Genomic DNA, 110334 nt, shown 5'->3' with positions numbered 1-110334 from the left:
CAGGCCGGACAGGTCCAGCGCCGCGGGCAGCGGCAGGGCGAGGGAGAAGGTCAGCGCGGCTTCATCGCTCTGCCAGGCGCGGCCGAGGCGGCCACGGCCCGCGGTCTGGCGCGAAGCCGAGACCAGCAGCGGCCCACCGCCATCGCGCAGATGGGCCAGCGCCTCGGTGTTGGTCGAGCCGCATTCGGCGAGATGGCGCCGTTCCATCGGTTCAGCGCCCTGAACGGCGGGTTTTGGGCGCCAGCATGGTGCCGCGGCAGGTCAGCGCGCCGCACCAGCAGGCGAACTGCCTCTTGACCTTGGCCGTGTGGCGGTCGTCCAGCACCAGGCCGTAGTCGTAGAACAGCTCTTCGCCCGGCTCCAGGTCGCGCAGCGCCTGGATGAACACGCGGCCATCGACCTCGTCGGCCTCGCAGTTGGGCTCGCAGGCGTGGTTGATCCAGCGCGCGTTGTTGCCGCCGATCAGTGCATCGATGACGAGACCGCCGTCCAGGTGGAAGTAGAAAGTGTGGTTGGGCTGGGCCGGATCATGCGGGTGGCGCTCGACGGCTTGCTCCCAGGTGATGCGCTCGCCGGTGTACTCGATGATGCGCGCGCCGGCGGCGATGGGCGCCACCGCATAGACCCCCCGGCCATGCACGCCGGAATCACGGACTTCGATCTTGCGGCGTGGGGTTTTAGCGGTCATCGGCCCTGTGGTACGGTGATTTCATGGGTGCGCGCGTGCGTAGGTGCGCGCGAGGCCCGGATTGTAGGCAGGGGATTTTGAGTCCCCCGCCGTAGAAAAGAGTAGGGAAGACCTAGACCGATGAGCAAGACCCTGATCATTGCCGAGAAGCCCTCCGTCGCGCAGGACATCGTCCGCGCGCTGACGCCTGTGGCGGGCAAGTTCGACAAGCACGACGACCATTTCGAGAACGAGAAGTACGTCGTCAGCTCCGCGGTGGGCCACCTGGTGGAAATCGCCGCGCCCGAGGAGTTCGACGTCAAGCGCGGCAAGTGGAGCTTCAACAACCTCCCCGTCATCCCGCCGCACTTCGACCTCAACCCCATCGACAAGAACAAGGGGCGGCTCAACGCGCTGAGCAAGCTGATCCGCCGCAAGGACGTGACGGCGCTCATCAACGCCTGTGACGCGGGCCGCGAGGGCGAGCTGATCTTCCGGCTCATCGAGCAGTACGCGCAGCCGGCCAAGGGCAAGCTGAACAAGCCCATCTCGCGCCTGTGGCTGCAGTCGATGACGCCGGCCGCCATCCGCGACGGTTTCGACAAGCTGCGCAGCGACGAGCAGATGCTGCCGCTGGCAGACGCCGCACGCTGCCGCTCCGAAGCCGACTGGCTGGTGGGCATCAACGGCACGCGGGCCATGACGGCATTCAACTCGCGCGACGGCGGCTTCTTCCTGACGACGGTGGGCCGCGTGCAGACGCCGACGCTGTCGGTCGTCGTCGAGCGTGAAGAGAAGATCCGCAAGCACGTTGCCCGCGACTACTGGGAGCTGCGCGCCAACTTCGACGCCCAGGCCGGCCAGTACGAAGGCAAGTGGTTCGACCCCGCCTGGAAGAAGAACGACGACCTGGAACGCCGTGCCGACCGCATGTGGAATGCGGCCGACGCCGAGACCATCGCCAAGGCCGTGCTCGGCAAGCCGGCCACCGTCACCGAAGAGAGCAAGCCCAGCACGACCAGTTGCGGCGGCCTCTACGACCTGACGACGCTGCAGCGCGAGGCCAACTCGCGCTTCGGCTTCTCGGCCAAGACGACGCTGTCCATCGCGCAGGCGCTGTATGAAAAGCACAAGGTGCTGACCTACCCGCGGACGGACTCGCGCTTCCTGCCCGAGGACTACCTGGCGGTGGCCAAGGACACGGCCAAGATGCTGGCCACCGAGGACCTGCCCGGCCCGCTGGCCCTGCTGTCCAAGCACGCGGCCACGGCGTTGAAGGAGGGCTACATCAAGCCCACCAAGAAGGTCTTCGACAACGCCAAGGTGTCGGATCACTTCGCCATCATCCCGACGCTGCAGGCGCCCAAGAGCCTGACCGAGATCGAGGCCAAGCTCTACGACATGGTCGTCAAGCGCTTCCTCGGCGTGTTCTTCCCGCCGGCCGAGTTCCTGGTCACGACGCGCATCAGCAAGGTCGACACGCATCACTTCCAGACCAACGGCAAGGTGCTCGTGAAGCCGGGCTGGCTGGCCGTCTACGGCAAGGACGTGGACGACGAGGATGCCAACCTCGTGCCGGTGCAGACCGGCGAGGTCGTGCGCACCGAGAGCGTCGACGTGAAGGCGCTGCAGACCAAGCCGCCGGCGCGCTACACCGAAGCCACGCTGCTGTCCGCCATGGAAGGCGCCGGCAAGCTCATCGACGACGACGAGCTGCGCGAGGCCATGGCCGAGAAGGGCCTGGGCACGCCAGCCACGCGCGCGGCCACCATCGAAGGCCTCATCAGCGAGAAGTACATGCTGCGCGAAGGCCGCGAGCTGATCCCGACCGCCAAGGCCTTCCAGCTGATGACGCTGCTGCGCGGCCTGGAGGTGGAAGACCTGACCAAGCCCGAGCTGACCGGCGACTGGGAAAGCAAGCTGGCCCAGATGGAAAAGGGCAAGCTCAAGCGCGACGTCTTCATGGCCGAGATCGCGGCCATGACCGAGAAGATGGTCGCCAAGGCCAAGGGCTACGACCGCGACACCATTCCCGGCGACTACGCGACGCTCAAGACCCCATGCCCCAAGTGCGGCGGCGTCGTGAAGGAGAACTACCGCCGCTTCACCTGCCTGGGCCCCAAGGAAAACGGCGAGGGCTGCGGCTTCTCCATCGGCAAGATCCCGGGCGGCCGCAGCTTCGAGCTGAACGAGGTGGAAACCTTCCTGGCCCACAAGAAGATCGGCCCGCTGGAAGGCTTCCGCTCCAAGGCCGGCTGGCCGTTCACGGCTGAACTCGCGCTGGTGTACGACGAAGAGATCGCCAACTGGAAGCTGGAGTTCGACTTCGGCGAGGATGCCAAGAAGGCCGAGGGCGATGGCGAGCCGGTGGACTTCTCGGCCCAGGAATCGCTGGGCGCCTGCCCCAAGTGCCAGGGCCGCGTCTTCGAGCATGGCAGCAACTACGTCTGCGAGCACAGCGTCGGCGCCACCGTGACCTGCGACTTCAAGACCGGCAAGGTCATCCTGACCCAGCCGATCGAGCCGGCCCAGGTGCACAAGCTGCTGGCCAACGGCAAGACCGACCTGCTGGAGAACTTCGTCTCCAACAAGACGCGCCGCAAGTTCAAGGCCTTCCTGGCCTACGACAAGAAGGAAGGCAAGGTCATCTTCGAGTTCGAGCCGCGCGCGGCCAAGGCACCGGCGGCCAAGAAGGTGGCTGCCAAGAAGACGGCGGCCAAGGCCTAGGCGTCTGCAGGGCCCGTTGGCAGGCTTATGCTCACCGCACGGGCCTGACAGGGCCAAATCAGAGAGGGCAGGGATGGCGTTGACACCGCTCGGCATTGGCATACAGACGCGCCTGACGGCCGGCATTGCGCTGGTGGCGAGCCTGCTGGTGTTGGCGGTCGGCTGGTACTGGACGACGCACGAGGAGGCCGATCTGATGGGCGGGCTGCGCCAGCGCGAGGCGCGCATGGCCGGCCTCATCGAGCGCGGCTTCGCCGGCCCGATCTGGAACCTCGACCACGTCGCCATCGAGAACCTGCTCGACGCCGTCATGGCCGACCCCGAGGTGCATGCCATCGAGCTCAAGGGCCTGGGCCTGCGCGGCGGCCAAGCCAACCGCAGCCGCGACACACCGGCCAGCGGGCCGCTCAGGCGCGAGTTCGCCATCACCTACCAGCCCGCGGCAGACACGGCCGGCACCCAGGTTGCCTCGGCCGTGCTCGTCTTCACGCGCGATCTCGTCGACGAGCAGATCCGCCGCACCCGGGTCTTCGTCGTGCAGCTGCTGGCCGTCGTCGTTGCCGGCATCGTCATCGCCAGCTCCCTGCTCGTGCACTGGCTGGTGCGCCGGCCCGTGGCCAGGCTGGGCGCGTTGGCGCAGCGTGTCGCCAAGGGCGACCTCGGCGCGCAGGAAATGGTGGAGCGCGCCGACGAGATCGGCGAGCTGACGATGCGCTTCAACGCGATGAGCCTGAAGCTGCGCAGCGCGGCCGACCAGGTGCAGCTCAGCTCCGAGGGCCTGCGTGCCAGCGAGGCGCGCTACCGCAGCCTGTTCGAGAACGCGACCGAAGGCATCTTCCAGGCCGACGCCCGTGGCAGCGTGCTCAGCATGAACCGCGCCTTCACGCAGATGCTGGGCCTGGGCTCGCACAGCCCCGTCGGCCGACGCCTGCGCGAGCTGACCGGCATCGCCCGCGAGGAAATGCATCGCGTGGCCGCCGTCATGAACGAGCAGGGCAAGATCCAGCAGGCCCAGCTGCAACTGCGTGGTGTGGGCGGGCGGCCGCTGTGGGTGGAGCTCAACGCGCACTGGGTGGAGGGCGAGGGCGGCCAGCGCCGCATCGAGGGCATGGTCAGCGACATCTCGCTGCGCCGCCAGGCCGAGGCCGAATTGACCCGCCACCGCGACCATCTGGAAGAACTCGTCGCCGAGCGCACCGCCGAACTCAGCGAGGCCAAGCTGCGCGCGGAAAGCGCCAACCAGGCCAAGGGCCGCTTCCTGGCGACGATGAGCCACGAGTTCCGCACGCCGCTGAACGCCATCCTCGGCTTCACGCAGCTGATGCAGATGGACTCGGCCATCCCGCCCGGCCAGCAGGCCAAGCTGCAGCTGATGCGCGACTCGGGCCTGCATCTGCTGGAGCTCATCAACGACGTGCTCGACATGGCCAGCATCGAGGCCGGCAAGGTCAGCCTCAAGCCCACGGCGGTGGACCTGCGCGCCCTGCTCGACATGGCCAGCGACAGCGTGCGCCTGCGCGCCGAGCAGAAGGGCCTCGCCTTCGGGTTGGACATCGACGCCAGCCTGCCCGCCCTCGTCATGGTGGACGGCCAGCGCCTGCGCCAGGTGCTGCTCAACCTGCTGTCCAACGCGGTCAAGTTCACCGACAGCGGCACCGTGCAGCTGGCGGCCCGCACAGTCGAGCGGGAGGGCACGCATGTGCGCCTGCGCCTGGAGGTGGCCGACAGCGGCATCGGCATGACGCCGGCCCAGCAGGCGCGCCTGTTCCAGGCCTTCGAGCAGGTGTCCGACGCCTCGCGCCACCTCGGCGGCACGGGCCTGGGCCTGTCCATCAGCCAGCAGCTTGTGCGCTTGATGGGCAGCCAGATCCTCGTGCAGAGCACGGCAGGGCAGGGCAGCAGCTTTGTGTTCGAACTTCGCGTAGCTTTGGCTTAGATGACCTGGGCGATTGCCGCCAAGCTGCTGGCGATTCTTGTCGCCGTTGCCATCGGCTGGGCGGTCGGCCGTATGCGCTGGCTGGGCGGAGGCGCGGCGGGCAGCGACAGCGACCCGGCCCGCGTGCTGGCCAACGCGGCCTTCTACATCTTCGTGCCGGCCCTGCTGTTCCGCACCACCGCGCGGCTGGACACGGCGACGCTGCCCTGGGCATTCCTGTTTGCCTTCTTCGTGCCCGTGCTGTTGCTCATCGCCGTGCTGTATGTGCTGTACCGCTGGTTGCGTAAACCCGGCGAGAACGTCGTCGCGCCCAGCGTCAGGGCCATCACGGCCGGCTTCGGCAACACGCTGCAGGTGGGCCTGCCCGTGGCGGCCGGTGTGTTCGGCGAGAAGGGCCTGGCCATCCACATCGCCGTCGTCAGCCTGCATGCGCTGTCCATCCTCACGCTGCTGACGGCCATCGTGGAGCTGGACCTGGCACGCGAGCGCAGCACCGGCAACCTCGTCGGCACGCTGCTGCAGACGGTGCGCAACACGGTCATCCACCCCGTGGTGCTGCCGGTGCTGGCCGGCCTGGCCTGGAACGCGACGGGCCTCGGCCTGCCCGCCGTTGCCGACGAGGCGCTGCAGAGCCTGGGCACGGCCGTGGTGCCGCTGTGCCTCACGTTGATCGGCATGTCGCTGGCCTATTACGGCTGGCCGCGCACCTGGCATGGCCTGGCCGGGCTCGTTGCGGTCAAGCTGCTGCTGATGCCCGCCGTCGTGCTGGGCGTTGCGCACTGGGGCCTGGGCCTGAACGGCATGCCGCTGGCCGTCATCGTCATGATCTCGGCGCTGCCGACCGGCTCCAACGCGCTGATCTTTGCGCAGCGTTACCGGGCGCTGGAGGCCGAGGTCACGGCCGCCACCGTCATCTCCACCATCTTGTACGTCGCCACGGCGCCGCTGTGGCTGGCCCTGCTGGCCTGGCTGTCTCCGTGGTGAGCCCCTGGTAAGCCCGCGGTGACTCCTGGCACTTTGCGCCGCGGCGCCGCCATCGCCCAATTCCTCATCCCCCTGCATTGATCCCGAGGACCTCTGCCCCATGAACGCTCCCGCTCCCCGTCGTCTCGTTGCCTTGCTGGCCCTGGTCGGCGCCCTGTCCGCCGCGCTGCCGGCCTGGTCTGCGCCATTGCAAGGTGCCGTCAGCACCGAGGCCGGCCAGCTCGCCGTGCGCCAGCAGAAGTTCACGCTGGCCAATGGCTTCGAGGTCATCCTCGTCGAAGACCACCGCCTGCCGCTGGTGGCCTTCAACCTGTGGGTGCATGCCGGCCCGCGCAACGAGGCCAAGGGCCAGACGGGTTTTGCCCATCTGTTCGAGCACCTGATGTTCGCCGGCAGCAAGCACATCCCGCGTGGAGAGTTCGACAAGTTCGTCGACGCCGCCGGCGGCACCGACAGCAACGGCTCCACCAACTTCGACCGCACCAACTACTTCTTCACGCTGCCGTCCAACCAGCTGGCGCTGGGCCTGTGGCTGAAGGCCGACATGCTGGGCTACATGATCGACGAGGTCGACTCCGTGTCGCTGGCCAACCAGCAGGACGTGGTGCGCAACGAGCGCCGCCAGAGCTTCGAGAACCGGCCCTACGGCATCGTCGAGGAGGCGATGTACCAGGCCCTATACCCGGAAGGCCACCCCTATCGGGCGGCCGTCATCGGCTCGCATGCCGACATCCAGAGCATCCAGCTCAAGGACGTGAAGGACTTCGCCAGCACCTACTACCGGCCCAACAACGCCACCCTCGTGCTGGCCGGCGACTTCGACCCCAAGCAGGCCAGGGCCCTCGTGCAGAAATACTTCGGCTCGCTGAAGGCCGGCGCCAAGGTGCCGGAGGTGAAGGTGGCCATGCCCGAGATCACGAAGGAGCGCCGCCTCGTCGTCACCGACCGCATCGAGCTCTCGCGCCTGAACCTGTCCTGGCACACGCCGCCGATGTTCGCCCCCGGTGACGCCGAGCTGGACGTTGCCGCCCACGTGCTCGGCGGCGGCAAGGCCAGCCGGCTCTACGGCCTGCTGGTGCGCGACAAGCAGCTCGCGCAGAGCGTGCAGGTCGGGCAGGGCTCACAGTCGCTCAGCTCGGTGTTCGACATCGAGGTGGTGGCCCGCCCCGGCGCATCGCTGGACGAGATCGAGAAGCTCGTCGACGCCGAGATTGCCAAGCTCGCGACGACACCGCCCACGGAGGCCGAGCTGGCCCAGGCCCGCGCCACCATCGAGACCCAGCTGCTGCAGCGCATGGAGAAGGTCACGTCGCTGGCCGACCTCGTCAACCACTACAACCAGATGGCCGGCGACCCCGGCTTCGTCGGCAAGGACCTGGCCCGCTACCGCACGCTGGCGCCGGCCGCCGTCAGTGCGACGGTGGCGCAATGGCTGCAAAAGAACAAGCGCGTCGTCCTGCAGGCGCTGCCCGGCGAGCAGGTGCTGGCCGCTGAGATCCCCACACCGCCCGCGCCCACCAAGGCGGCCAAGGGCGAGCGCGAGTCGCTGAACGCCGCCGAGGCTTGGCGCAGCAAGCCCCCGGGCGGCACCCAGGCCAAGCCTTTGACGCTGCCGGCCGCGCAGAGCTTCACGCTCGCCAACGGCCTGACCGTCATCCATTCGCCCAAGCCCGGCCTGCCGCTGGTCAGCGCCAGCCTCGTGGTGCGCGCCGGCCAGGGCGCCAACCCGGCGGACAAGCCCGGCCTGGCCGGCTTCACCGCGGGCATGCTGCCCGAGGGCACGACGACGCGCAGCGCCCAGCAGATCGCGGAAAGCCTGGCGGCCCTGGGCGCCACGCTGAACGCCCAGGCCGGCAGCGAGGAGGCCCGCATCGACTTCTCCGGCCTCAAGGCCAGCGCCAAGGAGGGCCTGACCCTGCTGGCCGACGTGGCACTGAACCCCGCCTTCGCCGCGCCCGAGATCGAGCGCCAGAAGGCCCAGCGCCTGGCCGCCCTGGCCCAGGCGCGCGAGCAGGCACCGCTGCTGGCCAACGCCGTCGGCAACCGCGTGGTCTATGGCGACGGCCACCCGTTGGCTGCCAACGTGCTGGGCACCGAGGCCAGCATCAAGGCCGTCGACGCTGCGGCCCTGCGCGCCTTCTGGCAGGGCCACTATCGCCCCGAGCGCGCGGCCCTGGTGGTGGCCGGCGACCTCAGCGAGGCCGAGCTGCGCAGCCTGATCGAACCGCTGTTCGGCGCCTGGAAGCCCACGGGTGTGGCCGCACCGGCCGTGCCGCTGCCGGCGGCAAAGCCGGTGGCAGCGCGCACCATCGTCGTCGACAAGCCCGGCGCCCCGCAGACGGCCCTGGCCGTCGTCGCGCCCGGCCCCTACGCCGCGGCACCGGATGCCGCCGCCATCAAGGTCATGAACGCCGCGTTGGGCGGCCTGTTCACGTCGCGCATCAACAACCAGCTGCGCGAGGTCAAGGGCTACACCTACGGCATCGGCTCGGGCTACACCATGGGCCGCGAGCGCGGCCAGTTCGGCATCCGCGGCAGCGTGCGCACCGACGTGACCGGCCCGGCGCTCGCCGACATGTGGACGGAGATCGAAGGCATGCGCGCCAAGCCCATGGGCGCGGCGGAACTGGGCCGCGTGCGCAACGCCCAGCTGCTGTCCCTGCCCGGCCTGTTCGACACCAACCTCGCCGTCGTCACCGGTTATGCCGGCAACTGGGCAGCCGGCCAGCCGCTGAACGCCATCACCGACCTGCCCAAGAAGTACGGTGCCGTCACCGCCGCCAGCGCGCTGAAGGCGGCGCAGCAGCACCTTGACCCCGCCCAGCTCATCGTCGTGGCCGTGGGCGACAAGGCCAAGATCGTGCCGCAGCTGGAGGCCATCGGCCGCAAGCCTGAAGTGCGCGACGCTGAGGGACAGGCGGGGGGACAGCCTCAGCCCTGATTGCGCGCCGGCGGGGCCGGTGCGAGCATGCTGGCTTGGCCCCTGCCGGGCCTGGAGGCCGCATGCTCTCGCGCCGCATTCCCACCACCCGCCTGCTGCAGGCGCTCGCCGCCGTGGGGCTTGTCGCCCTGGGCGGCAGCGCTGACCAGGCCGCCGCCTTCGACCCACTGCTGAGCACGGCCGGCGGCGTCTGCCGCCCGCTCGCCTCCGGGCGGCCTGTCTTGCTGCAGGCCCTGCTGGCCGGCGCACCCAAGTCGGAGACGGCACCCTTCCAGCCCGCGCCCATGAAGGCCGCGCCGGGCGATGTGCCGGTCTACAAGGACCTGGGCCGCATGAGCTTCAAGCTCGAACATGCATCGCCCAGGTCGCAGGCCTATTTCGACCAGGGCCTGCGCCTGTCGTTCGCCTTCAACCACGCCGAGGCCCAGCGTGCCTTCCAGGCCGCGCAGAAGCTCGACCCCGGCTGCGCGCTGTGCTTCTGGGGCGAGGCCCTGGTGCTCGGCCCCAACATCAACGTACCGATGGCACCTGAGGCCAACGCACCCGCCTGGGCTGCGCTGCAGCGCGCCGTCGCGCTGAAGGGCAAGCTGCCGCCGCGCGAGCGCGTCCTCATCGAGGCGCTGCAGGCCCGATACCAGGCCGAACCGCCGGCTGACCGCGCCCCGCTCGACGCTGCCTATGCCGACGCGATGAAGAAGGTGGCCGCCCAGTTCCCCGGCGAAGACCTGATGCAGACGCTGCACGCCGAAGCCGCCATGGACACCCAGCCCTGGGACTACTGGGAGGCCGCCGGTGCCAAGCCCAAGGGCCGCACGGCCGACATCGTGGCCGCGCTGGAGACGGTGCTCAAGCGCAACCCCAGCCACCCCGGCGCCATCCATCTCTACATCCACGCCGTCGAGGCTTCGACGACGCCGGAGCGTGCGCTGGCCCCCGCGCGCCGCCTGGCCGCGCAGATGCCCGGCGCCGGCCACATCGTGCACATGCCGGCCCACATCTACTACCGCGTGGGCCTGTACCGCGAGTCGCTGGAGGCCAACCGCCAGGCCATTGCCGTGGACGAGGCCTATTTCAAGAAGTCGCCGTCCGACCCCACCTACCGCTCGGCCTACTACCCGCACAACATCCATTTCCTGATGGTGTCGGCGCAGATGGGTGGCGCCGCCAAGACGGCCATCGAGGCCGCGGCCAAGCTCGACGCATCGCTGCCGGACGACGTCATCCGCGCTTTCGCCGTCATGCAACCCGTCAAGGCCGCGCCCTACACGACGCATGCGCAGTTCAGCTCGCCCGACGTGATCCTCAAACTGCCCGCGCCGGCCGATGAATTCGTGCTCGTGAAGGTCTTCTTCCACTACGCCCGCGCACTGGCCCATGCCGAGCGCCGCGACCTGGCCGCCGCCCGGCACGAGATCGCCGCCATCACGGCGCTGGAGACGGGGGCCGACTTCAAACCCTTCGACGCCTGGGGCGTGCCGGCCCAGGCCATCACGCAGACGGCCCGCCTCGTCGCCTCGGCGCGGCTGGCCGATGCCCAGGGTGACCTCGCCGCCGCGGCCACCGCGCTGGAGCAGGCCGTTGCCATCGAGGAAGGCCTGGCCTACACGGAGCCGGCCTACTGGTACTACCCGGTGCGCCAGTCCCTGGGCGCCGTTCGCCTGCGCCAGGGCCGGCTGGACGAGGCCGAGAAGGCCCTGCGTGAGTCGCTGGCCCGCGTGCGCAACAACGGCTGGGCGCTGGCCGGGCTGGCCGAGGTCTACAGGAAGCGTGGCGATACCGCCGCGGAGAGGACCGCTCGCCAGGCGTTGAGCAAGGCTTGGTTCGGCGCGGAGGGCGGGCCAGACCTTACGAAGCTCTGAGCCGAGGGTCGTCGACGAAAATGGCGGCATGAGCCTGCCCGCCTACATGGACGACCTCGGCCGCGCCGCCCGCGCTGCCGCCACCGCAATGGCCGCCGCCCCGACGGCCGCCAAGAACACCGCGCTGCTGGCCCTGGCCCGCCGCCTGCGCGAGGCCGGCCCAGCGTTGGCCGAAGCCAACGCCCGTGACCTGGCCGGGGCCGCCGAGCTCAGCGGCCCGCTGCGTGACCGCCTCAAGCTCGACGCCAAGACCCTGGCCACGGTGGCCGAAGGCTGCGAGCAGATCGCCGCCATGCCCGACCCCATCGGCGAGATCACCGGCGTGAAGCGCCGCCCCACCGGCATCAGCGTGGGCCATATGCGCGTGCCGCTGGGCGTGTTCGGCATGATCTACGAGAGCCGCCCCAACGTGACCATCGAAGCCGCGTCGCTGGCCATCAAGAGCGGCAACGCCTGCATCCTGCGCGGCGGCTCCGAGGCCATCCACTCCAACCTCGCGCTGGCCGAGCTGGTGGCCGCGTCGCTGGAAGAAGCCGGTCTGCCGCGCGCCGCCGTGCAGCTCGTCAACACCACCGACCGCGCTGCCGTCGGCCTGCTGATCTCGTCGCCGCAATGGGTAGACGTCATCATCCCGCGCGGCGGCAAGGGGCTGATCGAGCGCATCAGCGCCGAGGCCAAGGTGCCCGTCATCAAGCACCTGGACGGCAACTGCCACAGCTATGTCGATGCCGAGGTGGACCTGGCCCAGGCCGTCAACGTCGTCGACAACGCCAAGACGCAGAAGTACAGCCCCTGCAACGCGACCGAGTCGCTGCTCGTCCACGCCGCCCAGGCGCCGGCCTTCCTGCCGCGCATCGCGGCCATCTTCAAGGCCAAGGGCGTGGAGATGCGCGGCTGCCTGCGCACGCTGGCCCTGGTGCCCGGCGCGGTGGCGGCGACCGAAGAAGACTGGTCCACCGAATACCTCGCGCCCATCATCAGCATCAAAGTGGTGGACTCGCTGGACGAGGCCATCGCGCACATCAACCGCTACGGCTCGCACCACACCGACGCCATCCTGACGACGAATCACCCGAACGCGATGCGCTTCCTGCGCGAAGTCGATTCAGCCAGCGTCATGGTCAACGCCAGCACGCGCTTTGCGGATGGCTTCGAGTACGGCCTGGGCGCCGAGATCGGCATCTCCACCGACAAGTTCCACGCCCGCGGGCCGGTGGGGCTGGAGGGGCTGACGTCGATGAAGTGGGTGGTGTTGGGGCAGGGTGAGGTGAGGGGCTGACGGTGGCGGGCTGATGAGTTTCTGGCGCGACGACGAAAACTCGCCGTGAACATCAGCTTCCGCCCAGCCACTGCCGCTGATGCTCCCGCCTGCGTGACCCTGCGCGGCCTCACCCGCGAGAATGCCATCTCGGTTGCGCAACTGGCGGCCATGGGCATCACCGCCGAGTCCTGGGCGGGCGCAGTCGCCTCCGGTGATCTACCCGGCTTTGTCTGCGTTGATGAGCAAGCCGCCATCGTTGGCTACTGCTTCGGCGAAAAGACTTCTGGCGAGGTGGTGGTGCTGGCGCTGCTGCCCCAGTACGAGGGCCGAGGTATCGGCAAGCAGCTGCTGAATCGGGTGGTGGATGTTCTCGTCGAGGCTGGGCACCGGCGCCTTTTCCTCGGCTGCTCGCCGGACCCCGCCGTGCGCTCCTACAGCTTCTATCGCCAGCAGGGCTGGGTGTCGACCGGCAGGTTCGACAAGGCTGGGGATGAAGTGCTCGAACTCCTGGTCGACAACCCATAGAGGAGGCTTGGCATGCAACGTCTCGCCGTGCTGTTAGGTGCCATCGTGGCGCTGCAGGGCGTTGTTGGCCTCGTCGCGCCGGACATGTTTGTCAGCACCGTCCGCTTCTTCCAGACGCCACCGACGATCTACTTCGCCGCAGTCGTTCGAGTTGCGTTCGGCGTGGTCCTCGTGCGTGCGTCGAGTCGGGCGCGTGCAGCGGTTGCGCTTCGCGCGCTGGGCATTGCCATCGTCATTGGTGGCGCCCTCACGCCGTTCTTCGGGGTCCAGTTCGCCCAGGTGATCCTGGGTTGGTGGGCGGACGGTGGCGCCGCGGTTGTGCGAGCCTGGGCGCTTGCTTCCCTGGCCATTGGCGCCTTCATCATGTATGCCAGCGCTCCTAGCCGCCCGGCTACCTGATTGGCCGTCAACTCGCCTGGCAAAGCCACACCAGCTTTGCCGTTAGGCTGCGAGCCATGCAGTTCGACCGCTCCAAGTACTCCCGCATCGTTGTTCTCACAGGCGCCGGCGTTTCGGCAGGGTCTGGCCTGCGCACCTATCGCGGCCCGGGTGGGGTTTGGGACGAGCACGAGGTTGAGCGCTACGGCCATGTCAGCGCGCTGCGCGAGCGGCCCGAGGACACGTGGCGGCTTTTCGGCGGCATGCGTGAACCCGTGCTGGCTGCACGGCCCAATGCGGCGCATCTGGCGTTGGCACACTGGGAGGCCGAGCTGTCTTCGAGCCAGGAGTTCCTGCTGGTCACGCAGAACGTTGATGGCCTGCACCAGCTGGCTGGCAGCCGCAATGTCGTCGAGCTGCACGGCAACATCATGGGCACGAAGTGCAGCAATGCCGCTTGCGACCTCAAGCCCTACCGCGATGAACAGCAGCACGCGAACGCTGCGCCGCTTTGCCCGAAATGCGGGCACGCCCTCAGGCCGGATGTCGTGCTGTTCGGCGAGGAGATTCCTGCGTTACCCGGCTGGACCGTCAAGCGTGCCCTGCGGGACTGCGACCTGTTCATCGCCATTGGCACGTCGGGCCTCGTCACACCGGCCGCCAACTTTGTCCGCGGCGCCGAGTACGCCGGCGCGCGGACCATCCTCGTGAATCTGGAGCCCATGGACAGGCCGAACTCGGCCTTTCAGGAGCAGGTTCTCGGTCGGGCGGAAGAGGTCGTTCCGCTTCTGCTTGGTATGAATGTTGCCCCGTTACTCACGCCCTAGGGGCACGCGCGCGGAACTGTCCGTCCGGTGCCCGCCTTATCGCAGCCCCGTCACTTGCGCCTCCTTCGGCGCACTGATCACATAGTCCGCCGTGAACCGCTGGCTCTGGCCTGCTGCCAGCGGCAACTCCCACATCACCAGCCCCGGCTGCTTGCGCCAGGCCTGCGTCGTTGGCACGGGGCTGAACTGGGTCTGCACCTTGATGTCCTCATGCTGCGACACCGGTGCGGCTTCGACGAGTTGCAGCGTCACCGCCGCAGACCCCGCCGGATGCCGGTTCTCGACGACGTACCCACGCCCGTAACGGTGCTCGGCACGCGCCCCGATGAAGCCGGTGTTGCCGGCGTTGCGCTGCTCGGGTTCGATCAGCACGCGCAGCGCGTCGTCGCGGCCGAAGGGCAGTTCCAGGCGTTCCTCGCCGGTGGCGACGTTGAGCGTGCTGTTGCCCACCAGCGCGCCGTCGCGCACCAGCTGCATCGCACCGCGTGGCCAGGCGCCGGCGGGCTTGGGCACGTCGGCCACAAGATAGGCCGCGGCCTCGCTTTGCGGCTGCACGCGGGCCAACACCTTGGCCTGCAGCTTCTCGCTGCCCAGCGTCAGGCTGGCGCGCTGCGTGCCGCTGTCGATGTTGACGCGCAGCGGCAGCACGAACTCGGTGACGTAGCTGCCCTGGAAGACGCTGAGGTCGAAACGCTCCAGCTGGGGCTCGGCGGCGATGCGCGAGCCCGCTACGGCGACGTTCTGCAGCGGGGGCGGGGGAGCGGGTGAGGCAGGAGCGGGCGCGTACAGGGCGCGCGCCTCAGCCTGCGGTTGCGGACGCTGGAGGTCGAGCCTCCACGGCGTTGGCGCGCCGACGCCCACGCGCGGCGTCGCCTGCGCCGTCGACAGCCGCAGCTTCACGTTCTTCCAGTCCTCGCCGCTTTGCTGCGACACCTGGGCTAAGCGCTCCAGGTTGAGCGCGCCGCTGGCGGTGTCGAGCAGCGCGCGGTAGCTCGGTGCCCACCCTGCTTGCGCCACGCGGTAGTTCAGCGTCAGCTCGGCCTCGCGCGCGGTGGACAGCCGCAGGCGCAGGCTGCGCCACTGCGGGTTGGCCGCAGCCACGCGGTCCCGCTCGCTCTTGAGCGGGGCGAGCTGCTTTTCGAGTTCATCGAACTGACGGCGCAGCTGGGCCTGGCGCAGCAGCGCGTCCTGCGCGGTCTTGCGGATGCTGTCGGCCGTTGCCGCAATGCCGGCGGCCGGCGTCGCGCGGGCCTCGCCCGAGCCCAGTGCCTTCAGATAGCCCAGGCTGGTGTCCAGCGCGCTCGACTCGGCCGTGAGCAGGTCGCGCTGGCCTTCCAGCTTGCGGATCTGCTCGTCCAGCGGGCTGTTTGCGCACTCGGGCACGCGCTCGCGCGGCAGCGTCTCCAGTTGCACCGGCCCGAGGTTGACGCCGGCCGGCGCGTCGATCTGCAGCGAGTCGGGGTCGAAGCGGGCCGACAGGCAGTTCAGCACCAGCTCGCGCGCACCGGCGGCCACCGTGGCCAGGCGCGTGACCTGGGCACCGCCGGGGTAGACCAGGACTTCGTCGATGCGGGACTGGGCAAAGGCAGCCGGCAGGGTGCCGACCAGCAGACAGGCGGCAAGGCCGGCCGTGTAGGTTCGCATGGGATCCTTGCTGCGCCGCGATGGGTGGGCGCCGAGCTAAAACGGTATCACTGCGCCGCCCAGCGCCGGGCCAGCCAGGGCCTCAGCCAGAACTGGGCCACCCCCAAGGCCAGCAGCAGCGCCAGCGCGTAGACCAGCAGGAAGCCGGGCAGGCCGAACAGCGGTGCCAGCGGGCTGGCCACGCCGAGGAAGGCGGCATAGAGCCAGCTCGTCAGGCTGACCGCGCCCAGCGCGACCGGCAGGCCCAAGCCTTCGACGACGCCGCTGTCGTGGGCCGCCAGCAGGCGCGGAAAACCCCAGCGGTGCAGCATCGCGCCATTGACGCTCAGCGCGACGGCCACCACCAGCTTGGCCTCCATCTTGGGCCCCATCTGGATGGGCGCGCCAGCCGCCGGCGTGAACAGCAGCAGGCCGCTGACCCACAGCGCCAGCAACGACAGCCACACGATGCGCTGGGCCAGCGCCAGCATGGACGCGTCGAGATCGCGGCGCGAGAGCAGCGCGAGATCGGCCAGCGCAACGCCGATGGCGGCTGCGGCAAAAGCCAGCAGGTGCAGATAGCGCAGCAGCAGGTCGGAAACAGCGGGCAGATCGATGGTGCTCATCGGCGTCCCCCAGGTTGGAGGCCAGCATGCCACGAGGCGGGCCCGGTGTGCTGGCAAACTGGCGCCATGAATGCTGCGACAAGCCGCAAGGCCCTGGTTCTGTTCTCCGGCGGCCAGGACTCCACCACCTGCCTGGCCTGGGCACTGGACCGTTTCGCCGAGGTCGAGACGCTGGCCTTTGACTATGGCCAGCGCCACCGCGTGGAGCTGGACTGCCGCCTCACCGTGCGCGCCGAGATCGCCCGCCAGTTTCCGCACTGGGCCGGCAAGCTCGGTGCCGACCACCTGCTGGACCTCTCCCTGCTCGGCCAGATCAGCGACACCGCGCTGACGAGCGAGCGCGCCATCGAGCTGCAGGCCAACGGCTTGCCCAACACCTTCGTGCCCGGGCGCAACCTGCTGTTCCTGACCTTTGCCGCGACGCTGGCCTACCGCCGCGGCGCGAGCGTGCTGGTGGGCGGCATGTGCGAGACGGACTTTTCCGGCTACCCGGACTGCCGCGACAACACGATGAAGGCCATGCAGGTGGCCCTCAGCCTGGGCCTGGACACGCCGATGACGCTGGACACACCGCTGATGTTCATCGACAAGGCCGCCACCTGGCGCCTCGCGGAATCTCTCGGCGGCCAAGCGCTGGTGAAGCTCATCGTCGAGGAAACCCACACCTGCTATCTCGGCGAACGCGGTGAGCTGCATGACTGGGGGCACGGCTGCGGCCACTGCCCGGCCTGCGAGCTGCGGGCCCGAGGCTTCGCGCAGTACAAGGCGCAGGCATGACCGCCTGGCAGTGGTTCGGCGTCGCCGCGGCGGCGCTGCTGCTCTTCTGGGGCATCGGCGCCTACAACCGGCTGATGTCGCTGCGCAATGTCATCGGCGAGGCCTTTGTGCAGCTGGACGCCCACCTGAAGGACCGCAGCGAAGTCTGCGACAAGCTGCTCACCGCCGTGGCGCCGCGCCTGCCCAGCGAGCAGGCCACCTTCGACGCGCTGGCCAGCGCCCAGGCCGAGTCCCAGGCCGCCATCCAGGCCTCGCGCGCCAAGCCCTGGGCGCCCGACCCGGTTGGCACGCTGGCCGTGGCGAGTGCGCTGCACGCGGCGGCGCTGACCCGGCTGCTGTCGCTGCTGGACCACCAGGCCGAGCTGCGCAGCGAGACCGAGATCGACGGGCTAGTGAGTGAGCTGAAGCTCATCGAGCGCCAGCGCGCCTTCGCCCGGCAGGTATTCAACCAGGCGGTGGGCCAGTACAACGAGGCGCTGCATCAGTTCCCGACGCGGGTGCTGGCCAATCTCTACGGGTTCAGCGCGGCGCGCTCGCTCTAACCCTCTCGATGGACACGCTGATGCGAGCCTCGGCGGACACCGATCTCGGTGCTCGTATCCTGAAGGTCAACCATGCCGGTGAGAACGGCGCTGTCCACATTTACGCGGCGCAGATCCTCGCTGCGCACCTGACCGCTCCGGCGCTGGTGCCGGAGCTGAAGGAGTTCAGGGCGCACGAGGAACGGCATCGCGCGATCTTTGCGGCGGAGTTGCGGCGACGCGGCCGCTCGCGCTGCCGCAGCTACGTGCTCTGCGCCTTGGGTGGCTATTTGCTGGGGTTTTTGACAGGGTTCCTGGGCCGTTCCGCCATCGCGGCCACGACGGTCGCCGTGGAGCGTGTGGTCTTGCGCCATCTGCAGGCGCAGATCGTGCAGCTCAAGGCTTTGGACGCAGCTGCCGTGCAGGCGATCGAAGCCATCGTGGCCGATGAGCAGCGCCATCACGATGAGCTGGCTGCCCATGTGAGCGACGGCTTTTGGGTGCGCCTGCTGGAGCCCGTCGTGGCCGCTTCCACGGAAACAGTCATCTGGCTCGGCATGAAGCTCTGAGGCGCGATAGTTGTAAGGCTTGGCCCGGCCGGTTCGACTGGTCGCAATGCGCCTGCTTCCCGCCCTCCTGCTTTCCCTCAGCCTGTCCGCCGCCGCCCAACCCGCGCGGCTGAGTGGCAACACGCTGGACGGCCAGCGCTTCAGCCTGGAGGCGCTGCGCGGCAAGGTCGTCATGTTGTTCTTCTGGAACACCGACTGCACGCCCTGCATCCAGAAGATGCCCGAGTTGCGCGCCAACGCGGCCGGGTGGCGCGGCAAGCCTTTCGAGCTGGTGCTGATCAGCACCGACCGCGACCGTGCCGCGGCGTTGAGCTATCTGCAGACGCTCAAGCAGATCGAGAAGAACGCGCCGGCCATGCCGGCGCTGTGGGCAGGCGATTTGAGCTTCGGTGCGCCGTTGGTCGTGCCTGCTGCCGTTCCGCTGACGCTCGTCATCGACGCCAAGGGGGCCATCGTCGCCCGCCATGCCGGGCGCATCGCGCCCGAGGCCTGGGATGACGTGGCGGGCCTCTTGCCGTAGGCGCCTAGCTGACCGCGATCGCGCCCGAGTCGCACATCTCGCGGAACAGCGCGCTCATCGCCGCGCCGCTCATCGCGTAGGGGTCGAGCTTGCCGGTCTCGGAGTACTTCAGCAGCAGCGCCGGGTTTAGCCGGTGCAGGTTGACCTGGCCCATGGTCCAGCCGGCGAAGGCGCGCTCGGCGATCTCTTCGTAGCCCAGCAGGATGACGTCGCGGTGGCGCGTGTCTTCGACAATGCGCTTGTAGCGCGCGTTGATCGCGTCGCGGCCCCCCTCCAGCACCTGCACGAAGACACCGTCCGTGAAGCACAGCAGGCCGGTGATGCCCTCGGCCGGGTTGTGCTCGCGTGAGGCCTTGAGGATGGCGGCGAGGTCGCCGTCGGCGGGCGCCGCGGTGGCGCGGCTGGCGTACATCAGTCGAACCAGCATGGTCAGCCCTTGGAGATGAGAGAGAGGAACTCGCGGCGCAAGTTGGCGTCCTTGAGGAATGCGCCACGCATGACGCTGTTGGTCATCTTGGCCTCGCTGTCCTTCACACCGCGCCAGTGCATGCAGAAGTGGTCGGCCTCCATCACCAGGGCCAGGCCGTCGGGCTGAACGCGCTCCTGCAGCTCGTTGGCCAGCATGGTGACGGCCTCTTCCTGGATCTGCGGGCGGCTCATGATCCAGTCGCACAGGCGCGCGTACTTGGACAGGCCGATCAGGTTGGAATGCTCGTTGGGCAGCAGGCCGATCCAGACCTTGCCCATGATGGGGCACAGGTGGTGCGAGCAGGCGCTGCGCACGGTGATCGGGCCGACGATCATCAGCTCGTTGAGCCGGCTGGCGTTGGGGAACTCGGTGACGGTGGGCGGCTCGGCGTAACGGCCGGCGAAGACCTCGCGCAGGAACATCTTGGCGACGCGCTTGGCTGTTTCCTGGGTGTTGTGGTCGCTGTCGGTGTCAATGACGAGGCTCTTCAGCACTTCCTGCATCTTGGCCTGCACCTCGGCCTGCAGCGCGTCCAGCTCACCGGGTTCGATGTGGGCGGCAATGTTGTCGTTGGCGTGGTGGCGGCAGCCGGCCGACACGAGGCGGTAGCGGATGCGTTCGGAAACCGGGGCGTCAGAGGCGGGGGCGTTCATGGGCGCGGATTGTCTGGCCAAAGCCCCCTCCTACACTGAAGGCATGTCCCAAAGCCCCCAGTCCGGCACCTCCGCCCCGTTGCACCGGCTGCTGCTCCAGGCCGCCGACGCGGTGCAGGGCGTGCGCGAGGGCAAGTCCCTGACCGAGCTGCTGGCCCGCGTGCCCGCCGACCTGCGCCCCGGCACCCAGGCGCTGAGCTTCGCGGCGCTGCGCCGCCTGGGCGGTGCCGAGGCGGCCCGCCAGCAGCTCGCGCCCAAGGCCCCGCCGCCGCGCGTCGACGCCTTGCTGCTGACCGCCCTGGCCCTGCTGTGGCCCGACACCGAGCCGGATTCAACGCCGATGTATGCCGACCACACCCTGGTCGACCAGGCCGTCAACGCCGCCAAGCAGCGCGCCCCGGCCAGCGCGGCCTTCATCAACGCCGTGCTGCGCCGCTTCCTGCGCGAGCGCCAGGCCATCGTCACCGCCGCCGAGCGCAGCCCGCTGGGCGCCTTCAACCACCCGGCCTGGTGGGTGGAGAAGCTGCGCCAGGACTGGCCGGCGCAGTGGCAGGCCATCCTGGCCGCCAACAACCGCCCCCCGCCCATGACGCTGCGCGTGCATGCCCAGCGCGCGACGGCGGCGGACTACGTCGAGCGCCTGGCCGCCCTGGGGCTGGGCGCCCGGGCCCTGGGCGCGCCCACGCCGCAGGCAGTCGTGCTCGACAAGCCCGCCCCCGTGTCGGCGCTGCCGGGTTTCGCGGAAGGCCTGGTGTCGGTGCAGGACGCCGCCGCCCAGCTGGCCGCGCCGCTCGTCCTGGGAGCTGGCTTGAAGCCCGGCGCCCGCGTGCTCGACGCCTGCGCCGCTCCCGGCGGCAAGACGGCCCATCTGCTGGAAATGCAGCCCGACCTGCAGCTGACCGCCCTGGACGCCGACGCGCAGCGCCTCACCCGCGTGCAGGACACCCTCAATCGCCTCGGCCAGACTGCCACGCTGAAGGCGGCCGACGCCCGCCAGACGGCCACCTGGTGGGACGGCCAGCCCTTCGACGCCATCCTGCTCGATGCCCCCTGCAGCGCCTCGGGCATCGTGCGCCGCCACCCCGACGTGCGCTGGCTGCGCCGCCCCGACGACATCACCGCCCTGGCCCGCATCCAGGCCGAGCTGCTGGATGCGCTGTGGCCGCTGCTGGCGCCGGGCGGCCGGCTGGTTTACGCCACCTGCTCGGTCTTCCGAGCCGAGGGTCAGGCCCAGCTCGACGCGTTTTTGCAACGCCAACCTGGCTCTAAGTCCCAAGCCGTGCCCGGGTTCACGGGGCACCTGCTGCCCGTCGCCGAGAATGCCTCTCAACCCCAGCCGCCCCTGGACGGCTTTTTCTACGCATTGCTGGTCAAACCCTAGTTGCTCGCCCGAATCGCCATCGCCGCCTTCTTCGCCGCGCTGCTTGCCCTGATCCCCGGGCCGGCGCGGGCCGATGGCGTCGAGCTGTCTCAGCTGGCCACGCGCCGCGCCGATGACGGCCTGGACCTGAGCTTCACGACTCATTTCGAACTCAGCCGCTCGGCCGAGGACGCGCTGCACAAGGGCGTGCCCCTGTACTTCGTGGCCGAGGCCGTGGTGCTGCGCAACCGCTGGTACTGGCGCGACGCCCGAGTGGCGCACGCCGAGCGCACCTGGCGGCTGTCTTGGCAGCCCTTGACCCGGCAATACCGCGTTTCCAACGGCGGCCTGCACCAGAGCTTCGCGACGCTGGACGAGGCGCTGACCGTGCTGCGCGGCCAGAGCGCCTGGCACATCGCCGAGCCCAAGGACATCGACGACGGCGGCAGCTACTACCTCGAGTTCAGCTACCGGCTCGACGTCAGCCAACTGCCGCGGCCGATGCAGATCGGCCTGCAGTCGGGTTTTGCGCTCAGCATCGAGCAGAAGCGCAACTTCGCGCCCGACTTCAGCCTTAGATGAACAAGGTCGCTCGATGGGGCTGGGTCATCACGCTGTTGACCCTCACCGGCGTTGCCGGCGTGCTGGCCTTCGTGCTCATCGTCGGCACCACCTCCGAGCGCGGCTTCTTCGAGCGCCACTACCACTGGCTTTACTGGGTCAACGTGGGCGTGGCCGCGGTGCTGACGCTCGTCATCCTGACGGCCGCCGTGCGCCTGTTCGTGCGCGTGCGCCGAGGCCGCTTCGGCAGCCGGCTGCTGCTCAAGCTGGCGGGCATCTTCGCGCTGGTGGGCATCGTGCCCGGCGTGATGATCTACGCCGTCTCCTACCAGTTCGTGAACCGCAGCATCGAGACCTGGTTCGACGTGCGCCTGGCCAGCGCGCTGGAGGCCGGCCTGAACCTTGGCCGCGGCACGCTGGACGCGATGGTGTCCGACCTTGGCAGCAAGACCCGTGACGCCGCCGAGACCCTGGCCGAAGGCAACACCTCCCAGTTGCTGGCGCTGGAGCGCCTGCGCGACAAGCTCGGCGCCCGCACCGTGGCGCTCGTGGGCGGCAACGGCCAGATCCTGCTGGAAAGCGGCGGCGACACCCGCCACCTGACGCCCGACCGCCCCAGCGGCACCATGCTGCGCCAGGCCCGTGGCGGCAACGTGGCCAGCCAGCTCGAAGGCCTGGAGGACGAGACGGCGGCGCTGCAGGGCGGCGCCCAGATCCGCACGCTGGCGCTGCTGCCCAATACCGAGCTGCGCCTGGGCCTGGGCGAGCGCTACCTGATGGTCATCCAGCGCATCCCGGCCAACATGCTGACGAATGCGCTGGCCGTGCAGACGGCCAACAGCGAGTACCAGCAGCGCTCGCTGGAGCGCGTCGGCCTGCGCCGCATGTACCTGGGCACGCTGACGCTGGTGCTCATCCTGGCCACCTTCGCGGCCCTGCTGCTGGCCGTCACGCTGGGCAACCAGCTCGCGCGACCGCTCTTGATGCTGGCCGACGGCATGCGCCTGGTGGCACAGGGCGACCTCTCAGTGCGCCCCGTGCTGGCCTCGCGCGACGAACTCGGCGGCCTGACGCGCTCGTTTGCCGACATGACCGGCCAGCTCGCCGATGCGCGCGCCCAGGTGTCGCGCACCGTGGCCGAGCTGGACGCCGCCCGCACCCACCTGCAAACCATCCTCGACAACCTGACCGCCGGCGTGCTCGTCTTCGACGCCGACGGCCACCTGGAGACCGTCAATCCCGGCGCGACGCGCATCCTGCGCCTGCCGCTGTCTGCATACATCGGCCGGCCGCTGGGCGACGTGCCGGGCCTGGAACAGTTCGCCGCGTCGCTGGACCAGCGCTTCGAGCAGCACCTCGGCCGCGACAGCGGTGAGCGCGACATGGACCGCGAGCTCTGGCAGGAATCCTTCGAGCTGAAGCTCGACCCCAAGCAAGACCCGCTGACCCTGCTCGTGCGGGGCGCGCCGCTGCCGCAGGCCGCCCGCCTTGTCGTCTTCGACGACATCTCCGAGGTCGTCTCGGCCCAGCGCTCGGCCGCCTGGAGCGAGGTGGCGCGCCGCCTCGCCCACGAGATCAAGAACCCGCTGACGCCCATCCAGCTGTCTGCAGAGCGCATGCAGCACAAGCTCGAAGCCAAGCTTGAAGGCACCGACCAGGCCATGCTCGTGCGCTCGGTGGCCACCATCGTCAACCAGGTGCAGGCGATGAAGCAGCTCGTCAACGAGTTCCGCGACTACGCCCGCCTGCCGTCAGCGCAGCTCACGCCGCTGGATCTCAACGCCCTCATCCACGAGGTGCTCACGCTCTACGCCGAGCCCCAGGAGAAGGGCCGCCTGGCCGCTGACCTGGCGCACAACCTGCCCCACATCAAAGGCGACGCCAGCCAGTTGCGCCAGGTCATCCACAACCTCGTGCAGAACGCGATGGACGCCGTGCAGGAGCGCCCCGACGGCCGTGTCACCGTGCGGTCCTCGCTGTCCGTCACCGAGGCGGGTGCGCCGCGTTCGGTGCGCCTGCACATCATCGACAACGGCCCCGGATTCGCCGAGAAAGTGCTCAAGCGCGCCTTCGAGCCCTATGTGACGACCAAGGCCAAAGGCACCGGCCTGGGCCTGGCCGTCGTGAAGAAAATCGCCGACGAACACGGTGCCCGAATCTCCTTGCGCAACCTGCATCCGGCTTCCGATGCGGGTTCTCCCCTTGAAGAGGGGCAGGGCTCCGTGGTGATCGGTGCGCAAGTTTCGCTATCATTTTCAAATCTGGCGCCCGCCACCGAGCCCGGTGCACAAGGCGCCAAGACCTAAGGTTTCATGGCCACGATTCTTGTTGTCGACGACGAGCTGGGCATCCGCGCTCTGCTGTCCGAAATCCTCAGCGACGAGGGGCACACCATCGAGCTTGCCGAGAACGCCACCCAGGCGCGCTCGGTACGCGAACGCATGCGCCCCGACCTCGTGCTGCTCGACATCTGGATGCCCGATGTCGACGGCGTCACCCTGCTCAAGGAATGGGGCGGCGCCGGCCTGCTCACCATGCCCGTCATCATGATGAGCGGCCACGGCACCATCGACACGGCGGTCGAGGCCACCAAGTTCGGCGCCATCGCCTTCCTCGAAAAACCCATCACGCTGCAAAAGCTGCTGCGCGCCGTCGAGCAGGCCCTCGTCAAGACCGCCCCGCCGCGCCCCGCGCCCGCTGCAGTCGGCATGCCCAGCTACACGCGCGCCGAGGTCAGCGGCTTGTCCGCCGCGCCTGGCCACGGGCTGGCGCTGTCCAGCCACATGCCGAGCAGCAATGCGCTCGCGTCGGAGCAGAGCTTCGAGCTCGACCGCCCGCTGCGCGAGGCGCGCGACGCCTTCGAGAAGAGCTACTTCGAGTTCCACCTCGCCAAGGAAAACGGCTCCATGACCCGCGTCGCCGAAAAGACCGGCCTGGAGCGCACCCACCTCTACCGCAAGCTCAAGCAGCTGGGCGTGGACCTGAGCAGGAACAAGCGCGGCGCCGGTGGGTGACTCGGCCCTGTAGCTTGTGCTACAGTCTTGGACTTCGCTGAGCGGCGCTAGCCGTTCAGGAGCAAGACAAAGGCCTGGTAGCTCAGTTGGTAGAGCAGCGGATTGAAAATCCGCGTGTCGGTGGTTCGATTCCGCCCCAGGCCACCAAACAAGAGTTCGGCAAGGTCCGCTGAAGTCCAAAAGCCCTAGAGAAATCAACGCTCTAGGGCTTTTTTGTTTCCAGCGAGGTGCGGATAGGTGCGCTGGCATCCGGTCCTGACAGCGGGTAGCTATGCGGGTAGATCGCTTACCCTGGCGCCCTGTTACCCGCACGAGACCCGCCATGCCATTGACTGACGCGACAGTCCGCAACGCAAAACCTACAGAGAAGTCCCGCAAGCTCAGTGATGGGGCGGGCCTGTACCTTGAGGTTCGGCCGGAGGGCGGCAAGTGGTGGCGCTGGCGCTTCCGATTTGCCGGGCGCGAGAAACTGCTATCCCTGGGCGTGTACCCGGATGTGAGTCTCGGCGAAGCGCGGGCCAAGCGCGACGAGCTGCGCAAGCTGTTGGCCTCTGGCGCTGATCCCTCCGTCGCACGGAAGGCCGCCAAGACTGCCCGCGAAGGCGATGCGGCAAACAGCTTTGAAGTTGTCGCCCGCGAGTGGTACGCCACCAAGCGGGGCGAGTGGTCGGCCAGCTATGGCGAGAAGATCGTTGCCCGGCTAGAAGCGGATGTGTTCCCGTACATCGGGCGGCGCCCGGTCGCCGATGTGACGCCACCCGAGCTGCTGGAGGTTCTGCGCCGCATCGAGGGGCGCGGGGTGATTGAGACCGCCCACCGCGCCCGCGAGAACTGCTCACAGGTGTTCCGCTTCGCCGTAGTCACCGGCCGCGCCACTAGCGACCCAGCTCGCGACCTGAAGGACGCGCTACGCAAGCCCATGGTCAAGCACTTTCCCGCGATAACCAGACCGGAGCGATTAGCAGAGCTTCTGCGGGCCTGCACAGGGTATGCAGGTACGCCAGTCGTCCGCGCTGCTCTGCAACTCGCGCCGATGCTGCTTCTCCGCCCTGGTGAACTGCGGCACGCCCAATGGTCAGAGTTCGATCTTGACGGAGCAACATGGGTTGTGCCGGCCGCCCGGATGAAGCGCGAGAAGGCGGGCAAGCTACACGGAGCGCCGCATCTGGTGCCCTTGCCCGCCCAAGCGGTCGCAGCCTTGAGAGAGCTGGAGCCGTTGACCGGGCGCAATGCCTATGTGTTCCGGGGCGAGCGCCACCACGATAGGCCCATGAGCGAAAACACGGTGAACGCGGCCCTGCGGGCCATGGGCTTTGCTGCGGAGGAAGTAACGGGGCACGGATTCCGGGCCACGGCCCGCACGATGCTGGTCGAGCGGCTGGGCATCGACGAATCGGTCATCGAAGCCCAGCTCGCGCACAGCGTCAAAGACAGCCTGGGGCGGGCTTACAACCGCACCGAATTCATCGAGCAGCGGCGAGCAATGATGCAGACCTGGGCTGACTACCTGGACATGCTACGCAAGGGCGCGGAAGTCGTGTCGCTCAACCGGAAGACGGTATAAACACGAAGGCCGGTAAGCGCTAATGGGTGTATACCCTTAGTTTTTCCTTAGTTAGTGACCACTAACGCTATACTGGACTTTACAGACCTCCTCGGGACCGAAAGAGGCCAAGAAAGTCTGAAGTCAACTAACCAAAGGAAAACATGGCTACCGAAGAACCAACGACCGAAACCTTGCTAAGACTGGATGCCGTGATGGCGGCAACGGGGCTCCGAAAAAGCTCTCTGTATGCCCTCCAGCGAAATCACCAATTTCCACAGGCGCGCAGACTCAGCCCGCGATGCGTGGCCTGGCTCAGTACCGATGTCCAGGCGTGGATTAGCACCCGTGCTGAACGCAATGCCAGTGCTTGACGGTGTGACCCCGACCGGGCATCAAGGCCGGCGCACGGGGTACATCGCAGACCCGGCCGAATCACCCGGGCCCGCTATCGGCTGACCTCCTCGCGCCCGTTCTTCGCGGTCGCAAACACCCCTTCAATTTGGCGCTGCCCTCAGCGCATGGGCGTAGCTATGCCCAAACCCCAACGGACACAAATGCTCCATCTCCATTTCTTTGACGGCGACGACTTCAACGCCACCCTGCTGCAGTGCGAAATCCTCCATACGCACACCGACCCCAATACCGGCGTCAAGACCCACACGGCCGAGTATCTGGGCGGCGACGCTGTCCTAACCGAACTGCCCGGCGGGCTGGGCGGCACGGTCGTCCAGGCGTGCCGTCCGGGCGAAGTTGGGCATCACGAAATGGCGCGTGATGCCCTTGCTCGCGGCTTGATCGATCCGCCCCAACAGCCCTCACCAACCCCGCCAGAGCCCGCGCAGAGCCCAGCAGGCTACCTCGCCCTTGAGGAAGTGCCCCAAGACGCTGTAGACGCGCTTAACCGGGTCTACTACGTCACGGCAGACGTGTGGGCAGATGAGCTGGCGCGCACCCGCATCATCCAGACCGACCACCCGGCAGGCCATGCCATCGCCCACATGGGCATGCGTGACGACGGGCGGCCCATCGTGCTGGTTCAGTCGGACAACTTGTTCATCATCTTCATGCCGATGCAGGAACCATGAGCGAGCGCCGCACGAGTGAAGTCGTGAATCCGGTTCAGACCCTGCGGGTCTGGCGGGACAAGATGACGCCGGAGCGGCGGGCAGACTCAGAAGCGGCGCAAGCCGCTTTTTCTTTGCCCAGCGTCGCCCAACTTCGCGAACTCAATGAGCGGTTGATTTGGCAGCCGATGTCCCCCAACACCCCCGAGACCATCGTGCAGTTGTGGTTGACGAACCGAGAGCTGACGCGGCGGGGTGTGGGGCCGCGATGGCGCAACCTGCCGACCTATGTCCCTCCCGAAGCCGCGCCCAACATCCCGGAATTCGCTCTACCGCCCAGCGCCCCCAGGCCGATCAGTGCTGCCTGTAGGAGGCGGGCGCTGCTGCGCTGGATTGATCTGGACTGGCTGTGCCACACGCTGGGTTCAAGGCACGTCCCGGAGCGCTCCCAGTGGCGCGACATCTTCCGCTGGGGCTTGGATGAGCGCATTGCAGAGAGGATCGCAAATTCGTCCCTGAAGCCTGCGCGGCTGTCGGTGGGTCTGGACATACCCGCCCCCCATTGCTACTCCCTCACAGGGCTGCTCACCCAGGACAGCGCGAAGCGGATCATGACGATCCGCGAGAAGCGCATCGCGAAGGCTCGCAACGTCTTCGCTGATCGGCCGGGCCTGGATAAAACGCTGGTCGCTGCGCGTCTGGCATGGGTGGAAGCAATCGAGCTGGCCGGGGGCAGTCCGACTGACTCCGCCCTGATCTACGGCTGGATGACGGGCGCCCAAGTCACCAAGCAATCGGCGGCGGAGAAGCGCGAAAAGTTCGCCCAGCAGCTCGGTTTTCAGACAGCGACATGGCGTCCGAAATGATCAATTTCTGCCTAAGCGATGCACCCCCTCCCCACCCTCCGGGTGGGGTGCGGCTTCTCAATTGCCCATCGCCCCAGAACACCGATGAACATTGATCAAACTCGATTTGATGTACCTGACAGGCGGTACCTGACGGGGGTACCTGACGTTCGTCAGGTACCCGGAGCCGTCGCCAGTACCTGACGCACGTCAGGTACCCGAACATGCTCGGAACCCCAGAAGACACAGATAAAGCCGTATGCGCAGGCCATGGACGTGCCCAGTCTCAATCCGCAGTCCAACTGACCGCCGGCCCCAACGAGTCCGAACATCCCCCCAGAAAATCCAGGGCGAAGCCTGAGACAGGCGGACACCGGCCGGACGAGGCAACGTCTGACCCTGGTACCCCTAGAAAAAGCGGTCGGAGGCTCAAGGGCATCGTTGTGTAGTGGGCGCCCTATGAGGGCGGTTCTTATAGACCAGAGCCCTGGTGATTCCACCCTATAAGTTCAGGCAATCGCTCGACACCCGATGTAGACGTGACGCAGTGTTCCCGGGCGCGCAGATGTCAATGCTTATAGGGGATGCAAGGTCATTCAGCGTGCCCCGCATTCCGCACCGGCTTGTCTAACGCGCCTTTCGACGCACAGACGAGGACTGCGCTGGAGCACCAGTTGCTGATGAGCTAATCGCCAAACCGAGCGCCGCCACACCGATGAACACCATCATCGCGTACCTGCCCTCGGTGCGCCGATCGTTACGCCCCTGTTTGATCTCCGCACCGCCGGCAATCGCACCGAGGTCCGTGTAGTGCGACAGTCCCCTGCGGATTCTCAGATCCTCATCCCGCTGCGCTTCGTCAGCGAAAAACGTCTTATAGACCTCGGAGCTGGTGTCGGCGGACTGGTGCCAGCAGAACCCTGCAAGCAGTCCTATAGCGCCCATGACGGCCAGCAGGCGGCCGAATCTCGTCCAGTTCATCGGTGCATCTCCCTCACTCACTTGAAGAAGCACTGTAGCGGGCGAGGGGGCAAGCGGCGGCGCGGCAATGCTAGGCTTTCCCCGCTAGTCGCACGCGCATGGACTCCAGCAATGACACCATCGCTTGATGGGCAGCATGATGGGTAGAACGTAGAAACGGGTCGCGAGGGCCCGTTTACGTTCTTCTTGGAGGAGAGGGAGTTCCCAGGAAGGGCACCCCGCCCACTCTGTGGGTAACTTTGGGGGTAGATTGCTATCAAAAAAACAACAAACCCAGCATTCATGCGGTCTGGCGGGCATCTTTCTGTAGAGCCCCAGCCACCAGAATTTACTAAGGCCGACAGGTACTTAGGTGAGAGCCCCGCACAGGAAACTGGACGGGGCTTTTCTGCAATCGGCGTTCATATCTACAAATCTTGCCGCTGATGCAAGGCTGCCTGTGAGGAACTGGCGGATGTTCTCCAGCTCGCGCACGCGGGCCACTGAGTCACCCACGCGGCGCGCCTGGAAGTAGGCGAGCGGCAGGTTCAGCAGGTGGCGGAACAAGCGGGCGCCCAGCTCAACATCGATGCGACTCGTGGTGTGGCTGAAGACGTAGGAGCGAAGCACCGTCAGCGCGCTCTCGAACAGCATGATGACGACCAGGCCGATGACGATGACGTCCAGGGTCGTCACGCCCTTGTGCACCAGCACCTTGTCCATCACCACCTGGAAGAACAGCGGCGATACGAGCGCGAAGAGCTGCAGGAATAAGGAGACCAGCAGCACCTCGCCCAGCAGCTTGCGGTGCTTGACGATGCTCGGAATGAACCAGGAGAAGTCGAATTTGGCGAGTGAGCCGGCGAGGCTGGCGCGGCTGGTGACGAGGATGAGTTCGCCACTCCATTGGCCGGCGAAGACTTCCAATGGTTCGATGGTGGGGCGCGCGGCCTGGGCGCCGTCGGCGGCCACGGCCGACGGGTCCATGAAGAGCACGCGCTGACCATCGCATTGGGCCAGTACGACGAGGCGGCCGTCGCTCATGACCGCCAGCGCGGGCAGGGGCGCCAGTGTCAGACGCTCGGTGGAGCTTTGCGAGGCCTTGGCCTTGAGGCCGATGTGTTTGGCCGCCAGCAGCAGGTCTTGACGAGAGACGTGGTCGTTCTCGCCCAGGCCTAGCTCATGGCGCAGCGCGTGCGGCTCCGCAGCCACGTGATGCAGCCGAGCGAGGATGGCCAACGCCTGTAGGGCGTTGGCTGGAGGTGCGGTGTCTCCCGGGGCCTCTTGAGCAGTTTGTGAGGGCAAGGCTTCGCCCGCGGCCGGCTCAAGAGCCGGTCGGCTTGCTGACTGATTCATGGGAGGTTGCGTGCCCGTTCAGACGGGCTTAACGTTTCTTGACGAGCGGAATTGTCTGAAGAAAGGCGCGCTTTTCCGCGTGACTAATCCGCAGACTGAGGGGTCTGCCACTCATACAAGCGGGCTGTAAAGATTCACGCGCCAGAGGCGCCGACCGCCTTTTCGCTCCGTCAAGTCCGTGAGAGCGTTTACATGACGCGGAGAGTGGGCGTTATGCACGCCGATGCCATCAATAGCCTCTCTCACAGACACTTTTGCTTTGTACGAACACTCTCCCCTCAGGTCGGATGAATGCCCGGCGTTTGAGAGAAGCACTTCTATTGAGCGCCTGGTCCGTTCTGTGAGCACATAGACATGCGCCTGCATGGATTCGGCGCCTGAATGTGCGCTCGACAGCGCCGATCCCTGTCAGATCTCCAGATGCCATCACCTCCAGGCCGAGGTAGACAAGAGCTGCCAGGGTATCCAGCGGTCCTATTTAGGACGAATCGGAGTGATGGGTAGCAAGGCCGAAATGATGGTGGCACGCTGTTGCACGAATGAACGCGGGCCAACGGCAGGGCTCTCTTGGCGGCGCCGCATCACGAATATTCAGCCCCGCACCAGGCTGCTCGCGGTGAAGGCCACGCCGCGCCCCAGCAAGCCTGGGCCGACAGTGATCGTGCCGCCGAGCCTGTGCCCTACCTGGCTCACGATGGCAAGGCCCAGCCCGCTGCCACTGGCCCCGGTTTGGTCGGCGCGCCAGAAGCGCTCGAGTCAGGCACGACGCTGGTGCTGGCGCCGGTAGTCCGACGGCGTCATGCCGGTCTTCTCCTTGAACACCTTGTAGAAGCTGTTGCGGTTGTTGAAGCCTGCGCGGTAGGCGATGTCGGCCACGGTGAGGTCGGCGCCGCCTTGTTCCAGCAGGCGCAGGGCGTCTTCATGCCGGCACTGGTTCAGGTAGTCGTAGAAGCTGCTGCCCAGGTGCAGGTTGAGCAGTTCAGACAGCTGGTGGGGCGTGATGTCCATCAGCGCGGCCAGGCGAGGCAGTGAGATGTCGGGGTCGCGGTGCGGGCCTTGCGTCTGCGCGAGCTGCTCGAGCCGGGTGGCGAGTTCGCGGGCCGCGTCGGGGCTGAGTTCGAGCATGCGCGGCGCGGGCTTGGGGGGCTCGATCGGCTCGACCGGTGGCGGTGCTGCGGCTTCGGCCGCGTCCAGCCAGGCCGGTGGATACAAGGCCAGCAGCGCGATGCCGTCCACGTAGAGCGCCGCGCCGAGGCTCACGCTGATCAGCAGCCCGCCGGGTGGCAAGGCGCCAGCCGTGGCCAGGGCGAACACGCCCAGATCCCAGACGCTGAAGGCCGCGAGCCCAGCGGCGGTGAAGAGCATCCAATGAGCACGGCTGTTGCGGTGGCCGGTGGCCAACTGACGCAGCCGCGAACGTTCGCGCCAGGCCTGGTGGGTGGCGTAGCCGGCATAGGCCAGCGTGTGCAGGGCCACCAGCGCGACCATCACCGGCGAGTTCACCCAGTCGGCACCGGCCGCGCCTGCCGCGCCCACCAGCAGCACCGGCAAACCCAGCCAGGGGCTGAGCCAGCGGCCCGGTGGCCACAGCAGCGCCAGGCCCTCGGCGCGCAGCAGCAGCGGCCCGTAGGCCCAGGTCATGGAATGACTCCAGATGCTCAGAGGCGCCCAGGGTTCGCCACGAGCCAGCTCCAGGTACAGGCGCAACGGCGGCAGCATCAGCAGGGCCACCAGGGCCGCCAGCGTGCGGCGCAAGGCGGGTTCACCACGGCGCGACAGCAGCAAGCTCAGCAGCGTCCAGCCACCGAGGCTTGCGGAACACAAGCTCACGGCCTTGAGGAGTTCGGTCATGGCAGGGCGGCATGCGCGCCGTGTTCAGCGCGGGAAGGTGTCGAAGGTACCGGAGAAGTAGATCAGCCCGTTGCCGAAGTTCTGGTACCAGACGCCCGAGTTGGCCGTCTTGAAGGTGTAGACCATCGTGTACGGCAGCGTGAAGAAGCTGCTGGTCTGCACTGTCTCTTCCACCGCCGTGTTGGCCGACAGGCGCTTGTAGACATAGGTGCCCGTCGAGTCGAGCGTGCCCGGGCCGAAGCCGCGCAAGGTCAGCGTGCCGTCCGCGGCATAGGTCTGCAGCACGAGGCCAGCCCTGGGATAGCGGTCCGGCGGCAGCGTGGGTGACACGGCGGCCTTGATGACCAGCGGCACGTGCAGGCCGGCGTTGGTGGCCGGGGCGAGTTGCTGCTCCGGCGCGGGGGCGCTGGGCGACGTCGTGAAGCTGCCGCTGAGCGTGGCCTGGCCCTGGTCGATGCGCCACACCCAGCGGCCGCCCTGCGGCGTGTCGAAGTGGTAGCTGAAGCTGGAGGCGGCCGGCTGGCCCGAGGCGTCGCTGGCGGTCTCGACCCAGGTGTGCGGGGCGCTTTGGCGCCACTGCGAGCGGCCTTGGCTGTCCCGATGGTTGGAGCCGCCGGCGCCCTGCGACGTCCACTGCCCGCGCGGCAGGATGCGGCGGACGATGGCGCCTTGGTTGGGGTAGCTGCCTGCGGCAGGGCCTTCGGTCTTCTCGACCTGCAGGTTCAGGTCAAGGCCGACGAGGTTGGCGGGCGGCTGGTGTTGCGGCTCGGCGCTGGCAGAGCCGAGGGCACTCAGCGCCATCAGCAAGGTCAGGGCGACGCGGCGCGGGGCTCGCGTGAAAGCAGGGAGGTGCATGGCGTTTCGGGCTCGGAGTTGGCCCGGCCATGCTCTCCGCCACAGAGCGGAGAACTGTCCCTCTCGTTCGAAAGGGACAGTTCTGGCGCTCGATCAGCCCAGCCGCACCGGCACGAAGATCTGCTGCCCGTCGCGCGACACCAGCAGGGCGACCTGCTTGGGGCTGCCCTTCATCGCTGCGCGCACCTGGTCAATGTCCTGCACCGGCTTGCCGTTCAGCGCCAGCAGTACGTCGCCGGCCTGCACGCCAGCCAACTGCGCCGGGCCGGTCACCCGTTCGATCAGCAGGCCGTGGTCCAGCCCTGAGCCCCGCAACTCCTGGCGCTCCAGCGGGCGCAGCGCCAGGCCGAGCGAACCGCCCTCGGGCGCGGCGCTGGCTTCCTGCGGGTCCTTGTCGGCGCGGCCCAGGGCCACGGTCTCGCTGACGCGGCCCTTGTCGCGCCAGAGCTCCAGCTTGAGCTTGTCGCCCGGCCGGGCCAGGCCCACGCGGCTGGACACGTCGCCGGCGATGCGCACCGGCTCGTCGTCGACCGAGGTGATGACGTCGCCCGCCTTCAGCCCGGCCTTGGCCGCGGCGCTGCCCGGCATGACGCTGGACACCAGCGCACCGTCCGGCGCGTTCAGGCCAAAGGACGCGGCCAGTGGTGCCGACAGGTCCTGCAGCGTGACGCCCAGGCGGGCGTGCTCCACCTTGCCGTGGGCAACGATCTGGTCCTTGATGCGCAGGGCCACGTCCATCGGGATGGAGAAGGCCAGGCCCTGGAAGCCACCGCTTTGCGAGTAGATCTGCGCGTTCACGCCGACGACCCGGCCCGAGGCGTCGAACAGCGGGCCACCGGAGTTGCCGGGGTTCACGGCCGCGTCGGTCTGGATGAAGGGCACGACGCTGCTGTCGCCCGGCAGCGAGCGGCCCTTGGCACTGACGATGCCCTGCGTGGCCGTCTGCTCGAAGCCGTAAGGCGCGCCGATGGCCAGCACGTAGTCGCCCACCTGCACCTGCTTCGGGTCGCCCAGCTGCACGGTGGGCAGGCCCTTGGCGTCGAGCTTGAGCACGGCGATGTCGGTGGCGGGGTCGCTGCCCAGCACCTGGGCCGAGAACTCGCGGCGGTCGCTGAGCTTGACGGTGACCTGCTTGGCGTCGCGCACGACGTGGGCATTGGTCAGCACCAGGCCGTCGGCGCTGATGATGAAGCCCGAGCCCTGGCCGCGGAAGGGTTGCGCGCCGCGCGGCTGCATGCGCAGGCCCGGCACGCCGCGGAAGAAGCGGAAGAAGGGGTCGTTCTCCATGCCCTGCTGCGCGTCGTCGCTGTCCTCCGCGCTGGCCTTGTGCAGGCCGGCGACGGTGATGCCGACGACGGCCGGGCCTTGGGTCTGCACGATGGCGCGGTAGTTGGGCAGTTGGGCCGGCGGCAGCGCGGCAGCGGGCGCGGCCACGATGGCGGCGGCTGCGGCCACAGCAGTGGGGCTTGCGTTGGCCGGTGCGTCGCTGGCGGCCTTGTCCTTCAACCAGGCGGGCGCCGTCCAGCCCGAGGCGCCGGTCGTGATCGTCACGCCGGCGGCAAGCAGGGCGGCGGCCGTGGCGGTCAGTGCGGTCTTGGCGGTGCGGGTCATCGTTCACTCCTCATACAGGCTGCGGTGCAGCCGATGCGACGCACTCTAGGCAGCGAGGGTGAGGGGGGGATGAGGCGAAGGTGAGGCGAAAGTTAAGGCGGTTGGGCGGGGCGCCGCGCCGCCGCGCCTGCGCCTACATCTCCTTGAACAGATGCAGATAGCTGCGGCTCACCGGCAGGCGCTCCGTGCGGCCTTTGAGCTCGATGTCGGCGGTCTCGTTCTCGCCGCGCGTGACGCAGCGGATCGAGCGCAGATTGATCACCACCGAGCGATGCACCTGGGCGAAGTGCGCGGGGTCCAGCTGGGCCAGCAGGTCTTTGAGCGGCGTGCGGATCAGCGCCTCGGCCGCCTGGCCTTCGTCGCGATAAGCCACCAAGGTGTACTTGGTGTCGCTCTTGAGGTAGTCGATGTCGGCGATGGGGATCATGCGCAGGGACGACCCCACGGTGGCGCGTATCCAGTCCAGCGGCTTGGGCTGGTCCAGCTTGAGCCGCGCGGCCAGCTGGGTCAGCAGCAGCTCGCTGTGCACGGCCGGTTGCGCCTGCTGCAAGCGCGCCTTCAGGCGCTCCACCGTCTCGGCCAGGCGCGCCGGCGTGACCGGCTTGACCAGGTAGTCCAGCACGCCGTGCTGAAAGGCTTCGAGCGCGTACTGGTCGAACGCGGTGACAAACACCAGGTGCGCGCGCTTGCCCACATGCCGCGCCACTTCCACGCCACTGAGGCCCGGCATGTGCACGTCCAGAAAACAGATGGCGGGCTGATGCTGCTCGAACAGTTCGATGGCCTGGCGGCCGTTGCGGGCCTGCGCCACGATCTGCAATTCCGGCCAGGCGGCGGCCAGGCGTGCTTCAAGGATCTCCCTCAGCAGCGGCTCGTCGTCGGCGATCAGGGCAGTGGGGTTCATGGCTTCTCGGAAAACTCTATCCTGGCTTCCACACCGTGCGGCATGACCTCGTTCAGCGCCAAGGTCGCGCCGCCCCCGTAGGCCCACAGCAGGCGCTCACGCAGCGCCGCCAGTCCGGTGCCCAGGCCGCCGCCGCTGGCCTGCAGGCCCACGCCGGTATCGACCACGCGCAGGCGGCAGCGCCCGCCCTCCAAGGCTTCGGCATGGACGTCGATGCGGCCGCCCTCTTCGCTGGGGTCGATGCCATGCTGGACGGCATTCTCGACCAGGGTCAGCAGGGTCATGGGCAGGCAGCTCAGCAGGTGGACGGCGGGGTCGACATGCAGTGCGAAGGCCAGCCGGTCGGGCATGCGCATCTGCATCAGTTCCAGGTAGGCGCGCACCAGCTCCAGCTCCTGGCCCAGGGTGTTGGCCGATCCATCCAGGCGCGGCACGGCGGCGCGCAGGTACTCGGTCAGGCTTTGCAGCAGCTTGGGTGCCCGCGGCGATCCGGCTTCCACCAGGGCCTGCACATTGGCCAGGGTGTTGAAGAGGAAATGCGGCTGGGCCTGCGCGGTGAGCAGCCGCATGCGCGCGTCGAGTGCCTGGCGGGCCATCTCGCTGCGCTCCAGCTCGAAGTCGATCGCTTGTTTTTCCACTTTGGCCTCACGTTGGCGCAGCAGTGCCGCCAGCGCCGTCCAAGGCGCCACCAGCATGCCCAGGAACGTGAAGGTCATGAAGCCTTCCAGGCGGGCAGGCTGGGTCCAGAACATCGGAGCGCCGGCTGCGGTTTGCAACAGAAAGGCCACTAAGAAGGCCAACGGCACCGTCACGCCCACGGCCGCCACCTGCAGGGCCCAGCGCGCCATCCACCTGGGCAAGCGGCGCGGCCATTGCTCGAACAGGCCGAAGACCAGCAGCAGCGCCAGGCCCACGCCGTACACCCGCGCCACCAGCGTCCACATCTGTGCGTCCCAGCCAAAGCTGAACAGCAGGACGAACAGCGCGCAAATGATGGCGACGGTGCGCAGGCGCCGCCAGGCGAACGCGGCGCGCCAATTCGAGGGCGGGCTCGACGCGCTGAGTTGGGGGGCGGATCTGGAGGTCATGGGGGCAGGGTAAACGGGTTCGGGTCTAGCGAAAGCGCTCGGCGGGCTTGCGGAAGTAGTGGTGCGCGATGTAGCGCCAAGGCAGCACCAGGGGCGTCAGCACCAGCCCCATCAAACAGGCTTCGGCGGTCCCTTGCACGGCAGGCGTGATCGCGCCCGCCCGCCACAGCGGATAGGCAATCGCCGCGAGCCAGACGGTCTTCCAGATCAGCTCGAAGATCAGCAGCGGCAGCATCTGCAGCGGGTAGCGCAGGCCCCAGGCGCAGAGGATGGCCAGGCCGCTCAGCAGCGCTGCCGTTTCGCCCTTGCGCTGGGCCCACTGGTCGCTGTGTTGAAACATGGCCGGGCCGAAGCTGAGCGCCAGGCCCACGGTGACCAGCAGGTAGAAGGCGCGCAGCAGATGCAGGCGCCAGAGGGGAACGTCGTTCATCAGGGTGATCTCGGCAAAAGTTTGGGCGACGCGGTTCAGCCGAGCTTGGCCAGGCTCTTGCGCGCTTCTTCGACATTGGCCGGCTTGGCGCGCTTGTTGGCGATGAAGCGCTCGTAGGTAGCCTTGGCCTGCGCCTTGTCGCCCTTGGCCAGGAGGGTGTCGGCGAGGCGCTGGTCAAGCGGAAAGTCGTCGGCACCGGCGAGGGTCTTGGCGCGCTCGAACAGGCGAATGGCGTCATCCGGTTGGCCCAGCGCGGCCTGGACGCGCGCCGCGCCGTAGAAACCTGCGGCCCGGCCGGGTTGATCGCGTTGCAGAGACTCATACAGGCTCTTGGCCTTGGCCAGGTCCTTGCCGTCCTTCAGGAAGACGAGGGCGAGCTGCATGGTGGCCTCGCGCACTTCTTCGAGCATGGCGGAGTCCTTGGTGGGCTTCAGCGCCAGCAATTCGGCTTCCATCTCGGCCCACTTCTTGGCCTCGGCCGCGATGTGCACGCGGATGATGCGCGCCGTCTCGGGTTGGCTGCTGCGCACGGCCGCCTCCAGCTCCCTGGCCTTGGAGGTGCTGCCGCCTATCATGCCGGGCAGCATCACGTAGAGCTTGGCCAGTTGCACGCGGGCCGTGAAGCTGGTCGGCTCCAGCTCCAGCGTGCGAATCCAGAGGTCTTTCAAGCTGCCCACGCTGCGCATGGCCTTGGCCATGCCCATATTGAGCATTTGCAGGCCGAGGTTCTGGGCCGCCGCGAGGTGGCAGGCGGCCACGTTCGGGTGCTGCTCGATGCAGAGCCTGGCTTGCTGGGCACCGGCCTCCAGGCGCTGGGCGTCTGTGGGGTCCGCCAGGCTCAAGCCCAGTACCAGGGCGGCGCGCGCCTCGGCATCGGCGGGGCTGACCTTCAAGCGGGTTTGGGCTTGCTGTTCAAGTTCGGCGAATTTGCCGGCCTCGTGAAGCGACTCCAACTGGGCGTCCTTGAAGACCGCTGCCTGGGCGCTGCCCAAGGCCAGGGCGGCCAGAACGGCGGCGATCAAAAGGGGGTGGCGGGCAGTGGGCGTTTTCATGGTCGGCTGGCTTTCTAAGAGGGCGTTGCGGCTTGAATTTCAAAGCGACAGGGCGATTGTTTTGGGCCGCTAGCCTGCGCACCCCGCGGTTCAGACCAGCCACGCCGTGCGGGTTCTCAAGCACGACGGGCCGGGACGAGTGACGCAGCGGACGGCGTGACCGGTGCCGGCGTCGTTCGTCCTCGCCAGCCGTCGCTCGTCAAGGCGGCGGCGTGCTTGATCGGGTGGTAGCCCGGCCGCGGGCGGGCCTGAGTCACAGTGGCGCCCTCACCGCAGCCATCGCACCGCCATGAAAAGAATTGCGCGCTTCCTGCTGATCGGCCTCCTCGGCCTGCTCGCCCTGGTGGTGCTGTTGGCCGCACTGTTTGCCTATTTCCTCTACACCCCCGAGCCCGAGCTGCCGCAGCTCTCCGGCACGCTGAGCAAGGCCACCATCGAAGTGGCCGGCCTCCAGCGCAGCTACCGAAGCTATGTGCCCAAGGGCCTGCCCAAGGGGGCGCCCCTGGTGCTGGTGATGCACGGTTCGGGTGAAGGCCCGCAGGCCATTCGCGTGGGTACAGGCTATGGCTTCGAGCGCCTGGCCGACCAGCATGGCTTTGCCGTGGTCTATCCCAAGTCCTTTGGCTTTGACTGGAACGATTGCAGCTCCATCGGCAACACGGCTGTCAACGGCGTGCGCGCCGACGATGCCGCTTTCCTGGCGGCGCTGGTGGACAAATTGGTCGGCGAGATCGGGGTCGATCCCCAGCGCGTGTTTGCGACCGGCGTCTCAAACGGCGGCTCGATGGCCCTGCGCCTGGCGCTGGAGCACCCGCAGCGCTACCGCGCGGTGGCTGCCGTGGCGGCCAACGTGCCGGCGCCGCAGAACTTCCAGTGCCAGCCGGTTGCGCAGACCCCCTCGGTCATGATCCTGAACGGCACCGCGGACCCACTGGTGCCCTATGCCGGCGGCGAGATCAACTTGCTGGGGCTGTTCTACAAGGGGGGGCAGGTCATCTCCTCCACTGCATCGGCCCAGTACTTCGCGGACCGCAACGCCATCGCCGGGCGGCCCCAGGTCAGCCTGACGCCAACGGTGCAAGGCAGCCGTGTCGAACATGCCCGCTGGCAGGCGGCCGACGGCCGCACCGAGGTGGAGCTGGTGACCCTGCACGGCGCCGGCCACGGGCTGCCACAGCCCTGGGCGCGCCGCCCCCGCCTGCTGGGTCCTTCCCCCATGGAGCCCAACGGACCGGTCCTGATCTGGGCCTTCTTTGAGAGGCAATCGAAATGAGCGTCCTGCACATCTCCCCCGACAGCCACGTGCTGGTGCATGCCGCCGCCGCGGTGGTGCTCTATCTGCACATCGGCGCCGGCATGGCGGCTCTGCTGGCTGGCACGGCCGCCTTTGTGTTTCGCAAGGGCTCGCGCCTGCACCGCCTGGCCGGCAACGTCTTCGTCATCGCCATGCTCATCATGTCCACCATCGGGGCCACGGTGGCGCCGTTTCTGCCCACGCCCGAACGGGCCTCGGTGGTGGCCGGGGTGCTGACCTTCTACCTGGTGCTCAGCAGCTGGGCGGCCGTCAAGCGCAAGCCGGGTCAGGTCGGCGCCTTCGACTACGGCCTGCTGCTGACCTCTTCATCCGTGGTGGGGGCCGGCGCCTACCTGATGAGCCTGGCAGCGCAAACCCCGACGGGCAATCTGGACGGCCAGCCGGCCGCTGCCTTCGTGATGTTCATGTTGATCGGCAGCCTGGCGGCGGTGGGGGATCTGCGGCTGATCCTGCGGCGCGGCGTCAGCGGCGCGATGCGCCTGGCGCGCCATCTGTGGCGCATGACGGTGGCGTTCTTCATCGCGGCCAACTCCCTGTTCCTGGGCCAGCAGCAGCTGTTCCCGAAGGCGCTGCGGGGCTGGTTGTTTTTGCCGGCCCTGCTGATCCTGGGTTTGCTGCTCTATTGGCTGGGCCATGTGGGCTACGGCGCCTACCGGCGCCGTGCCCGCTCGCGGGGCCTTGCTGTGCCGCCAGCGGCCCCTTGATCCAGCGCGCCAGTCATCCAGAACTCCGTGACAACCCGCCCGGGACATTCCCGGGTGAGGCACGCCGACGCAAGTCCATGTCGCGCGGCTGCAAGTCCCCGCCTACCCAGCGCGCGAGGCCCTCACTACCGTGCATCCAGGGTCGAGGCCGCCATCCCGGCGCCGCCCTTCTCGCCTGGAATGCCATGAAGAAAACCATCACCGCCCTCGTTGGGGCCTTGCTGTTCGGTCTGGCCAGCGCACCGGCCTCGGCCGGCAAGCTCTTCCTGTCCGGCGGCGCCTATGAGGACGCCAACGTCGACCTCTTCGTCAACGGCCTGCGCAAGGCCACCGGCCGCGACACAGGCTTCACGCCCAACATCAACAGCACCAGCAGCTGCGGCACGAACTGGACGACGACGGCCTGCCCGCGCATCGCCGTCGTCACAGCCGCCAAGGACAGCTACGCCACCGGGCTGGACGCCTTCCAGAACGACATCCCGGCCAGTGGCTCCTCGCCGCTCAAGCGCGGCTACTACAACCTCTTCCAGACGCACGGCTTCTCGCCCAAGTTCATCACCGCCCACGTCGACAACTACGGCGTGCATGCCAGCGCCAGTACGCCCGAGGGCCAGGCCAACATCGCCATCCTCAACCAGGCCGATGCGGTGTGGTTCGTCGGTGGCGACCAGGCCAAGATCATTCGCACGCTGCTGACCGACAGCGGCGCCGACTCGGCCCTGGCCGCCGCGCTGCGCAGCCGCTGGAGCAATGGCGGCGGCAGCATCGTCATCGCCGGCGACTCGGCCGGCAACCACGCGCTGAACGTGAAGATGCATGCGGCCGGCGTCAGCTACGGCTACCTCTACTACGGCGCCGATCTGCCCGACACGGCCGTCACCGGCTATGCCACGCTGGGCGACACGCGCGACGGCCTGGCCGCCCTGCGCTACCTGGAGAACGGCGCCACGATGAAGGCCCTGGGCTTCCTGCCCGCAGGCATCCTCAGCGACACCCATTTCGACAGCCGCTCCGGGCGCCTGGGCCGCCTGGCGGCCGCGCTGCGCGACCTGAGCGTGGCGCAGGGCTTCGGTGTCGACGAGAACACCGGCGTCGTCGTCGATACCTCGGCGCAGACGGCCACCGTCTACGGCACCAACAAGCTGCTCATCGTCGACACCGCGGCGGCGAGCGTGCAGACGGGCAGTTACTACAAGGTCAACGGCCTGCGCGTGAGCCTGCTGACGCCGGGTGACAAGTACAACTACTCGAGCAAGGTCGTTACCAGCAGCAAGAGCGCCATCGGCACGGCCTACTACTACAGCAGCGCCTACAACTCGGCGGATATCTTCGCGGCGCTCGAGACGTCCAAATCGCTGACACGCACGGTGGACCAGACGCCAACGATCAACATCGGCACTGCACCCGTGCCGGTCTACAGCAGCGGCCCCAGCTACCCCGGCAGCGCACCCGTCATCCGCCTGCGCTTCACGCGCGACGCGACGAGCAAGGGCTACTACAGCAGTGGCAAGTACACGGTGGACAAGGTGAAGGTGGATATCTACTGACGCAATCGAGGTGTGCCGCCGGGACACGGCTGCACGCAATTACTCCGTGTCCCCCGCGCCGCTTTGCGGCGCTCCTCCTTTACCTGCGTAATTGCGCGCAGCCGCATCCCGGCTTTTCCACCGGCGGTGTTTCATCGCGACAAGCGATCGCAACGCCCGCCCCTCCTGCGCCCGGTGAATTGTTAGCCGCGAGGCACCGGCCAGGCCAGCACCGGCCCGCCGTCGTCGATGCGCGCATGCACCGGCGGGTGAAAGCCCGCCGCCTGCAGCGCGCGCAAGGCGGGCCGCGCCTGGGCGTTCACGTCCAGGACATGGCCCTCCGCGGCTTCGCTGAGGAAGGACAGGTAGACCGTCTGCCGCGGCAGCAGGGCCGCGAGGTGGCTGCGCCAATCCGGCCCCAGCCGCGCCTCTGCCTCGGCAGGGTCGCCTGGGTAGAAGCGCGCGCCCAGCGCCTGCCAGAAGGGCGAGCGCTGTTCTTCGTCTACCCAACCAGGCAGTTCGGCCACCAGCCAGTCGCCGAAGTCGGCCGGGCGCTCGCGCAGCTGCGCCTGGGCGGCGGCGATGAGCAGCGACAGCGCCGCTTCCTGATAGGCCTCGCTCAAGCCCGGCGCGGTGCGCATCTCGGCCAGCTCGGCGCTGCCAGTGTGGTCGTTGCCGAGCAGCAGCGTCGTCTGCACGCGGAACAGGTCCAGCTCCGCCGCTGCATGCACGACGCGGCCAAGGCGGAAGTGATAGCGCGGCAGCTTCAGGCCCAGGCGCGGCACTAGCAGCAGCGAGGCGCTCGCGTCGCCCAGCGCCAGGCGCAGGCCGACTGGCTCGGCGGTGATGTGAACGCGGCTCATGCGGCCACCTCCGTCTGCAGCGGCGTCATGACGAGACGCTCGCCGGGCTGCGCGCCCACACGCGAGGCGGTGTCGGCGTCGATCTCTCGGCCCACCTCGGCGATGACGGCGCGAAAGCGCGAGCGTTCCGTGCACGCCAGCAACGCCCACTCGCGCGGGCCTGCATCGGCTTCGGCCTGCACCACCACCTCGCGCGCCAGCCTCACGCTGCGCAGCGACGCCAGCGGCGCCTCCACGGTCGGCCCGCCGTCGAAGATGTCCACATAGCTGTCCGCGTCGAAGCCTTCGTCCTGCAGCACCGAGAAGGGCAGCTCGCCCACCGGGTGCAGCTGGCCCAGCGCCCACTGCGCGGCCTCGGGCAACAGCGCCACGTAGATGGGCGAGGGCGGCATCAGGTCGGCGATGAAGGCCTTGCTGCGGCCGCCGACGATGACCTCGGCCTGCGGGTAGTCCATGCCGAAGAAGCGCCGGCCAACGGCGTCCCAGAAGGGGCTCTGACCTGCCGCGTCGGTGATGCCGGGGCTCTCGGCGGCAATGCGCTCCGAGAAGCGCGCCGCGTGCGCTCGGATGAAGAGCAGCCGTGCACGCGACAGCAACTGGGCGGCGGGGCCGTGCTCGTAGTCGGGGTCGAGATAGAAGGAGGTCAGCAGCGTCGCGCCCGTCAGGTCGTGGCAGAGGTGCAGGGTGTGCATGCGTTGCGACACGCCCAAGGCCGCGCTCGCGTGTACGACGAACTCGTTGCGGTAGCTGTAGAAGCGGTCGAAGAAGCCGGCGCTGGCGGCGATGCCCGAGCAGCCGACGACACGGCCAGCCGCTGTGTCTTCGAGGACGAAGAGGTAGGTCTCCTCGCCGCTGGCGTCGTCCAGGCTCGCGAAGGACTGCATCGACGCGGCAATGCGCGCGGCCAGCTTGGCCTCGTCGTTGGGCAGCGAGCTGATGCCGTCGGCACTGGCCGCCGCCATGCGCACGAGATCGGCCAGGTCGGCCTCGGCCACGGGCCGCAGCAGCAGGTGGTTCATGGGGTGTCTCCCTGGGTGGGGCCGCTGCGCCAGGCCAGCGCGCGGCGGCTGCGCTCGTCGCGCGGGGTGTGGCCGAAATGGCTCTTGTAGGCGTTGGAAAAATGCGGGCCGGACGAAAACCCGCAGGAGAGGCCGATCTGCAGGATGGACTGCGAACTCTGCTGCAGCAGCCGTTGCGCGCGCGCCAGGCGCAGCTCCAGGTAGTGGCGCGAGGGCAGGGTGTCCAGGTGCTGCTTGAAGAGGCGCTCCAACTGGCGGCGCGACACGCCGACGAGGGTGGCAACCTCTTCCGTCGGCAGCGGCTCGCCGAGGTTGGCTTCCATCAGTGCCAGGGCCTCGGCCAGCTTGGGGCTGCCGGCGCCGCGGCGCTCGCTGTAGCCGGCGCGCTGGCGCTCGTCGCGCGGGCGCAGGTTCTTCAGGCCCAGCGCTTCAGCGAGCTCCTGGCCCAGGCGCTCCCCATGCTGGGCGGCCAACCAGGCGCAGCACAGGTCCACGCTGGCCAAGCCGGAGGCAGCGGACAGGCGCAGGCCGTCGCCGCTGATCTCCCACAGGCCGTTGGCCCAGGCGACGGCGGGGTGGCTGTCGGCCAGGCTGTCCAGCAACGGCCAGTCGGCGCAGGCGCGCTGGCCGTCGAGCAGGCCGCAGGCGGCGAGCTGGGCCGCGCCGGCATCGATGCCGCCCAGCACGACGCCGTCCGCCGCCCAGCGCTTGAGCCGCGCGGCCAGCGCCGGGTCGCAGGGGCTGGTGTCGGCGGCGATGACGATGGCGGCGTGCCAGTCCGCGTCCAGCGGCAGCACCTCGGTCAGCAACTGCACGCCGTTGCCGGCCGCGACCGGCCCGCCGGCGAGCGACAGGCACTCGCCCCGCCACACCACCTCGGCCTGCAGCTCATTGGCCGCGGCCAGGCTGTCGAGCACGCCCGCGAGGGCCAGCATCGAGAAGCCCGGCAGCGGCAGCAGGCCGACGCGGCGAAGGGGAGCGGCAGTCATCCCCGCCATCGTCTCACTGCCAGTGCATCAGCGCCGGCACCGCCAGCAGCGCCAGGGCCATGACGAGGTAGATCGCCTGCAGCGGCAGCATCCAGCGCACCCATTGGCCAAAGGGCACGCCCGACAGCGCCAGCACACCGACGGTGATCCCCGAGGTCGGGATGATGGGCGTGGTCAGCTCGCCGAGCTGGAAGGCCAGCACGGCCGTCTGGCGCGTCACGCCGACGAGGTCGGCCAGCGGGGCCATGATGGGCATGGTCAGCGCGGCCTGGCCGGTACCGGAGTGGATGAAGAAGTTGATGACCGACTGGATGGCGAACATCTTCTGCGCCGCCAGCACCGGCGTGCTGCTCGCCACCAGCGGCGCCAGCGCGTTCAGCAGCGTGTCGATGATCTGGCCCTCGCGCATCAGGATGACCGTGCCCTTGGCCAGCGCGATGACCAGCGCCGTGCCGACGAGGTCGCGCGCACCGTGAAGGAAGGCGGCCATGAACTCGTCCGCCGACAGCCGCGCCAACATGCCGACAGCGACGGCCATGACGAGGAAGAGGGCGGCGATCTCTTCGATGTACCAGCCGTACTTGACGACGCCGCCGATCATCACGAGCAGCGTGGCGGCGAACAGCCACAGCACTGCGCGGTGGCGGCCGCTCATGCCCGTGAAGGCCTCGAAGCTGGCCAGGTCCAGCGTCTTGCGGCGCTCCTGGTCCATCGCGTAGGTCGGGCTCAGCGTCGGGTCACGCTTGATGCGCGCCGCCCACCACATCAGGAAGGCGACGGTGACCGTCGTCGCGATGACCCAGCACAGCGCTCGATAGCCCAGGCCCGAGAACAGCGGCACGCCGGCAATGCCTTGCGCCACGCCGACGTTGAAAGGGTTCAGGAAGGCGGTGGCAAAGCCCACCTGCGAGCCAACGAAGGGGATGGCCACGCCGGTCAGCGTGTCCAGCTTCAGCGCCAGGGCCAGCGGGATGAAGATCAGCACGAAGGGAATGGCCTCCTCGGCCATGCCGAAACTGGCGCCGCCGAGCGAGAACAGCGTGACGAAGACCGGGATGACGGCCACGCGCACCAGGGCCGAGCGGCTGTGGGCGCGGGCGACGGACTTGATCAGCGCGTCGATGGCCTCGGTGCGCTGCAGCACCGCAAAGGCGCCGCCGACGATGAGCACGAAGCCGATGATCAGCGCCGCCTCGACAAAGCCCTTGATGGGCGCCGTCAGCAGCGCGGTGAGGCCCTGCGGCTTGGCGTCGATGAGGTGGAAGCTGCCGGCGACGATCAGCGTCTTGCCGTTGACCAGCTCGGTCTGGAAGCGCCCGCCGGGCACGACCCAGGTGGCGGCCGCGATCAGCGCCAGCAGCGCGAACAGCAGCACATAGGTGTTGGGCAGGCGCAGCTTCATGGCGACAGCAGCGGGCCGGTCCGGTAGGCCACCGCGCCCGCGATCTTGGCCAGGCGCATGCCGCGGGTGGCAAAGCGGCGGGCGCTGCGCGCGAAGCAGCGACCACTGGCGCGGGCGTAAAGCGCCGCGCGCTCGTCGGTCAGCGGGTCGATGACCTCGGCCACCAGCTCGCCCGCCTCCACCCAGTCGCCCGGCGCCTTGTTGAACACGACGATGCCACTGGTGGGCGCGGTGATGGGCTCCACGCCTTCCAGTGGCGTGGGCTCGCAGGCCGTGGGCGGCGGCGGTGCCAGGCCGTCGACATGGCCGAGATGGCGCAGGTAGGCCAGCAGGGCATCGGCGTCGTGCTCGGCCAGTTCGTGCGTCACCTCGGTCTCGCCGCGCAACTCGACAGTCGCGGCCAGGCAGGCGTTGCGCTCGATGGGGAAGCGGCCTTCGAAATGCGCCGCCAGCTCCCACCAGATGCGCGAGATGGATTCGTCAAAAGGGTCGTCGCCCGACACCTCGCTGAACAGCAACGCCTGCGCGCCGAGATAGCCAGCCAGCGGCCGCAGCGCCTCGGTCTGCGGCGTGCCGGTGTAGACGTGCATGACGGCCTGGTTGTCGCAGTGAAGGTCCAGCACCAGGTCGGCATCCATGGCCAAGGTCTGCAGCAGGCGCTTCAGGGCCTCGGCTTCACTCATCGGCTGCCAGACGGCCAGCAGTTGAAGGCAGGCGGCGCGGATGGTGCGGGTGTTGGCCGCAGCATCGGCACCGAGTTGCGATTCGACCAGTGGGATCAGCGCCGCCGTCAGGTGCTTGAACTGGCGGTTGAAGTTGACGCCCGTGCCGAGGTCGAAGCGGCCGAAGGCGGTGCCCTGCACATCCTGCGCGAGGCCGATGGGGTTGGCCAGCGGCACGAGGACGATCTCGCCGGCAATGGCGCCCGCTGCATCGAGTGCCGACAGCCGTTCGATGAGTGCCTGGGCGACCAGCATCGGTGGCACCTCGTCGGCATGCAGCGAGGCGTGGATGTAGGCCTTGCGGCCCGACTCCGCGCGGCCGAAATGCAGGCTGCGGACATGGCGCTGCGTGCCGGCGCTGGCGGCCGGCAGTGCATGGTGGACGGAGCGCATCAGTTAGGTGCCAGCGGCGTGAAGAGCGGAGCGGCCATGCGCACGGGGATGACGTCCAGGCGGGCCTTCAGCACGGTGTAGTCCTCGCCGCCCAGCGCGCCGCTGAACCAGCCGACCAGGCCCGGCCCTTTGTAGAGCCGGAACTCGAAGCCGAGCTCGGGTGACAGGTCGTTGGGGCGGGGCCTGACGCGATAGGCCAGGCCGCGCACCTCGGGGGCCCGGCCGTCCAGCAACTGGGCCATGGCCGTGACGATGGTGTTGTCGGCCAGGATGTCGAGAAAGTAGTTCTCGTTCTGCAGATAGGGCTTGTAGTCGCTCGCGGCGGGGTCGATCTTCTGGTCGCGCAGCTTGTGCGCGGCGGGTGTCGTGACGCCGCTCTTGAGGTTGTGTTTGTCGCCGCGGTCCAGGTAGCTGATGAGGGCGCCGCGCAGATTGAAGGCGGGCAGCTTGGCGTCGGCCGTGGCTTCGGACAGGTCCACCAGCAGGGCGCCGCGCGCGCCGACGATTTCGACCTCGCTGCCCTTGACGACGGCGGCGGTGTTCTCTTCCACACCCAGGCCCAGCGTGTAGCCGAAGGCGCGCATGGCCGGCAGCATGCGGCCGATGCGGCCGCGCTTGAGGAAGTGCTGGTCCACGAAGAGGTCGTGGCCGACGAAGCCCAGGCCGCGGTCGTACTCTCGGCCTTCGCGCCACTGGCCTTTCAGGATCTGCATGTTGTCCCCGGCGTCGCGGAACATCATGCGGCTCATGATGGCTGCGCCGGCGCTGCTGCCGGCCACCACGCCGCCGCCGTCGAAGACCTGCCAGATGGCCTTCAGCATGGCGGTCGGCTCGCCCTTGGGCTGCAGCGTGTCGACGATGTGCTCCTGGGCGCCGCCCGAGAAGAAAACGGCCTTGGACGCGGCGACCTTGGCGATCAACTTGGAGTCGTTCAGGTTGGCCTGCAGATCGATGTCCTTCAGGCGCGGCGCGACGGGGATGGCCTCGGCATTGGCGCCGTGGCGGTTCAGCGCCGCGACGATGAGGCCGGCGCTGCGCTCGGGGTTGGCCGCGGCGGTGGCGAACACGGCGATGGGGGCACCGGCGCCGCCCGCTTCTTCGACGATGCGCTGCCAGACGGCCTCGTTGTCGTTCTTCAGGGCGCCACCGATGACGATGGCCGTGCCGGCGTGGGCGGTGGTGCCGCACCACAGCGCGATCAGGATGAAGCGGGTCAGGAATCTCATGAGGCCCATCTTGGCAGCACCGCGCGGCAGCAGCCATCGGGTTAGGCCTCAAAGCGGTGCGCCAGGCACCAGCAACGCAATTGCATGTCGCTTCAACGCAAGCGCTGTTGCAGGCCCGCCCGCCGTGTTTGCCGAGAAGCGACGCGCATTTGCGTGCAAGCGACCGGCGCGCCGAAACCCCATAGGCAAGTACTGACCCGCCTCCCTAACCTGAATGGCATTCGCTCCCACCCATTCAAAACAGAGGCCCTATGACCCGCTCCTTCACCCGGCACCCGCTGGCGCACGCCGCCTTGCTCTGCGTCATTGCGCTGCCCACGCAGGCACAACAGGACCAGAAGCTCGAACGCGTCGAGATCACCGGCTCCAGCATCAAGCGCGTGGACGCCGAGACCGCGCTGCCGGTGCAGGTCATCAAGCGCGACGACATCGCCAAGGCCGGCGTGACGACGGCGGCCGAGCTGCTGAAGAACATCAGCGCCGCCACCGCCAACCTGGGCGACGGCGCCTCCATCACCGATAACACCGGCGGCCAACGCGGCTTCAACGGCGCCAACCTGCGCGGCATCGGCGTGTCGAGCACGCTGATCCTGCTGAACGGCCGCCGCCTGGCCAACTTCGCCTCGCCCGGCGACTCGGCGGGCGTGGACCTGAACAGCATCCCGGCCGGCGCCATCCAGCGCGTCGAGGTGCTGAAGGATGGCGCTTCCGCCATCTACGGCACCGACGCCATCGGCGGCGTCATCAACTTCATCACGCGGCAGGACTACACCGGCCTGGACGTGTCCGCCTACGCCTCCGGCACACAGGAGGGCGGCGCCGGCAAGAAGACCTTCACCGTCAGCGGCGGCGTGGGCGAGCTGGCGCGCGATGGCTACAACGTCTTCGCGACGCTGGACGTGCAGCGCCTGGACGCCCTGCGCTCCACGCAGCGCGAGTTCATCCAGCAGCGCCCGCTGACCGAGACGGTGCCCTACTACCTGTCCAGCCGCCCCTTCCCCGGCAATATCCGTTTGTCGGGCACGGGCTCCACGCGCGCGGCCCAGCTCGCGGCCATCAACGCGGCCGGCTACCTCTTCAACGGCAAGCCCTACACCCAGCGCACGGTCAACCTGTTCGCGCCGGGTTGCAACCCGCCCGCTTCGGTCTACGCGCCGACGCAGATCGGCAGCGAGGCCTGCGGCTATGACTACATGGCCGACACCGAGATCTACCCCAAGGCCGACAAGACCTCCTTCCTGACGCGCGGCGTCGTCGATGTCGGCGGCGGCCACCAGCTGTTCGCCGAGGCGCTGCTGGCCCGCGCCGAGACCACCTATGTGCTGTCGCCCAACCCGACGACGCTCAGCGGCGTGACCTGGGCCGCGGTGAACCCCTTCCTGCCCAAGCCCGTCAACGACGCGCGGACGTTTGAAGTGCGCTTCCGTGCCACCGAACTCGGCAACCGCACGAACGAGGTCCAGAGCGACGCCAACCGCGTCGTCGTCGGCGCCAAGGGCACGCTGTTCGGCGACTGGGACTACACGGCCGGTGCGAGCTATGCGGTCAACAAGGTCAAGGACCGCTACGTCAACGGCTACTTCAAGTTCAACGAGCTGCTGACGGCCGTGAAGGCCGGCCAGATCAACCCCTTCGGCCCGTCGCCCGCGGCCAGCCAGTCGCTGATCCAGTCGCTGCGCATCGACGACGTTGCCCGCCGCGGCGAGGGCTCGACCTCGGGCCTGGACTTCAAGGTCACCGGCACGCTGGCCCAGCTCGAAGGCGGCGACCTCGGCCTGGCTCTCGGCGCCGAACTGCGCCGCGAGACGCAGAAGTTCACGCCCTCGGCCTTGCTGGTGGGCAACAACATCGGCGGCGACCGTGATGGCTCGGGCACCGCGCCTGCCCTGGTCGCCACGAGCTATGGCCGCAACATCGCTTCGGCCTATGCCGAGCTGAATGCGCCGGTCACCAAGGAGCTGGAGATCCAGGCCGCGCTGCGCGCCGATCACTACGAGAACGTCGGCAGCTCGGTGAACCCCAAGTTGGGACTGCGCTACCAGCCGAACAAGCAACTGGTGCTGCGCGCCTCGGCCGGCACGGGCTTCCGCGCGCCCTCGTTCAGCGAGCTGTATCGCCCGACGTCCTACGGCACGAGCCCAGCCTTCCTGTACGACAAGGTCTACGACGCGTTCGATCAGTACCCGACGCAGAAGGTGGCCAACCCCGATCTCAAGCCCGAGAAGAGCAAGCAGTTCTCGGCCGGCCTCGTCTTCGAGCCGATCAAGGACGCCACGGTCAGCCTGGACTACTGGCGCATCACCAAGACCGACGTCATCAGCGACCTGTCGGGCAAGATCATCCTGGAGAACCCGACGCGCTACGCGAGCTACATCAAGCGCGACCCGGCCGACGACTACCCGACGCTGATCCTGAAGAAGGAGAACCAGGGCGGCCTCAAGACCTCGGGCCTGGACCTGGACGCGCGCTGGCGCTCGGGTACGAGCGACCTGGGCCGTGTCGGCCTGAACTTCAGCGGCACCTACGTGCACGAGTACAAGCGCCAGTTCGGCCAGGCCGAGGGCTTCCTGGAGAACGCCGGCCGCTTCCTGCAGGACCAGGTCATCCAGCGCTGGCGCCACCGCGTGTCGGGCGACTGGGACATCGGCTCGCTGTCGCTGACGGTCGGCAACAGCTTCTTCTCAAGCTACACCGACGACAGCTACCTGCCCGACACCGCGCCGCGCAAGGTCAAGGCCTATTCGCTGTGGGACACGAGCGCCAGCTATCGATTCAGCAAGCAGTTCAGCGTGCGCGCCGGCGTGCAGAACCTGCTGAATACCGACCCGCCGTTCAGCAACCAGTCCTACTACTTCCTGTCGACCTTCGACCCGACGTACACGGACCCGCGTGGCCGCAGCTACTACGTCAGCCTGAGCTATCAGCTGCGCTGATCGGGCCAGGCGAGTTCGGCGCGCAGGCCGCCGAGCGGCGAGTCCGCTAGCCTGACGCTGGCGCCTTGCTGCCTGGCAGCGGCGCGCACGATGGCCAAGCCCAGGCCGCTGCCTTCAACAGCAGCGGCTTCGCCACGCTGGAAGCGGTCGAACACGCGCTCGCGCTGTTCCGGCGGAATGCCGGGGCCGTCATCGTCCACGCGCAGCAGCGGCGTACCCCTCGTGCTGCGCAGTGCGCTCACCTGCACCGTTCGCGCGCCGTACTTCACCGCGTTGTCGACGAGGTTGCGCAGCGCGCCGCGCAGGGCTTGCGGGTCGCCGGCCAGAGGCAGCGGGTCCGGTGCTGTCAGCGTGAGGGTCACGCCGGCCTTGTCAGCCAGCGGTTGCACGTCGGCCACCGCTTGGCGGGCCAGCTCGGCCAGGTCCAGCGGCTGCTCGGCCGCCGCAGCGCCAGGCTCGGCGCGGGCCAGCGCCAACAGCTGCTCGACGAGATGCACGGCGCGGTCGATGCCGCTGCGCAGGCGTGCGATGGATTCATCCTGCTGCGGGCCGGGCGCCGAGTCGCGCAGCAGGCCGAGCTGCAGCTTCAGCGCCGTCAGCGGCGTGCGTAGTTCGTGGGCCGCATCGGCGACGAAGCTGCGCTGCGCGTCGAACGCCGTGGACAACCGCGCGAGCAGGCCGTTGAAGGCCTCCACCAGCGGCTCGATCTCGCCGGGCAGGCCATCGGTCGGCAGGGCACCCAGCGCGTTCGCACCGCCGGCCTGCGCCGCCTGCACCACACGCGCCAGCGGCGCCAGCGACAAGCCGATCAGCCACCACAGCGCCGCCGCCACCAACGGCAGCGCCACCGCCACCGGTACCACGCTGCGCAGCGCGGCCAGCGCGGCGAGCCTTTGCCGCACGGCCAGTGGCTGGGCCACCTGCACCACGCGCAGCGGCGTTGCCGCGCCGAAGACGCGCCAGTCCTGCCCGCCCAGGCGCAGCTCGGAGAAGCCCAGCACCGCGCGCGCCGGTAGCGGCTCGGTCAAGCCCTGCGGCCGGCTGGAGTACAGCTCCAGGCCTTGCAAAGACCAGATCTGCACGACGTAGTCGAAGCTCGGATCGGCCAGCGCCGCGGCCTCGTCGCCGGCGATGCGGCCCTGGTCGCGCAGCGACAGCGCCGTCTGGCGCAGCTGGTAATCGAACAGCGCATCGGCCTCGGCGCGCACGCTGAAGTAGGTGGCGCCGCCCACGGCCAGTGCCGTCACGGCGCCCAGCACCGCGAGCAGTGCGAAGAGGCGGCCCCGCAGCGTTCCGAGCAACTTCACGCCGACCCCTTCGAGGAGGCGCCGATCAGGGGCATGTCGTCAACAAGCAGCAGGTGCATGGCGGGTGGGGTGTGGCGCCGCATTCTGCCGCCATGAAAAAAAGTTGCGCGCTGCTGTCGATCGGGCGCCGGCTCGCGCATCACCAGGTCAGGAGCCCGCGCGGTGTGGGTTCCGCAGTCTTGGAGCCTTCCCATGAAAACCACCCTTGCCACAATGGCCCTGGCGCTGCTGGGCGCCGGTACCGCCCTGGCGGCACCGTTCCAGATCCTCGTCTACGAAAGCCCTGCCGATCTGGCCCTTCGCGGTGACGCCGCAGCGGCGGGCCGGGCCTACTGGCAGGCGTACCAGGCCTACGGCGCCGCCCTGCAGACCGCCGGCGTGCTGCGCGGCGGTGCTGCCTTGCATGGCAGTGCCGCCGCCCGTGCCGTGCGCGCCAATGCCGGCCAGACCGAAGTCACCCGCGAGCCCGTGGCACACAGCACGATGGAGCTGGGCGGCTACTTCGTCATCGAGGTGAACAGCCTGGATGACGCCGTCGCCTGGGCTGCACGCGCACCCGCCGCGGCGCGCGGCGGTGCGGCGGAAGTCCGCCCCCTGTACCCTGTGCCCGGCATGTCCGTCGCACGCTGAACATCCCATCCCACTGGAGCTCTTCATGCAATTCATGCTCATCTATCGCGAGACCACCGCCGAGGTCGGCCGCCGCGACGACCCCGCCGCCGCGCCCGCCTACTGGGGCGCGTGGAACGCCTACATCGGTGCCCTGGGTGGCGCCGGCGTCATCGTCAGCGGCAACGGCCTGCAGCCGCCGCGCACCGCCACCACCGTGCGCGTGACCGGTGGCCAACGCCAGGTGCAGGACGGCCCGTTTGCCGACACCCACGAGCACCTGGGCGGCTACTTCATCGTCGAAGTGCCGTCGTTGGACGTGGCGCTGGAATGGGCCGCCCGCGCGCCCTGTGCCTCGGCCGGCAGCGTCGAGGTGCGGCCGGTGCTGCCGCCGCCGCCAGCGCAGTGAGCGAGGAGGCCGCCCGGGCGGCGGAGCGCGTTGCCCGTGAGTGCTACGGCCGGCTGGTGGCGCTGCTGGCCTGGCAGTGGCGCGACCTGGCCGCGGCCGAAGACGCGCTCAGCGAGGCCTTCGCTGCTGCACTGCGTACCTGGCCCGAGCAGGGGCTGCCCGCCTCTCCCGAGGCCTGGCTGATGGCGGTTGCCAAGCGACGTCTGCTGCACGAGGCTCGGCACACACGGCTGACGCAGGACCCGACCGTGACTGCGCTGTTCGAGGACGACACGGCCGCGCCTACCGCCGAGGCCGTGCCTGACGCCCGGCTGCGGCTGATGTTCGTCTGCGCCCACCCGGCGCTGGCCGAGAACGTGCGCGCGCCGCTGATGCTTCAGGCCGTGCTGGGCCTGGACGCGCAGGCCATCGCCAGCGCCTTTCTCGTGTCGCCCGCGGCGATGGCGCAGCGCCTGGTGCGAGCCAAGGCTCGCATCCGCGAGACCGGCCTGCGCTTCGACCCGCCCGAGACCAGCGAGCTGCCCAGCCGCCTGGCCGCCGTGCTGGAGGCGATCTACGGCGCCTACACGCTGGGCCGTCACGGCCCCGACACGCCGGCCGGCGACCTGCGCGAGGAGGCCGTCTTCCTGGCCCGGCTCGTCACCGCGCTGCAGCCCGACCAGGCCGAGGCTTGGGGGCTGCTTGCACTGCTCTTGCACGTCGAGGCGCGGCGGGCGGCGCAGTTCGACCCTGAGGGCCGTTTCGTGCCGCTGCCTCGGCAAGACCCCGCGGCCTGGGACACCGGCCTGGTCACCGAGGCCGAGCAGGCGCTGTGGACAGCCGCGCGCCTGCGCCAGCCCGGCCCCTTCCAGCTGGAGGCGGCCATCCAGTCGGCTCACGCGCAGCGCCGCGTGACCGGCCGCACGCCTTGGGCCGGCATCGCCCAGCTCTACGCACTGCTGGTGGCCCACCACCCCAGCCTGGGCGCGCGCGTGGGCCAGGCGGTGGCGCAGGCTGAAGCCGGCGACCCGCCGGCCGCGCTGGCGACGTTGGATGGGCTGCCCGCTGCCGCCGTGCAGGCCTACCCGGCCTACTGGGTGGCGCGTGCCCACGTGCTGCTGCTGGCGGGCGCGCCCGGGCACGAGGCCGCGCTGCAGCGCGCCATCGGCCTCACGGAAGACCCGCGGCTGCGCGAGTTCCTGGCCGCTTCAGCGGCTGAGTCGCGTCACGCCGCGCCGCCCTTCTCGGGCCCCGCGTAGTACCCCAGCCCGCGCACCGTGTGCAGCAGGTCGGGCCCCAGCTTCTTGCGCAGCTGGTGCATGTAGACACTGATGGCGTTGCTCTCCAGCTCCTCGCCCCAGCCGTAGAGGCGGTCTTCGAGCTGGGCGCGCGACACGATGGCGCCGGGCCGCTCCAGCAGCGCCTCCAGCAGCGCGAACTCGCGGGCCGACAGCAAGATTGATTTGCCGGCGCGCGTGACCTCGCGCGTGGCCGGGTCCAGCCGCAGGTCGGCCACCTGCAGGCCCGTGTCGGTGCGGCCGCCGCGGCGGCGGGTGACGGCGCGCAGGCGGGCCAGCAGCTCGTCCAGCTCGAAGGGCTTGACGAGGTAGTCGTCCGCGCCGGCGTCGAGCCCGGCAACCTTGTCGGTCAACGCGTCGCGTGCCGTCAGCACGAGGACCGGTGTCGCGTCGCCGCGGGCACGCATGGAACGCAGCACCTCGATGCCGCCGCGCTTGGGCAGGCCCAGGTCCAGCAGCACGGCATCGAAGCGCTCGCCACTGGCCAGCACCGCGTCCGCCGCCTGGCCGTCACGCACCCAGTCGGCCGCAAAGCCCTGGCGGCGCAGCGCTTCGCGCAGGCTCTCGCCAATCATGGGGTCGTCTTCAACGAGGAGGAGGCGCATCGGTGATCGCGGGCGCAGCTGAACAAGGCACGGATTGTGGCGACGCGTTTGATTGCCCGCGTCGGCCGATGGGATGTCGGCGCGTGGTCGTCACCGTAAAAACCCACGATGGCGTCACGCTTCACCAACTGGCAAAGTGGGACGCAAGGTTGCGCACTAACTTATTGCCGTAAAGCCCGCTCAGCGTGGCCTCGGCTAGTGGTAGCGCCCAATGGCGCGCATTGGGAATATCGAGCGGGTATTAAAAACCCGACTTTCAATCGGGGTAATAGGTGGCATGGTTCAGTCTGTGCAGTTCGGAAGTGAACATCGCAATCAATACTGCTTTCTCTAGTTCTATGGTGCTGACTTGGTCTCTGCTTAGTTCCTCGGAGCACAGCCGATGAGTATCTGCTCCGTTTTTATCAGCTACGCGCATGAGTCCCCGCAGCTCCGAGCGCAGGTGCGTGCGTTGGCCAATTGGCTGGAGTCAAACGGAATACAAGTCATATCTGATTTTCAGTATGAAATTCGCCCCCCTGCCTCGGGGTGGCACGCCTGGATGTCCCGCTCGCTGGACGAGGCCGAAGTCATTCTGGTTGTCTGCACGCCAACACTGCGTGCGCGGTACGAAAGGCGTGAAGTTCCCGCCGTCGGCATGGGCGCGACATTCGAAGGCGCCCTCATAACCCAGTCGATTTACGAAAGCTCGCAGCAGAACGAAAAAGTATTTCCAATTATTCCAGATGGCGGCACAAAGGACGACGTTCCGAAAACGCTTCGAGCGTATGAAAACAATCACTTCTTTCCGTCTGGAAACAGTCGCATACTTGAGCTTGTTCGCATGCAAAATAGGCATGCTTTTCAGCCGCTTATTCCAGCGATTGGCCATCCCGGAAAACTTCAAGGCCCTGCAGACAATCGCCTGGCTCCACGCGCTACGGCAATAGTTGGACGTCAGGCAGAGTTGGACGTTGTCCTCAGATTTCTAAATGGGCACGAGGACTCGGCCGTCGTTTGTGCGAACGTCACCGGTAGTGGTGGGATCGGAAAGACGGAGTTGTGCAAGGCCGCGCTTAAAGCCTGGCTCACGCAGGATCCCGCACGACTAGCCTATTACATTGATGTTCCCGATACTGCGGATGAAGTGACGCTGGTTAGAAAGCTTGGCGCCGCACTCGGCATTGAATCTGTCAATCATTTTGAGCAGTTGCGGCCGTATCTGGTGCCTGCGTTGTATTATCTCGACAATCTCGAGCGTATTGCGGAAATGCAAGAGGGGCGAGATATTCTTCGGCTGCTTCGTGACACTCCCGGAGTTCGGCTTCTTGCATCTTCCCGTGTAGGACTTCCGGGAGACCTCGGGCGCTCCATCGCGATTGACGCACTGCCGCTGGATGCTGCAGTTGCGGTCTTCACCAATTGCTGGACCGGTAGCGCGCCAATACTGGACACGCAGGATCTGCGTGACTTCTTGGAAAACGATCTCGGATGTCACGCCCTTGCCATCACGCTCTTGGCTCGCTTGGGTGAGAGTTATGGCCTTGAATCAATATTCAACCTCTGGCGCCAGCATGGGGCAGCAGCCTCTCGAGATGTTTATGACGGAGTGTCGCGTCATGGCAGTCTGGCCGTAAGTCTCGCCCTAACTGCTGAGCGGCTCAAGACTGTGGAGGGCGCTCTTGCACTGTGGACTCTGAGCGCTCTGTTCGAGAAGGGAGTGCCGGAAGCTTTGGTGTTGCGCTTTGAAAAGGCTTCTGGGATTTCCTATGACGCACGCCAGCATCTGATCCGTCAACATATTTGGAAGCTGCAAGAGGACAGGTTCCGGATACTTCCGCCCATCGCCCGCTATGCATTTGACGAAGCCCGCTCCGAGCGTAACGGCTTCTCTTGGCGAAATACCAGAGTTCACGTCATGGAGTATCTGGAGGCCGATGCGGCCACCTTGGAGCCGGATGAACTCTTAGCAAGAGACGAGGCTGCATTAAAAGCATTTCTCCTGGAGGTCGACTTTAATCGAATCGAGGAGGTAAATACTGCGATAAAGAACGCTGCGCGCCACGATCATGTCGCAAATGTTTCTCACGAGTTCAGAACGCCCTTGACCGTCTTGGGTGGATTCGTAGAAACGCTCCAGACGCTGCCACTGTCCGATGCAGAGCGGGCTAGGGTATTCAAGTTGATGGCGCAGCAAATTGATAGAATGCAAGCCCTCGCTGCGGATCTTTTGACAATTGCGCAAATTGAAAATCCTCGATTTGATTCTGATGCATCTTGGACGAATATTGATCTGATCTTGCAGGCGATCAAAGTTGAGGCAGAGCAGTTGTCGGACAAAAACCACTTGATTTCGTTTCCTGCGTCCTCCGGTGCGCGCATCCTCATGCGCCAAGACCTTTTGCATAGTTGCATAAGCAATCTTGTTGTTAATGCCATTCGATATACAAAGTCGGGCGGTCAAATCACGATTGCTTTGTCTCGCGTTGATGGAGGCTGCTTGACGGTTTCTGTGGTGGACAATGGCGTCGGGATTGATGAGAGGCATTTCCCTCGCATCGGTGAGCGCTTTTATCGAGTCGATGGACGTCGATCACGAGAAACGGGCGGCACAGGACTCGGCCTTGCGATCACGAAGGAATTGGTGCATCGAATTGGGGGGGCGCTCAAGTTTGAGAGCGAGCTCGGCGCTGGATCTACCTTCACGCTGGCCTTCCCCTCGGAGCGAGTTCAGTATGGGCAGAACGATGGGTGACCCTGCTTAGCTGGGCGCCCGCGGGCGCTGAGCCTGGAACGGTTCTTTCGTCGGCACGGCGCTTGGGAATGCCGATAGGTGCCCCGCAGTCCCGCAATGGAAAGGACTGCCTCGATGAAAAACGCAGGGGTGCTCGTGGCCGTGCCCGTATCCGCGAACAGCGGCGGCAAGACGGAGACCTGGTGTCAGTGGAAGAAGTGATCGATCCGAGCGCCCACACCACGAAGTCGGAGACGCATCACAGCCTGCACGGCCGCCGTGACGCACTGTCTACCGTGTCGGCCGGCGACAGCGACCGTCGTCAGCGTGCTCAGCTCTTCGCTGCCCGCCCGCCCGCCTAGCTGAGCGCCAGCGAGAAAGGCGGTATGACTTGCTGCTCGTCGTAGCAGTTCCGCGTTTGCGGGGCTACCTGCACAAGGCGATCGCGCCCGTGGTTACAGATGTCGCCGCTTCGCTGTCAGAACGCGCTCTTCGTCGTCCCCCCGTCCACCCTCAGCGCCGCGCCCGTCGTCGCTGACGACAGCGGGCTGGCGACATAGGCGACCATCGCCGCCACTTCCTCCGGCGTCGAGAAGCGCTTGATCAGCGACGTCGGCCTCACCTTCTCGAAGAACTCCTTCTCGAACTCGGCAAAGCTCTTGCCTTCGGACTGCGCGAGCTGCTCGACGAAGTCGTTCACGCCGCGCGAGCGCGTGGGGCCGGGCAGCACGCTGTTGACGGTGATGCCGGTGCCGGCCAGTGATTCGGCCAGCCCGCGCGACACGGCGATCTGCGCGGTCTTGGTCATGCCGTAATGAATCATCTCGGCCGGGATCTGGATGGCGCTCTCGCTGGAGATGAAGATGATGCGGCCCCAGTCGGCCTGCTTCATCGCCGGCAGCACCAGCCGCGCCAGGCGCACGCCGCTGAGCACGTTGACGTCGAAGAAGCGCAGCCAGTCGGCGTCGGGGATCTCCTCGAAGGGCTTGGGCTCGAAGATGCCGAGGTTGTTGACGAGGATCTCGATGCCGGGGTGCTGGCGGACCAGCGCCTCGGCGACGTCGGCCTGGCTCAGGTCGCCGGCAAAGCCCAGCGCTTTCTGGCCGGTGGCGGCCTCGATGCTGGCCACGGCTTCGTCGACCGCCGCCTGCTTGCGCCCGTTGACGATGACGCGCGCGCCTTCGGCGGCCAGCGCCTGGGCAATGGCGTGGCCGATGCCGGCGGTGCTGCCGGAGACCAGGGCGAGGCGGTTCTTCAGTTGCAGGTCCATGGCAAGCCTTTCGATGCGAGTGGGACGGGTGTGGGTGTAGCCGATGCGGAACGCCCCGATTCGCGTTGGGGCTGTTCGGCACCGTGCTAGTGCAACGCGGTGGCGAGCCGGCCCAGATTTGTGCGCAGGGCTTGCATACAAGCCAGATAAACGCTGGCACGGAAGCTGCAAAGAGCCCGGCATGGGCATCTCGGCCACCGACATCAGCCAGCGCATCGTCGAAGCGGTGCTCGCGCAAAAGCTCGCGCCCGGCGCGCGGCTGGGCGAGCAGCAACTGGCGATGCTGTTCGACTGCAGCCGCACCATCGTGCGCGAGGCGCTCACCCGGTTGGCCGCGCGCGGCATCGTCACGGTCAGCGCGCGGCGTGGCTGGTATCTCATTTCGCCGTCGCAGGACGAGGCACGCGAAGCCTTCGAGGCACGGCGCGTCATCGAGCTGGGGCTGCTGCGCGGCGGCGCGCCGCTGGGCAAGCCGGCGCTGGCGCGGTTGAAGAAGCATCTGCAGCAGGAAAAGGCCGCGCTGCGGGGCGACGACGTCGGCACGCGCAGCTTCCTGCTTGGCGACTTCCACGTCTGCCTGGCCGAATGCCTGGGCAACGGCCTGCTGGCCGACACGCTGCGCGACTACACGGCGCGCACGACGCTGATCGCCATGCTCTACCAGTCCTCGCACGACGCGGCCGTGTCCTGCCAGGAGCACGTCGCCATCGTGGCCGCGCTGGAGCAGGGCGACCGCGCCCGCGCCGAGGCGCTGATGGCCGAACACCTGGCCAATGTGCAGGCCGCCCTGCGCCTGCCTGCCCTTCATGACCCGCTGGACCAGCTGCGCAGCGCGCTTGCACCGCTGCCGCAGCCGGCCCGCGAATCCGCCGACCCTCCCGCCGCCTACCTAGGAGCCTTGCTATGACCTCGAAGCTTTCCCGCCGCCTGCTGCTGACGCTGGCCACCGCCCTGCTGGCCACCGGCGCCCAGGCCCAGACCGCGCTCGACACGATCACCAAGAGCAAGACGATCAAGATCGCCATCCCGACCGACTACCCGCCCTACGGCTTCGTCGGCCCGGACATGGCGCCACAGGGCCTGGACGTGGCGATGGCCCAGCTCATTGCGGCCAAGCTTGGCGTCAAGGTGGAGCTGGTGCCGGTGACCAGCGCCAACCGCATTCCCTACCTGCAGACGAAGAAGGCCGACCTCGTCATCTCCACGCTGGGCAAGAACCCGGACCGCGAGAAGGTCATCAACTTCAGCGCGGCCTACGCGCCGTTCTTCCAGGCGGTGTTCGCGGCCAAGAGCCTGCCCATCAAGAGCTGGGCGGACCTGGGCGGCAAGAGCGTCGCCGTCACGCGCGGCGCGATGGAGGACCAGGAGCTGGCCAAGGTCGCGCCGGCCACGCTGGAATACAAGCGCTTCGAGGACAACAACGCCACCATCGCCGCCTTCGCCGCCGGCCAGACGCAGCTGTTGGCCACCAGCGCCGCCGTCGCCGGCAACCTGATGCAGCGCAACCCGGGCCTGAACACCGAATACAAGCTGCTGCTGAAGGACAGCCCCTGCTACGTCGGCGTCGCCAAGGGCGAGGACGCGCTGCTGGCCAAGGTCAACGCCATCATCGCGGCGGCCAAGGCGGCGGGCGAGTTGGAGGCGCTGTCGACGAAGTGGCTTGGGCGCGGTACCGGCGAGTTGCCGCTCTGACCATCAAGGCGCACCGCCATGATCACCTTCGACTTCCTCGCGGTGCTGGCCGAATGGCCGCTGCTGCTCAAGGGCCTGGCGTGGACGCTGGGGCTCACGCTGGTGTCCATGCCGCTGGGCCTGCTCATCGCCACGCTCGGTGCCTGGGCCCGCGCCAGCGGCCCCACCTGGCTGCGTCGGCTGCTGGGTGCCTACGTGGAGCTGCTGCGCAACACGCCCTTCATCGTGCAGCTGTTCTTCATCTTCTTCGGCCTGCCGGCCGCGGGCGTGAAGCTGTCGCCCGAGGTGGCCTCGCTGATCGCGATGACGCTGAACCTGGGCGCCTACGGCACCGAGATCCTGCGCGCCGGCATCCAGGCCACGCCGCGTGGGCAGTGGGAGGCGGCACAGAGCCTGGCGCTGAGCCCGGTGCAGGTCTTCACCCGCGTGGTGCTGCCGCCGGCGCTGCAGCGTGTGTGGCCGGCGCTGACGAGCCAGATCATCATCGTCATGCTGGGCTCGGCCGTCTGCGGGCAGATCTCCACCGAGGAGCTGAGCTACGCGGCCAACCTGATCCAGAGCCGCAACTTCCGCGCCTTCGAGGCCTTCATCATCGCGACGCTGACCTACCTCGCACTCGCGATGCTGGCGCGCCGGCTGCTGATGTGGGCCGGGCCGCGCTTCATCTTCGGCGTGAGGACCAGCCATGATTGAGTTCACTCTCTGGGACATCGTCCGCAACCTGCTGCTGGCGCTGCGCTGGACGGTGGCGCTGTCGCTCATCGCCTTCATCGGCGGCGGGCTGGTGGGCGGGCTGCTGCTGTGCCTGCGCCTCGGCCTGGGCGCCGGCACCCGGCGCGCCATCGCGCTTTATGTGCAGCTCTTCCAGGGCACGCCGCTGCTGATGCAGCTCTTCCTCGCCTACTTCGGTCTGGCACTGCTGGGCATCGAGGTGTCGGCCTGGACGGCCGCTGCGCTGGCGCTGACGCTCTACACCAGCGCCTACCTCGTCGAGATCTGGCGCGGCTGTGTCGAGGCCGTGCCGCGCGGCCAGTGGGAGGCGGGCCGCAGCCTGGCGCTGAGCTTTGGCGAGCAGCTGCGCCACGTCATCCTGCCGCAGGCGCTCAGGCTGGCCATCGCGCCCACCGTGGGCTTTCTCGTGCAGGTCGTCAAGGGCACGGCGCTGGCATCGGTCATCGGCTTCGTCGAGCTGACCAAGGCCGGCAGCATGATCTCCAACGCCAGCTTCAAGCCCTTCCTCGTCTTCGGCTGCGTGGCGCTGCTGTATTTCGCGCTGTGCTTCCCGATCAGCTACTTCGCACATCATCTGGAAGGCAAGAGCCATGCTCGCTGAAGTCCCTGCCGCATCCCTGGCCCCCATCGTCCGCATCACCGCGCTGCGCAAGTCCTACGGCGCGAACGAGGTGCTCAAGGGCATCGACCTCGACGTCGTGCGCGGCGAGGTCATCGCCATCATCGGCAAGAGCGGCTCGGGCAAGAGCACGCTGCTGCGTTGCATCAACGGGCTGGAGCAGTTCCAGGACGGCGCGCTCACCGTCAACAGCAAGCCGCTGCTGTACGAAAGCGCGATGGCCATGCGCACGCTGCGCCAGCAGGTGGGCATGATCTTCCAGGGCTTCAACCTCTTCCCGCACCTGAGCGTGGGCCGCAACGTGATGCTCGCGCCGACGCTGGTGAAGAAGCGCAGCGCCGGCGAAGCCGCCGAGCAGGCCCACAAACTGCTGGCCCGTGTGGGCCTGGCCGAAAAGTTCGACGCCATGCCCGACCAGCTCTCCGGCGGCCAGCAACAACGCGTGGCCATCGCGCGGGCGCTGGCGATGGAGCCGGCCGTGCTGCTGTGCGACGAGATCACGTCGGCGCTGGACCCGGAGCTGGTGGGTGAGGTGCTGCGCGTCGTCGAGAGCCTGGCCGACGAGGGCATGACGCTGCTGATGGTGACGCACGAGATGAACTTCGCCCGCAAGGTGGCAGACCGCGTCATCTTCATGCACCAGGGCCGCGTGCACGAGATCGGCCCGCCGGCCGAGCTGTTTACCGCGCCCAAGACACCCGAGCTGAAGCAGTTCCTGTCGTCACTGCACGACTAGGGCGTCGAGCAACGCGGCGGCACTGGGGGTGAGCTCACTGAAGCACACCAACAGCTGCCGCACGGCCCAGGCGTCGCTGAGCGGGCGGATGCGCACCTGCGGAGACGCCAGCCGTGCCGCAGTCAGCGCAGGCACGACGGCCACGCCGACGCCATCGGCCACCAGGCGCAGCAGCGCATCGAAACCCTGCACCTGAACCCGGTGGTGCAGGACGCGGCCGTGCTGCAGCGCGCGGGCCTGCAGGAAGCGACTCAAGCCCGCCTCCGCCGGCAGCCCGACGAAGGGGTGTGCCAGCAGCTCGGCAAAGGCGATGGCACGTGCGCGCCCTTTCACCAGCGCGGCGGGCAGCACGGCAACGAGCTCGTCCTGACGGAAAGGCCGCGTCGCCAATCCTTCGGTGTTGACGTAGTCAGCCACGATGCCGAGATCGGCGCGTTCCTGGCGCATCGCGAGCAGCGCGTCCTGGCTGTCCAGCTCGCGCAGCTCGACGTCGATGTCCGGGTGGGCCGCGAGGAAGGGGCCGAGCAACGGCGGCAGGTGCTCGCTGATGGCGGCCGTGTTGGACAGCAGCCGCACCGTGCTGCGCACGCCGTGGGCATGCGCGGTCATGCCGGCGTGCAGCGCCTCCATCTCGCGTTGCAGCCGGCCGGCGTGGCGCAGCAGCGTCCGGCCGGCGTCGGTCAATGTGACGCCCGTTTTGGCGCGCTGCATCAGCACGGCGCCCACGGCCTGCTCCAGCGCCTGCAGGCGCGCGCTGGCCGCCGCCAGCGACAGGTGCACGGCCCGCGCGCCGGCGGTGATGGTGCCCGCCTCGGCCACGGCGGCAAACAGGCGCAGGTCGAAGGGGTCGATGCGGTAATGCGGATTGCGCTCGGTCATGGCCATCCTTCGGCAATGCCAGAGGATATGCGCGGCGTTGCGCGATGGACGCGCCGTGGTGCCGCGCGGACCATGCCGGCATGGATGACATCGAATGGCTGTCCGCCGGCCTGCTGGGCTGGGTGGCGCTGACCTTTTTGCTGGCCGGCCTCGTCAAGGGCGTGTCCGGCATGGGCCTGCCCACGCTGGCGATGGCGTTGCTGAGCCTGCACCTGCCCGCGGCACCCGCTGCCGCGCTGATGCTGCTGCCGGCGCTGCTGACCAACGTGGCCCAGTGCATGGGCCCGCATGCGGCTGAGCTGTGGCGGCGGCTGTGGCCGCTGTGGACTGGCCTGTTGCTGGGCACGCTGTTCGCGCCGGTACCCAGCCTCGGTACGGGGCATGGCAGCGCGCGGCTGGCGCTGGGGCTCGTGCTGGCGGCCTATGGCGTGTTCGGGCTGTGCCGGCCGCGGCTGCCGGAGCCGGGTCGGCATGCGGGCTGGGTGGGCGCGCTGGCTGGCCTGCTCGGGGGCGCGGTCAGCGCGGCGACCGGCGTCTTCGTGCTGCCCATGGTGCCTTTCCTGCAATCCCTGCAACTGCGGCGGGGCGCGTTGATCCAGGCGCTGGGCATCAGCTTCATGCTGGCCTCCCTCGCCCTGGCGGCGCGGCTGGGCGGGCTGGATGCCGCGGCGCCGCCCGACCCCTGGGCCAGTGGCGTGGCGCTTGGAGCGGCGTTTGCCGGCATGGCGCTGGGCGCGCGCCTGCGCGAACGCCTCCCGGCATTGGTGTTCCAGCGGGCGCTGTATGCCATCTTCCTGCTGCTCGGCCTGCTGATGTTGCGGGCGTAGGGCCTGCAAGCTGAAGTTAGGCTTGCGGTTTCCGCAAGACACTCCGCCATGGCCATGAGCAGCAAGACCCCATCGACGACCACCCCACCGGCGGCGGCACTGATCGACGAGCGCATAGCCAGCCTCGGCGGCTGGCGTGCTGAAACGCTCGCCGCGCTGCGCGCGCTGATCCACGAGGCCGACCCCGACATCGTCGAGGAGTGGAAATGGAACAACCCGGTCTGGTCGCATGACGGCATCGTCTGCACCGGCGAGGCCTACAAGGCCGTCGTGAAGATGACCTTTCCCAAGGGTGCGTCGCTGGACGACCCGGCCGTTCTCTTCAACTCCAGCCGCGAAGGCAATGTGCGCCGCGCCATCGACGTTGAAGAGGGCGACAAGCTGAACAAGACCGCCTTGAAGACGCTGATCCGCGCCGCCGTGGCGGCCAACCAGGCAGCCCACCAGGCGGCGGCCAAGAAGACGGCGACCAAGAAGAAAAAGGCCTAGGCCTTCTTCTCCATCGCCGCCTTGTAGACGGACTGGCGCGGCTGGGCCATCAGCCGCCTGAGCATGGGCTCGAAGAACGCCAGCGGCAGCGCTTCGGCTTCAGGGTCGAAGGCCGGGTTGTCGTAGCGCTCGACGAACTCGGCCGTGCGCTCGAAATGCGGGTGGCCGCGGAACTGCTCGCGCATGTCGCGGTCCAGCCCGATGTGGTGGAAGAAGTTGTGGCCCTGGAAGATGCCGTGCTGCTGCACCATCCACAGGTTCTCCTCGGTCACGAAGGGCTTGAGGATGGCCGCGGCGATGTCCGGGTGGTTGAACGAGCCCAGCGTGTCGCCGATGTCGTGCAGCAGCGCGCAGCAGACGTACTCCTCGTCGCGCCCGTCGCGGTGGGCGAGCGTGGCGGTCTGCAGGCAGTGCGTGAGCCGGTCCACGGGGAAGCCGCCGAAGTCGCCGTCGAGCAGACGCAGATGGTCGAGCACGCGGTCGGGCAGGCTGCGCGCCATCTTCATCGCCTCCGGCACGATGGCGCCCCAGTCCTCGCGGGTGCTCTTGTCCATGCGGGTGAAGGTGGCGCGTGCGGTCATGGCGATTCCAGGTGGCGTGCGGAGATTCTGCGCCGCACGTTTGGGCCGGGCTGTCGCCTGCGCTACTGCCGCCCCTGCCCGCGGGCTTTCGTGTGCCGGCAATGTTTGTGTTGAATAAATAACATGATGTTATAAAGTAAACATCATGAAATGGCTGCTACTGATCCTCTCGCTGCCCACGGAGAACGCCGCCACCCGCATGCGGGTGTGGCGGGCGCTCAAGGCCTGCGGGGCGGCCGTGCTGCGCGACGGTGTCTACCTGCTGCCCGATTCGGCCGCGCATGCAGCGACGCTGAACGGCATTGCCGACGACCTGCGCCAGAACGACGGCACGGCCCATCTGCTCGGCACGGAGGCGGGCGATGCCCACTTCCCCGCGCTGTTCGACCGCAGCAGCGAGTTCGCCGGCCTGCTGGCCGACATTGCCGACGGCCGCCAGCGGTTCAGCGCCGAGCAGGCGATGGAGTCGGTGAAGCTGGCCCGCAAGCTGCGCAAAGCCTTTGACCAGCTCGTCGCCATCGACTTCTTCCCCGGCGAGGCCCAGCGGCAAGCCCAGGAGGCGCTGGAAGAGTTCGAGGGCGAGGCCAGCCAGCTGCTGTCGCCCGACGAACCTCGCGCGGCCGAGCGGAGCATCACGCCGCTGAATCGCGCCGACTACCAGGGCCGCCTCTGGGCCACGCGCGCCCGGCCCTGGGTGGACCGCATGGCCAGCGCCTGGTTGATCCGCCGCTTCATCGACCCCGAGGCCCGCTTCCTGTGGCTGAAATCGCCGGCCGACTGCCCGAAGAAAGCGCTCGGTTTCGACTTCGACGGCGCAACCTTCACCCACGTCGGCGCCCGCGTGACCTTCGAGACGCTGCTCGCCAGCTTCGGCCTGGAGACGCCGGCCCTGCTGCGCCTGGGCCTGCTCGTGCACAGCCTGGACGTTGGCGGCGTGCAGCCGCCCGAAGCCACGGGCGTTGAGCGCGTGCTGGCAGGCATGCGCGACGCCATCACCGATGACGACCAGCTGATGCAGGTCAGCGCCGGTGTCTTCGAGGGGCTGCTGACCGCCTTTCAGAACGCCGAGGAGAAACCATGAACGCCATCCCCCGGGATCTGCCCTTTGATCCGGCCGGCCTGAACGGCCTGTCGGAGCGGTTGCTGCGCAGCCACCACCAGAACAACTACGGCGGCGCGGTCAAGCGGCTGAACGCGATCCGCGCCCAACTGGGCAGCTCGACGCCCAGTGCCTTGCCGGGCTTCGAGCTGAACGGCCTCAAGCGCGAGGAACTGATCGCCGCGAACTCGATGCTGCTGCACGAGCTGTATTTCGACAGCCTCGGCGCGGCCGGGCAGGAGATGACCCCGGCCATGGCCTTGGCGTTCACAGGCAGCTTCGGCAGCGTCGAGCGCTGGCGCGACGAGTTCGTCGCGATGGGCAAAGCCCTGGGCGGCGGCTCGGGCTGGGTGTTGCTGAGCTTCCAGCCGCGCGAGGGCACGCTCGTCAACCAGTGGGCGGCGGATCACACCCACGCCCTGGCCGGTGGCTTGCCCATCCTCGCGCTGGACATGTACGAGCACGCCTACCACCTCGACCATGGCGCGGCGGCGGGCGCTTATGTCGATGCCTTCATGGCCAACATCGCCTGGGACAAGGTCTACGCGCGCTACCAGCAGGCGGTGCATTCGACGAGCGAAGGCCTGGCGGCCGACCTGGACCGCCTCGATCCGGCGCACTGCCTGGTGCTGGACGTCCGGCGTGCCGGCGTGTTCCAGCAGGCCGGCACGATGCTGCCGGACGCGCGCTGGTGCGACCCCGCGGCCGTGCAGGACTGGGCGGGCGAACTGCCCAGGGACCGGGACATCCTGGTCTATTGCGTCTACGGCCATGAGGTCGGGCGCTCGACGGCGATGAAGCTGCGCGCAGCCGGCGTGCGCGCGCATTTCCTGGCCGGCGGCATCGACGCCTGGGCCAAGGCGGGCCGCAGCGTGCAGCCCAAGGTGGCGCAGGCATGACTGACGTGCAGGCAGCGCCGCGCTACACGCTGTGGCAGCTCGTCGGCTACATGCTGGGCCTGGGCACCTGGGGTTTCGGCGGGCCGGTGGCGTTGGTCGGCTTCATGTACCGCGACCTGGTCGAGCGGCGGCAGTGGATCACCGAGGCCGACTACAAGGAGGGCATGGCCCTGGCCCAGCTGATGCCCGGGCCGCTGGCGGCGCAGCTGGCGATCTACCTCGGCTACGTGCACCACCGCGTGCTCGGCGCCACGCTGGTGGGCGTCGCCTTCGTGCTGCCATCCTTCCTGATGGTCGTTGCCATCGGTGCGGTCTACCGGGCCTATGGCGGCATCAGCTGGATGCAGGCCGTGTTCTACGGCGTCGGCGCGTCGGTGATCGGCATCATTGCGATGAGCGCCTGGAAGCTGACGACGAAGAACATCGGCAAGGACAAGCTGCTGTGGGCGATCTTCGCCGTGAGCGCCGCGGTGACGGTCATCACCAAGTCCGAGGTCGTGTGGCTCTTCCTCGGCTCGGGCGTGCTGGTGTGGCTGCTGCGCGCGCCGCCGAAGTGGTTCTCGCGCGGGCAGGTCAACAACGTCGCCACGCCCCTCGCGGCCTTCTTTGCCGTCGACACGCTGGACTGGCACAAGCTCGGCCAGATCGGCGCCTACTTCGCCTATGCGGGCAGCTTCGTGTTCGGCAGCGGCCTGGCCATCGTGCCCTTCCTGTACAGCGGCGTCGTGCAGGAGTACGGCTGGCTGACGGACCGGCAGTTTGTCGACGCCGTGGCCGTGGCCATGATCACGCCCGGCCCGGTCGTCATCACGACGGGCTTCATCGGCTACCTGGTCTCGGGCTTCTGGGGTGCTGTGGTTGCGGCGGCCGCCACCTTCGTGCCCTGCTATTTCTTCACCATCCTGCCGGCGCCCTACTTCAAGAAGCACGGCAAGCGGCCGGGCATCGTCGCCTTCGTGGACGGCGTGACGGCGGCGGCCATCGGCGCCATCACGGGCGCGGTCATCGTCATCGGCCAGCGCTCCATCGTCGACATCGCCACGGCGGCGCTGGCGCTGATGACCGCCGCGGTGCTGTGGCGCTTCAAGAAGCTGCCCGAGCCGTTGGTGGTCGCGGCGGCGGCCGTTGCCGGTCTGCTGCTCTACCCCTTGACCCACCAGGCCTGAGGAGGCGCCCATGGCTGCGCATCGCCCACCGTCGCTGGCCTTGCTGTATCCCGGCGACCGGGCGGCTCGCGGCCGCAGCGACCCCACGGAGAGTCGGTTTGCGGCTTTGTTCGACGCGTTCTCCGCGGCCGGTGTTGCCGCCGCGCCGGCCGTCTATCACGACGACTTCGCCGACGAGGTTGCCGCGCAGTTGCAGCGCGTCGACGGCGTTCTGGTCTGGTGCAACCCCATCGAGGCCGGCCGCCGGCGTGACCGGCTCGACGCGGTGCTGCGGCAGGTGGCCGATGCCGGCGTCTACGTCAGCACCCATCCGGACACCGTCCTCAAGCTCGGCACGAAGGACGTGCTTGTCGACGTGTGCGACCTGCCGTTCGGCAGCGACGCCGTCCGCGTCGACAGCCTGGCGGCGCTCGGGGCAGACCTGCCGCAGCGATTGCAGCGTGGCGCCCGCGTGCTCAAGCAGCACCGCGGGCAAAGCGGCAACGGCGTGTGGCGTGTCGAGGCCGTTGCCGGCTCACCGCTGATGAAGGTCCGCCACGCCCAGCGAGGCTGCGAGGAAGAGCTGCTGAGCATGCGGGAGCTGCAGCAGCGGCTGGCGCCGTACTTCGAGGTGGAGAGTGGCGGGCACATGGTCGACCAGGCCTGGCAGCCGCGCCTGGTGGAGGGCATGGTGCGCGCCTATCTCGTCGAGGACCGCGTTGCGGGCTTCGGGCACCAGGCCGTCAACGCACTTCATCCGGCGACCGGCAGCGAGCCGCCGCCGGCGCCCAGCAAGCGGCTCTACCACCCGGCCGACCTGCCGCAGTTCCAGGCGCTGAGGGCGTTGCTGGAGGGGCAGTGGATCGACCTGCTCCGCCAGCGTGTCGGCCTGAGCCGGGCTCAGCTGCCGATGCTGTGGGACTGCGACTTCATGTTCGGCGAGCTGCCGGGAAGCCATGTGCTGTGCGAGATCAACGTCAGCAGCGTGTCGCCGTTTCCGCCATCGGCGATCGGGCCGCTTGTCGACGCCGTCAGGAAGCAGCTTGAACGCGGCGCCGTCTGAAGCGTCGCATCGTGTTCGAAGCCAACAACCCGCAACCGGTCAAGGCACCCAGTGGATCTTGCCGCGCAGCGCCGCGGTGCCGCCTTCGCAATGCTGCTCGAAGCGCAGGTCCAGCGCGGCGAGCTGGCCGTTGACGAAGCTGATGCTGTCCACGGCGAACCAGCCGCTCAGCGTGTTGCAGCCCCGGCCCTCGCCGCCCCAGTTCAGGCCACCACGCGTCGCGTTGTTGAAGGGGTAGCGCTGCAGGTTGCCGTAGTAGCCGGGCTGCAGCTGGGCGAGGCTGTTCATGCCGATGAAGTCGCCCGTCCAGGACTGGTCGCCGCGGACCGAGACGGTGAGCTTGCGGCCGTCCAGCGTCACGCCCAGCACCGCGTTGCTGCGGGTGTAGGTGCTGGTGCGGCCGGCGCCGATGTAGTCGCCTGAGTCGCTGGCCAGATAGACGTAGGCACCGGTGGCCGGCGTGGCGTTGGCGGCAGGCGCCCAGAGGTCGGCCGGCGGCGGGTTGACGGGCCCGGGCGGCGTGGTGCGGTCGCTGGCCTCCCAGTGCACCTTGCCGCGCAGCGCCGGGCCGCCGCCTTCGCAGTGCTGCTCGAAGCGCAGGTCCACCGAGGCCAGCTGGCCGTTGACCAGGCTGAGGCTGTCGATGACGAACCAGCCGCTCAGCATGTTGCAGCCTCGGCCTTCGCCGCTCCAGTCCATGCTGCCGCGGGTGGGGTTGCCGAAGGGGTAGCGCATCAGCTTGCCGTAGTAGCCGGGCTGAAGGTCGGCAATGGCGTTCATGGCTTGGAAGTTGCCGCCCCACATCTGGTCGCCGTTGACCGACACGGTGAGCATGCGGCCGTTGAGGCTCACCCCCAGCACGGCGTTGATGGGCGTGTAGGTGGCGGTGCGGCCGGCGCCGATGTAGTCACCGGCGTCGCTGGCAAGGTGGACGTAGCTGCCGCTGGCCGGTGTGGCGCCGGCAGCCGGTGCCCACAGGTCGGCGGGCGGCGGCGTGACCGGGCCGGCAGGCGCGGTGCGGTCACCGGCCTCCCAGTGGATCTTGCCGCGCAGCGCGGGCGTAGCGCCTTCGCAATGCTGCTCGAAGCGCAGGTCCAGCGCGGCCAGCGTGCCGTTGACGAAGCTGACCTTGTCCACCACGAACCAGCCGGTCTGGGTGTTGCAGCCGCGCCCGTCGCCGCTCCAGTCGAGGCCGCCGCGCGTGGGGTTGAAGAAGGGATAGCGCTGCAGGTTGCCGTAGTAGCCGGGCTGCAGCGTGGCCACGCCCTGCATGGCCTGGAAGCCGCCCGTCCAGCTCTTGTCGCCTGTGACGGCCACCGAGGCGTGGCCGCCCGAGACGTTGACGGTCAGCACCGCGTCGGCCTGCGTGTAGGTGTGGCTGCGGCCGCTACCGATGTAGTCGCCTGCATCGCTCTGCAGGTAGACGTAGTTGCCGGTGGCCGGCGTGCTGCCGGCGGCGGGCGCCCACAGGTTGGCGGGCGGCGGGTTCACTGGCCCGGGCGGCGCGGTGGTGTCGCTGGCGTACCACTTGATCTGGCCGCGCAGTGCGGGCGTGGCGCCCTCGCAGTGCTGCTCGAAGCTCAGCTCCACGGCGCTGAGCGCACCCGCCACGTAGGTGGCGCTGGTGATGGTGAAGCTGCCGGTCAGCGTGTTGCAGCCTGCACCGTTGCCCGTCCAGTCCAGCCCGCCCGCGGTGGGGTTATGGAAGGGGAAGCGCTTGAGGCCGCTGAAGGTGCCGGGCTGCACCTGGCTGTAGCTGTCGGGCAGCTGGAAGTTGCCGTACCAGGTGTCGTCGCCGGCCACCTGCACCATCAGGCGGCCACCCACGGCGCTGACCGTGAGGTTGGCCGTGGCGCGCGTGTAGCTGTAGCTGCGGCCTGCGCCGACGAAATCGCCGGCCTCGCTTTGCAGCGAGACGACGCTTTGCCCCGGTTGGATGACGGGTGCCGGCACGTAGGCCGTGAGCTGCACGGCAGCGGCGTTGTTGGTGTCAGACGGATCGCCCAGGGTGGTAGCCATCATCACGTTGGCGATGCTGCCGCTGACGCCGCCCAACACCGTGGCCGGCACGGTGAACACGAGGCTGCCTCCTTTGGGCATGCGGGGCAGGCGCATCGAGGGGCTGAGGATGTCCGGGCAGGCGGCGCCGCCACCGGCGCTGCAGCTGAGCGTTCCCAGGGTTTGGAAGTCGCCGAGGGTGTTGGTGACGATCACGTCGCGCGCTTCGTCGGGCCCGGCGTTGCTGACTGTCATCGTGTAGGTGGCCGTGCTGCCGGCTGCCACCGGCGCGGTGGGGCCGCTGCCGGTGACGCTCACGTCCGCCGTGTAGGCCTGGATGGCGGCGGGCGCGGTGTTGTCGGTGGTCACCGCGTCGTTGCCGGCCTGCACGGCGGGCATGCTGGTCAGCGTGCCGCTGGCGCCGGGCGGCAGGTTCACGCTGAGCAGCAGCGTGAGGCTGGCCTTGGCAGGCAGATCGGGCAGGGCGATGCTCGCGGCTGCGGACGACAGGGGGCAGGCGCCGCCGCCCGCTGCGGTGCAGGCAAAGCCGCTGAGGGTCAGGCCCGGGGCGAGGTTGGGCGCGAGGCTGACGCCCGTGGCCGCCGCGGCGCCGGTGTTGCTGACCGTGACGGTGAGCGTCGTGCCGCTGCCGCTGGGCACGGGTTCGGCGGGTGTGGAGGCCGCAAGGCTCACGCTGCTGGTGGCCGGCGTCACCACAGGCGGTGGGGCAGGTGTGGCGCTGCCGGATCCGCCACCGCCGCAGCCCACCAACAGCCACCCTGCCACGATGGTCGCGGCCCAGGTCTTGAATCCTGAAGTCATGAAGTCCTCCCTCGCACGCTCCTTGTGGTGGAGCTTTTGCTAATGCAATCTTGCTGCGGCGGATTCTAGATACGGCTTGAGCGCATTGCGGGTCGGCTGGAGTCCGGCGGGACGGCCGGCAGCACCAGCGAAATGACGCTGCCGCCGCCGTCGCGGTTGGCGGCCCAGATGCGGCCGCCGTGGGCCTGGGCGATGCTTCGGCAGATGGCGAGCCCCAGGCCGGTGCCGCCGGCGGCGTTCTTGGTGGCGCTGGACTGCACGAAGGCCTCGAAGACGCTCTCCAGCTCGTCCGGCGGGATGCCGGGGCCGCGGTCGGCCACGTTCACGCGCACCTCGCCTGAACTGTCGTGGCGGGCGGTCAGCTCGATGCGGCCGCCCTCGGGCGAGAAGCGGATGGCGTTGGCCAGCAGATTGCGCAGCAGTTGCTGCATGCGCAGCGGGTCGGCCAGCACGACGAGGTCGCCGTCGCCGAGTTGCGCGTCCATCTCCAGCTGGCGCGCGGCCAGCAGCGGCACCAGCTCGCGCACAACCTCCAGTGCCAGCGGGCGCAGATCCACGTGGTCGGGTTGTATGGGCTCGATGCCGCGCTCGATCTTGCTCAGGTCCAACAGGTCGTTGACGAGGCTGAGCATGCGCTGGCCGGCGCGGTGCACGTCGTTGAAGAACTCGGCCAGGCGCGGCTGTTCGCGCGCGCGCAGCATGCCGAGCTCGGAGAAACCGAGGATGGACTGCAGCGGCGTGCGCAGCTCGTGGCTGACGTTGGCAATGAACTCGGACTTGGCCCGCGAGGCTTCCAGGGCGGCGTCGCGGGCGGCGCGGGTGGCGCGCTCGGCCTCGCGGAAGTCGCTGATGTCCATGAAGCAGACGACGATGCCCATGGGCCGGCCGTGGGCATCGGGGAAGGTGGACTTGCTGACCAGCAGGTCGCGCTGGCGCCCGTGCTGGCCTTGCCAGGTGGTCTCGTAAGTCAACTCGCCGCCGTGCGCCAGCAGCACGGCATCGCGGGCATCGTGCACGGCCGCTTCCTCGGGACGCAGATAGCTGGCGGCCTTGCGGCCCAGCACCTCGTCGCGGCGCCGGCCGGTGAACTGTTCCCAGGAGCGGTTGACGTCGAGGTAGCGGTTGTCGGTGTCCAGCACCGACATCGGCAACGGGCTGCTGGCCAGCAGCGAGCGCGCGAGGCCGAGTTGGGCGCGCAGCTCGGCCTGCGCACGCATCAGCCCGCTGACGTCGGCGGCGCTGCCCACCCATTCCAGCAGGTCGGTCTGGCGCCGCAGCGGCACGACGTTGATCTCGAAGCTGCGCGCCGTGCCCTCGGGCGTCACCCAGTCGGCGCGCACCTGGCGTGGCCTGGCTTCCTGGGTGTCGTCGGCGGCGAACAGCGCCGCCACCGCGGGCGAGCCGCCGAACAGTTCCTGCAGCGGCCGGCCCTGCACCTGGGCCACCGATTGGCCGCTGATGCGGGCGTAGCCCTCGTTGATGAAGGTCACGCAGCCGGCCGCGTCGGTCCGGAACAGCAGCTCCTGCACGCTGCCGAAGATGGCGCTGAGCTCGCGCTCGCGCTCCACGATCTGGCGATGGGCCTGGCCGAGCTCGGCCTGCGAGCGCTCGCGCCCGCGCAGCGCCGCCGCGCCCACCGCAGACAGCCCCAGCAGCGCCGCCGCGATGCCCAGCGCCGGCAGGCCCAGGTCGAGCGCCGTGGCCCGCCACTGCTTGAGCAGCTCGGCCTGCGGCAGTTCAACGAGCACGACCAGCGGGCGGGCGCGCAGAGCCCGGTAGGCGCCGAGCTGCTCGGCCTCGCGCAGGCCAGGGCCTGCCCACCTGCCGCGCTCGCTGCCGGCGCGCACGAGCGCGAGCGGGCTGGTGGGCGTCTGCAACGAGGCCACGCGCTCGCCGGCAAGATGGTCGGCGCTGTCGGTGACGGCGAGCAGCCGGCCCTCCATGTCGACCAGCGCGGCGGCGGCGCGCGGGTCGTTCAGCGTCAGCTGCTGGAAGTTGGCCAGCGCATCAGGGTTCAGTAGCGCCACCAGCAAGGCGGGGCGGCCTTCGCCGCCGTTGCCGGTCAGCTTCAGGCCGTGCAGCAGCGGGATGAAGCCGACGCCGCGCGGCGCGGCCGGGGCCGTGCCCGCGCTGGCCAGGCCGGCCAGGCTGCGTGCGGCGACGAAGCCGCCCACGGCATCGCGGCCGGCGGCCGGCCAGGGGCCGAGGGATGCGGGGGAGATCTGCGCGCCGCGGTCGGTCGGGTCGGCAGCGGCGAGCACGCGGCCGCCTTCGTCGAGCAGGGCAACGCCGCGCAGGAAGCCCAGGCTTGCCTGGGTCTGGCCCAGCAGGGCCTGCAGCACCTCGGGTGGGGAGCCGCGCTCGGCCATGTCGGCCAGGCCGGCCAGCGCGATCTGCGCTGCGTCGAGGCTGCGGCTGGCGTGGTCTTCGAGCACGCGGGCGAGCAGCGCCTGCTGGGCGGCGGTCTCGACCTCCTGCTCGCGCTTCTCGCGCCACAGGCTGTAGGCCGTGCCGGCCAGCAGCATGGCCGCGAGCAGGATGCCGGCGCCGGCGGTGATGATGCTCGGTCGCCAGCGGCTGCTGTGGGGCATCGAGCTAGCAGCCGTCGTTGGGTGCGGCCGGGGTCAGGCGCAGGCCTCGGGCCGCGCGGTGTCGATGCCGTCGCGCAGCGCGATCAACTGCGTCGCATGGGCGAGGAAGGCGGCCACGATGGTGGGGTCGAAGGCGCTGCCGGCCTGCTCGGCCAACATGGCCAGCGCGCGGTCATCGGCGCGCGCGGGGCGGTAGCTTTGGGGCATGGTCAGGGCGTCGAAGTAGTCCACCACGGCAACGATACGCCCGGAAAGAGGAATCTCCTCGCCCCGCAGGCCTTGCGGGTAGCCGTTGCCGTCCCAGCGCTCACGGTGGTGCAGGGCGATCTCGGCGGCCAGCGCGAACAGCGGCAGGCTGGAGCCGCCCAGCAGCGCGGCTCCGCGGCGCGGCTGGGTGCGCAGAAGCTGCTGCCGCTCGACGGCCGTCAGCGGTGATGCGGTGGGCCGGGCACCTTGCTCGCCCACGTCATGCAGTGGCGCGGCCTGGCGCAGCAGGCGGGCGCTGTCGGCATCGCAACCCAGCTGCAGGGCCAACGCCTCGGCCAGGCGGCCCAGCCGCACGCGATGGGCCCTCGTGGCTTGGTCCGCCGGGGGCGGCGTGAACGAAACGCAGGCAGACAGCGGCGGCATCGACGGAGCGGTTTGACGCTCGGGCGGGGCGAGGGCGGCGAGGGGCGGCATGACGGCTCCGGGAAGGACGCTGAATTGTCCAATGCGGATGTTTTTATCAAATACAGTGTTTTGCGCAAGTCCCATCGAATTCGGCAAAATATCGCGCTGTGAATCCCACGACAACCGCTCCCGATACCTGCTCGACCACCGAGGCCGCGCAGCGCCTGGGCATGGCGGTGCGCTCCGTGCAACTGATGGTGGACCGCGGCGAGCTCCAGGCCTGGAAGACGCCTGGCGGTCATCGCCGCATCCAGCGCAGCTCCCTGGACGCGTGGCTGGCTTCCCGCGGCGGCCTTGCGTCGACGACGCCGCCTGCGACCGGTGGCCCTGCCGCTGGCCGGCCGCTGACGCTGCTGCTCATCGAGGACTCGGTCCACTTCCAGAACCTCATCAGCCTGGTCGTCAAGCGCGAGTTGCCGGACGCCCAGCTCCATGTGGCGTCGGACGGCATCGCGGGGCTGGCGATGGCCGGCCGGCTCGAGCCCGACGTGCTGCTGATCGACATCCTGCTGCCCGGCATCGACGGCGCGGCGCTGATCACCAGCCTGCGCTCGCATCCGCAGTTCGCGCGCAGCCGGCTCATCGTCGTCACCGCGCTCGACGAGGCCCAGCGGGCGCCCTATGCCTTTGCGCTGGCCGACGTGCCGCTGGTGCACAAGACGAGCCTCGTCATCGACCTGCCGCCGCTGCTGGCCCAGGCCACGGCCGCCTTGGCCGCGCTGCCGGCCTGACCGGGCGGCAGCGGACCCGGCTTGCCCATGAGCCCTGCGCGCCTGTTGCTGATCGAGGACGACGCCTCCATCGCGCGCTTCATCGAGCTTGCACTGGAGGTGCTCCCCGACCATGACGCCTCCGCACCCGCCGTCGAGCTGACCGTCGTGCCCCGCCTGAGCCAGGCGCGCACGGCACTGGCGGCCGGTGGCTGGCAGCTGGTCATCAGCGACCTGATGCTGCCCGACGGTTCGGCCGAGATCCTGCTGGCCGAGGGGCTGGCGCTGGCTGCCGGTGCGCCCCCCTGGGTGGTGTTCAGCGCCGGTGTGCAGGAGGAGCGGCGCAACGCCCTGGCCTCGCGCGGCGTCGCACGCACGCTGCGCAAGCCCGTGCCGCTGGCCGAGCTGCTGGACACCATCGCCGGGCTGTTGCGCACTGGCCAGGCGGCGCCGCTCGATGCCGCACCACCGGCCGTGAGCGTGGACCCGGTGCACCAGCATTTCGGCGGGGATCGGGCGCTGTACGAGAACTTTCGCCGAGGCTGCGTCGAACGCTTTGCCGATGACATCGCCCAGGGTGAGGCCGCCGTCGCCGCGGGTGACGCCCCCGCGCTGCGGCGCGTTGCCCATGGCCTGAAGGCCGTGCTTGAGCTGATCGGCGAACCCGCGCTGGCCGCCCAGGCCCGTGCGTTGGAGAACGCCGCGGCCGCCTGTGGTGCAGGCCAGCCGCTGCCCCAGGGCTGGGGGCCGCTGGCCCGCGGGCTGGCCGAATTGCGTGTTGGTGGCGCCTAACGCCGCGGTGCGTCAGGGGCGCGCAGTATTTGGCAAATTCAACCCAGACCCCACGCGTTCCGGGTGGGCGTATTGATCGTCAATATCAGTAGATTTGCTAATCTCTGCGCCAAGAGATGTTTTATCCCTGCCATGTCCACCTGTCGAATGCCCCGCCACTTACCTCAGCGCCACACGATTCACCGCGCTTTGAAGGAGGCGGCATGACAACGAGCCAAGTCCTCTACGTGGAGGACGACCCGGTCAATGCGATGTTGATGCAGGGCATTCTTGAACTGCGGCCGGGCTACGCCTTGCGCGTGGCACGCAGCGGCGCCGAGGCCAAGCGCCTCGTCACGCAGGGCCGCTTCGATTTGCTGCTTTGCGATCTTCACCTGCCCGACATCGGCGGCGGGGAGCTGCTGGCCCAGCTGCGCGCTGCCGGCCTGCCCGAAGGCGTGCCGGCCCTGTTGGTGACGGCCGAGTCCGAGTTCGTGGCCGCCCAGCTGGCCCGCCACCATGGCTACGACGGCCACTGGACCAAGCCGCTGGACGTGGCCGCCACGCTGCGCAGCCTGGAGGCTTGGTTGGCCCCTCGCTCGGTCCCGCCGCGCTGAACGCGGGCGAGCCCATCGCCCAAGGCGGCCGGCGCCCGGCCCGTAAGCCGGACGTGCCCCGGACGGGGCCTGATACAAATCTTTGCCCATCGGCCACACGGACTTGCGTGAGTGGGGCGATTCTTCGGTGCCAGACACCGGAGGCCGCCCATGACAAACCGTCGCTTTGTGCTCAGCAGTGGCGCCGCGTTTGCCGGCGCCCTGATGCTGGCCCGCCGCGTGCCTGCTGCGGCGCTGAATGTCACGCCGCTGAGCGCCGATGAGCGCGCCCTGCATGCGCTGAACCGCCTGGGCTACGGCCCCCGCCCTGCCGACGCGGCCGCGATTGCCGCGCAGGGGGCCGACAAATGGCTGGATCGCTTCCTGAGCGAACAGCTGGAGCCGCGCCGCCTGCCGCAGCCCGAGGCGCTGACCGCGCGCCTGGCCGGCCTGGACGTGCTCAAGCTCGGCCAGGCCGAGCTGCTGGGGCGCTACCGCGAGGCCGTCAAGGCCGCCCGCGAGGCCCGGCGCGAGAAGGCCCAGGGCATGGCGCCCGAGGCCGATGCGATCAACGCGGTGCGCGACAAGATCCGCCCCCTCGTCGGCCAGGCGGCCACGGCCCGCTTGTCGCGTGCGCTGCAAAGCCCGGCCCAGCTCGAAGAGGTGCTGACCGAGTTCTGGTTCAACCATTTCAATGTCTTTGCCGGCAAGAACGCGGTCGGCGTGCTGGTGGCCGACTACGAGCAGCGCGCCATCAGGCCCCACGTGCTCGGGCGCTTCCGCGACATGCTGGGCGCCACGGCCACGCACCCGGCGATGCTGATCTACCTCGACAACGCGCAGAGCGTCGTCGCCGGCTACGAGCCGCCGCAGCGGGCGAAGCGCTTCCTCGCCGAGCGCCCGGAGCTCAAGGCGCGTGTGCCCAGCGGCCTCAACGAGAACTACGCCCGCGAGCTGATGGAGCTGCACACGCTGGGCGTGGACGGCGGCTACACGCAGCGCGACGTGACCGAGCTCGCGCGCATGCTGACCGGCTGGGGCCTGGACTCGCGCAAGGCCCTGGTGGGCGGCACGGGCGATCTTTTTGCCTTCGATGCGCGCAAGCACGATGCTGGCAGCAAGACCTGGCTCGGCCAGGTCGTGCGTGGCGCAGGCCAGGCCGAGGGCGAGCATGCGCTGGACGTGCTGGCCGCCCACCCGGCCACGGCCCGCCACCTCGCCACCAAATTCGCTCAGGCCTTTGTCTCGGACGACCCGCCGGCAAGTCTCGTGCAGAAGCTGGCCGACAACTTCAAGGCCACAGGCGGCGACCTGCGCGAGTTCACGCGCACGCTGATCCGCGCCGACGAGTTCTGGAGCCGCGAGGCCTACCAGGCCAAGTTCAAGACGCCCTACCAATACCTGCTGTCCAGCCTGCGTGCGCTGGACTTGCCGCCGGCCAACCCGCAGAACCTGCTGGCCGCCCTGGCCCAGGCCGGCCAGGCGCTGTTCGGCGCGGCCACGCCCGATGGCTACAAGAACACGGCCGCCGCCTGGCGCAACCCCGAGGCGCTGACGCAGCGCGTGCAACTGGCAACGACGTTAGGTCAACGAAGCGGCGTCAGCCCCGAGCGGCTGACCAGCACGCTCGGTGCATCAGTGAGTGAGCCGACTCGCCGCACGCTGGCCGCCGAGCCCGCGGGCCAGCAGGTGGCGCTGCTGCTCGCCAGCCCTGACTTCATGAAGAGGTGACCGCCATGCTCCGTCGTCAACTCCTCCACTTCGGCGCCTTCACCCTCGGCGGCCTGCCCGTGTCGCTGGTACAGGCCCAGGGTGGCACCCAGAAGAAGCTCGTCGTCGTCATGCTGCGTGGTGCGGTGGACGGCCTCTCCGTCGTCGCGCCCTACGGCGAGCGCGAGTACGCCGCCAACCGCCCGCAGATCGCGCTTAGCCCGCCTGGCGCCGAGGACGGTCTCATCAAGCTCGACTCGCTGTTTGGCCTGCACCCGTCCTTGAGCCCGCTGAAGCGCCATTGGGACGGTGGCCAGCTCGCCTTCGTGCATGCCAGTGGATCGCCCGACCCGACGCGCTCCCACTTCGACGCCCAGGACTATCTCGAGTCGGGAACGCCGGGCCGCAAGTCCACGCCCGATGGCTGGATGAACCGGCTGCTGACCGCACTGCCCGGAGAACCCGCGCCGACGCGGGCCATCTCCCAGGGCAGCACGCCGCCGCGCATCTTTGCCGGCACCGCCAGCGTCGCCAGCCTGGGCCTGGGGCCCAACGCCATGCAGCGCCGCGCCATCGACGACCCGCAGATGCAGGCCGGCCTGGCCAAGCTCTACGCCAACGACGCTCAGCTCAGCGGCACGCTGCGCGACACCACGCAGGGCCGCGGCGAGATGGCTCGAAGCATGGCCTCCGGCGGCGAAGGCAAGTCCATGGACCCGAACGCCGACGCCGGCGCCCCGTCCGCCCGCAGCTTTGCGGCCGATGCGCGGCGCCTGGGCCAGTTGATCCGCAATGACGCCCACACCCAGCTCGCCTTCACGGCCGTGGGCGGGTGGGACACGCACGTCAACCAGGGCGCCGCCCGCGGCCAGCTCGCCAACCGGCTGGCCAGCCTGGGCGAGGGGCTGGACGCGCTGAGCGTGGGCCTGGGCGACTCGCTGAAGGACACCGTCATCGTCGTCGTCAGCGAGTTCGGCCGCACGCTGCGCCAGAACGGCAACGGCGGCACCGACCACGGCCGCGGCAATGTCATCTGGCTGCTCGGCGGCCCGGTGGCGGGCGGGCAGGTGCTGGGCGAATGGCCGGGGCTGGACGCCGGCGCGCTGGCCGACGGCCGCGACCTGGCCGTGCGCACCGACTTCCGCCAGGTGCTGACGCCGCTGCTGCAACGCCATCTGGGCCTGTCGGAAACCGCACTGGCAACAGTGTTTCCGCAAGGCCCGCAAACTTGGCGTTATGCGGACAAGCTGCTGCGTGCCTGAGGCATGCAGCAGCCGCGTTCTAACGGATGGGAGAACGACATGATGCGAAGCGCTTCCTCGTTGTTCGGGCTGTGCCTGTGGGGCGCGGTGCTGGCTTACTGCTTCCTCGTGCTGACCGGCGTGTCCTGAGCGCGGCGCCTGTCACACGAACGAAGTCATCCAGCCGTGTAGCACGGGGCGCTGAGGCTGGCAGCATTACGCCACCTCCGGCCGCCTGCGTGGCCTCTACACGGTGCAGGGCCCAGGTACACCTGGCGGCTGGACTTCAAGGAACTGGCCCAGAAGGTTCAGATCCAGTGGGTGAACGAAGACCTCGTCTTCCTGCGCGCCTGGTGGGCGCGCATCGTGTCGACCGAGCTGCTGTTCGAGCTCAGCAGCGGCCGCTTCATCTATGCCAAGGAGGCGAACTACGGCTCGATGGTCCAGCCTTGCGAGGAGCTTCAGGCGAAGCAGCCTTGGAGTTCGTGAATCAACTCGGCCACGTTGGCAACTTCCAGCTTTTCGTAGACCGAACGGATCTGGTTTCTCACGGTCGCCGGTGAGCGGTCGACTGCCTGGGCGATTTCCTTGTGCGTCAAGCCCTTGGCCAGCAGCGTGGCGATCAAGCCTTCGCGAGCAGACAGGAGGTCGGCTTTGCAGGCGCTGCGGCTGTTGAGGAAAAGCAATCCGTGCTCGTGCTTGCAGGAAATTACGACCCGCGAGCCGCGGTACTCGTGCGCGCCCGACTTGAAGCAATCCAACACGACGGCCGGTAGAAAAGTCGATTTCCAGTCGGGCCATTCCTGCGACAGCTGCTGCGCGAATCTCGGTTCGCTGTGACAGACCAGGCCACGCGTATCGGCAATCGCGCAGCCCTTGTGGCTGACCGAGCCTGCCGTCTTGCGCATGTGCTGGATGCGATTGAAGCTCAATGCCTGCAGCAAATGGGGCGCCAGCATGTCCAGCGCCAAGCGCTCTTCCTCCGAGCATTGGTGATCCGGCGCCGCGCGGTAAAGGCTGATCCATTGCGCGCAGCGGGCGTCGGGATTGGCTGATGCCGTGATCAGCACGTTCTGATGCTCGAAACGGCGAAGGAATTCGAGAAAGGCACGTTGCCGTTGCCCGCTGAAATCGGTTGGTGCATGAAAGCGCCGCGTTTCGCCCGGTGCCACGAACACGGACGCGCATACAGCGTCACTCTGTTTGAGTTCCTCGTAGGCCAACAGCATCTCGGCCGGTTCCCGGTGCCGATGGATCGCCTGGGGCGCTAAACCCTCTTGGCTTGCTGTCGCGGTCTGCCACATCGCCGTGTCGAACGGTATGAACCCCCTCAAAAGATCCAGCACGTCATCCTGAAACTCCGAAGCTGCCGACTCCTGCGAAAGCCGGTAGAGCCGTAGCAGGACATCGTGAAAGGTGTCGGGGCGTTGGCGCTGTAGGTTCGCCATGGCAATCAATAGCTCATTTGCACTATGGGTGGCGGGCGTGCCGGCGGCGAGGATTCATGCCGTGAGGACAGCGGGCGATTTTGCCTTCTGCCAGGCCGAGCCATTGAACTGTTGAGCAAGCAGGAGAACATGTATCCGACCCAAGCGGTGCCGACGCTGCCGAGCTATCCCCCACCTGAGCGCCAGTCGCCAGACCAGGTGTCCGCATCCGGCGCCCGTCAGGTGTTGGCCGCCCTACCTCAGCCCATGTTCGTCACAGGCACCGACTGCCGCCTGCTGTTTGGCAACCGCAGTGCCGAGGGCATGCTGCGCGACGGGCGCGCCCGTGAAAGTGCAGGGTGCTTGACGCAGATAGGCCAACTCGATGCCTTGCGGCTGATGCCTTCACTGCGATTGGCCGAGGCGGGCTCGTCCTCCAGCGTCGGCCTTTGGTTCACGCCTGGGATCACCACCGGCTGGATGCACTGCCAACCCATGCCCAGGGAGCTGGCGCGCAATGCCCGCTGGCACCTGGGTGCCGTGCTGCTGGTCGTCCACATGGACCAACCCGCACTGACGCAGGCGGCCCGCATCGACGCACTCGCGCGCCACAGCCGGCTCAGCGCCGCGGAGCGCCACGTGTTGATGCTGCTGGCGGACGGAATGACGGTGGAGACGGCCGCAGCTCACCTCCGCCTGAGCCCGTCGACGCTGCGCAGCCATGTCCGCAACCTGCTCGGCAAGACGCAGGCATCCTCGCTGATGCAGTTGCTACGTTGGACAGGCTCGGCCCACGCGCTGCCGCACTGAGCCGAGCCTTCAGGCGAAGTAGCCCAGGTTCTTCACGCTGAAGTTGGCCAGGTGGGGGAAGACGCCGCCGAGGTCGGCCGCGCCGACGCCCAACCAGCTCGCCAACGTGGCACTCATCTGATCCACCGCCGTGGTCGGCAACCAGCGGCCCTCGTCGCCGACGTCATCCGGCCCGCCCAGCGCCAGCTGCGGCATGCGGCCGTAGAGCCCGCCCTTGACGGCGCCGCCCAGCACGAAGTGATGGTTGCCCCAGGCATGGTCGGTGCCGCCGCCCGACGCGGGTTGCAGCGTGCGCGCGAAGTCGCTGGCGGTGAAGGTCGTCACCGCGTTGGCAACGCCGAGCTGCTGCATCGCGTCGTAGAAGGCCTTCAGCGCCGGGCCGAGGTCGCTGAACAGCGCCTGCTGCTGGTTGATCTGGTCGTTGTGCGTGTCGAAGCCCCCCAGGGAGACGAAGAACAGCTGCCGCGTGACGCCCAGGCCCGAGCGGCCTTCGATCATCTTGGCCACCGTCAGCAGCTGCTGGGCGATATTGCTTCCCAGGCCGTTGAACAGGCCGGCCACGCTGCCGGTACCCGACAGCGCGGTGTTCAGCGCATTGCTGGCCCTGATGGCCTGGTTGAGCACGCTGGCCGCGGCGCGTTCCTCGGCGTTGGCATAGGGCTGTTGCAGCAGGCTCTGGTAGAGCTGGTAGAGCGGGCTGGCACTGGGGTTGCTGCCGAAGCCCTTGATGGCGAAGCTGTTGCCGGAGCCGACGGTCAGGCCCTGGCTGGTCGCGCCGTTCATGAAGACGTTGTTGCCGCTGACCGAGAGCGCCATGGGCACGACGCCGTTGGAAGCCTGCAGGTCCGCCACGCGTCCGCCCCAGCCCGTCGTCGACGTGGCAGCGTTGCCGCTGAAGGACTGGCCGCGCTGCCACTGGTCCTGCTGGTCGTCGTGGGAGAACAGGTTGGTCGGCCGTTGGGCGTTGGCCGCGTTGAATTCGGCCTTGGTCATGGGCCTCACGAGCGGGCCGACGTTGGCCTGCACGGCCAGATGGCCCTGGTTCCAGATGTCGGCCAACGGCGTCAGCGCAGGGTGCAGGCCCACGCCGCCGCCGTTCAGCGGCGCGAGGGACGACTGCGGCAGCGTCAACCCGCCGGCGCCGGCCGTGCCGCGTGCCTTGGCATAGGCGGCGTAGCCGGCTGCGTCGGTCGGGATGACCATGTTGTTGCCGTCGTTGCCGCCGTACAGGAAGACGCAGACGAGGGCGCGGTAGTCGCTGCCGATCAGCGGTGCGGCCAGTGAGGGCAGGGCGGACGCGCCAGCGAAGGCCGCGGCGTGGGAGAGCAGATGGCGTCGGGACAGCATTTCAGTTCTCCACGAGGTATTCGGGGGACATGGCGGCGAGGAAGAGCGCCGCCTTGGCGCGATCCAGCGGCTTGGTGGCCGGCGCGATCTGCGCGGCTTTCAGCAGGGCAGCCTGCAGGTTGGCGCTGGCGCGGCCGGCGAACAGCACGCGGTTGATGTCGGCCACCAGCGCGGCCGGTGTTGCCGCCAGGTTCTGCCAGCGCGTGAGGTCGATCTTGGTGCCGATGGCACCGGCCACCGTGGGGTCGGCTGTCACGCCCTTGCCGTTGAGCGCCGTCTGCAGCACGCCGCTCAACTTGAAGGCCGCACTGGCGTTGAAGACGCCGAAGGCCGGGCCGTCCAGCGCGGGGTTCTCCGGCAAGTCGTAGTCGGGCGAGAAGAAGTTGAAGACGCTGGGCGGGCTGTAGACCGTCTGGCCCAGGCTGGCCGCCTGGCTGCGCAGCCAGACGCCGTCGCTCACGCCGCCCATGGCGCGCATCAGATGGGTCAGTTGCAGGATGGGTTCGCGCAGCTTGCCGAAGCTGTTGGCGTCCTGGGCGGTCAGGGCCTCGGGGTCGGTCAGGATGGCCTGCAGCACGGCCTTCATGTCGCCGCGCACGCGCCGCTCGGCGATCTGGCCGCGCGAGAAGGTGGTGACCGTCGTGCCGTTGAACGCCTGGGCGACGCGCTGCACATAGGCCGGGCTGGGGTTGGCCGTGACGAGCTGCTGGATGAGCTGGCGGCCGATGAAGGGGCCGACGTTGGGGTGGTTGAAGATGTTGTCGACGGCGGCTTCGAGGTCGGCCTGCGCCGTCTGGCCCCCGGGCAGCGTCGTGCCGTTGAGCAGCTTCTTCGTGCCTTTGTCGTGATGGTCGTCGAAGGCGATCATCGGCACGTCGTAGTAGCTCGGGTTGCCGAACTTGCTGCGCGCGGCGCCCGGCCGCGGCGCATAGGTCCAGCCGGTGAAGACGTGGGCAAAGCCCTCCACCGTGTCCTGGTCGTAGCTCGGCAGGGGCTGGCCCTTGGCGTCGAGCTTGATGCTGCCGTCCAGGTTGAGCTGGTACAGCCCGATGGAGAACAGCTGCAGCACCTCGCGGGCGTAGTTCTCGTTGGGCTCGATGCCCTTGGTCGGGTTGGGCTTGTCGTTGTTGGCCATGTTCAGGAAGCGCCCCATGGCCGGGGACAGCGTCACCTCCTTCAGCACATCGCGGAAGTTGCCGAAGGCGTTGCGCAGGAAGATGCGCTGGTACTGCGCCATCGCGTTGGGCAGCTTGATGACATTGCCCGACACGACGAGGATTTCCGACAGCGCCAGGGCCGTGCGCTGGCGCAACTGGTCGGGCTGGTTCACCGCATTCGCGAAGAACTGCACCTGCACCGGAAAGAGCGTGTAGTTGTCGCGGTTGCAGGTGGCGGGGGAGCCTGCGGGGCAGCCCTTGCTGGAGTCGGGGTCCACCCAGGCCACGCCGGTGAAGTCGGAATCGACCCGCGTGAATTGACTCGCGAGCCAGGCCTGGCGGCCGCCGGACATCACCGCGGCGACGCTGGCATCCGTGGGGCCGAAGCTGGCCTGGCCGAGGAAGCGGCGGGCCTGCGGCTCCGTCATCGTGGCGGGCGGCCGCTCATCGGCGGCCAGGGCAGGCAATGCGGGCCAGCTCAGGCTGGCAACGGCGGCCAGCAGACAAAGTCGGGCGAAAGGCATGGTGAATCTCCGGAAGCGGCGCGATGTTGATGCCGCCCTCCTGTGAGGTCTCGCCACCATTTGTTGGCATTCGTAAGCAAACGATGCTGTCCGTTGCGGACCATGTACGGACTGTCCGGCACCTGTCCGCGGACACATGCCGCCGTCCCAAGTCGTTGATTTGTCACGGTGCGCGTGCTGGCACATCACTTGCGAAAGGCAGGGCATGAACACCCGCTTTCGCGACACCTCTGAACAGGACCGCCCCCTCGCTCAAAAGTCCCGCCGCTGGCCGCTGCTGCTGGCCGGCGGCGCGGTCGTCGTGGCCGTGCTCGTGCTGCTCGGCGGCGGCCGCATCCGGCAGGCGCTGTCCGCCGACTCGGCCGTCAGCGCCGCGCGGCTGTCGCTGGCCACCGTCGACGTCGCACCGCTGACGCGTGACGTGGCCGGCGAGGGCCGCGTCGTCGCCGCGCAGAGCCCGACGCTCTACGCCCAGGGCGCCGGCAGCGTGACGCTGGTCGTGCAGGCCGGTGACCCCGTCAAGCGCGGCCAGGTGCTGGCCCGCGTCGACTCGCCCGAGCTGACCAACCGCCTGGCCCAGGAGCGCAGCAACGTCGATGCCGTCAAGGCCGACCTGGCCCGCGCCGAGGTCGAGGCCCGCCAGCAGACGGCCGCGCTGCAGAGCGCCTACGAGAACGCCCGCATCGACCAGCAGACCGCCGCCAACGACCTGGCCCGCCAGACCCAGGCCTTCGAGGCCGGTGCCACGGCCCGCATGCAGGTCGAGCGCGCCCAGGACGCGTTGGCCAAGGCCAAGCTGGCGCTGGACCAGGCCGCAGCCCTGCGCGGCCTGAAGACGGACAGCCTGGCGCTGGACGTGCAGGCCAAGAAGAGCGCCCTGGCGCGCCAGCAACTGCTCGTGGCCGACCTGGAACGTCAGGTGGCCGAGCTGCAGGTGCGCTCGCCGGTGGACGGCCAGGTCGGCCAGCTCTTCATCGCCGACCACACCAACGTCGCCCGCGACGCCAAGCTGCTGTCGGTCATCGACCTGTCGGCGCTGGAAGTGCAGATGCAGGTGGCCGAGAGCTTCGCCCGCGAGCTGCAGCCCGGCATGCCCGGCGAGATCGGCGGCAACGGCCAGCACTGGGCCGGCCAGGTCAGCTCGGTGTCGCCGGAGGTCGTCAACGGCGAGGTCAGTGCGCGGCTGCGGTTTGCGGGCCAGCAACCCGAGCAACTGCGCCAGAACCAGCGCCTGTCGGTGCGCGTGCTGCTGGACAAGCGCGACAAGGTGCTGGGCGTGGCCCGCGGCAGCTTCGTCGACGACGGCGGTGGCAGCTATGCCTATGTGGTGCGGGGCGGCGTGGCCGAGAAGGTCGCCGTCAAGCTGGGCGCTCGCTCGCTCGAACGCGTCGAGGTGATTTCCGGCCTCGTGGCCGGGGACCGCGTCGTCATCTCCGGGTCGGACAACTTCAAGGGCGCGGACCGCGTCTTGATCGCAGATTAAGGAAAAGGAAGAACCATGCTCCAGATGGAAAAACTGCAGAAGGTCTACCGCACCGAAATGGTCGAGACCTATGCGTTGCGCGACTTCAACCTGACCGTCAAAGAGGGCGAATTCGTCGCGGTGACCGGGCCATCCGGCTCGGGCAAGACGACCTTCCTGACCATCGCCGGCCTGCTGGAAGCCTTCAGCGGCGGCAGCTACAAGCTCGACGGCATCGACGTCAGCCGCATGGGTGACGCCGAGCGCTCGCGCATCCGCAACCAGAAGATCGGCTTCATCTTCCAGGCCTTCAACCTGATCCCCGATCTGAACGTGCTCGACAACATCGAGGTGCCGCTGCGCTACCGCGGCATGAGCGGCGCCGAGCGCAAGAAGCGCGCGGCGGACGCGCTCTCACGCGTTGGCCTGTCGGCCCGTGGCCGCCACTACCCGGCGGAGCTTTCGGGCGGCCAGCAACAGCGCGTGGCCATCGCCCGGGCGCTGGCCGGCGGGCCGCGCCTGCTGCTGGCGGACGAACCCACCGGCAACCTCGACAGCGCGATGGCGCGCAGCGTCATGGAGCTGCTGGAAGAGCTGCACCGCGACGGCGCCACCATCGTCATGGTCACGCACGATCCGCAACTCGCCGCACGCGCCCAGCGCAACGTGCACGTCATCGACGGCCAGGTGGTCGACCTGACCGCCGAGCTGAACGCGGAGCTCGCGGCTTGAACGCTTTGCGACCTCTGCTGCTCGCCGCGCTGGCCCTGGCCGCCGGCGTGGCGCGGGCCGACGACCTGCTGCTGGTCTGGGCCCAGGCGCGCGCGGCCGATCCGCTGCTGCGCCAGGCCGCGGCGTACAACGGTGCGCAGGAAGCCGCCTCCCGTGAGGCCCGCGCGGCGCTGCTGCCGCAGTGGAGCCTGCAGAGCACCGAGCAACGCGAGAGCGGCGGCGCCGGCCGGGCGCGCACGACGACGAGCAGCATCAGCCAGCCCCTCATCGACCTGGCCGCGCTGCGCGAATGGGATGCCAGCCGCAGCCAGGCCTCGGCCCAGTCCGCCCGCCTGGCCGCCGCCGAGCAGACCGCACGGGCGCGTGTGGCCGATGCCTATTTCGGCCTGCTGTCGGCCCAGGCCCAGCTGGCCACGGCGCGCGCCAACGAGGAAGCCTTTGCCCGCCAGGTCAGCGAGGCCGACACGCGCTTCAAGGCCGGGCTCTCGGCCCAGGTCGAGGCCGACCAATCACGCGCCTACCGCGAATTGGCGCGCAGCAACACGCTGGCCGCCGAACTGAACCTGGCCGACGCCCGCGAGGCGCTGGCCCAGCTGACCGGTGTGCCCGTCACGGCGCTGCAGCCGCTGCGCCGCGCGCTGGAGGCGCAGGCCCTGCCGGACGACGCCGAGGCCTGGACCCAGCGTGCCCTGCAAGCCAACCCCGAGCTGCGCGCGCTGCAGCTGGATGTGCAGGCCAGCGAGCAACGCATCTCCGCCGCACGCGCCGGCCATCTGCCGACCTTGAGCGTGGGCGTGGACACGACGCAGCGTCGTGGTGATGCCGTCTCCGCGCTGGACGCCGGCCGCACGCCGACCGTCATCGGGCTGCGCCTTACCGTGCCGCTGTTCGCCGGTGGCGCCACCGCTGCCGCGGCCGACCGTGCCGGCTTCCAGCGCGACGCCGCCCGCGAGCAGCTCGAAGCCGGCCGCCGCGCCGTGCTGCGCGAGGTGCGCGCCCAACACCTGGCCGTGGGCCAGGGCGCGGTGCAGCTGCGCTCCACGCAGGTCGCCGTCGAAGCCGCCGAGCGTGCTCTCGAAGCCACGCGCACGGGCCTGACGCTGGGCACGCGCAGCACCACCGATTTGCTCCTCGCCATCCAGACCCTGGCCGGCGCGCAGAACGCGCAGACCCAGGCCCGCCATCGCCACGTGCTGGCCCTGCTGGCCCTGCACCAGGCGGCCGGTTCGCTCGGTGATGCCGAGCTCGCCACCGTCAACGCACTCCTGGAGATGAAATGAAGCCTCCACGTTCACTTCGTTCACTGCCCCCCGAGGGGGCGCTTCAATGCCTTCGGGCGGCCGGGCGGTATTGAAATGTTCCTCCACTACCTCGAACTCGCCTGGCGCAACACCCTTGCCGCCAAAGGCCTCTCCGCGTTGATGGTGCTGGCCCTGGCCCTCGGCATCGGTGCCTGCATGACGACGCTGACCGTCTATCACGTGCTGTCCGGCGACCCCATTCCCGCCAAGAGCGCGCGCCTGTTCAACGTGCAGCTCGACGCGTCCGACATGATCAGCTGGAAGGCCGGTGAAGAGCCCAACTTCGACCTGACCCGCTACGACGCAACAGCCCTGCTGCGCCACAAGAAGGCGATGCGCCAGGCGATGTCCAGCGGGTTCAACACCGCCGTCGCGCTGCCGGACGCCCAGGTCAAGCCCATCTTCTCGGGCGTGCGCATGACGTCGGCCGATTTCTTTGCGATGTTCGATGCGCCGTGGCAGTACGGTGGCGGCTGGAGCGCGTCCGACGACGAAGGCGAGGCGCGCGTCGCCGTCATCTCGGCGTCGCTGAACGACAAGCTGTTCGGCGGTGCCAACAGCGTGGGCAAGGAAGTCTTCGTGCGCGGCCAGACGCTGCGTGTCGTCGGCGTGCTCAAGCCCTGGAAGGTGCAGCCCCACTTCTGGGACCTGACGCTGGGCAGCTACACCGAGACCGAAGATTTCTACCTGCCGTTCTCCACCGCGATGGCGCTCAAGATGGGCCACTGGGGCAACATGAACTGCTGGGCCCGCGGCGCCAACGGCGGCAGCTCGCTCGACCTGAACGCCAGCTGCTCTTGGATCCAGTACTGGGTCGAGTTCGCCAAGCCCGAGGACGCCGTGGCCTACCGCGACTACCTCGTCGCCTTCTCCGAGGCGCAGCGCAAAGCCGGCCGCTACGAGCGCCCGACGAATGTGCGCCTGCGCAACGTGATGGACTGGCTGGGCTCGCAGAAGGTGCTGCCCGCCGACGTGCGCCTGCAGACCTGGCTGGCCTTCGGCTTCCTGGCCGTCTGCGTCGTCAACATGGTGGGCCTGCTGCTGGCCAAGACGCTGCGCCGCAGCGGCGAGATCGGCGTGCGCCGCGCGCTGGGCGCCACGCGCGGCGACATCTTCAAGCAGTTCGTCGTCGAGGCCGGCCTGCTCGGCCTGGCCGGTGCGCTGCTGGGCCTGCTGTTCGCCCAGGGCGGGCTGTGGCTGGTGCGCCAGAGCCCCAACGACTACGCCCGCCTGGCTGAGCTGGACGCTTCCATGCTGGCCCTGACGCTGGGCCTGGCACTGATGGCCAGCCTGATCGCCGGCCTGCTGCCGGCCTGGCGCGCGGCCCTCGTCACCCCCGCCGTCCAACTGAAGGTGCAGTGATGAAAGACCTGATGCCCATTCTGTCGACGCTGCGCCGCCACAAGATCGCGGCCGGCCTCATCGTGCTGGAGGTGGCGCTGTCCTGCGGCATCGTCACCAACGCGCTGCACCTGATCCAGACCCGCATCGAGGCGCTGAGCACCGACAGCGGCCTCGTCGAGTCCGAGATCGGCGTGCTGAACCTGCGCGGCAGCAAGCCGCAGCCGCCCGAGCGCACCGCCGGCATCGTGGCCGAAGACCTCGCCAAGGTGCGGGCCATCCCTGGCATCAAGGCCGCCACGGTGGCCAACCAGATCGTCTACGGCAACAACAGCAACAACAGCGGCGTGTCGCTGGAGCCCGACAACAAGGGCCAGCGCATCGTCGCGGCGCAGTACGCGTCCGACGACCAGATGCTGCCGACCTTCGGCCTCAAGCTGGTGGAGGGCCGCAACTTCACGCCCGACGAGATCCTCGACAGCTTCGTGGCCTTCAGCGTCTCCGAGCCCAAGATCGGCCAGGTGATCATCAACAAGGCGATGGCGGAGAAGCTCTTCCCCGGCCAGACCGCCGCCGGCAAAACCATCTATGTCTTCGGCACGTCGCCGTCGACCATCGTCGGTGTCGTGCAGACGCTGACACACACCCAGCTGCACCGGGCGCGCGGCGGTGACAACGGCGGTGCCGCGATGCTGCTGCCGCTGCGCGGTGGCGGCTCCTACGTCATCCGCGCGGAGCCGGGCCAGCTCGACGCCAAGATCAAGGCCGCAACCGCCGTGCTGGAGGAAGGCAACCGCGGCCGTGTCGTCACGCAGAGCCAGCCGCTGACCGACATGCGTGCCGCCTTCTATGCGCAGGACCGCGCCATGGCCTGGCTGATGGGCGGTGTCTGCGTGTCGCTGCTGCTCGTCACAGCGATGGGCATCGTCGGCCTGGCCAGCTTCTGGGTGCAGCAGCGCACCCGCATGATCGGCACACGTCGGGCACTGGGCGCCACCGAGCAGCAGATCCTGCGCTACTTCCAGCTCGAGAACCTGCTGCTGACGACGACCGGCATCCTCATCGGCATGGCCGGCGCCTGGGCCTTGAGCCAGCTGCTGATGCAGAGCTACGAGCTGCCGCGCCTGCCGGGGGTCTACCTGCCTGCCGGCGCGCTGGTGCTGTTCGCGCTGGGCCAGCTCGCCGTCTGGGTGCCGGCTCGCCGGGCTGCGCGTTTGTCCGCAGTGGCGGCGCTGCGGGCCTAGGGCCATAGTCCGCCCGCCACGCGGCGTGGGCCGCGGTGAAGGAGAGGGAATGAACAAGCTCTTCAAGTGGCTGGGCATCGTCATTGGCCTGGCCGCGCTCCTCGTCGCGGCCATCGCCCTGACCGGCTGGCTGCAGGCCGACCGCAAGATGGCGCGCCGCGTCGAGGTGAGCGTGGCGGCCCTGGCCCTGCCCACCGAGCCGGCCGCCATCGAGCGCGGCCGCTATCTCTTCAACTCGCGCGGCTGCGCCGAATGCCACGGCGCCAACGGTGGCGGGCACAAGGTCATCGACGGCGGCGGCATGCTCGTCGTCGCCCCCCACATCAGCGCCGGGCCGGGCTCGGTGACGGCGGCCTACCGCGTGGAGGACTGGGTGCGCGCCATCCGCCACGGCGTGCGAACCGACGGCCGGCCGCTGATGATCATGCCCAGCGAGGACTACAACCGCCTCACCGATGCCGACGTCGGCGCATTGATCGCCTACGCCAAGCAGATGCCCGCGGTCAGCGGCGAGACGACGGTTATCAAACTGCCGGCGCCGGTGCGCGTGCTCTACGGCCTGGGCCTCATCCAGGACGCCGCCGCCAAGATCAACCACAGCCTGCCGCCGGCCGCGCCCGTGCCCGAGGGGCCGACCGTCGAGCATGGCCGCTACGTTGCGCAGATGTGCGTGGGCTGCCACGGCGAGGGCTATGGCGGCGGCAAGATCCCCGGCGGCCCGCCGGACTGGCCGGCCGCGGCCAACCTGACGCCGGGCGGCGGCAGCGCGATGACGCGCTATGCCAGCGTCGATGCCTTCGTCGCGATGATCCGGAGCGGCAAGCGCCCTGACGGCGCGGCCATCGCCGTCATGCCGTTCGCGTCGCTGTCGCAGATGAACGACGTCGACCTGCGCGGCCTGCATGCCTTCCTGCAGACGCTGCCGGCCAAGGACTTCGGCAGCCGTTGAGGCGGGCGCTCAGCCCGCCGTCTGCAGCGCGCGCAGCTCGGCCGACCAGTCGGCCCAGTGCTTGCGCACCTGCTCGCGCTGCCGTGCGTCCAGGCCGTTGATGAGCTTCAGCAGGCTGGCCATGACCTGCTCGCGGTAGGCCTGCTCCATCGGCAGCGTCTGCGAAATGCGCATGAAGGTGGCCGTGCCGCCGGCCAGGTCCTGGTGCGACCAGGCCCGCAGCGCCTCCATCGTGCGCACCTGGCGGATGGCGCGGCCCTGGGCCATGGCGGCGAGGTCGAAGTGCCAGCCCTCGGCATCGCCGCGAGCCTGCTTGCGCGTCGGGCGGTCCAGGTCACCGAGCCCGCGCTCCAGGTTGTTTGCGTAGCGCTTGGCGCGCTCCGCCGGGCCACCGCGGCCGGCCTGCTTGTCCTGCCACTCAGCCGTCTTCTCGTCCATCTTCTTCTGCAGGTGCTGCCACTGCTCGGGCCGGAGCTCGGCCAGCACGGGCGCGGCCAGCGGCGCGGCGTGCTGCAGGCAGCGGTCCAGGCTGGCGTGGGCGCCGCGCTCTAGCGCCAGCATCTCGTCGGGCGTCACCACCCCGTCTTCCAGCGCCGTGTGGGCCTGGCGCAGCAGCGCAAGCCACTGCGGCAGCTCCTCGCGCCGGTGCCAGGCCTGCCAGGCGCGCAGCTTGTCTTTCAGCCGGCCCTGCTGGGCGCTGTCCAGGTCCAGGTAGCTGTCGATCCACAGCCCGGCCAGCAGCGGAAGCTGGTTGTAGGCCAACGTCAGGCTCGAGCAACCGACCAGGCCGAGGGCCAGGATCAGCGCGAGGAGGGTGGTGAATCGCTTCAGCAGTTGCATGGGGGCATCGTGACAAGATGAACAGCCGCTGTCACGCCAGGGGTCAATCCATGCGCCTGTAGGGCAAGGCGCCGTGTTGGCCCACCCGCACCAAGGCCAGGGCCTGCTGCACATCCGGCAAGCCGCGTGCCTGGGCCTCCAGCTCGGCGGCCTGGGCGGCGCTCTGCACGCAGCCCTCCAGGTAGACGACACGGCCCTGTACGGTGAACCACAGGCTGCTCGGGTGCAGGGCCGGCGTGTTCTGCAGCCTGGCGCGCAGCGCGATCGCGATGCCGGCGTCGTAGCGGAAGGCATTGGGCTCGCTGCACTCGCCCTTGAGCCAGCAGCTCGTGCCGCGCTCCGCGCGGTGGTGGGCCTGCACGCGCGCTTCGGCCGCGGTGATGCGCGGGCCGCGCGGTTCAGGGCAATCGGCGATGTCGGCCGACACGGCTTCGAAGGGATCGTTGAAGCGGTTCAGCACCGCATCGTCGGCATTGCCTGCCAGCAGCAGCGCAAGCAGCAGGGGCGCTTTCAAGGACAGGCCGTGCGTAGCATGGGGAAGTCGATGCCGCGCTCCTTGCCCTTCATCGTGCCTTCGATGCGTGCCGTCAACCGGTCCGCCGCCTCGCGGCGATAGCCGACGCGTTGCGGGAAGTCGTGCGTCGGGTTCTCGAACACGGCTTCGGCTTCACCCTGGCGCAGCAGCTTGAACTCGGTGGGCGGCCGGCCCTGGGGCTGGGCAATGTAGCTGAGCTTGCCGTCGGCGTCGGCGCGGATCTGCATGAACTCGAACTCGACGACGCGGCCGTTCTTCAGCGTGCGCGCCATGCCCAGCATCACCCCACCGGCCGGCGCCATCCACTGCTCGACCGAACCGGCCTCGCGACCCTGCTGCGTCCAGCAGCCGGCCAGCCAGGCGATGGACGCAAAGGTATCGGTCTGCGCCTGGGCGGAAGCACAGGCGGCGAGGAGCAGGGCGGGTAGAACGGCGCGCATCGGCTTCATGATTTCGATTCTGTGCCGCGCGGTTATCGTTGGTGCCCAAGCAAACCCTCGCCTCCCAGCGCTCCCCGTGTCCCACAAGGAACTGCCCCGTACCCTGAAGCTGCTGACGATCTGGCTGCTCATCGGCCTCGTCATCTTCCTGGGCATCAAGGCCTGGGAGCGCGAGCGCGAAGCCAGCAGGTTCCAGCTGGCCGGCGAGGTCATCGTGCTGACGCGCTCCGGCGACGGTCACTTCCACTGGCCCGGGCGGGTCGACGGCATCGAGGTGGACTTCCTCGTCGACACCGGTGCCACCAGCACGGCCCTGCCGCAGAGCCTGGCCGAGCGCGCCGGCCTCAAGCCCCTGGGCACCGTGCGCGCGCAGACGGCGGCCGGTGCCACGCGCGGCTTCATCGCGCGGGCCGACGTCGTGCTGGAAGGCGGCGTGCGCGCCGACAAGCTGACGGTGACCGTGCTGCCCGACCTGGCCGCGCCGCTGCTGGGCATGGACGTGCTGGGTCGCCTGCATTTCAGCCAGAAGCCGGGCGAACTCCGCATCGAGCCGAAACAATGATCCGCGCCTTCTTGTTGGCCTTCCTCGTCGGCGGCGCCCACGCCGCCTGCCCGCCCACGCCCGCCCTGCCGACGGCCCAGCAGGCCACCACCTGGGCCGCCAAGGCGCCCGACCGTGGCCTGCTGTGGCGCATCAGCCGTGGTGGCCACAGCAGCTACCTGTTCGGTAGCCTGCATGTCGGCAAGGCGGATTGGGCCTACCCCGGCCCGGCGCTGCGTGCGGCCTGGGGCGAGACTGAGGTGCTGGCCGTCGAGCTGGACCCCGCCGATGTCGGCGCGGCGCTGGCCAGCCTGCCCAAGGAGGCGCCGTTGCCGCCGGCGCTTGCCAAGCGCCTGGATGCCCAGGCCCGCACGGCCTGCCTGCCGCCGGGCGCCTTGAGCACGCTGCCGGCCATGCTGCAGCTCAGCACGCTGACTCTGCTCGAAGCTCGCCGCGACGGCTTCGACGCCGGTTTCGGCCAGGACCTGATGCTGCTGGCCTGGGCCAAGCGCGAGGGGCGGCCGGTGCAGTCGCTGGAGAGCGTGCAGGAGCAGCTGGAGGCGCTGGAGCCCGGGCCGGGCGAGTTGCCGGCCGTCATCGACGGTGGGCTGCAGCAACTGCGCAAAGGGCAGGTCCGGGGGCCGCTGCGCAAGCTCGCCACGACCTGGTCGCGTGGCGATCTGGCCACGCTGGGTAACTACGCACGCTGGTGCGGCTGTGCCGACAGCCCGGCCGAGCGCGAATGGATCAAACGCGTCAACGACGGGCGCAACGGCCCGCTGGCTGAGCGCATCGCCGCCCTGCACGGCGCCGGCCAGCGTCTGCTGGTGGCCGTGGGCGCGCTGCACATGAGCGGCCCGCAGGCCCTGCCGCGGTTGCTAGCCGAGCAGGGTTTTACCGTCGAAGCCCTGCTGCCCGCGAAGTAGCATTCCCCCGAACGCCAAGGAGACAACATGACCGACAACAGCTTCACCAAGTTCGTGCCCGGCTTCGAGTTCCTGCAGGGCCTCGTCAAGAACGCCGGCTCTGCCCTGCCCGGCATCGGCCAGTGGGTGGCGCCCACGCTCAACCCCGAGGAACTCTCCAAGCGCATCGAGGAGCTGCGCACCGTGCAGTTCTGGCTGGAGCAGAACGCGCGCATGCTGTCCGCCACCATCCAGGCGCTGGAGGTGCAGCGCATGACGCTGTCGACGCTGAAGTCCATGAACGTGCCGCTGGCCGACCTGCGCGACAGCCTCAAGCTGCCGACCGGTGGCGATGGCACCTCCTGGCCTGGCATCCCGCCCGAGATCCTCGCTGCCGCGGCGCCGGTGGCCCAGGCGGCTGCCAAGACCGCGACCAAGGTCGCCGCCAAGACGGTGAAGACCGCCGGCGATGCCGCCAAGGCCGTCGCCGACAACCCGGCGGGTGTCGTCGACCCGACGCAGTGGTGGACGGCGCTGAGCCAGCAGTTCACGCAGCTGGCCACGTCGGCCATGAAGGACACCGCGACCGATGCGGCCAAGAACCTGGCGGGCAGCCTCGTCAAGCAGAGCTTCGATGCCGCCAGCGAAACGCTGAAGCGCGCCGCCAGCGTGCCCAGCACGGTGGTCGGCAGCGTGGCCAAGGGCTTTGCCGCGGGCGCCACGCCCAAGCCCGCCGCCAAGGTCGCAGCAAAGGCGCCGGTGAAGGTGGCGGCCAAGGCAGCCAAGCCGCGCAGCGGCACCGTCCGTCGCAAGACTTGAGGCTGGGGCGTACTCGGGCGACGACAGGGGGATGAGGCGCCGGCCATTGCTGTTCATGCTCGCGGCGGGCGCTGCCGTCGAGGCGCCTGCGCGGCCCTCGCCGCTGGTCTCCCCCCAGCACGACCCCGGCCGCGTGCCGCAGTGGCACTACATGCAGGAGGTCATCAAGCTCGCGATCACGCGCAGTGGCGCCAGTTACGAGCTGGTGGAATCGCCCTTCCCGATGACGCAGGCACGCGTCGTGCGCGAACTGGCCGACCGCAGCGGGCGGATCGACCTGACCTGGACCATGACCAGCATCGAGCGCGAGGCCCAGATGCTGCCGGTGCGCGTGCCGATGGACCGCGGCCTCATCGGCTGCCGCATCGCTTTCGTGCGCCCCGAGGACGTGGACCGCTGGCGCGACCTGCGCGACCTTGACGAGCTGGCGCGCTATGTCGCCGGCCAGGGCCAGGACTGGCCCGACACCCCCATCCTGCGTGCCAATGGCCTGCAGGTGCAGGGCGTCAGCCGTTACGAGGCGCTGTTCGACATGCTGCGGCTGCGCCGCATCGACTACTTCCCGCGCGCCGTCTTCGAGATCGACGACGAGGCGGCCACGCCGCAGGCCCATGACCTCGTCATCGAGCCGCATGTGCTGCTGCGCTACCCCGCGGCCTCCTATCTCTTCGTGCGCCCGGATCGGCCGCAGTTGGCGGCCGAGCTGCAACGCGGTATGGAATCGGCGGCCAACGACGGCAGCCTCGCGCGCCTCTTCCAGCAGTATTTCGGTGATCTGCTGCGCCGCCACAACCTGGCCCGCCGCCGCCAGCTGCTGCTGAAGAACCCGGTGCTGCCGCCCGAGACACCCTTGCACAAGCCGGCCTACTGGCTCGTCATCGAAGGCTGAAATGAACTGCCCCTCGCCCAACCTCGCATCGCTGAACGCGAGCGCGTCTGGTCGGTCCCCCGGGGGGACGGCGATGCTTGCCGGATTGACCGGCAAGCACATCGCCAGCGCGGACCGGCTTGGGAGCGGCCCGGCGCTCGGCCCGCAAGTTTCGTGCGTCGCGGGTATCGCGAACGCGGAATGGGCAACTAAAGTGAGTCCGCCATGAATGCCCCGTTGGACCTCGCCGCTCGCCGCGCCGCCCTCATCGCGGCGTTGGCGCCGCTGCTGCCCGGCCACGCCCTGCTGTACCAGGCCGAGCAGACGACACCGTATGAATGCGACGGCCTGACCGCCTACCGCCAGCGCCCGCTGGCTGTGGCCCTGCCCGAGACCGAGGCCCAGGTCGCCGCCGTGCTGAAAGCCTGCCACCGCCTGGGCGTGCCAGTCGTCGCACGCGGCGCGGGCACGGGCCTGTCGGGCGGTGCGATGCCGCACGAGGCGGGCCTCACGCTGGCCCTGGCCAAGTTCAACCGCATCCTGTCCGTGGACCCGCTGTCGCGCACGGCCCGTGTGCAGTGCGGCGTGCGCAACCTCGCGATCTCCGAGGCCGCCGCGGCCCATGGCCTGTACTACGCGCCCGACCCGAGCAGCCAGATCGCCTGCAGCATCGGCGGCAACATCGCCGAGAACAGCGGCGGCGTGCACTGCCTGAAATACGGCCTGACGCTGCACAACGTGCTGCGCGTGCGCGGCTTCACGGCCGAGGGCGAGGCGGTCGAGTTCGGCAGCGAGGCGCTGGACGCGGCCGGGCTGGATCTCTTGGCGCTGGTTATTGGCAGCGAAGGCATGCTGGCCGTCGTCACCGAGGTCACCGTCAAGCTGGTGCCCAAGCCGCAGCTGGCGCGCTGCATCATGGCCAGCTTCGACGATGTGCGCAAAGCCGGTGACGCGGTCGCGGCCATCATCGCGGCCGGCATTATCCCGGCGGGCCTGGAGATGATGGACAAGCCGATGACGGCCGCCGTCGAGGATTTCGTGCATGCTGGCTACGACCTCGACGCCGAGGCCATCCTGCTGTGCGAGAGCGACGGCACGCCCGAGGAGGTGGCCGAGGAGGTCGCCCACATGGAGGCGGTGCTGCAGGCCAGCGGCGCCACGCGCTGCCAGGTCAGCGCCGACGAGGCCCAGCGCCTGAAGTTCTGGAGCGGCCGCAAGAACGCCTTCCCGGCGTCGGGCCGCATCAGCCCCGACTACATGTGCATGGACTCGACCATCCCGCGCAAGCACCTCGCCACCATCCTGCTCGACATCCAGCAGATGGAGAAAAAGTACAACCTGCGCTGCGCCAACGTCTTCCACGCCGGCGACGGCAACCTGCATCCGCTGATCCTGTTCGATGCCAACGACCCCGATCAATTGCACCGCTGCGAGCAGTTCGGCGCCGAGATCCTGGAGCGCAGCGTCGCCCTGGGCGGCACGGTGACGGGCGAACACGGCGTGGGCGTCGAGAAGCTCAACTCGATGTGCGTGCAGTTCAGCGCCGAGGAGCGCGAGCAGATGCTGGCGCTGAAGCGCGCCTTTGATCCCGAAGGCACGTTGAACCCGGGCAAGCAGATCCCGTCTTTGAGCCGCTGTGCCGAGTACGGCCGCATGCATGTGAAGCGTGGCCTGCTGGCCTTCCCGGAACTGGAGCGGTTTTGAGCTTCGCCGACTTGCAAGCCCGATTGCGCGATGCGCGCGAGCCGCTGCGCATCCAGGGCCATGGCAGCAAGGATTTCTACGGCGAGGCGCCGCGGGGCGAGCTGCTGTCGACGCTGGAGATGAATGGCGTGACGGCCTACGAGCCCAGCGAGCTGTTCGTCAGCGCGCTGGCCGGCACGCCGATCTCCGACGTTGAAGCGCTGCTGGCCAAGCGCCACCAGCGCCTGGCCTTTGAGCCGCCGCGCTTCGGTGGCAAAGGCACGGTGGGCGGCATGGTGGCGGCTGGCTTGTCGGGGCCGACGCGGGCGGCGCTGGGTTCGGTGCGCGACCATCTGCTGGGTGCCGTGATGATCAACGGCCGGGGCGAATTGCTGAGCTTTGGCGGCACGGTCATGAAGAACGTCGCCGGCTTTGATGTCAGCCGCGTGCTGGCCGGGTCGCTGGGGCAGCTCGGATTGATCACCGAAGTCACGTTGAAGGTGCTGCCGCTGCCGGCCGCGACGGCGACGCTGCGCTTCGATTTCGACCAGAGCGCCGGGCTGATGGCGTTGAACCGCTGGGGCGGCGAGCCCCTGCCCATCGAGGCCAGTGCCTGGTGGGATGGTGCGCTGCTGCTGCGACTGGCCGGCGCCGGCGCCGCCGTCGAGGCCGCGGCGCGCAAGCTGGGTGGCGATGTCATCCCGACCGACATGGCCGAACCTTTCTGGACCGGCCTGCGTGACCACAGCGATGAGTTCTTCCTCGGCGCCGAACGCGCGGTGGCCGGTGGCGCCAGGCTGTGGCGGCTGTCGCTGCCCAGCACGGCGCCCGAGCTGAAATTGCACGGCGAGCAGCTCGTCGAATGGGGCGGCGCCCAGCGCTGGGTCGTCACGCCGCTGCCACCGGCCGGCGTGCGCGACGCGGCCGCGGCCGTCGGCGGGCATGCGACGCTGTTCCGCGCGCAGGACAAAGGCGGTGGCGCGTTCGCACCCCTGAGCGCACCGTTGGCGGCCATCCACAAGCGGCTCAAGGCGAGCTTCGATCCGCACGGCGTCTTCAACCCTGGCCGGCTGTATCCAGAACTCTGAGCCATGCACAAGCCTGAGCCGACTGCAGACCCACGGTACCGTCATCGACTCATCCGCAAGGTGAGGGCGTTTCGCGTGGACCTGGACCGAAAGCGTTGGTGCGATCTTTGGCACGAGCATTTCGACATGGAAGGTCTGGGCGATGCGAGCTGGCGCCTTCGGCGCCTTCACATTTCGGCCCTGATGCAGGCGCTGGCTCGAGCGCGCCACGAGCTGCAGGCCCAGGGGATGCCTCACCAGCTTTTCGCTTCTGTCGACCGGGACGCATCCGGGCAGGACGCGCTTTTCGTCCACACAGAAAACCCCAATGGCACGCCCTTCCCCTGCGAGCTGAATGGCCATGAACTGCAAACTGTTCCGGCTCTGCTGGCGGGCTTGGTCGCCATCGACCGCTATCGCGTGCTGCGGGCCGAAGGTAGCCGTCACTATTACGTCTCGCCGCGATGAATCGCCCAATCCGCTCGTAGCCCATGCAAACCACCCTCGCCCCCGAATTCGCCGGCACCCGCGATGGCGCCGAGGCCGAGGCCATCCTGCGGCGCTGCGTGCACTGCGGTTTCTGCACGGCGACCTGCCCGACCTACCAGCTGCTCGGAGACGAGCTGGACGGCCCGCGCGGCCGCATCTACCTGATCAAGCAGGTGCTCGAAGGCGTTGAACCGACGCGTGAGACGCAGTTGCACCTGGACCGCTGCCTGACCTGCCGCAACTGCGAGACGACCTGTCCGTCGGGCGTGGAATACGGCAAGCTGGTGGACATCGGCCGGCGCGTCGTCGACGCCAAGGTCGAGCGCCCGGGCGGCGAACGCCGCGTGCGCTGGCTGCTGAAGGAAGGGCTGACCTCACCCCTCTTCAAGCCGGCGATGAAGCTGGGCCAGGCCTTGAGGCCATTGGTGCCGGCATCGCTGAAGGACAAGGTGCCGGCCAGGCCGCCCGCCACAGCCCATGACTGGCCGACGCGCCAGCTCAACCGCAAGGTCGCGCTGCTGCTGGGCTGCGTGCAGCCGGCCATGGCGCCCAACATCAACAGCGCCACGGCGCGGGTGCTGGACGCGGCCGGCATCCAGACCGTCGTCGCCGACGGCGCCGGCTGCTGCGGCGCCATCCGCGAGCACCTGGGCGACCACGAGGCGGCGCTGAACGACATGCGCCGCAACATCGATGCCTGGTGGCCGCTTGTGTCGGGCTTGGGCGAACGCGTCGAGGCGCTGGTGATGAATGCCTCGGGCTGCGGCGTGATGGTCAAGGACTACGTGCACCTGTTGGCGCACGACCCCGCCTATGCCGACAAGGCCAGGCGCATCACTGAGGTGACGAAGGACCTCAGCGAGTTGCTGCCCGAACTGGTGCCGACCCTGAAAACCCGGCTCAAGGCCAAGCCCGGCGCGCTGGCCTACCACCCGCCCTGCACGCTGCAGCATGGCCAGAAGCTCAAGGGCGGCGTGGAGGCCGCATTGCGCGAGCTGGGCCTGCGCATCGACTGCGCGCCCAGCGACAGCCACCTCTGCTGCGGCTCGGCCGGCACCTACTCGGTGTTGCAGCCCGAGCTCTCCAAGCAACTGCGCGACCGCAAGCTCGCGGCGCTGGCGCCGCTGCAGGCGGAGCAGATCGTCTCGGCCAACATCGGCTGCATCCAGCACCTGCAAAGCGGCACGACCCAGCCGGTGCGGCACTGGGTGGAGGTGTTGGACGATGCGCTGCGCGGGGTGAACTGAAGCCCCTCGCCCAATCTCGCCCCGCTGAACGCGGCGAGCCTGGTCGGTCTTGCAGACCGCGCTGCGGCAGTGCCGCAGCCCCTCGGCAGGCACATGCCGCCCACTGGGCGCCATGTGTCCAGCCTCAGCCCCCTAGGGGACGGCGATGCTTGCGGCGTTGAGCCGCAAGCACATCGCCAGAGCGAGCCGGCTTGGGAGCGGCCCGGCGCTCGGCCCGAGTGAAGCCGCAGGTGCTGCGGTTCAGCGCGCCGGCACCGAGAACCGATAGTCCAGCCCGAGCACCCAGTTGTTGGCGCTGTAGTGCCCACCGCCGGCGCTGCGGGCTTCGATGCGGCCGCCGCTCAGGCTCACGGCCAGGCGGTCGTCCAGGATGTAGCGCAGGCCGGCGTTGACCTTGCCGCCCTTGCCATGCACGTTGGCGCCGCCCATCAGTTGCCCGAAGGCTTGAAAACGCTCGCCGGGCGCCAGATGCGTCTGCACGCCCAGGCCCGCAAAGATCTCGGCATAGCCGGGGTAGCCGAGGTAGGACGTGTAGGCGGCAGAGGCCTGCAGGGGCAGATACCAGCGGTCGCTCACGGGCATGTCGATCTGCAGGCCAATCATGTGCAGGGCAGGGCGCTCCACATCGCGATAGCGCAGCTGGGCGTCCGTCTGGTGCAGCAGCGTGATGCGCAGCCCCTGGTAGCTGGCCGGCGCAGGGGCGGTGTCGTCGCCCTGGCCGGCGCGCAGATGCCGGGTCAGCGTCAACCCATACGTCGGGTTGCGGGAGCTGCCCTTGGGCGCCGAAAGATAGCCTGCCGACAAGGCCACACCGAAGTCCCTGCTCAGGCCGTACTCGGCCGAGAGCTTGGGATACACCAGCAGGCCCGGCCCGGTATCGATCTGCTCGGGCGCATAGCCGCCGGAGCCCACGCCCAACTGCGCATAGAGCTTCCAGGCCGGTGCGAGCCGCCAGCGCCAGCCCAGGCCGCCCAGCAACTGGTTGTAGGTGGGCAGGCCGCTGTAGGCGCTGGCGAAGTTGGCGAACCAGAACAAGTCAGGCGCCACGAAGTGCGAGAACTGGAACTCCCCCGTGCGCACCGTGCCGGGGTAGCTGCCCCTGGCGTTGAGCTGGTGGTAGTTGTCGAGCGAGAAGCTCACCATGGTTTCGCCCATCTCCCGGGCGGCGCGCTGGTCGTCCGCCGCTGACAGGGGCTGGTCGCGCTTGGCGTAGGAACCACTGAGGTAGCTGAAGGGGACTTCCAGGAACACGTTCAGCTGGCTGCTGTCGATGAGCGAGCGGCGAAACTTGAGTTTGGACACGCCCGCTCCGACCGTGAAATCGCCGGCGTCGTAGCCCAGCGTCACCTGCCCACGGACGAAGCTGCCCGTGCCGGACAGCTTTTTGGCGTGCTCGGGGCTGCGCCCGCCCGCGCCGCCCCCGGCCGACAGCGCCGCCAGCGCCACGACGGGCCCGCCGAGTCGAAACCGGCCCTGGATGCCGACGCTGGCCCCCATGAACCCGCCATACTGCCCGGAGACCAGCGGCGCCAGCAAGCCGGCCCCGACGGAGATGCCCTCGGCCACCGGCGTGTAGAGATGAAAGCCCACCAGGTCGATCGGGCTGTCGCCCCGCACGCGGACGGTCTGGTAGTCCAGCATCAGCCGCGCCTCGTTGCGCTGCAAGCCCGAAGGCCCGACAGCGGCCTCCTGGGCCAGCGCTGTTTGACAGGGCAAGGCCAGGGCGCCCGCGACGAGTGCGACCGAAGCGGCGCCCAGCGGCGCATGGGATGGCTGCACTTCAATTCCTCCTTGAGCGCGCCACTGTAGTGGCGTCTGCTCGCGGAGCTTCAGGTCCTGAAGGTCGAAACGAGCTTCACCAGCTCGTCCGCCTGGTGCTTCAGGCTCTCGGCCGCGGCGGCGCTTTGTTCCACCAGGGCCGCGTTCTGCTGCGTGGCCTCGTCCATCTGCGTGATGGCCTGGCCGACCTGGCTGACGCCGGTGCTCTGCTCGCGGCTGGCCGAGCTGATCTCGCGCACGATCTGCGCGACGCGGCCGATGGAGGTGACGACCTGCTCCATCGTCTGGCCCGCGCGGTTGACGAGGGCGGCGCCCTGCTCGACGCGCTCGACGCTGTCGCCGATCAGGCCCTTGATCTCCTTGGCCGCATCGGCGCTGCGCTGGGCCAGCATGCGCACCTCGCTGGCAACGACGGCGAAGCCGCGCCCCTGCTCGCCGGCCCGTGCGGCCTCGACGGCGGCGTTCAGCGCGAGGATGTTCGTCTGGAAGGCGATGGCGTCGATGGTGCCGATGATGTCGGCGATCTTGCGTGAGCTTTCCTCGATGCCGTGCATGCGTTGCACCGCTTCGCCAACGACCTCGCCGCCTTTGCGCGCGACTTCGCTGGCGTCATGCGCGAGCTGGTCGGCCTCGCCGGCGTTGTCGGCATTCAGCTTCACTGTCGCCGACAGCTCCTCCATGGATGCGGCCGTCTGCTGGATCGCGCTGGCCTGCTGCTCGGTGCGGGACGACAGGTCGTTGCTGCCGAGCGAGATCTCCGAGCTGGCCGTGGCCACGCCGTCGGCGTTGTGGCGCACCGAGCCCACGAGGTGGCGCAGCGACTGCTGCATGCCGGCCAGCGCCTGCATCAGCTGGGCGGTCTCGTCGCTGCCCACGGAGCGGATGTCGCGCGACAGGTCGCCCTGGCCGACTTCCTCGGCTTCGTGGATCGCGGCACGCAGCGGGCCGACGACCGAGCGCGTGATCAGCCACGCCGCCGCAACGCCGATGCTCAGGCAGATGGCGGCGAGCGTCAGCATGACGAGCTGCGTGCGCCGCGCGGCCTCCAGCACCTCGCGCGTCTCGTCGCGCACCCGTTCGCCCTGGTAGTCGGCCATGCTGCTGATCGTCTTGACGTAGGCGTCGGCGGCCGGGCGCATCTTGCCTTCCAGCGTCTGCAGCGCCGCGTCGGCCTCGCCGGCCTTGAGCTGGGCGAAGACCTGGTTGCGGATGTCGACATAGGCCTTGCGGGCCGTGCTGATCTCGTCGAGGGTGGACTTGCCGCGCGGCGTGTCCAGCGCCTTGGACAGGTCCTCCTGCAGCTCGTTGATCTTGGCGCTGGTCGTCTTGATGACCGGCGCGAAGAACTCGGCCACCGGCCCGGTGCCGCCGGCCCGCGCCACGGCGTCGGTGCGGGTCACGTTGAGCTGGGTCTGCGTGCGCCAGTCCTGGGCCAGGTCTTGCTGGCGCTGCAGTTCCATCAGCAGGTCGATGTGCGGCCCGACGGTGGCCATCTGCCGCCAGCTCAGCCCCACGGCGGCTGCGAGCAGCACCAGCACCAGCCCAAAGCCCAGCGCCAGCCGGGTCCCGATCCGCAAGGTCTGCATCTTCATCGCCGCCTCCAGGCTTGTCGGTCATAGGCCTGCAAGCAGCGCACCCGACCGGTGCATTGACTCTAACCGTCGGCGCGATAGGGCGGGACAAAGAAAAACACCGCCATGGAGGGCGGTGTTTTGTGCGCTCAGGAGGTACTTACAGGCCGGCTGCTGCCCGCAGCGCTTGCGCCTTATCGACACGCTCCCACGTGAACTCCGGCTCCTCACGCCCGAAGTGGCCGTAGGCCGCGGTCTTCGAGTAGATCGGGCGCAGCAGGTCCAGCATCTGGATGATGCCCTTGGGGCGCAGGTCGAAGTGCTCGTTGACGAGCTTGGCGATCTGGTCGTCGGGGATGACGCCCGTGCCTTCGGTGTAGACGGTCACGTTCATCGGGCGGGCCACGCCGATGGCGTAGGCGACCTGGATCTGGCACTGGCGCGCCAGGCCGGCAGCCACGATGTTCTTGGCCACGTAGCGGGCGGCGTAGGCCGCGCTGCGGTCGACCTTGGACGGGTCCTTGCCGGAGAACGCGCCACCGCCGTGCGGGCAGGCGCCGCCGTAGGTGTCGACGATGATCTTGCGGCCGGTCAGGCCGCAGTCGCCCTGCGGGCCGCCGATGACGAAGCGGCCCGTCGGGTTGATCAGGTACTTGGTGTCGGCGCTGATCCACTCCTTGGGCAGCACCGGCTTGATGAGCTCTTCACGAATCGCTTCGTAGAACTCCTCCGTCATGCGGTCGCCCAAGGAGTACTCGGGCGCGTGCTGGGTGGACAGCACGACCGTGTCGATGCTGTGCGGCTTGCCGTCCACGTAGCGCATCGTGACCTGGCTCTTGGCGTCCGGGCGCAGGAAGGGCAGGCGGCCGTCCTTGCGCAACTGGGCCTGGCGCTCCACGAGGCGGTGGGCGTAGTAGATCGGCGCGGGCATCAGCTCGGGCGTCTCGTCGCAGGCGTAGCCGAACATCAGGCCCTGGTCACCGGCGCCGGTGTTGAGGTGGTCGTCTGACGCATGGTCAACGCCCTGGGCGATGTCGTTGCTCTGCTTGTCGTAGGCCACGAGCACCGCGCAACCCTTGTAGTCGATGCCGTATTCGGTGTTGTCGTAGCCGATGCGCTTGATGGTGTCGCGCGCGACCTGGATGTAGTCGACGTGGGCGTTCGTCGTGATCTCGCCGGCCAGCACGACCAGGCCGGTGTTGCACAGCGTCTCGGCGGCCACGCGGCTGCGCGGGTCCTGCTCGAAGATCGCGTCCAGGATGGCGTCCGAAATCTGGTCGGCCACCTTGTCGGGGTGTCCTTCAGAAACAGATTCAGACGTGAAGAGGAAATCGTTCGCCACTTTTAAACTCCGGTTGCTTCGTTGACGGCGTCGCCGTGGCTCCAGGAGGGTGCGGCGAACGCTTTAGCGGGATTTGTGAATCGCCCCGCAAGTAGTTCAGTAACTCGGCGATACGCCAAGTATAGGAAACATGGCCCTGGTCTTTCGCTTGTTGTCCCGTCTGCCGTTGGCGCTTTTGCACGCTTTGGGCGGGCTGCTGGGCTGGGTTGTCTACCTGGCGTCTGCCACTTACCGCAAGCGCTTCAAGGCCAATGTGGCCCTGGCGGGCGTGCCCTTGGGCGAGGCGCGGCCGGCGATTGCGGCCGCCGGGCGCATGGCGGCGGAGCTGCCGTGGCTATGGATAGCCACCAAACGCCAGCCGCTGGGCGACAAGCTGCGCTGGGATGGCGGCGAGCTGATCGCCGCCGCGCTTGAACAAAAACGCGGGCTCGTCATGCTGACGCCGCATATGGGCTGTTTCGAGATCTGCGCCCAGGCCATTGCCGAGCGTTTCACGACGGCCGAAGCCCCCATCACCGTGCTCTACCGCCCGGCGCGGCAGGCTTCGCTGCGCGAGGTGATGGCCGGATCGCGTGAGCGCGCTGGCCTGGCCACGGCGCCGGCTTCACTGGCCGGCGTGCGCCAGATGATCCGCGCGCTGCGCAAGGGTGAGGTCATCGGCCTGCTGCCCGACCAGGTGCCGCCGGATGGCCTCGGCGTGTGGGCGCCCTTCTTCGGCAAGCCCGCCTACACGATGACGCTGGCCGCCCGCCTCGTGCAGCAGACGGGGGCGGCCGTGTTGTTGATCTGGGGCGAGCGCCTGCCCGCCGGGCAAGGCTTCGTCGTGCACGTGCTGCCGGCGCCGGAGATCGCCAAGGACGCGCCGGCCGAGGCGGCCGCCACGACCATCAATGCCGCCATGGAGAGCGTGATCCGGCGCGCGCCGGGGCAGTACATGTGGGGCTATCACCGCTACAAGCAGCCGCGCGGCCTGGACATCGGCGCGGCCCCTTGAACCTCAGGCTGGCCCGCGCCGCAGGCGCAGCAGCGCCATCAGGCCCAGTGGCAGCAGCAGCGTCGTCGCCGGCTCTGGCACGGCCGTGGCAAGCAGCGCGGGGTCGCCGCTGATGCCCGTCAAGCGCAGGGTGTGCATGGCATCGGCCAGCACGTCGGTCGTGTTGTAGCTCATCTGCACGACGGCGCTGAGCCGGCTGATGAGGACGAAGCTCGCGCCCGGGTCGACCGTGACGCTGACCGAGAAGTCGCCGCCGAAGGCTTGTGGGTTGTAGAGCAGGCCGACACCGGTTTGGCTGCTGTAGCCGAAGTCGATCAGGCCGGTCTCGAAGAAGGGGTCCTGGCCCGTGTAGATGGCCGCCGACCCGAAGGCGCTGGCCCGGGCGCTGCTGAGCATGCTGTCGACATGGAAGTCGAACTGGTAGGTGGTGGTGCTGGCGCCGAGGTAGTGGTAGGTCTGCTGGGTGCGCGCCACGGCGCTGGCCGCATAGAGGTCGATGCCGATCTCGAGTTGCGCCGGGTCGGCGAGGATGACGACGGGCTCGTTGTCGGCACGCGCGTAGGCGCCCAGCAGCGGGGCCGCCAGGGCGCCCTGCAAGACGGCGCTGGCGTGGTACTCCACCTCGCCGCCCAGGCTGTAGCCCGCCGTGTTGGCGTCGCCCACCGGCTGGCCGAGGTAGTCCACCTGGGCCGCCAGCGGGCCGCTCTGGCTTTGCACCGGCGTGCCGGTGAGACCGAGCACGAAATGCGGGCAGGTGCTGCAGCCGATCTGGAAATCGCCCCGGGCGGTGCCGCTGGCGGTGGCGAAACCGGCCTGGCCCCAGGCGGCGCCACTGCCAAGCAGCGCGAGTGTGATGAACAGTGCGCGGATCTTCATGAGATATCTCCCTGGCCAAAATCATGCGCAGGGCCAACGCCCCGGCCTCTCGAGGCTAGAGGGCGCCGCGCGACAGCACCGGGGCGGCGCTACCCGGATTTGGGCTGGCACTACTCAGATTTCGCGCGCTGGATGGCGTCCTGGCGCGTCTTCACCCCCAGCTTGAGGAAGACGGCGGCGACATGGTTCTCCACCGTGCGCTCGGAGCGGTGCAGCGTGGCCGCGATGGCGCGGTTGCTGTGGCCCTGCACGAGCAGCTCCAGGATCTCGCGCTCGCGCCCGGTCAGGCCCAGCGGGTCCTGCCGGGCATGGCCATAGCGGCCGCGCCCCACGCCGGGCACGCCGACCCGCCGCAGGCGCCGGCGTGCACATTGCGCCGCCAGCTCGGCGCCCAGCCCTTGCAGCTGCTGCAGCCCCTGCGCGACGGCATCGGCATCGCCCCACAGCAGCGCCAGCGCCTGCTGATAGGGGCAGCCCACCTCGGCCCAGGCCTGGCTGGCGGCGCGATGCTGGCCGGCCGCCTCCAGCGC

Annotated in this window: 103 protein-coding genes, 1 tRNA gene and 1 pseudogene (2 of these 105 cut by a window edge); 64 read left to right on the top strand and 41 right to left on the bottom strand. The window is 68.8% G+C overall.

Annotation, left to right across the window (positions count from 1 at the left end; genetic code table 11):
* Both AC07V5_RS01525 and AC07V5_RS01520 read right to left on the bottom strand, forming a co-directional pair.
* On the bottom strand, positions 1-207 hold the 5' portion of the coding sequence (locus AC07V5_RS01525; protein WP_495113711.1) for a biotin--[acetyl-CoA-carboxylase] ligase. Its footprint begins 513 nt before the window's first position; only the first 207 of its 720 coding nucleotides appear in the window; its start codon is at positions 205-207; its stop codon lies off the left edge, out of view.
* A 4-nt stretch (positions 208-211) separates the two neighbouring features.
* Positions 212-688: an SET domain-containing protein gene (locus AC07V5_RS01520; protein WP_495113710.1), complete on the bottom strand. Its 477-nt coding sequence runs from the start codon at positions 686-688 to the stop codon at positions 212-214.
* A gap of 120 nt (positions 689-808) precedes the next feature.
* Between AC07V5_RS01520 and AC07V5_RS01515 the strand changes: the two genes are divergently transcribed.
* From AC07V5_RS01515 to AC07V5_RS01475, 9 genes are all read left to right on the top strand, one after another.
* Positions 809-3394: a DNA topoisomerase III gene (locus AC07V5_RS01515; RefSeq protein ID WP_495113709.1), complete on the top strand. Its 2586-nt coding sequence runs from the start codon at positions 809-811 to the stop codon at positions 3392-3394.
* Positions 3395-3467: 73 nt separating this feature from the next.
* Entirely contained in the window at positions 3468-5330 is a 1863-nt protein-coding gene (locus tag AC07V5_RS01510) for an ATP-binding protein (protein ID WP_495113708.1), read from the top strand.
* Positions 5331-6314, top strand: coding sequence for an AEC family transporter (locus tag AC07V5_RS01505; protein WP_495113707.1), 984 nt, complete (start codon positions 5331-5333; stop codon positions 6312-6314).
* Positions 6315-6414: 100 nt separating this feature from the next.
* A complete protein-coding gene (locus AC07V5_RS01500; RefSeq protein ID WP_495113706.1) occupies positions 6415-9255 on the top strand; it encodes a M16 family metallopeptidase in 2841 nt (946 codons plus the stop codon).
* Positions 9256-9317: 62 nt separating this feature from the next.
* Complete coding sequence (locus AC07V5_RS01495) at positions 9318-11114, top strand: hypothetical protein (protein WP_495113705.1); 1797 nt, start codon at positions 9318-9320, stop codon at positions 11112-11114.
* 28 nt (positions 11115-11142) lie between these two features.
* Positions 11143-12393, top strand: coding sequence for a glutamate-5-semialdehyde dehydrogenase (locus AC07V5_RS01490; protein ID WP_495113704.1), 1251 nt, complete (start codon positions 11143-11145; stop codon positions 12391-12393).
* A gap of 45 nt (positions 12394-12438) precedes the next feature.
* The gene (locus AC07V5_RS01485) at positions 12439-12900 is read left to right on the top strand and encodes a GNAT family N-acetyltransferase (RefSeq protein WP_495113703.1); all 462 of its coding nucleotides are present in this window, start codon (positions 12439-12441) and stop codon (positions 12898-12900) included.
* Between the two features lie 12 nt (positions 12901-12912).
* Positions 12913-13299, top strand: coding sequence for a hypothetical protein (locus AC07V5_RS01480; protein ID WP_495113702.1), 387 nt, complete (start codon positions 12913-12915; stop codon positions 13297-13299).
* Positions 13300-13355: 56 nt separating this feature from the next.
* The gene (locus tag AC07V5_RS01475; protein ID WP_495113701.1) at positions 13356-14105 is read left to right on the top strand and encodes a Sir2 family NAD-dependent protein deacetylase; all 750 of its coding nucleotides are present in this window, start codon (positions 13356-13358) and stop codon (positions 14103-14105) included.
* A 36-nt stretch (positions 14106-14141) separates the two neighbouring features.
* Here the strand turns inward: AC07V5_RS01475 and AC07V5_RS01470 are convergent, their stop codons facing one another.
* A complete protein-coding gene (locus tag AC07V5_RS01470; RefSeq protein ID WP_495113700.1) occupies positions 14142-15749 on the bottom strand; it encodes a DUF4139 domain-containing protein in 1608 nt (535 codons plus the stop codon).
* Positions 15750-15796: 47 nt separating this feature from the next.
* A complete protein-coding gene (locus AC07V5_RS01465) occupies positions 15797-16354 on the bottom strand; it encodes a hypothetical protein (RefSeq protein ID WP_495113699.1) in 558 nt (185 codons plus the stop codon).
* A 66-nt stretch (positions 16355-16420) separates the two neighbouring features.
* On the opposite strand from AC07V5_RS01465, the gene queC reads away from it, so the two are divergent.
* The 4 genes from queC to AC07V5_RS01445 are packed head-to-tail and all read left to right on the top strand — an operon-like array spanning position 16421 to position 18741.
* The gene (queC, locus tag AC07V5_RS01460; protein WP_495113698.1) at positions 16421-17131 is read left to right on the top strand and encodes a 7-cyano-7-deazaguanine synthase QueC; all 711 of its coding nucleotides are present in this window, start codon (positions 16421-16423) and stop codon (positions 17129-17131) included.
* Positions 17128-17673 (top strand): LemA family protein, encoded by a 546-nt coding sequence (locus AC07V5_RS01455; RefSeq protein ID WP_495113697.1) that lies wholly within the window; start codon positions 17128-17130, stop codon positions 17671-17673. The genes queC and AC07V5_RS01455 overlap by 4 nt, the downstream gene beginning before the upstream one ends.
* Positions 17674-17681: 8 nt before the next feature.
* The gene (locus AC07V5_RS01450; protein ID WP_495113696.1) at positions 17682-18221 is read left to right on the top strand and encodes a demethoxyubiquinone hydroxylase family protein; all 540 of its coding nucleotides are present in this window, start codon (positions 17682-17684) and stop codon (positions 18219-18221) included.
* A 46-nt stretch (positions 18222-18267) separates the two neighbouring features.
* The gene (locus AC07V5_RS01445) at positions 18268-18741 is read left to right on the top strand and encodes a TlpA family protein disulfide reductase (protein ID WP_495113695.1); all 474 of its coding nucleotides are present in this window, start codon (positions 18268-18270) and stop codon (positions 18739-18741) included.
* A gap of 4 nt (positions 18742-18745) precedes the next feature.
* Here AC07V5_RS01445 and AC07V5_RS01440 read toward each other — a convergent pair whose 3' ends face one another.
* Positions 18746-19168: a BLUF domain-containing protein gene (locus AC07V5_RS01440; protein ID WP_495113694.1), complete on the bottom strand. Its 423-nt coding sequence runs from the start codon at positions 19166-19168 to the stop codon at positions 18746-18748.
* 2 nt (positions 19169-19170) lie between these two features.
* Positions 19171-19863 carry a GTP cyclohydrolase I gene (folE, locus tag AC07V5_RS01435; RefSeq protein WP_495113693.1) on the bottom strand — a complete coding sequence of 231 codons (693 nt, stop codon included), beginning with the start codon at positions 19861-19863 and terminating at the stop codon, positions 19171-19173.
* Positions 19864-19906: 43 nt separating this feature from the next.
* Here folE and rsmB point away from each other — a divergent pair, with 43 nt between their 5' ends.
* The 9 genes from rsmB to AC07V5_RS01390 all read left to right on the top strand — a co-directional run bounded on the left by rsmB (position 19907) and on the right by AC07V5_RS01390 (position 28274).
* The gene (gene rsmB / locus AC07V5_RS01430; protein ID WP_495113692.1) at positions 19907-21244 is read left to right on the top strand and encodes a 16S rRNA (cytosine(967)-C(5))-methyltransferase RsmB; all 1338 of its coding nucleotides are present in this window, start codon (positions 19907-19909) and stop codon (positions 21242-21244) included.
* The gene (locus tag AC07V5_RS01425) at positions 21245-21805 is read left to right on the top strand and encodes a DUF4390 domain-containing protein (protein WP_495113691.1); all 561 of its coding nucleotides are present in this window, start codon (positions 21245-21247) and stop codon (positions 21803-21805) included.
* Positions 21802-24090 (top strand): sensor histidine kinase, encoded by a 2289-nt coding sequence (locus AC07V5_RS01420; protein ID WP_495113690.1) that lies wholly within the window; start codon positions 21802-21804, stop codon positions 24088-24090. The genes AC07V5_RS01425 and AC07V5_RS01420 overlap by 4 nt, the downstream gene beginning before the upstream one ends.
* A 6-nt stretch (positions 24091-24096) precedes the next feature.
* On the top strand, positions 24097-24798 hold the full coding sequence (locus tag AC07V5_RS01415) for a response regulator (protein ID WP_495113689.1): 702 nt from the start codon (positions 24097-24099) through the stop codon (positions 24796-24798).
* Positions 24799-24869: 71 nt separating this feature from the next.
* Positions 24870-24945 (top strand) — tRNA-Phe (locus AC07V5_RS01410).
* A 175-nt stretch (positions 24946-25120) separates the two neighbouring features.
* Positions 25121-26362, top strand: coding sequence for a tyrosine-type recombinase/integrase (locus tag AC07V5_RS01405; protein ID WP_495113688.1), 1242 nt, complete (start codon positions 25121-25123; stop codon positions 26360-26362).
* A 143-nt stretch (positions 26363-26505) separates the two neighbouring features.
* Complete coding sequence (locus AC07V5_RS01400; protein WP_495113687.1) at positions 26506-26715, top strand: helix-turn-helix transcriptional regulator; 210 nt, start codon at positions 26506-26508, stop codon at positions 26713-26715.
* A gap of 183 nt (positions 26716-26898) precedes the next feature.
* Positions 26899-27429, top strand: coding sequence for a hypothetical protein (locus tag AC07V5_RS01395; RefSeq protein WP_495113686.1), 531 nt, complete (start codon positions 26899-26901; stop codon positions 27427-27429).
* Positions 27426-28274 (top strand): hypothetical protein, encoded by an 849-nt coding sequence (locus AC07V5_RS01390; RefSeq protein ID WP_495113685.1) that lies wholly within the window; start codon positions 27426-27428, stop codon positions 28272-28274. Before AC07V5_RS01395 ends, AC07V5_RS01390 begins: the two co-directional genes overlap by 4 nt.
* 606 nt (positions 28275-28880) lie before the next feature.
* Here AC07V5_RS01390 and AC07V5_RS01385 read toward each other — a convergent pair.
* From AC07V5_RS01385 to AC07V5_RS01340, 10 genes and pseudogenes are all read right to left on the bottom strand, one after another.
* A complete protein-coding gene (locus AC07V5_RS01385) occupies positions 28881-29234 on the bottom strand; it encodes a hypothetical protein (protein ID WP_495113684.1) in 354 nt (117 codons plus the stop codon).
* 348 nt (positions 29235-29582) lie between these two features.
* Positions 29583-30452 (bottom strand): ABC transporter transmembrane domain-containing protein, encoded by an 870-nt coding sequence (locus AC07V5_RS01380; protein WP_495113683.1) that lies wholly within the window; start codon positions 30450-30452, stop codon positions 29583-29585.
* 708 nt (positions 30453-31160) lie between these two features.
* A pseudogene (locus tag AC07V5_RS01375) lies at positions 31161-31310 on the bottom strand (hypothetical protein); the annotation flags it as partial.
* Positions 31311-31325: 15 nt separating this feature from the next.
* Positions 31326-32420: a helix-turn-helix domain-containing protein gene (locus tag AC07V5_RS01370; protein WP_495113682.1), complete on the bottom strand. Its 1095-nt coding sequence runs from the start codon at positions 32418-32420 to the stop codon at positions 31326-31328.
* A 24-nt stretch (positions 32421-32444) separates the two neighbouring features.
* A complete protein-coding gene (locus tag AC07V5_RS01365) occupies positions 32445-33275 on the bottom strand; it encodes a hypothetical protein (protein ID WP_495113681.1) in 831 nt (276 codons plus the stop codon).
* A gap of 93 nt (positions 33276-33368) precedes the next feature.
* A complete protein-coding gene (locus AC07V5_RS01360) occupies positions 33369-34886 on the bottom strand; it encodes a Do family serine endopeptidase (protein ID WP_495113680.1) in 1518 nt (505 codons plus the stop codon).
* A 133-nt stretch (positions 34887-35019) separates the two neighbouring features.
* Entirely contained in the window at positions 35020-35790 is a 771-nt protein-coding gene (locus AC07V5_RS01355) for a LytR/AlgR family response regulator transcription factor (RefSeq protein ID WP_495113679.1), read from the bottom strand.
* Positions 35787-36878: a sensor histidine kinase gene (locus tag AC07V5_RS01350; RefSeq protein ID WP_495113678.1), complete on the bottom strand. Its 1092-nt coding sequence runs from the start codon at positions 36876-36878 to the stop codon at positions 35787-35789. The genes AC07V5_RS01355 and AC07V5_RS01350 overlap by 4 nt, the downstream gene beginning before the upstream one ends.
* Positions 36879-36903: 25 nt before the next feature.
* Entirely contained in the window at positions 36904-37308 is a 405-nt protein-coding gene (locus tag AC07V5_RS01345) for a hypothetical protein (RefSeq protein WP_495113677.1), read from the bottom strand.
* A 35-nt stretch (positions 37309-37343) separates the two neighbouring features.
* Entirely contained in the window at positions 37344-38360 is a 1017-nt protein-coding gene (locus AC07V5_RS01340; RefSeq protein WP_495113676.1) for a tetratricopeptide repeat protein, read from the bottom strand.
* Positions 38361-38649: 289 nt separating this feature from the next.
* Here AC07V5_RS01340 and AC07V5_RS01335 point away from each other — a divergent pair, with 289 nt between their 5' ends.
* From AC07V5_RS01335 to AC07V5_RS01325, 3 genes are all read left to right on the top strand, one after another.
* On the top strand, positions 38650-39633 hold the full coding sequence (locus tag AC07V5_RS01335; RefSeq protein WP_495113675.1) for an extracellular catalytic domain type 1 short-chain-length polyhydroxyalkanoate depolymerase: 984 nt from the start codon (positions 38650-38652) through the stop codon (positions 39631-39633).
* Positions 39630-40379, top strand: coding sequence for a DUF2306 domain-containing protein (locus AC07V5_RS01330; RefSeq protein WP_495113674.1), 750 nt, complete (start codon positions 39630-39632; stop codon positions 40377-40379). The genes AC07V5_RS01335 and AC07V5_RS01330 overlap by 4 nt, the downstream gene beginning before the upstream one ends.
* Positions 40380-40564: 185 nt before the next feature.
* Positions 40565-41926, top strand: a complete 1362-nt coding sequence (locus AC07V5_RS01325) for a cyanophycinase (protein ID WP_495113673.1) — start codon at positions 40565-40567, stop codon at positions 41924-41926.
* Positions 41927-42108: 182 nt separating this feature from the next.
* Here AC07V5_RS01325 and AC07V5_RS01320 read toward each other — a convergent pair whose 3' ends face one another.
* Genes AC07V5_RS01320 through AC07V5_RS01295 form a run of 6 tightly spaced genes read right to left on the bottom strand, consistent with a single transcriptional unit; the run spans position 42109 to position 48519 of the window.
* Entirely contained in the window at positions 42109-42768 is a 660-nt protein-coding gene (locus AC07V5_RS01320) for an arginine N-succinyltransferase (protein ID WP_495113672.1), read from the bottom strand.
* On the bottom strand, positions 42765-43787 hold the full coding sequence (locus AC07V5_RS01315) for an arginine N-succinyltransferase (protein ID WP_495113671.1): 1023 nt from the start codon (positions 43785-43787) through the stop codon (positions 42765-42767). The genes AC07V5_RS01320 and AC07V5_RS01315 overlap by 4 nt, the downstream gene beginning before the upstream one ends.
* Positions 43784-44776, bottom strand: a complete 993-nt coding sequence (locus tag AC07V5_RS01310) for a GlxA family transcriptional regulator (protein ID WP_495113670.1) — start codon at positions 44774-44776, stop codon at positions 43784-43786. The genes AC07V5_RS01315 and AC07V5_RS01310 overlap by 4 nt, the downstream gene beginning before the upstream one ends.
* Before the next feature lie 13 nt (positions 44777-44789).
* Positions 44790-46178, bottom strand: a complete 1389-nt coding sequence (locus tag AC07V5_RS01305; RefSeq protein WP_495113669.1) for a YfcC family protein — start codon at positions 46176-46178, stop codon at positions 44790-44792.
* Entirely contained in the window at positions 46175-47293 is a 1119-nt protein-coding gene (locus tag AC07V5_RS01300; protein WP_495113668.1) for a succinylglutamate desuccinylase/aspartoacylase family protein, read from the bottom strand. The genes AC07V5_RS01305 and AC07V5_RS01300 overlap by 4 nt, the downstream gene beginning before the upstream one ends.
* The gene (locus AC07V5_RS01295; RefSeq protein WP_495113667.1) at positions 47293-48519 is read right to left on the bottom strand and encodes a cyanophycinase; all 1227 of its coding nucleotides are present in this window, start codon (positions 48517-48519) and stop codon (positions 47293-47295) included. Before AC07V5_RS01295 ends, AC07V5_RS01300 begins: the two co-directional genes overlap by 1 nt.
* Before the next feature lie 251 nt (positions 48520-48770).
* On the opposite strand from AC07V5_RS01295, the gene AC07V5_RS01290 reads away from it, so the two are divergent.
* Positions 48771-51452, top strand: a complete 2682-nt coding sequence (locus AC07V5_RS01290) for a TonB-dependent receptor (RefSeq protein ID WP_495113666.1) — start codon at positions 48771-48773, stop codon at positions 51450-51452.
* On the opposite strand, the gene AC07V5_RS01285 is transcribed toward AC07V5_RS01290, so the two are convergent.
* Positions 51440-52759, bottom strand: coding sequence for a sensor histidine kinase (locus tag AC07V5_RS01285; RefSeq protein WP_495113665.1), 1320 nt, complete (start codon positions 52757-52759; stop codon positions 51440-51442). The genes AC07V5_RS01290 and AC07V5_RS01285 overlap by 13 nt on opposite strands.
* A gap of 192 nt (positions 52760-52951) precedes the next feature.
* On the opposite strand from AC07V5_RS01285, the gene AC07V5_RS01280 reads away from it, so the two are divergent.
* From AC07V5_RS01280 to AC07V5_RS01270, 3 genes are read left to right on the top strand one after another with little or no spacing between them, the layout of a single operon-like run.
* Positions 52952-53389, top strand: a complete 438-nt coding sequence (locus AC07V5_RS01280) for a YciI family protein (protein WP_495113664.1) — start codon at positions 52952-52954, stop codon at positions 53387-53389.
* 25 nt (positions 53390-53414) lie between these two features.
* Entirely contained in the window at positions 53415-53777 is a 363-nt protein-coding gene (locus tag AC07V5_RS01275) for a YciI family protein (protein WP_495113663.1), read from the top strand.
* Positions 53774-55015 carry an RNA polymerase sigma factor gene (locus AC07V5_RS01270; RefSeq protein ID WP_495113662.1) on the top strand — a complete coding sequence of 414 codons (1242 nt, stop codon included), beginning with the start codon at positions 53774-53776 and terminating at the stop codon, positions 55013-55015. Before AC07V5_RS01275 ends, AC07V5_RS01270 begins: the two co-directional genes overlap by 4 nt.
* Here the strand turns inward: AC07V5_RS01270 and AC07V5_RS01265 are convergent.
* Positions 54982-55659, bottom strand: a complete 678-nt coding sequence (locus tag AC07V5_RS01265; protein WP_495113661.1) for a response regulator — start codon at positions 55657-55659, stop codon at positions 54982-54984. The two genes, AC07V5_RS01270 and AC07V5_RS01265, sit on opposite strands and share 34 nt — an antisense overlap.
* A gap of 382 nt (positions 55660-56041) precedes the next feature.
* Between AC07V5_RS01265 and AC07V5_RS01260 the strand changes: the two genes are divergently transcribed.
* Both AC07V5_RS01260 and AC07V5_RS01255 read left to right on the top strand, forming a co-directional pair.
* On the top strand, positions 56042-58393 hold the full coding sequence (locus AC07V5_RS01260) for an ATP-binding protein (RefSeq protein WP_495113660.1): 2352 nt from the start codon (positions 56042-56044) through the stop codon (positions 58391-58393).
* A 182-nt stretch (positions 58394-58575) separates the two neighbouring features.
* Positions 58576-58734: a hypothetical protein gene (locus AC07V5_RS01255; protein ID WP_495113659.1), complete on the top strand. Its 159-nt coding sequence runs from the start codon at positions 58576-58578 to the stop codon at positions 58732-58734.
* A 116-nt stretch (positions 58735-58850) separates the two neighbouring features.
* On the opposite strand, the gene AC07V5_RS01250 is transcribed toward AC07V5_RS01255, so the two are convergent.
* Positions 58851-59642 (bottom strand): SDR family NAD(P)-dependent oxidoreductase, encoded by a 792-nt coding sequence (locus AC07V5_RS01250; protein WP_495113658.1) that lies wholly within the window; start codon positions 59640-59642, stop codon positions 58851-58853.
* A gap of 181 nt (positions 59643-59823) precedes the next feature.
* On the opposite strand from AC07V5_RS01250, the gene AC07V5_RS01245 reads away from it, so the two are divergent.
* From AC07V5_RS01245 to AC07V5_RS01225, 5 genes are read left to right on the top strand one after another with little or no spacing between them, the layout of a single operon-like run.
* Positions 59824-60549, top strand: a complete 726-nt coding sequence (locus tag AC07V5_RS01245; RefSeq protein ID WP_495113657.1) for a GntR family transcriptional regulator — start codon at positions 59824-59826, stop codon at positions 60547-60549.
* Entirely contained in the window at positions 60546-61334 is a 789-nt protein-coding gene (locus AC07V5_RS01240) for a transporter substrate-binding domain-containing protein (RefSeq protein ID WP_495113656.1), read from the top strand. The genes AC07V5_RS01245 and AC07V5_RS01240 overlap by 4 nt, the downstream gene beginning before the upstream one ends.
* 18 nt (positions 61335-61352) lie before the next feature.
* A complete protein-coding gene (locus tag AC07V5_RS01235) occupies positions 61353-62027 on the top strand; it encodes an amino acid ABC transporter permease (RefSeq protein WP_495113655.1) in 675 nt (224 codons plus the stop codon).
* Entirely contained in the window at positions 62020-62667 is a 648-nt protein-coding gene (locus tag AC07V5_RS01230; protein WP_495113654.1) for an amino acid ABC transporter permease, read from the top strand. Before AC07V5_RS01235 ends, AC07V5_RS01230 begins: the two co-directional genes overlap by 8 nt.
* Positions 62657-63421 (top strand): amino acid ABC transporter ATP-binding protein, encoded by a 765-nt coding sequence (locus AC07V5_RS01225; RefSeq protein ID WP_495113653.1) that lies wholly within the window; start codon positions 62657-62659, stop codon positions 63419-63421. The genes AC07V5_RS01230 and AC07V5_RS01225 overlap by 11 nt, the downstream gene beginning before the upstream one ends.
* Here AC07V5_RS01225 and AC07V5_RS01220 read toward each other — a convergent pair.
* Complete coding sequence (locus tag AC07V5_RS01220) at positions 63407-64300, bottom strand: LysR family transcriptional regulator (protein ID WP_495113652.1); 894 nt, start codon at positions 64298-64300, stop codon at positions 63407-63409. The genes AC07V5_RS01225 and AC07V5_RS01220 overlap by 15 nt on opposite strands.
* 80 nt (positions 64301-64380) lie before the next feature.
* Between AC07V5_RS01220 and AC07V5_RS01215 the strand changes: the two genes are divergently transcribed.
* A complete protein-coding gene (locus tag AC07V5_RS01215) occupies positions 64381-65127 on the top strand; it encodes a TSUP family transporter (protein WP_495113651.1) in 747 nt (248 codons plus the stop codon).
* A gap of 54 nt (positions 65128-65181) precedes the next feature.
* Complete coding sequence (locus AC07V5_RS01210; RefSeq protein WP_495113650.1) at positions 65182-65616, top strand: DUF1801 domain-containing protein; 435 nt, start codon at positions 65182-65184, stop codon at positions 65614-65616.
* Here the strand turns inward: AC07V5_RS01210 and AC07V5_RS01205 are convergent.
* A complete protein-coding gene (locus tag AC07V5_RS01205) occupies positions 65613-66197 on the bottom strand; it encodes an HD domain-containing protein (protein WP_495113649.1) in 585 nt (194 codons plus the stop codon). The two genes, AC07V5_RS01210 and AC07V5_RS01205, sit on opposite strands and share 4 nt — an antisense overlap.
* A gap of 145 nt (positions 66198-66342) precedes the next feature.
* On the opposite strand from AC07V5_RS01205, the gene AC07V5_RS01200 reads away from it, so the two are divergent.
* From AC07V5_RS01200 to AC07V5_RS01185, 4 genes are read left to right on the top strand one after another with little or no spacing between them, the layout of a single operon-like run.
* Positions 66343-67278, top strand: coding sequence for a chromate resistance protein ChrB domain-containing protein (locus AC07V5_RS01200; RefSeq protein WP_495113648.1), 936 nt, complete (start codon positions 66343-66345; stop codon positions 67276-67278).
* Complete coding sequence (locus tag AC07V5_RS01195; RefSeq protein WP_495113647.1) at positions 67275-68195, top strand: Fe-Mn family superoxide dismutase; 921 nt, start codon at positions 67275-67277, stop codon at positions 68193-68195. Before AC07V5_RS01200 ends, AC07V5_RS01195 begins: the two co-directional genes overlap by 4 nt.
* Positions 68192-69361: a chromate transporter gene (locus AC07V5_RS01190; protein ID WP_495113646.1), complete on the top strand. Its 1170-nt coding sequence runs from the start codon at positions 68192-68194 to the stop codon at positions 69359-69361. The genes AC07V5_RS01195 and AC07V5_RS01190 overlap by 4 nt, the downstream gene beginning before the upstream one ends.
* A gap of 10 nt (positions 69362-69371) precedes the next feature.
* The gene (locus tag AC07V5_RS01185; protein WP_495113645.1) at positions 69372-70403 is read left to right on the top strand and encodes a Cj0069 family protein; all 1032 of its coding nucleotides are present in this window, start codon (positions 69372-69374) and stop codon (positions 70401-70403) included.
* A 39-nt stretch (positions 70404-70442) separates the two neighbouring features.
* On the opposite strand, the gene AC07V5_RS01180 is transcribed toward AC07V5_RS01185, so the two are convergent.
* The 3 genes from AC07V5_RS01180 to AC07V5_RS01170 form a co-directional block, all read right to left on the bottom strand.
* Positions 70443-73223, bottom strand: a complete 2781-nt coding sequence (locus tag AC07V5_RS01180; protein ID WP_495113644.1) for a hypothetical protein — start codon at positions 73221-73223, stop codon at positions 70443-70445.
* Between the two features lie 65 nt (positions 73224-73288).
* Positions 73289-75814 (bottom strand): ATP-binding protein, encoded by a 2526-nt coding sequence (locus AC07V5_RS01175; RefSeq protein ID WP_495113643.1) that lies wholly within the window; start codon positions 75812-75814, stop codon positions 73289-73291.
* A gap of 33 nt (positions 75815-75847) precedes the next feature.
* Positions 75848-76495, bottom strand: coding sequence for an HD-GYP domain-containing protein (locus tag AC07V5_RS01170; protein WP_495113642.1), 648 nt, complete (start codon positions 76493-76495; stop codon positions 75848-75850).
* Positions 76496-76593: 98 nt separating this feature from the next.
* Here AC07V5_RS01170 and AC07V5_RS01165 point away from each other — a divergent pair, with 98 nt between their 5' ends.
* From AC07V5_RS01165 to AC07V5_RS01140, 6 genes are all read left to right on the top strand, one after another.
* A complete protein-coding gene (locus AC07V5_RS01165; RefSeq protein ID WP_495113641.1) occupies positions 76594-77217 on the top strand; it encodes a helix-turn-helix domain-containing protein in 624 nt (207 codons plus the stop codon).
* A 27-nt stretch (positions 77218-77244) separates the two neighbouring features.
* On the top strand, positions 77245-77988 hold the full coding sequence (locus tag AC07V5_RS01160; protein WP_495113640.1) for an Hpt domain-containing protein: 744 nt from the start codon (positions 77245-77247) through the stop codon (positions 77986-77988).
* 203 nt (positions 77989-78191) lie between these two features.
* Positions 78192-78584 (top strand): response regulator, encoded by a 393-nt coding sequence (locus tag AC07V5_RS01155; RefSeq protein WP_495113639.1) that lies wholly within the window; start codon positions 78192-78194, stop codon positions 78582-78584.
* 150 nt (positions 78585-78734) lie between these two features.
* Entirely contained in the window at positions 78735-80294 is a 1560-nt protein-coding gene (locus tag AC07V5_RS01150) for a DUF1800 domain-containing protein (RefSeq protein WP_495113638.1), read from the top strand.
* Between the two features lie 5 nt (positions 80295-80299).
* Entirely contained in the window at positions 80300-81535 is a 1236-nt protein-coding gene (locus AC07V5_RS01145) for a DUF1501 domain-containing protein (RefSeq protein ID WP_495113637.1), read from the top strand.
* Positions 81536-81835: 300 nt separating this feature from the next.
* Positions 81836-82003, top strand: coding sequence for a hypothetical protein (locus AC07V5_RS01140; RefSeq protein WP_495113636.1), 168 nt, complete (start codon positions 81836-81838; stop codon positions 82001-82003).
* Here AC07V5_RS01140 and AC07V5_RS01135 read toward each other — a convergent pair.
* Positions 81976-82962: a helix-turn-helix transcriptional regulator gene (locus AC07V5_RS01135; protein ID WP_495113635.1), complete on the bottom strand. Its 987-nt coding sequence runs from the start codon at positions 82960-82962 to the stop codon at positions 81976-81978. The two genes, AC07V5_RS01140 and AC07V5_RS01135, sit on opposite strands and share 28 nt — an antisense overlap.
* A gap of 129 nt (positions 82963-83091) precedes the next feature.
* Between AC07V5_RS01135 and AC07V5_RS01130 the strand changes: the two genes are divergently transcribed.
* Positions 83092-83751 (top strand): helix-turn-helix domain-containing protein, encoded by a 660-nt coding sequence (locus tag AC07V5_RS01130; RefSeq protein WP_495113634.1) that lies wholly within the window; start codon positions 83092-83094, stop codon positions 83749-83751.
* 9 nt (positions 83752-83760) lie between these two features.
* Here AC07V5_RS01130 and AC07V5_RS01125 read toward each other — a convergent pair whose 3' ends face one another.
* Positions 83761-85098, bottom strand: a complete 1338-nt coding sequence (locus tag AC07V5_RS01125) for a DUF1501 domain-containing protein (RefSeq protein WP_495113633.1) — start codon at positions 85096-85098, stop codon at positions 83761-83763.
* A gap of 1 nt (position 85099) precedes the next feature.
* On the bottom strand, positions 85100-86779 hold the full coding sequence (locus tag AC07V5_RS01120) for a DUF1800 domain-containing protein (RefSeq protein ID WP_495113632.1): 1680 nt from the start codon (positions 86777-86779) through the stop codon (positions 85100-85102).
* Between the two features lie 205 nt (positions 86780-86984).
* Here AC07V5_RS01120 and AC07V5_RS01115 point away from each other — a divergent pair, with 205 nt between their 5' ends.
* The 6 genes from AC07V5_RS01115 to AC07V5_RS01090 all read left to right on the top strand — a co-directional run bounded on the left by AC07V5_RS01115 (position 86985) and on the right by AC07V5_RS01090 (position 93808).
* Positions 86985-88262: an efflux RND transporter periplasmic adaptor subunit gene (locus tag AC07V5_RS01115; RefSeq protein ID WP_495113631.1), complete on the top strand. Its 1278-nt coding sequence runs from the start codon at positions 86985-86987 to the stop codon at positions 88260-88262.
* 15 nt (positions 88263-88277) lie between these two features.
* Positions 88278-88973 carry an ABC transporter ATP-binding protein gene (locus AC07V5_RS01110; protein ID WP_495113630.1) on the top strand — a complete coding sequence of 232 codons (696 nt, stop codon included), beginning with the start codon at positions 88278-88280 and terminating at the stop codon, positions 88971-88973.
* Positions 88970-90253, top strand: a complete 1284-nt coding sequence (locus tag AC07V5_RS01105; protein WP_495113629.1) for a TolC family outer membrane protein — start codon at positions 88970-88972, stop codon at positions 90251-90253. Before AC07V5_RS01110 ends, AC07V5_RS01105 begins: the two co-directional genes overlap by 4 nt.
* A 75-nt stretch (positions 90254-90328) precedes the next feature.
* Positions 90329-91636, top strand: coding sequence for an ABC transporter permease (locus tag AC07V5_RS01100; protein ID WP_495113628.1), 1308 nt, complete (start codon positions 90329-90331; stop codon positions 91634-91636).
* A complete protein-coding gene (locus tag AC07V5_RS01095; protein ID WP_495113627.1) occupies positions 91636-92859 on the top strand; it encodes an ABC transporter permease in 1224 nt (407 codons plus the stop codon). Before AC07V5_RS01100 ends, AC07V5_RS01095 begins: the two co-directional genes overlap by 1 nt.
* A gap of 49 nt (positions 92860-92908) precedes the next feature.
* On the top strand, positions 92909-93808 hold the full coding sequence (locus AC07V5_RS01090) for a c-type cytochrome (RefSeq protein WP_495113626.1): 900 nt from the start codon (positions 92909-92911) through the stop codon (positions 93806-93808).
* 9 nt (positions 93809-93817) lie between these two features.
* On the opposite strand, the gene AC07V5_RS01085 is transcribed toward AC07V5_RS01090, so the two are convergent.
* The 3 genes from AC07V5_RS01085 to AC07V5_RS01075 are packed head-to-tail and all read right to left on the bottom strand — an operon-like array spanning position 93818 to position 95632.
* Positions 93818-94648 (bottom strand): DUF6279 family lipoprotein, encoded by an 831-nt coding sequence (locus AC07V5_RS01085; RefSeq protein ID WP_495113625.1) that lies wholly within the window; start codon positions 94646-94648, stop codon positions 93818-93820.
* A gap of 43 nt (positions 94649-94691) precedes the next feature.
* Positions 94692-95162, bottom strand: coding sequence for a BON domain-containing protein (locus tag AC07V5_RS01080; RefSeq protein WP_495113624.1), 471 nt, complete (start codon positions 95160-95162; stop codon positions 94692-94694).
* Complete coding sequence (locus AC07V5_RS01075; RefSeq protein ID WP_495113623.1) at positions 95159-95632, bottom strand: DUF6265 family protein; 474 nt, start codon at positions 95630-95632, stop codon at positions 95159-95161. The genes AC07V5_RS01080 and AC07V5_RS01075 overlap by 4 nt, the downstream gene beginning before the upstream one ends.
* A gap of 67 nt (positions 95633-95699) precedes the next feature.
* Here AC07V5_RS01075 and AC07V5_RS01070 point away from each other — a divergent pair, with 67 nt between their 5' ends.
* The 8 genes from AC07V5_RS01070 to glcF all read left to right on the top strand — a co-directional run bounded on the left by AC07V5_RS01070 (position 95700) and on the right by glcF (position 103242).
* Positions 95700-96185 carry a retropepsin-like aspartic protease family protein gene (locus AC07V5_RS01070; RefSeq protein ID WP_495113622.1) on the top strand — a complete coding sequence of 162 codons (486 nt, stop codon included), beginning with the start codon at positions 95700-95702 and terminating at the stop codon, positions 96183-96185.
* On the top strand, positions 96182-97090 hold the full coding sequence (locus tag AC07V5_RS01065; RefSeq protein WP_495113621.1) for a TraB/GumN family protein: 909 nt from the start codon (positions 96182-96184) through the stop codon (positions 97088-97090). Before AC07V5_RS01070 ends, AC07V5_RS01065 begins: the two co-directional genes overlap by 4 nt.
* 27 nt (positions 97091-97117) lie before the next feature.
* Positions 97118-97888: a PhaM family polyhydroxyalkanoate granule multifunctional regulatory protein gene (locus AC07V5_RS01060; RefSeq protein WP_495113620.1), complete on the top strand. Its 771-nt coding sequence runs from the start codon at positions 97118-97120 to the stop codon at positions 97886-97888.
* A gap of 31 nt (positions 97889-97919) precedes the next feature.
* Complete coding sequence (locus tag AC07V5_RS01055; protein WP_495113619.1) at positions 97920-98777, top strand: substrate-binding periplasmic protein; 858 nt, start codon at positions 97920-97922, stop codon at positions 98775-98777.
* 204 nt (positions 98778-98981) lie between these two features.
* Positions 98982-100460, top strand: coding sequence for an FAD-linked oxidase C-terminal domain-containing protein (locus AC07V5_RS01050; RefSeq protein WP_495113618.1), 1479 nt, complete (start codon positions 98982-98984; stop codon positions 100458-100460).
* Between the two features lie 11 nt (positions 100461-100471).
* The gene (gene glcE / locus AC07V5_RS01045; protein ID WP_495113617.1) at positions 100472-101527 is read left to right on the top strand and encodes a glycolate oxidase subunit GlcE; all 1056 of its coding nucleotides are present in this window, start codon (positions 100472-100474) and stop codon (positions 101525-101527) included.
* A 3-nt stretch (positions 101528-101530) separates the two neighbouring features.
* Positions 101531-101974 (top strand): hypothetical protein, encoded by a 444-nt coding sequence (locus AC07V5_RS01040; protein ID WP_495113616.1) that lies wholly within the window; start codon positions 101531-101533, stop codon positions 101972-101974.
* A gap of 23 nt (positions 101975-101997) precedes the next feature.
* Positions 101998-103242 carry a glycolate oxidase subunit GlcF gene (gene glcF / locus AC07V5_RS01035; RefSeq protein WP_495113615.1) on the top strand — a complete coding sequence of 415 codons (1245 nt, stop codon included), beginning with the start codon at positions 101998-102000 and terminating at the stop codon, positions 103240-103242.
* Between the two features lie 240 nt (positions 103243-103482).
* Here glcF and AC07V5_RS01030 read toward each other — a convergent pair whose 3' ends face one another.
* The 3 genes from AC07V5_RS01030 to metK form a co-directional block, all read right to left on the bottom strand.
* Positions 103483-105021 carry a hypothetical protein gene (locus tag AC07V5_RS01030; RefSeq protein ID WP_495113614.1) on the bottom strand — a complete coding sequence of 513 codons (1539 nt, stop codon included), beginning with the start codon at positions 105019-105021 and terminating at the stop codon, positions 103483-103485.
* 50 nt (positions 105022-105071) lie between these two features.
* Positions 105072-106613 (bottom strand): methyl-accepting chemotaxis protein, encoded by a 1542-nt coding sequence (locus tag AC07V5_RS01025; RefSeq protein WP_495113613.1) that lies wholly within the window; start codon positions 106611-106613, stop codon positions 105072-105074.
* A gap of 139 nt (positions 106614-106752) precedes the next feature.
* Complete coding sequence (gene metK / locus AC07V5_RS01020) at positions 106753-107934, bottom strand: methionine adenosyltransferase (RefSeq protein ID WP_495113612.1); 1182 nt, start codon at positions 107932-107934, stop codon at positions 106753-106755.
* Positions 107935-108064: 130 nt separating this feature from the next.
* Between metK and AC07V5_RS01015 the strand changes: the two genes are divergently transcribed.
* Positions 108065-108928 (top strand): lysophospholipid acyltransferase family protein, encoded by an 864-nt coding sequence (locus tag AC07V5_RS01015; RefSeq protein ID WP_495113611.1) that lies wholly within the window; start codon positions 108065-108067, stop codon positions 108926-108928.
* 3 nt (positions 108929-108931) lie between these two features.
* On the opposite strand, the gene AC07V5_RS01010 is transcribed toward AC07V5_RS01015, so the two are convergent.
* Together AC07V5_RS01010 and AC07V5_RS01005 are read right to left on the bottom strand one after the other, a co-directional pair.
* Positions 108932-109804 (bottom strand): PEP-CTERM sorting domain-containing protein, encoded by an 873-nt coding sequence (locus tag AC07V5_RS01010; RefSeq protein ID WP_495113610.1) that lies wholly within the window; start codon positions 109802-109804, stop codon positions 108932-108934.
* A 110-nt stretch (positions 109805-109914) separates the two neighbouring features.
* A protein-coding gene (locus tag AC07V5_RS01005) for an ATP-binding protein (RefSeq protein WP_495113609.1) crosses the window boundary here: on the bottom strand, positions 109915-110334 show its 3' portion. It continues 2175 nt past the right edge of the window; only the last 420 of its 2595 coding nucleotides appear in the window; its start codon lies off the right edge, out of view; it ends in the stop codon at positions 109915-109917.

The organism is Roseateles sp. GW821-FHT02E12, from assembly GCF_059421665.1.
This window is presented reverse-complemented; position numbering and strand designations above follow the sequence as displayed.

What these genes read in the sequence shown, in the direction of transcription:
- AC07V5_RS01295 (WP_495113667.1), bottom strand. Translation starts at nt 48,519, where the DNA reads ATGAGATTCCTGACCCGCTTCATCCTGATCGCGCTGTGGTGCGGCACC.
- AC07V5_RS01195 (WP_495113647.1), top strand. Translation starts at nt 67,275, where the DNA reads ATGAACGCCATCCCCCGGGATCTGCCCTTTGATCCGGCCGGCCTGAAC.
- AC07V5_RS01315 (WP_495113671.1), bottom strand. Translation starts at nt 43,787, where the DNA reads ATGAACCACCTGCTGCTGCGGCCCGTGGCCGAGGCCGACCTGGCCGAT.
- AC07V5_RS01465 (WP_495113699.1), bottom strand. Translation starts at nt 16,354, where the DNA reads ATGAGCACCATCGATCTGCCCGCTGTTTCCGACCTGCTGCTGCGCTAT.
- AC07V5_RS01090 (WP_495113626.1), top strand. Translation starts at nt 92,909, where the DNA reads ATGAACAAGCTCTTCAAGTGGCTGGGCATCGTCATTGGCCTGGCCGCG.
- AC07V5_RS01450 (WP_495113696.1), top strand. Translation starts at nt 17,682, where the DNA reads ATGGACACGCTGATGCGAGCCTCGGCGGACACCGATCTCGGTGCTCGT.
- AC07V5_RS01075 (WP_495113623.1), bottom strand. Translation starts at nt 95,632, where the DNA reads ATGAAGCCGATGCGCGCCGTTCTACCCGCCCTGCTCCTCGCCGCCTGT.
- AC07V5_RS01215 (WP_495113651.1), top strand. Translation starts at nt 64,381, where the DNA reads ATGGATGACATCGAATGGCTGTCCGCCGGCCTGCTGGGCTGGGTGGCG.
- AC07V5_RS01280 (WP_495113664.1), top strand. Translation starts at nt 52,952, where the DNA reads ATGAAAACCACCCTTGCCACAATGGCCCTGGCGCTGCTGGGCGCCGGT.
- AC07V5_RS01040 (WP_495113616.1), top strand. Translation starts at nt 101,531, where the DNA reads ATGCACAAGCCTGAGCCGACTGCAGACCCACGGTACCGTCATCGACTC.
- AC07V5_RS01510 (WP_495113708.1), top strand. Translation starts at nt 3,468, where the DNA reads ATGGCGTTGACACCGCTCGGCATTGGCATACAGACGCGCCTGACGGCC.
- AC07V5_RS01065 (WP_495113621.1), top strand. Translation starts at nt 96,182, where the DNA reads ATGATCCGCGCCTTCTTGTTGGCCTTCCTCGTCGGCGGCGCCCACGCC.
- AC07V5_RS01440 (WP_495113694.1), bottom strand. Translation starts at nt 19,168, where the DNA reads ATGCTGGTTCGACTGATGTACGCCAGCCGCGCCACCGCGGCGCCCGCC.
- AC07V5_RS01170 (WP_495113642.1), bottom strand. Translation starts at nt 76,495, where the DNA reads ATGCCGCCCCTCGCCGCCCTCGCCCCGCCCGAGCGTCAAACCGCTCCG.
- AC07V5_RS01405 (WP_495113688.1), top strand. Translation starts at nt 25,121, where the DNA reads ATGCCATTGACTGACGCGACAGTCCGCAACGCAAAACCTACAGAGAAG.
- AC07V5_RS01395 (WP_495113686.1), top strand. Translation starts at nt 26,899, where the DNA reads ATGCTCCATCTCCATTTCTTTGACGGCGACGACTTCAACGCCACCCTG.
- AC07V5_RS01115 (WP_495113631.1), top strand. Translation starts at nt 86,985, where the DNA reads ATGAACACCCGCTTTCGCGACACCTCTGAACAGGACCGCCCCCTCGCT.
- AC07V5_RS01185 (WP_495113645.1), top strand. Translation starts at nt 69,372, where the DNA reads ATGGCTGCGCATCGCCCACCGTCGCTGGCCTTGCTGTATCCCGGCGAC.
- AC07V5_RS01480 (WP_495113702.1), top strand. Translation starts at nt 12,913, where the DNA reads ATGCAACGTCTCGCCGTGCTGTTAGGTGCCATCGTGGCGCTGCAGGGC.
- AC07V5_RS01455 (WP_495113697.1), top strand. Translation starts at nt 17,128, where the DNA reads ATGACCGCCTGGCAGTGGTTCGGCGTCGCCGCGGCGGCGCTGCTGCTC.
- AC07V5_RS01415 (WP_495113689.1), top strand. Translation starts at nt 24,097, where the DNA reads ATGGCCACGATTCTTGTTGTCGACGACGAGCTGGGCATCCGCGCTCTG.
- AC07V5_RS01325 (WP_495113673.1), top strand. Translation starts at nt 40,565, where the DNA reads ATGAAGAAAACCATCACCGCCCTCGTTGGGGCCTTGCTGTTCGGTCTG.
- AC07V5_RS01180 (WP_495113644.1), bottom strand. Translation starts at nt 73,223, where the DNA reads ATGACTTCAGGATTCAAGACCTGGGCCGCGACCATCGTGGCAGGGTGG.
- rsmB (WP_495113692.1), top strand. Translation starts at nt 19,907, where the DNA reads ATGTCCCAAAGCCCCCAGTCCGGCACCTCCGCCCCGTTGCACCGGCTG.
- AC07V5_RS01125 (WP_495113633.1), bottom strand. Translation starts at nt 85,098, where the DNA reads ATGCTGTCCCGACGCCATCTGCTCTCCCACGCCGCGGCCTTCGCTGGC.
- AC07V5_RS01310 (WP_495113670.1), bottom strand. Translation starts at nt 44,776, where the DNA reads ATGACTGCCGCTCCCCTTCGCCGCGTCGGCCTGCTGCCGCTGCCGGGC.
- AC07V5_RS01245 (WP_495113657.1), top strand. Translation starts at nt 59,824, where the DNA reads ATGGGCATCTCGGCCACCGACATCAGCCAGCGCATCGTCGAAGCGGTG.
- queC (WP_495113698.1), top strand. Translation starts at nt 16,421, where the DNA reads ATGAATGCTGCGACAAGCCGCAAGGCCCTGGTTCTGTTCTCCGGCGGC.
- AC07V5_RS01145 (WP_495113637.1), top strand. Translation starts at nt 80,300, where the DNA reads ATGCTCCGTCGTCAACTCCTCCACTTCGGCGCCTTCACCCTCGGCGGC.
- AC07V5_RS01055 (WP_495113619.1), top strand. Translation starts at nt 97,920, where the DNA reads ATGAGGCGCCGGCCATTGCTGTTCATGCTCGCGGCGGGCGCTGCCGTC.
- AC07V5_RS01350 (WP_495113678.1), bottom strand. Translation starts at nt 36,878, where the DNA reads ATGACCTCCAGATCCGCCCCCCAACTCAGCGCGTCGAGCCCGCCCTCG.
- AC07V5_RS01445 (WP_495113695.1), top strand. Translation starts at nt 18,268, where the DNA reads ATGCGCCTGCTTCCCGCCCTCCTGCTTTCCCTCAGCCTGTCCGCCGCC.
- folE (WP_495113693.1), bottom strand. Translation starts at nt 19,863, where the DNA reads ATGAACGCCCCCGCCTCTGACGCCCCGGTTTCCGAACGCATCCGCTAC.
- AC07V5_RS01210 (WP_495113650.1), top strand. Translation starts at nt 65,182, where the DNA reads ATGAGCAGCAAGACCCCATCGACGACCACCCCACCGGCGGCGGCACTG.
- AC07V5_RS01225 (WP_495113653.1), top strand. Translation starts at nt 62,657, where the DNA reads ATGCTCGCTGAAGTCCCTGCCGCATCCCTGGCCCCCATCGTCCGCATC.
- AC07V5_RS01100 (WP_495113628.1), top strand. Translation starts at nt 90,329, where the DNA reads ATGTTCCTCCACTACCTCGAACTCGCCTGGCGCAACACCCTTGCCGCC.
- AC07V5_RS01305 (WP_495113669.1), bottom strand. Translation starts at nt 46,178, where the DNA reads ATGAAGCTGCGCCTGCCCAACACCTATGTGCTGCTGTTCGCGCTGCTG.
- AC07V5_RS01240 (WP_495113656.1), top strand. Translation starts at nt 60,546, where the DNA reads ATGACCTCGAAGCTTTCCCGCCGCCTGCTGCTGACGCTGGCCACCGCC.
- AC07V5_RS01515 (WP_495113709.1), top strand. Translation starts at nt 809, where the DNA reads ATGAGCAAGACCCTGATCATTGCCGAGAAGCCCTCCGTCGCGCAGGAC.
- glcF (WP_495113615.1), top strand. Translation starts at nt 101,998, where the DNA reads ATGCAAACCACCCTCGCCCCCGAATTCGCCGGCACCCGCGATGGCGCC.
- AC07V5_RS01130 (WP_495113634.1), top strand. Translation starts at nt 83,092, where the DNA reads ATGTATCCGACCCAAGCGGTGCCGACGCTGCCGAGCTATCCCCCACCT.
- AC07V5_RS01010 (WP_495113610.1), bottom strand. Translation starts at nt 109,804, where the DNA reads ATGAAGATCCGCGCACTGTTCATCACACTCGCGCTGCTTGGCAGTGGC.
- AC07V5_RS01275 (WP_495113663.1), top strand. Translation starts at nt 53,415, where the DNA reads ATGCAATTCATGCTCATCTATCGCGAGACCACCGCCGAGGTCGGCCGC.
- AC07V5_RS01155 (WP_495113639.1), top strand. Translation starts at nt 78,192, where the DNA reads ATGACAACGAGCCAAGTCCTCTACGTGGAGGACGACCCGGTCAATGCG.
- AC07V5_RS01190 (WP_495113646.1), top strand. Translation starts at nt 68,192, where the DNA reads ATGACTGACGTGCAGGCAGCGCCGCGCTACACGCTGTGGCAGCTCGTC.
- AC07V5_RS01205 (WP_495113649.1), bottom strand. Translation starts at nt 66,197, where the DNA reads ATGACCGCACGCGCCACCTTCACCCGCATGGACAAGAGCACCCGCGAG.
- AC07V5_RS01175 (WP_495113643.1), bottom strand. Translation starts at nt 75,814, where the DNA reads ATGCCCCACAGCAGCCGCTGGCGACCGAGCATCATCACCGCCGGCGCC.
- AC07V5_RS01385 (WP_495113684.1), bottom strand. Translation starts at nt 29,234, where the DNA reads ATGAACTGGACGAGATTCGGCCGCCTGCTGGCCGTCATGGGCGCTATA.
- AC07V5_RS01345 (WP_495113677.1), bottom strand. Translation starts at nt 37,308, where the DNA reads ATGAACGACGTTCCCCTCTGGCGCCTGCATCTGCTGCGCGCCTTCTAC.
- AC07V5_RS01025 (WP_495113613.1), bottom strand. Translation starts at nt 106,613, where the DNA reads ATGAAGATGCAGACCTTGCGGATCGGGACCCGGCTGGCGCTGGGCTTT.
- AC07V5_RS01290 (WP_495113666.1), top strand. Translation starts at nt 48,771, where the DNA reads ATGACCCGCTCCTTCACCCGGCACCCGCTGGCGCACGCCGCCTTGCTC.
- AC07V5_RS01230 (WP_495113654.1), top strand. Translation starts at nt 62,020, where the DNA reads ATGATTGAGTTCACTCTCTGGGACATCGTCCGCAACCTGCTGCTGGCG.
- AC07V5_RS01250 (WP_495113658.1), bottom strand. Translation starts at nt 59,642, where the DNA reads ATGGACCTGCAACTGAAGAACCGCCTCGCCCTGGTCTCCGGCAGCACC.
- AC07V5_RS01110 (WP_495113630.1), top strand. Translation starts at nt 88,278, where the DNA reads ATGCTCCAGATGGAAAAACTGCAGAAGGTCTACCGCACCGAAATGGTC.
- AC07V5_RS01365 (WP_495113681.1), bottom strand. Translation starts at nt 33,275, where the DNA reads ATGCACCTCCCTGCTTTCACGCGAGCCCCGCGCCGCGTCGCCCTGACC.
- AC07V5_RS01260 (WP_495113660.1), top strand. Translation starts at nt 56,042, where the DNA reads ATGAGTATCTGCTCCGTTTTTATCAGCTACGCGCATGAGTCCCCGCAG.
- AC07V5_RS01265 (WP_495113661.1), bottom strand. Translation starts at nt 55,659, where the DNA reads ATGCGCCTCCTCCTCGTTGAAGACGACCCCATGATTGGCGAGAGCCTG.
- AC07V5_RS01200 (WP_495113648.1), top strand. Translation starts at nt 66,343, where the DNA reads ATGAAATGGCTGCTACTGATCCTCTCGCTGCCCACGGAGAACGCCGCC.
- AC07V5_RS01120 (WP_495113632.1), bottom strand. Translation starts at nt 86,779, where the DNA reads ATGCCTTTCGCCCGACTTTGTCTGCTGGCCGCCGTTGCCAGCCTGAGC.
- AC07V5_RS01335 (WP_495113675.1), top strand. Translation starts at nt 38,650, where the DNA reads ATGAAAAGAATTGCGCGCTTCCTGCTGATCGGCCTCCTCGGCCTGCTC.
- AC07V5_RS01390 (WP_495113685.1), top strand. Translation starts at nt 27,426, where the DNA reads ATGAGCGAGCGCCGCACGAGTGAAGTCGTGAATCCGGTTCAGACCCTG.
- AC07V5_RS01370 (WP_495113682.1), bottom strand. Translation starts at nt 32,420, where the DNA reads ATGACCGAACTCCTCAAGGCCGTGAGCTTGTGTTCCGCAAGCCTCGGT.
- AC07V5_RS01520 (WP_495113710.1), bottom strand. Translation starts at nt 688, where the DNA reads ATGACCGCTAAAACCCCACGCCGCAAGATCGAAGTCCGTGATTCCGGC.
- AC07V5_RS01420 (WP_495113690.1), top strand. Translation starts at nt 21,802, where the DNA reads ATGAACAAGGTCGCTCGATGGGGCTGGGTCATCACGCTGTTGACCCTC.
- AC07V5_RS01015 (WP_495113611.1), top strand. Translation starts at nt 108,065, where the DNA reads ATGGCCCTGGTCTTTCGCTTGTTGTCCCGTCTGCCGTTGGCGCTTTTG.
- AC07V5_RS01300 (WP_495113668.1), bottom strand. Translation starts at nt 47,293, where the DNA reads ATGCGCTCCGTCCACCATGCACTGCCGGCCGCCAGCGCCGGCACGCAG.
- AC07V5_RS01235 (WP_495113655.1), top strand. Translation starts at nt 61,353, where the DNA reads ATGATCACCTTCGACTTCCTCGCGGTGCTGGCCGAATGGCCGCTGCTG.
- AC07V5_RS01095 (WP_495113627.1), top strand. Translation starts at nt 91,636, where the DNA reads ATGAAAGACCTGATGCCCATTCTGTCGACGCTGCGCCGCCACAAGATC.
- AC07V5_RS01475 (WP_495113701.1), top strand. Translation starts at nt 13,356, where the DNA reads ATGCAGTTCGACCGCTCCAAGTACTCCCGCATCGTTGTTCTCACAGGC.
- AC07V5_RS01135 (WP_495113635.1), bottom strand. Translation starts at nt 82,962, where the DNA reads ATGGCGAACCTACAGCGCCAACGCCCCGACACCTTTCACGATGTCCTG.
- AC07V5_RS01160 (WP_495113640.1), top strand. Translation starts at nt 77,245, where the DNA reads ATGAGCCCTGCGCGCCTGTTGCTGATCGAGGACGACGCCTCCATCGCG.
- AC07V5_RS01150 (WP_495113638.1), top strand. Translation starts at nt 78,735, where the DNA reads ATGACAAACCGTCGCTTTGTGCTCAGCAGTGGCGCCGCGTTTGCCGGC.
- AC07V5_RS01470 (WP_495113700.1), bottom strand. Translation starts at nt 15,749, where the DNA reads ATGCGAACCTACACGGCCGGCCTTGCCGCCTGTCTGCTGGTCGGCACC.
- AC07V5_RS01320 (WP_495113672.1), bottom strand. Translation starts at nt 42,768, where the DNA reads ATGAGCCGCGTTCACATCACCGCCGAGCCAGTCGGCCTGCGCCTGGCG.
- AC07V5_RS01505 (WP_495113707.1), top strand. Translation starts at nt 5,331, where the DNA reads ATGACCTGGGCGATTGCCGCCAAGCTGCTGGCGATTCTTGTCGCCGTT.
- AC07V5_RS01340 (WP_495113676.1), bottom strand. Translation starts at nt 38,360, where the DNA reads ATGAAAACGCCCACTGCCCGCCACCCCCTTTTGATCGCCGCCGTTCTG.
- AC07V5_RS01400 (WP_495113687.1), top strand. Translation starts at nt 26,506, where the DNA reads ATGGCTACCGAAGAACCAACGACCGAAACCTTGCTAAGACTGGATGCC.
- AC07V5_RS01500 (WP_495113706.1), top strand. Translation starts at nt 6,415, where the DNA reads ATGAACGCTCCCGCTCCCCGTCGTCTCGTTGCCTTGCTGGCCCTGGTC.
- AC07V5_RS01050 (WP_495113618.1), top strand. Translation starts at nt 98,982, where the DNA reads ATGAATGCCCCGTTGGACCTCGCCGCTCGCCGCGCCGCCCTCATCGCG.
- AC07V5_RS01360 (WP_495113680.1), bottom strand. Translation starts at nt 34,886, where the DNA reads ATGACCCGCACCGCCAAGACCGCACTGACCGCCACGGCCGCCGCCCTG.
- AC07V5_RS01495 (WP_495113705.1), top strand. Translation starts at nt 9,318, where the DNA reads ATGCTCTCGCGCCGCATTCCCACCACCCGCCTGCTGCAGGCGCTCGCC.
- AC07V5_RS01330 (WP_495113674.1), top strand. Translation starts at nt 39,630, where the DNA reads ATGAGCGTCCTGCACATCTCCCCCGACAGCCACGTGCTGGTGCATGCC.
- AC07V5_RS01355 (WP_495113679.1), bottom strand. Translation starts at nt 35,790, where the DNA reads ATGAACCCCACTGCCCTGATCGCCGACGACGAGCCGCTGCTGAGGGAG.
- AC07V5_RS01085 (WP_495113625.1), bottom strand. Translation starts at nt 94,648, where the DNA reads ATGCAACTGCTGAAGCGATTCACCACCCTCCTCGCGCTGATCCTGGCC.
- AC07V5_RS01220 (WP_495113652.1), bottom strand. Translation starts at nt 64,300, where the DNA reads ATGACCGAGCGCAATCCGCATTACCGCATCGACCCCTTCGACCTGCGC.
- AC07V5_RS01490 (WP_495113704.1), top strand. Translation starts at nt 11,143, where the DNA reads ATGAGCCTGCCCGCCTACATGGACGACCTCGGCCGCGCCGCCCGCGCT.
- AC07V5_RS01060 (WP_495113620.1), top strand. Translation starts at nt 97,118, where the DNA reads ATGACCGACAACAGCTTCACCAAGTTCGTGCCCGGCTTCGAGTTCCTG.